Source organism: Daejeonella sp., assembly GCF_017495225.1.
GTDB lineage: Bacteria > Bacteroidota > Bacteroidia > Sphingobacteriales > Sphingobacteriaceae > Daejeonella.
The window spans coordinates 57,672-173,014 of sequence record NZ_JAFEIG010000007.1; the positions used below are offsets into that span (position 1 = coordinate 57,672).

Sequence of the window (115,343 nt, forward strand, 5' to 3'; positions counted from 1 at the left end):
GCAATCTTTGGATGCCAAAGTAGAAGGTATGGAAGGATCAAATTTGGAAATACCGGCTAATACATCGGAAGCAAAATTAAGAACATTTAAACGTGCGTTTTCAAACCTATCTTTATTTAACAAAAACCAATCACGGTTATTATTAGAGGCTAGATCGCTTAAAAAATTAAATGTGCTCGAGTTTATCATTCGTATCGTATTCTGGCTTATACTTAACTTTGGGTGCTAAGAAATGAAGAAGAAGTACCTTAGAATACCTATAGTTTACTGGAGTAAGTGCAAAAACAGATAATAAGATAGAAACTATATATAACCAAGGAGATTTATCATTCCCAGTAATCAAGTAGGTCAAAAGGCCTACATTTAACATTTCGGCAACAACAAATGCATAACTAACATACATTGCACCATAAAAAAAGCCAGGCTCTATTTCAAACTTCATATGACAATGTGAACAGGTTTCATTGGTACGTTGTAAATTAAAACCGTATAAAGAACCTGAAAATATTTTACCCCTTCTACAACGTGGACATTTAGACTGTAAAACTGCTACGAATTTGGATGTTTTTGCCATTGGGAATTAAATATTGAAGTATTAATATCAAAGAAAAATAATTAATTAAGATTAATTTTATTTTCTTTAATATTAATATTAATGTTTTTTCGTCTATATTTTTTGTACCAAAGGAAACCAACAGCGGCAATAGCAATGTAAGGAGCTGCTAGAAGATATAAAATCCCTCTATTTAAACCATTACCTTCAGTATTTCCATTCTGAACAGAGTTTTCAGCATTCAGGGTACACATGGAACATTGAGCAAGTGAATCTGAGGAATAAAAAATTGCTCCAGAAACAATTAAACAAATTATAATTATCCTAAGAGTTTTCATAATACAAAGATAAGTTATTTTGAAATACAATCGCTTTTTAAGGATTAATTCCTAGGTTAAATAGTGTTTTTTACCCTATTAGGACAAAAATCAAAAAGTATAATAAGGCGAAATCATCAAGTAAACAATTACGCCAGTAACAGTAACATACAACCAAATTGGGTAAGTCCAGCGGACAAGCTTTTTATGCGCTACAACTTGCATTTGGAGTCCTTTTTGGAAACTAAAAAGTACTAAAGGCAGAACTACCGCTGCTAAGATAATATGAGTTATTAAAATAAAATAATAGACTGTACGAATAAAACCGGTCCCACCATAGGTCGTTTTTATGCCTGTAGCATGAAAAATTATGTAGGATACTAAAAACAAAGAGGATAAAATAAAGGTCAGTATATTGGTCTTCTTATGACTTTCAATATCTTGTTTTTTTATGAAATAGAGCGAAAGCAGTAGTAATACACTACATGTTCCATTAACAATTGCATTGAATTTAGGGAGAAAAAATACCCATTCAGGAATAGCTGTTTTATCAGGGAAAATATTGAGCACATTACTTTGAAGAATAATTACTACAATCAGTACAAAAACTGAGATTCCTGCAATTAGCTTTGAAATAAATTTATCGTTCATAGATTCAACAATAATTAAAATTTAACGGGTTTTAATAGATCTTAATTCTTCAGTAATCAAAAGTTTTATTTCATCAATAAGTAGGTTGACTTGCTCTGGCCCTCGACTTGAATCATAGTAGCCTCTAATTCTCTTTTGGGGATCTAGAAGAATTAACATTGGTGTATGGATGATTTCTTTTTTATTGACAGTATCTTGAATTACATCTACAAGAAAATCATTTTTGGCAATGGAAAAGATTAAGTCTTTATCTCCACTTACAAAATCCCATTTTTTATTTTCTGATACAAAGGGCTTACTATATTCAGCTAAGACTCCTGGCGTATCATTTTCAGGATCTACACTAATAGAAATGAATCGCATAAGTCTATTGTTTTTATAAACTTTAGCAACTCTTGCCAATTCTTTGTTCATATTCTTACAAAAAACAGGGCATTTAGTATAGAAAAAATTAACAACAGTAATTTGGTTACTATCAGCTGGGAATTTTACTGTATCGGAATTTTGATTTAGAAACTTAAAATCGCGAATAACATGGTATATAGTATCAGGTACTTGTTTTCTACGTTTTATAGTAAAGGTTTTAGCAACCTGTTTTTCACCATAGATTGGTAAGGGGCGGTATCTATTGACACCTTTCTCTTTAAGCAGATAGTAAACAGTTCCTGGTACTGCTAATAGAATTAACAGTACCAGAATCTTTTTAAGGGGAAATGAGGGCAAGCTCATTAATTCATTTGAACAAATTGGTAAGATCCTTCAATTAACATTAATACAATGAAGTAAATAATGAAGATCAAAGAAACAGTAATCCCAGTCTTTAAAGCAAATTTCTCAAATTTAAGGTGCATGAAATATGCAACAATGTAGAATGCTTTAACGAGTGTTAACACGATATAGATAAAATTACCCATTCCGTGCCCCATTAATCCCTTAGGTATCATATAAAGAGCTATAAAAAACTCAATAGCAGTTATACCTAATAGGTAAAAGAAAACTTGCCAGATCTTTTTCTTGCTCATTCCCTCATGCTCTGAAGCATGCTCGTGATTTGTGTGTTCTGCTGACATTATATATCGATTATCAGGATTTTAAACTAAATAGAAAAATGTAAATACGAATACCCAAACAAGGTCTACAAAGTGCCAGTAAAGACCAACTTTTTCAACCATTAGGTAGCTGCCGCTCTTTTGAAAAACATTAGCCAATACCATGAATAGGATGATAATATTTATTAGTACACCAGTAAATACGTGAAAACCGTGGAATCCAGTTATCGTAAAAAAGAGATTTGAAAACTGAAGAGCACCCACAGTATCAACACCTGTGTAAGATGCAGGAAATGCACCCCACCAGTATCCTTCATGGTGTAAGTGAGACCATTCTAAAGCTTGACAACCTAAGAACATGAAACCACCAATAATGGTTGCAATCATCCACCAAACAACTTCTTTCTTTGAGTTACGGTGGCCTGCTTCAACGGCAAGAACCATTGTTACAGAGCTCATAATAAGGATAAAAGTCATGATTCCGACAAAAACAAGCGGATATCCATGATCAGCTACACCTGGAATTGATTGGAAAACCACATCAGGATCGGGCCAGCTAATTTTACTGAAGCGTTGCGCTCCATAATAAATTAGAAATGCTGAAAAAGTAAAAGCGTCTGACAAAAGGAAAAACCACATCATTAGTTTTCCATATTCTACAGAAAAAGGCGACTTGCCGCCACTCCAGGCGTCAGTTTTTAGTTCATCTAGTTTTGATACAGTAGTACTCATTTAAACTATGGTATATTGATTTATTATTGATTCAAAAGTAAGAAAACATATAGATAAATCCATAAGATATCTATAAAATGCCAAAAAATGGATGTTACTTCCATACGGAATATATTACGCACTTGAGGAATATTGCGAATTTTGCCTATAAATGCATAGATAAGCATAAATATTCCAGCAATAATATGAAGTAAATGGGCGCCAGAAAACACGTAAATAAAGGACTGAGAGGCATTATAATTAACAAAATAAGCTCCAGACTCATAAAGTGATTGCCAAGCAGAGTATTGGCTAAAGAAAAATGCCAGCGCGAGTAAAATAGTTAACCCTATGTATAATTTTTGATTAGCAAATTGTAATTTCTTTGCAGACAAATAGGCCATATGCATAGTGAAACTGCTCATTAAAATGAGAAGTGTGCTATACATAAATTGCTTAGGAAGTAAAACCTTGATACCACGTTCAACGTTTCCTTCTGTGTAGACAATGAAACCACTCGTTAAAGCGGCAAACATCATAAATGAAGAAATGATAAACAGCCACATTAAAAACTTTCTTGCTTTAAAATTCTGTCTATCCTCAACTTGTACACTATTGATTTCCATGATTTTTTATTTTGCTATAAAGTCAAACAATAAAGTTAGTTGTAATAAGGGTAAATAAATAAAAGAGGTGTACATCAATTTTTTAGCAGATGCAACATCCATATTCTTGTATAATAAAATAGCTTTCCACGTAAAATAAAGACCTGCTATAATAGCAATGAATAAATATATATCACCTGCAAAAGCTGCCCCACTAGGCATAAAATATAAAGTAGGCATCAAACTTACAGGAATTAAAATTAGGGTAGATATCAAAGTTATGATAGCACTAGTTTTATCTTGCTTTGTGGTGGGGAGCAATCTAAAACCAGCACGTTTATAATCTTCATCCAAAACCCAAGCAATAGCCCAAAAATGTGGAAATTGCCATACAAACTGGATCAAAAAAAGAATAACCGGAATCCAAGAAATTTGAGGTTCTTCAAATGCAGCAAAATAACCAATAAGTGGTGGAAAAGCCCCTGGAAAAGCTCCTATAAAAACAGCAATTGGAGATTTTCTCTTCATTGGTGTATACACGAAAGCATACAAAAAGATAGAGAATACGGCCAATAAACTAGTTGGGAAGTTAAGTTTCACTAAAAGCATTGTACCAGCAATTCCCATAAATAAACTAAGAACTAAAGCTTGTCCAGTAGTCATATTTCCAGAAGGAATAGGGCGATCCATCGTACGCTTCATTAATTTATCAAGATCCTTCTCAATAATTTCATTAAAACCATTAGCAGCACCTGTAACTAAAAAACCACCAATAGTAAGAATTAGCCAATTAAACCAGTTTATTTCCCCTTGAAATTTGCTCCCCATTAGAAAACAAATTGAAGCAGAAAATACAACTGTTAGCGTTAGCCTTAATTTAATAAGCTTATTGAAATCGGATATGAATTTCCTCACTATGTTTTCTATTTCACAAATTTATACCTGATTATAACATAATAATTATTGTTTTCAGGCGAGTTCAAAAGTACAAAGGAAATATCTTTAAATCAGTATCTCCAAGGATATATCATTTAAACCTTAAAATAAATGATATTCAATTTACATTCTTAAAATATGCAGAAGACAAACATTTGAGAATAATATTTGATATCGCAAAACAAAAGGCTATTAAATAAACAGGCAGTACGTTAATACTGCCTGCTCTTTATTATTAGTTTTTAAATTAAACTTCCTCAGTAGCCTTAGGGGTCTTTGCATTTTGCTTTTCCCACTCTTCTTGAATGCGTTCAGCTTCAGGATTATCCTCAAAATCGTGAGGAAGATTGGAGCTCATTGTTTCAGAGAAAGGTGTTGTTTGAGGAATAAAGTCTGTATCATGACCAGGCTTGCTATAATCATATGGCCAACGGTAAACGGAAGGAATTTCTCCAGGCCAGTTACCATGTAAATGCTCAACAGGAGTTGTCCATTCTAAAGTAGTTGACTGCCAAGGATTTTGCTCAGCTTTCTTACCATAGAACATAGAATAGAAGAAGTTCCATAAGAAAGCTACTTGAGCTAAAGCTGAAATAATGGCTGCCCAAGTAATAAATACGTTAACAGTTAACCATTCTTGCATGAATGCAAATTCAGTGAAAGCGTAGTAACGACGAGGAACGCCATCAATACCCATAAAGTGCATTGGAAAGAATACTAAATATGCACAAATAAAAGTTACCCAAAAGTGTAAATAACCTAAACGAGCATCCATCATTCTACCGAACATTTTAGGATACCAGTGATAAACACCACAAAGCATACCAAAAATAGCTGCAGAACCCATTACAAGGTGGAAGTGAGCAACAACAAAATAAGTATCGTGTAAGTTGATGTCTAATGCTGCATTACCTAGGAAGATACCAGTTAAACCACCAGAGATAAAGAATGAAACTAAACCGATTGCAAAAAGCATTGCAGGAGTAAATCTTAAGTTACCTCTCCAGATAGTAGCTAAATAATTGAAAGTTTTTACCGCAGATGGAACCGCAATGATCAATGTTGTAATCATAAAAACCCCACCTAGGAATGGATTCATTCCGGTAACAAACATGTGGTGTCCCCATACAATAAATGAAAGAACTGTAATACCAATTAAAGAATAAACCATGGCATGATATCCAAAAATTGGCTTTCTTGAATTAGTAGCAATAACTTCAGAAGTGATACCTAAAGCAGGCATAATTACGATGTAAACTTCTGGGTGACCAAGGAACCAGAATAAGTGTTGCCACAATACAGGGCTACCACCTTGATTTGGAAGCACTTGACCAGCAACTACGATATCAGAAAGATAGAAACTAGTCCCGAAACTACGATCAAAAATTAAGAGTACAACTGCCGAAACTAGAACAGGGAATGATAATACACCAACAATTGCAGTTAAAAAGAATGCCCAAATTGTTAATGGCATTTTCCACATATCCATACCTTTAGTACGCATATTTAAAATAGTAGATATGTAATTCAATGCTCCAATTAATGAAGAAGCAACGAACGCAACCATACTAATTAACCACAAGGTCATACCTGTACCTGAACCACTAATAGCTTTAGGCAAAGCGGATAATGGTGGATAAACTGTCCAACCAGAACTCGCTGGACCACTTTCAACGAAGAAAGATCCCATCATAACCACACAGGCTGTAAAAAACAACCAATATGATAACATATTTAAGAAGGGAGAAGCCATATCACGAGCTCCTAATTGCAATGGTATCAATAGATTACTAAATGTACCACTTAATCCAGCGGTTAACACGAAAAATACCATCATTGTACCATGAATGGTAACAATAGCAAGGTAAAAATCAGGCTTTATTCGACCACCTTCAGCCCATTTCTCGCCAAGGAAAGTCTCCAATAATGGAAAACTCTTATCAGGCCAAGCTAATTGAAGTCTGAACAATATAGATAATAACATTGCAATGACAGCCATAACTACTCCAGTAATAAGGAATTGTTTAGCAATCATTTTATGATCTTGACTAAAGATATATTTCGTTAGAAATGTTTCTTTATGATGCCCATGATCGTGTCCGTGATTATCATGTTGATGAAGAACAGCGGAATCGTGTGTTGCAGTGCTTGCCATAATTAGTTTATAATAGTATTAGTATTTAAAGCAATTTTATTGTTTTCATCAGCTGATTTTTCGTTTACCAACTGAAGTTCTTTTTTAACGTCATCATTGTAATAAAGTGACTGTTTAGCAATCCAAGTAGCATATTCTGCCTCAGTAACAACAGTAACTTTCGCTTGCATATTATAGTGACCAGCACCACAAATTTTAGCACAAAGAAGAACATAATCATACTTAGGATCATTCCTTTTCTCTCTCATTTCTGCAGTAGTCAAACGTGGAGTAAATTGGAAATAAGTCGGCATACCCGGAACAGCATTCATTTGAACTCGGAAATCAGGTAAGTAAAAGCTGTGTAGAACATCTTTAGAACCTATTGTAAAACGAACAGGCTTTCCAACAGGAATCACAATCTCACTAGTAAGTTTATCATCCCAACTCTTTTGATCCTTAAAGTCGATACCTAAACCATTAGTAGGAGTAGTTAATTTATAGTTACGTCTACCAATTTCATTATCAGCACCAGCATATCTTAGTGACCATTTAAATTGTTCACCAACTACTTCAATATTAGTAGCCAACTTTTGATCTTCAGGAGAAACATTAGTAATTCCTCTCCAAGTAAAGAATCCTAATAAAACAAGCACAGTAAGAACAATTGCAGGTACTATAGTCCAGATTCTTTCAAGTGAGTTGTTATGTGGAAAGAAGTATGCCTTTCTATTTTCAGAACCTCTGTATTTAAATGAGAAACCGAATAGAGCAATATGCGTTAGAACCAAAACGATAGTTGTTAAAATCGTGGTGATTTTGAACATGAAGTCGATATCTAATCCATGTACCGACGCAGACTCATGAATACTCATAGGACCTTGTACGGAATAAGACCAGTAAACACCATAGAGTCCTAAGATTAAGAATATCCCTAACAGAACACCATGAATTCTCTTGTTATCTATCTTAGATTCATGCCCTTGCATTGCACGACTTATCTCATAAACTTTCAAGATTTTTCCAATGATTGCAACAAAAATGCACACAAGGAGAAACATAAGTAAATAGTAAGAGCCTGAACGATAAGCCTCTGAATAGTCCTTAGTTTCAACAAGTGGCTGCATATTTTTATAGCGTGCAACTGTATCTACCGCAGTACTAATTAATGGTAAAGATGAAGGCGACATTGTAGACACTGCAGATTTAGCTGCGGTATCAATGGCCGCTGTTGTTGAACTAACCGTAGAATCTTGCACCTGGGCAAACACAGAATTACCCATTACAGTAAAGATGCTTGCTATTAACAATGCAGCTACAGCTCTGATATTAAAAATTTCTCTTAACCTCATTTTATTCGTCGTATTTTCTTTTGCTATTAAGAATATTTATTAAATCTGGTGATTAATACTTTCCTCTAAGAAAGGATGATTTTTTGCCACCAAAGATCTTTTGCTTATTTGGTTTAGAGTAAAGAATGAAAACAATCCTACAAAACCAATTGCAATACCAATTTCAATTATCCCAAACCCTCTATGTGATTCCACTGTTCCTGGCATAATCATCATATAATAATCTAACCAGTGGCCAGCTAATAAAATGATACAAACGTACATCAGTCTATTCATCTGACGCTTAGAATCTCTAGCCATTAAAACCAATAATGGAGCAAGGAAATTAATTATAATATTTAACCAGAACCATGGAAGATATTCAGGCTCCCAACGCTTGTAAAAATAAACAGTTTCCTCTGGTATGTTTGCATAGTAAATTAACAAAAATTGAGAAAACCACACATAGGTCCAGAAAATAGAGAAAGCAAAAATAAATTTACCTAAATCATGTAAATGGTTCTCATTAACCCAAGTTAAATAACCGGATTTCTTCATGAGGATAACAATTAATGTAATCACACATAAACCACTAACCCACATAGCAGCAAAGTTATACCAACCAAACATAGTTGAAAACCAATGTGCCTCCAACGACATGATCGTATCAAAAGCCCAAAGTGGAGTAGTAAATCCGAAAATAATTAAGAAAATTGCTGACCATTTAAAGTTTTTATCATAAAATACCAGTCCTCCATCTGCCTCTTCACGTTCAGCGTATTTAGCAAAAAGCCAAGCAAAAAAGCTATAAGCCCCTAAAAACAGAACTAACCTTGTTAAAAAGAATGGTACGTTAAGGTAACCTGCTTTCCCAGCAATAAGCTTATCATAATTTGGACTATTAGGATCAGTTAATCCCTCACCATTCCAGTGATGATATAAATTATGTGTTAAAAGACCTGAAGCTGAAACAATTATTAGAATAAGAGCTGCAATAGGCAAAACTCTAGACATAGCTTGAGGTATTCTGATCAAACCTGTAGCCCATCCTGCCTGTGCAACATATTGTAAGGCAATGAAAAATAGACCTGCTGCGCAAACACAAGTAAAATAATAAGCCATTAAAAGCAAGTTAGCGAAAGTACGCTCCTGCTGTCCTGTAACGAAACCAAAGGCAGTGGCAAGAATTCCAACCACTATTGCTATTAAGGTCCAGGTTTTTAATTTTCCGGAGAATGTAAATTGTTCCGCGAAATTATGAGTATGATTATGATTTCCCATCTGGTTTTAGCAATTGACTATTGTAATTTTTGTAATTCATGAACGTACATAACAACTTTCCACCTTTGCTCAGGGGTTAATTGCGATTTGTGTGAACCCATTAAGTTCACACCATGTGTAATTGTATGATAGATTTTACCATCTGTTAAATCTATCATGGCCCCTCCTCTAGAAGAATTTCCTGTCCCATATGAAGGTGGAGCAGGGAATTTACCTAATTTTACAATCGAGCCATCACCCTTACCTTCTAAACCATGGCATTGAGAGCACATATTTAGGTAAAGAGTTTTACCTTCTTCCAATGTTGGAATAGTTACAGGTAAAGGATTGCTTAAAGACTTACCTGCAGACTCATAACCTTCAATAGTATTTGGATATACATCGTTTTTATCGAAGCCAACTGGCGTAGTACCAGCAGGAGGTGTTTGCGCGGTTTTTCCGTCTTTAAAATTCTTATTAGGCTGATCAGGATTGTAAGCAATCGGATCATACATATTACGTGCAAATTCTAGTCCTGTACTTCTATTATCCGAACAAGACGTCATAACTGAAGCAGCAGCTACAGTTAAGAAAGCGGTACAAATTATTAGGAGCTTATTCATAACTAACATATTTCCTTTCGTTGTGCTTAACTTCAACAGCACCAGCTTCTTTTAAAATGTTATCAATTTTATCGTGTTCAGCATTGTCTTTTGCGTCAATTGCGATAACAAATCTATCGTTTGTAGCGCGTAGATCCATCACTCTTGGCGCACGACCCGGTGCTAAGTGATTAACAAAAAAATATGTCCCAACCATACCAAATGCAGAAAACAAGACTGTTAATTCAAACATAATTGGCACAAAATCTGGAAAAGCAAAATTTGGCTTACCACCGATATTCATTGGCCAATCAATAACTAACATATAGGTAATCATGGTAATAGCAGTGATTGTTCCTGTTAAACCGAAACAAAAAGCTACTTTACCCAAACGTGAACGTTTAATTCCAAGCTTGTCCTCAATACCGTGAATAGGCATAGGGGTATACACATCATAGATGCTTACCTTATTCTCCTGAAGCTTACCTATTCCATGCATCAGATCATCCGGATCTTCAAAATGACCTAAAATATATTTTATATTACTCATCTGTATATTTTTCTTATTGACCTACTCTTGGTGAAACACTATCATATTTCTCAAGAGATTCAAGATAATAATCTGCTTGACCTTTATCTACTGCCTTATCTGCAATTAACTTTTGTTTAGCCTGATCACTTGAGCTCTTAAGCAAAAGCTTAACTTCAGCCATAGCAATGGCTGGTAAAAATCTCAAGAATAATAGGAACAAGGTAAAGAACAAACCAATTGAACCAATGAAAATACCCACGTCAACCCAACTTGGATAAAACATCACCCAGCTTGACGGAAGATAATCACGGTGTAATGAGGTTACGATAATTACAAATCGCTCGAACCACATACCAATATTTACTACAATTGATAATAACCATGATAGAGCAATGCTAGTACGGATTTTTTTGAACCAGAAAAGTTGTGGTGAGATTACGTTACAAGTCATCATTATCCAGTATGCCCAAGCATAAGGACCACTAACTCTGTTCAAAAATGCATACTGCTCATACTCAACGCCTGAATACCAAGCAATAAATAACTCCGTTAAATATGCAACACCCACTATAGAACCAGTAAGAATAATAATCTTATTCATTGATTCAATATGGAACATGGTAATATAATTTTCAAAGTTCATTACCTTACGAGTAACCAACAACAAGGTTTGAACCATTGCAAATCCAGAGAAAATCGCTCCAGCAACAAAGTATGGAGGGAAAATCGTGGTATGCCATCCCGGAATTACCGAAGTTGCAAAGTCCATGGATACAATAGTGTGTACCGAAAGTACCAATGGCGTAGAAACACCAGCAAGAATCAATGATACCAATTCAAAACGCTGCCATGTTTTAACAGAACCGTTCCATCCAAAAGAAAGGATAGAATAAACACGACGGCGAGTACCAATTGCACGGTCGCGAATGGTAGCGATATCAGGCAATAAACCTGTGTACCAGAAAACCAATGAAACTGAGAAGTAGGTAGAAATCGCAAATACGTCCCATACCAATGGTGAATTGAAGTTTACCCATAATGATCCATACTGATTTGGTAATGGAAGTGCCCAGTGGAATAACCAAGGACGACCCATGTGGGAAATAATATAAGATGCAGCGCAAATAACCGCAAAAATGGTCATAGCCTCTGCAGATCTATTAATGGAATTTCGCCAGTTTTGACGGAAAAGGAGTAGTACAGCAGAAATAAGTGTACCGGCGTGACCAATACCTACCCACCATACGAAACCTGTAATATCCCAGGCCCATCCTACAGTTTTATTTAATCCCCATTCTCCAATACCAAACCAAAAGGTCCAGCTAACGGAAAATATCCAAAGGCCTGCGCCCATAGCGGATACGATAAAGCCGATCCACCAGGCTTTATTTGGTTTGTTTTCTACGGGAACCAAAATATCTTCGGTGACCTTGGAATAGGTTATATTTTCACCGGTTACTAAGGGTTCTCTAAGTATAGACTCGTGATGAGATGACATATCTTTATTGAATTTCTTGTATTAAACCTCTACAGTATTTCTAACTTTTGTTTGATAACCAACGCCTGGTTTTACGTTGATTTCTTCAAGTACATAAAACGTACGCTCGCTCTTTAATGCTTTTGATACTTCAGACTCAGGATCATTACCATCACCGAAGATAATTGCATTGGTAGGACAAGTCTGCTGACAAGCAACTTTAATATCGCCATCCTTAAGCTTACGCTTTTCTAACTTCGCATCAAGCTTACCTGCTTGAATTCTTTGAACACACATTGAACATTTTTCCATTACACCTCGTGAACGAGTAGTAACATCTGGGTTTAACACTAATTGTGTAAACTCATTGTTCATGTAATTATCAAAACGAGAATCATTCCAGTAGTTAAACCAGTTGAAACGACGTACTTTATATGGACAGTTGTTTGCACAGTAACGAGTACCGATACAACGGTTATAAGCCATTTGATTTAAGCCCTCTGAAGAGTGTACTGTAGCCAAAACCGGACAAACAGTCTCGCAAGGAGCGTGATCACAATGCTGACACATCATTGGCTGATGTATAACGCTTACATTGTCAAGATTATCAAGCTCACTAATTTCCTCTTCTTTGGTAAGCTTATTTCCACCATCATTAATTGCATAATAACGGTCGATACGGATCCAGTGCATTTCACGACGACGGCGAACCTCATCACGTCCTACAACAGGAATATTGTTTTCAGCATTACAAGCTACCACACAAGCACCACAACCGGTACATGCATTTAAGTCGATTGCCATCACCCAATTGTGTCCAGGTGTTTCAAATTCATTCCACAAGTCATATTTATTAACATGAGCGTGTCCTGTGCCTGAAGTTGGATCTTTTAAGAAGTTTTTCAAAGTTGTTTCACGAACAACATTTCTTCCTTCAATAGTATGGTGAGTTTGTGTTTGAGCAAGTTCATAAGTCCCAGATGCCTTGCTAATACTAGCAGAAACTGCCGTTTGCAAAGTTGCATTCACTAAACTTAAGAATGGATAGGCATTTTTACCAATATCCGAACCAGCTTTTCCAGCCTTAGTTCTTCCGTAACCCAATGCTACTGAAACCGTTCCACTTGCCTGACCAGGCTGAAGTAATACCGGTAGAGTGATAGTATATTTATCTGTTTTAATCTCAACAAGATCTAACTCAGCAATGCCCAATTTTTCAGCGAATTTCGGGTTAATTGCAGCATAGTTATCCCAAGTTACTTTTGAAACTGGATCAGGTAACTCTTGTAACCATGGGTTATTCGCAGATTTACCGTCGCCAATAGCAACATTTTGATAAATATGAAGTTCAATTGCCTTATCTCCACCCTTAGCAAGATTATTGCTATTTGCAAGAATGGTTTGAACAACTGAATTTAAATCACGAGAGAATGAATAAGCACCAGCTGTTCTAGCTGGAAAGCTAACAGAACCTTTCTGTAATAATTCTTTCCAAGTAGTTCCTGATTGTGCAAGAACTGTTCTAGCCCAGTTATTTTGGATATACTGATAATAATCAGTTACTGCATTATCAGACCAAATCAATAATCCTTGTTCTGCATTACGTGAATTATAAACAGGATTGATAGTTGGCTGAACAATAGTGTAATAACCTTCTACAGGATTTGAATCACCCCAAGATTCTAAATAATGATGATTTGGAGCAATTACTTGACATAATGAAGCTGTTTCATCTTTACGATCAGCAAAAGAAACACGAAGCTTAACTTTGCTTAAAGCATCTGTAAATGCCTTAGAATCATTGAATTCATAAGCTGGATTGCTATTCAAGAAGAATACTGCATCCACCTCACCACGATTCATTTCATTTACAAATTCTACAAACTCAGCATCATTACCAGCATATTGATATGAAGGATTATCTAAATCAATAGTATTACCATAATTACCTAATAAGGCATTAATAGCATTTACTAAAATTTGAATAGAAACATCATTTGATCCACTCAAAACTAATGAAGAACCTTTTGCAGCTGATAATTCTTTTGCAGCTAAAGCAATCGCCTTTTCAGCATTCGGATTATTTGCCAATGGTTTAGAACCACTAACAGAACCACCCAGAGCAGCATATAGATTAAGAAGAGCAATTCCTTCTTCTGATGGCTTCAATGGAAGACGAGCGTCAGCATTTGAACCTGTTAAGCTCAATCCAGTTTCGAACTGAATGTGACGAGACATCTTTTTACCTTCTAAAGAGGCATTATTTCTTTTGGAAACGTACTGGCGACTAAACTCCAATGGAGAAATCCAAGTACCTAAGAAATCAGCTCCGAAACTTACAATCAGGTTAGCCTTATCAAAACGATATCTTGGAAGTACAGCTTTACCAAAGCTGTTTTCATTAGCCTTAATAATACCAGTATAAGAAACTGCATCAACTTGAACATGCTTTGTATTTGGATACTGAGAAGCAAAATCAGCGATTACAGCTTTAGTTGATGGACTATTAACAGTAGAAGAAACAATACGAATCTTTTTACCTGCATTTTTAGCCTTTAATAATTCTGCTTTTACAAAACTGTCAACCTTAGTCCAATCAGCATCAACATCATTCAAAACTGGGCCTTTAAGTTTAGAAGCATCATAAAGATCTAAGACAGAAGCCTGACCTTTTGCATCTAAACTACCCTGACTAAGGATACAGTTAGGATTTCCTTCAATTTTAATCGGACGACCTTCACGTGTTTTCACAAGAACGCTATGTCCATTAAAAGTAGAAGAATAGTAATTCGGGATACCCGGTACAACCTCTTCAGGCTTCACCAAATAAGGGATCGATTTATTAACAGGAACTTTCTGACATGCTGCCAATGTTACCGCTCCTAAACCAAATCCTAGGGCCTTTAAAAAATCGCGTCGTGGGGCTACGGTACTTAAACCTGCCTCATTCAGAACTTCTTCCATTGGAAGCGATTCAGCGAACTCGTTTTTGCTTTTTTCAACAAAATCCTTTGTATTATGTAGCTCTTCTAAACCTTTCCAGTATTTTTTATTGCTTTCCATTTAAGCTATATAAAGTATACGTATGTTTTCTTAAAATTTATTATTCTTAGTAGTGACACTTGCTACATTCCAATCCACCTAAAACAGCAGCTGTAACTTTCTCGCCCTTCTTCAACTTATCGTGAGCTGCGATCAATTTATCGTAGTAAGGATTGTCCTTATGATTCACTTCTGTCTCTCTGTGGCAATTGATACACCATTTCATTGTTAAAGGAGCATATTGATAAACCTCCTCCATCGTTTGAATTGGTCCGTGACACTTCTGACATTCAATACCAGCTACAGAAACGTGCTGAGAGTGATTGAAATAAGCCAAATCAGGCAAATTGTGTATTCTGATCCACTCTACAGGCTTAGTATTAGTCCCGTATTGCTTTGTATCTTCATTATAATCTAATGCCTGATAAATCTTCATAATTTCAGGTGAAGTCTTACCATCATATTTTTCTGAAGCCGTAACATAATTATGGCAGTTCATACAAACATTTAAAGAAGGAATACTTGCATTTTTTGAAGAAAATGCACCTGAGTGACAATATTGACAGTCGATTTTATTAATTCCAGCGTGTAATTGGTGAGAAAATTTAATCGGTTGAACCGGTTGATAACCAGTATGAACACCTGTCTCCCACATGCCTTTCCAACCAGCAGAGCCTAGGAATACAATACACACCAAAACAATAAATAGGATAAACTTCTTATTCTTAGTTAATTTTTTTAAGCCCGCAAGACGATCTTTCGCAACTGGCTCTTCTTCAACTTCGATACCTTTCTTCTGAAGCATAACACGCTCCAAAGTCTGGATAACCTTGTTTAGTACTAAAACAACTAAAAATGCAATGATGATTACTGCAAGGAGTCCGAATAACATAAAATTACTCACACCCTCATCAGCTCCAGAACCTGAACCTCCACCTTGAGCTGCATTTGGATCAGCTGCAGGCTTTGGATCTCCTACCTTCACATAAGCTACAATGTTCTTGATATCATCATCTGATAACTCAGGAAATGCAGACATCATGGCCGGTGAATACTCAGAAGCTTTAACAGCCTGTGCATCACCTGAAGCAATAAATGCAGGAGCATTCTTGATCCATTTAATTAACCAGGCTTCATCATACTTCGTGTCTATGCCTTTTAAGGCCGGACCAACTACCGCTTTCTCAATCCCGTGACAAGCGGTACACTTTTGCTTAAAAATCGCTGCACCAGCTGCCGCATCCTGTGCACTCGCCGAACTAACAGCTACCGAACTCAGGAAGGAAACCAAAATCAGTGATTTTGTAACACTTCTAAAAAACAATGAGATGCTTCTCATATTGCGTATTTAATGCTTAAAATTTGAAACGTATAATTAAAATATTGACGGTTTAACCCTATCAACATTTTCAGTTGACAAAAGTATAGTTTATTCATTTAACGGTGACATTTAGCTGACTAATTTTATCAATTTATAATCATTCTAAATTATCGTGAAAAACTGGCCCTACTCTATCAATTAAGCCTTTTTAAAAAAATTAACAATTTTTCTTGTTCAAAGGCATTTGCAATTAATAATTGTAATACTATTGCTTTAAAACCCAAGCAAATATCAATGGTGCCACAATTGTTGCATCCGATTCAACAATAAATTTAGGAGTATCAATATCTAATTTACCCCAAGTAATCTTCTCGTTTGGTACTGCACCCGAATAGGATCCGAAGGAAGTTGTTGAATCTGAAATCTGACAGAAATAACCCCAAAAAGGAATATTTTCCATTTCCATATCTTGATAAAGCATTGGAACCACACAAATTGGGAAATCGCCAGCAATACCACCACCAATTTGAAAAAATCCTACACCCTTACCACCAGAATTGGCAATATACCAGTCTGCTAGCCAGCCCATGTATTCAATTCCACTCTTCATGGTTGATGCTTTTAACTCCTTTTTCATTACATAAGAAGCAAAAATATTCCCCATTGTCGAATCTTCCCAGCCTGGAACAACTATTGGCAAATTCTTTTCGGCAGCAGCCAACATCCATGAGTTCTTAGGGTCAATCTCATAATACTGCTCCAAAACACCACTATTTAGCATTTTATACATAAACTCATGTGGAAAATAACGCTCACCAGCATCATCTGCATCCTTCCATAACTTATATATATGCTTCTGTAATCTTCTAAAAGCCTCCTCTTCGGGAATACAGGTATCAGTTACACGATTATAATGGTTTTCTAGAAGATCCCACTCATCCTGAGGACTTAAATCACGATAATTAGGAACTCGTTTATAATGTGAATGAGCCACCAAATTCATGATGTCTTCTTCCAGATTTGCACCTGTACATGAGATAATCGATACTTTATCTTGGCGAATCATCTCGGCAAGTGAAATACCTAATTCGGCCGTACTCATGGCACCAGCCAAGGTTATCATCATTTTACCACCTTCATCCAAATAGCTCTCATAACCCTTTGCAGCGTCTACCAAAGCAGCAGAATTAAAATGCAGGTAGTTTTTTTCTATAAACTGGGATATTGGCCCTCTTTGTACACTCATAATATCTTATTTGATCGCAAAAATAAATAAATCTAGCAGATGCACGAATGTTTTATCGGATGTAATGAATTTAGATAAAACAATATTAAAAATAGAAAATTATTTAATTCAAACTATAAAAATGTTATAAATGGTAAATAATTGATGCATGCTTCCGCCGATCTTAAGACTGATCTTTAGCACAGTCTATCGAAAAAAGAATATCTTAGCAGTCAATATGACTAGATATTTACTCAAATCGATCTCAATTTTTATCTTAATCATCTCAATAAGCAACAATGGCTTTTGTCAGATGAAGTTGATTAAAAAATTCTTATCAAACGATACTGATACAAGTCGTAAAAGTAGTTTTCTACCCCTGCCTGTGCTGACTTACGCGCAAGAAACCGGTGCTGAGATTGGTGCATTAAGTCTATACTCCTTTTATACAGATCCTAAAGATAGCCTTAACCGTACCTCGCAAATTACTGGTGCGGCAACCTTCACGACTAAAAAACAGACGAATTTTCAGCTTAAAGCTGATATTTGGTCGCCAAAAAATAAATTCCATTATACAGGAGAAATACGATTTAAAAATTTCCCATTTAACTTTTATGGAATTGGTAATAATACCTTAGCATCTAATGAAAACCCGCTAAACCAAAAATTGTTTAAATTAATTGGAGGCATTGAAAAGCAATTTGGTGAATCCCGCTACAGCGGATTTAACATAGCTTTTGAAAATTATGCATTCAAAGATAAAAACATTGGCGGTATCCTAAGTAGCGATCCCAATATTTTTGATAAAGACGGCGGTAAATTGCTTTTTTTAGGATTTACGCAGATTTATGATAGTAGAAACTCCAATACTTATACTACCAAGGGAACCTTTGTAAGAGCAAATTATTCGTATGCACCCAATATTTTTGGCGGCGACAATTTTGTAGGTAGTCTTTTTAAAATAGATTTCCGAAATTTTCAATCCCTCAGTAAAAAAACAAGCCTTGGATTAAACGCACATTTCCAATCATTAAACGGCGAAAACAGTCCCTTTTATTTATTACCTCAATTAGGTAACGATGAAATGATGCGTGCCTATTATACTGGCCGTTATCGAGATGAAAACTTAATGGCTCTACAATCTGAAATCCGTTATCGAATAAATCCACGCTTCGGAATAGTTGGCTTTGCAGGTACAGGTAATGTTTTTAAAAGACGGGAATTTAGTCTCAAGGACTTTAAACCTAACCTAGGCGGCGGATTTCGATACTTTTTCGATATTGAAAAGGGTTTAAGCATCCGAATGGATTATGGAATTGGCGAGAAAAACCCGGGCGAAAATAGACAAAGTGGATTTTATTTAAGTCTAGGAGAGGCTTTTTAATAATTCACTACATTTAGTCTCTTAAAGTTTTCTCAAAAAATTAGTCATTAAATCATTATTTATATATTTAAATAAAAAATCATGAAGAAGTTTGTTTTATTTCTCTTTCTGTTAGGCTCAGCAGTCTTTCAAAGCTCTGCACAAACAATTACTGATAATGGTGCCGAAGCAGCGGGCTTTTCAGGCGAGCGCTTAAAACGCATGGACATTGCCATGAATGATTGGGTCGAAAAGGGCTACATGAATGGCGGTGCAGCTTTAATTATTCGAGATGGTAAAATTGCTTATCACAAAGCAATCGGCTATAATGATTTAGATACAAAAGAACCCTTACAAAAGGATGGAATATTTAGAATCGCATCTCAAACCAAAGCAATTACCAGCGTAGCAATCATGATACTTTTTGATGAAGGTAAATTATTATTAACAGATCCCGTTTCTCAATATATTCCATCATTCAAAAAACAAAGTGTTTTAGTTAAATTCAATCCGGCGGATACAAGTTATACCACAGTTCCAGCTAGCAGAGAGGTAACCATAAAAGATTTATTAACGCATACATCCGGATTGGGATATGCCCAAATTGGATCAAAGGAAGCAAATGCCATTTACGCAAAACATGATATCACAGCGGGTTTAGGGGTAAGAAATAAAACGCTCCTAGAGGCCATGTCAAAATTGGGTGAATTACCTTTAATGCATCAACCGGGAGAAAAATTTACCTACGGACTAAACAATGATGTTTTAGGATGTGTGGTTGAAATAATTTCAGGAATGAGTTTAGATGAGTTTTTCAAAACTAGAATTTTTGAACCTCTGGGAATGAAAGATACCTATTTTAATATCCCAGCTTCCAAAGCAAAGAGATTGGTTAACCTGTACACTGAAAAATCTCCTGGTGTATTGGTGAAAGCCGATGCAGGCATGTTAAACAGCGCTGCGGCATCAAATTATCCATTGGTACCACATACTTATTATTCGGGTGGCGCGGGACTAAGCTCTACTTTATACGACTATGGTATATTTTTACAGATGCTACTAAACAATGGGGAATACAATGGCAAGCGCATTTTAGGTAAAAATACCGTAAGAATGATGATTACAAACCAAATTGAAGATGTTAATTATGCTAATAGCAATAAATTCGGATTAGGATTTCAATTGGTTACCGAAAAATCAAGCGGACAAACTCCAGCTCAAGTTGGTACATTTAACTGGGGTGGGGCATTTGCTACCTCCTATTGGGTTGATCCAAAGGAAAAGATTGTGATGCTTTTTTACCGCCAGTTACAAGCACGATCTAGAAATGATGTAGTAGAAAAATTTAGAGCTTTAACCTATCAGGCAATCAATTAAAATAAAATGAAGAAGTCAATTTTATCAGCAGCAGTTTTAATATTAAGTAGCCATTTTCTTTATGGCCAAATTAATGCCGACCTATTAATCCGCAATGGGAAAATTATCGATGGAACAGGGAATTCCTGGTACCATGGTGATGTGGCAATAAAGGATGGTAAAATTATTAAAATGGGATATATTGCTGATATTCAAGCTACTAAAACCATCGACGCAAAAGGCTTAATTGTAGCTCCCGGCTTTATTGATGTTCACGGACATATTGAAGGTGGTATAATTAACACTCCTACCGCCAACAACTACATTTTTGATGGAGTTACAACCGTAATCACAGGTAATTGTGGTGGTTCGGCAGATAATATTTCTACATTTTTCCAAGAAATAAATAAAACAAAGCCTTCGATTAACGTAGCAACCCTTTTTGGACATAATACCGTTCGCTCACAAGTGATGAAACGTGATAATAGAACTCCTACGGCAGCCGAACAAAAACAAATGGAAAACCTAGTTGAACAGGCCATGAAGCAAGGGGCTGTGGGTTTATCTACGGGACTCATTTATATCCCTGGAACATTCGCCAAAACAGAAGAAGTAAGCGCATTAGCAAGGTCTGCAGCCAAATACAAGGGGGTTTATGCTTCACATATTCGTAATGAAGAAAACGGTGCCGTAGATGCGGTAAATGAAGCTATTAACATAGGAAAAGAGGCTAATATTCCCGTGCAGATTTCCCATTTTAAAATTGGAGGTAAAACAAATTGGGGTAAATCGGATATCACGCTTGGATTAGTAAAACAAGCTCGTGAAGAAGGTTGGGATGTAACTATCGATCAATATCCATACACAGCAAGTAGCACCAATTTAGGTATTCGCCTTCCAGATTGGGCATTTGCAGGTGGTAACGACTCCTTAAAAATCAGATTAAATAATCCAACAATTAGGGCTCAAATAAAAAAGGAAATGCTAGCGCAATTGGCGAGCTATAAATTCCCAAATTATAGCTATGCCGTGGTTGCCAACTATCCATCAGATACCACTTTGAATGGGAAAAACATCTCCGAAATCAATAAATTAATGGGTCGTAAGGCTAAAGCTAAATTTGAAGCTGAAACCATTATGGATATGGTTGAGAAAGGTGGAGCCCAAATGGTTTATAATAGCATGAATGAGGTGGATGTTATAAATATCATGAAGTATCCATTCAGCATGTTTGGTGCTGATGCTGGTGTACCTGTCCCGGGCCGCGGAATGCCTCACCCACGTGGTTACGGTACCAATGCCAGAGTTTTGGGCAAGTATGTGCGTGATGAAAAAGTAATCACCATGGAGGATGCAATTCGTAGAATGAGTTCATTAGCAGCACAAAAATTCGGACTTAGCGACCGAGGTTTATTATTGCCAAATTATGCAGCTGATATCGTAATTTTTAGCGAAGCAGAAGTAAATGATAAGGCAACTTTCCAAAAACCACATGCTTATTCCACCGGATTTAAATATGTTCTTGTTAATGGAGAACTTGTTGTTGAAAATGAAAAACATTTAGGTACTAGAAGTGGAAAAGCCCTTTATGGACAAGGATATACTGAATCAAAATAAATTATATATTTCGTTTTAGTTTTTTAATTAAAGCGAAATATTTTTTCTTTTTAATACTTAATTATAAAATCCTCTTTAGCTTGGCCTTTACGGACATAGATAAGTCCGATCCAAAATAAATCAATACTTACACTAACATCTGGATGAGCTTTTATTTGCGCCCAAGCTTCTTTCATGCCTTCACTCCAATAAATATCATCAAAAATCATAATTGAATTCTGACTTAGTTTTGGCAGGCACCATTCAAAATAGTTGAGGGTAGCATCTTTGCGATGATTCCCGTCCACATACACAAAATCGAGTTCTTCGCTGTTTTTTAGGAGATCAGGAAGGATATTATCAAAATTACCGGTCAATAACTCAGTATTTTGAATCTGGAGCTTATCTAAATTTTCGCGTGCGATGGCAGCAGTGGCAGGGCATCCTTCAATTGTAATTACTTTAGCATTGGGAGCAGCCTTTGCCAAATAAGATGTAGTAATTCCTAAACAAGTACCCAGCTCAACAGCGGTACGAGGCTTGATATCTGCTGCTAAACGATAGATTAATTGTGCTAAAGAGGGAGATTTTAAGGCGTTTTTTGCCAAAACGCGGATTTGCTTTTTAGTATTTTTATTGAGCATTGATCCGGCGCCAAGGTCGGTAATTTGTATCCAACGATCATCTTTTAGCAGGTCTGAACGCATTTTTTCGATCTCCGCATAATCATCTTTGGCATGAAAATCGTAGATCACTTCATCTATAAGTCGGTACACAAAAGGAGAATGAACACCATGTCGAGTTTTGCCTTTAATACGGTGTTTTAAAAAATCTAGAACGGTCTGCAGGTTTATCATCGAAACAAATATAAGTGTCTCTTGTATATTAAAAAGGAGAAATGTAGGAAATAGAAAATGAAAAACAATACGCTTAGTGAATAAGAGCCTTGATTGAAGCTAATAAATTTTCCTAAATTTACATGGATTATGATGAATGAGAAGGAAGTAGAATCTTTAATAAAACTGCTAGATGATCCGGATACCGAAATTTCCAATCATGTAGAAGATAAGCTTTTATCTTACGGAAATGAAGTAATTAACTATTTAGAGAGCGCATGGTCTCAATCTTTGGATGTCAGTCTACAAGAAAGAATAGAAAATCTAGTCCATAAAATTCAATTTAGCAATGTTAAACGTGATTTAGAGCTCTGGTATATTTCTGGCGCTTTCGACCTTTTACAAGGGATGTTGATTATCAATAAATATCAATATCCAGAATTGGATGAACAGAAAATCATCAATCAGCTAGAAGATATTAAAAGAGATATCTGGATGCAGCTTCTATATGAGATGAGTGCGGTTGAAAAAGTTAAAATCATCAATCATGTATTGTACACCAATTATGGCTTTCGAGGCAATACAAGCAACCACTTAGATCCTCAAAACTCTTATTTAAGTCAGGTACTTGAAAGCAAGAAAGGCAATCAAATCCTTTTAGCAGTAATTTATTCTATCATCGCTCAGAAGTTAGACATCCCGATTTATGGAGTTAACCTTCCGCAACACTTCATACTTGCCTATGTTGATGAATCCTCAGAAAATCACATTAACAATACGGGTAACGACTTTGAAAACCGCATCCTGTTTTATATCAATGCCTTTAACAAAGGTTTTATATTCGGCAGAAAAGATGTGGATGCATTCTTGAAGCAATTAAATCTGAAGCCAGTAAATCACTTCTACGAACCCTGTAGCCATGTTGAGATTATACAGCGTGTACTTAGAAACCTGATAAGCGCATACGAAAAAATTTCAGAGCTTGAAAAAGTTGAGGAGCTGCGAGAGTTACTTGGGATATTTCCGGAACCGAGATGAGATGAGATTAGATGTGAGATATGAGATGTGAGATATGAGATGTGAGACGTGAGATCAGTTGTCTCATATCTCATATCTAGTGTCTCATATCTAGTGTCTCAAATCTAGTGCCTCAAATCTATTGTCTCACATCTGCCCCACTAAAACTCCATCAAATAAGCTTTCAAAAAATCATCCAAATCACCATCTAGCACAGCTTGTGCATTAGATGTTTCATGATTGGTACGAAGATCTTTCACCAATTTATAAGGGTGAAGAACATAATTGCGTATTTGTGAACCCCATTCTATCTTTTTCTTATTGCCTTCAATAGTTGCACTTGCTTCTTGCCTCTTGCGCATTTCAATCTCATAAAGTTGAGATTTCAATAAACGGATAGCATTCTCCTTATTTTGCAGCTGAGAGCGTGATTCCTGATTTTTTATAATAATGCCAGATGGTTTATGATGTAAACGCACTGCAGTCTCTACTTTATTAACATTCTGACCGCCGGCACCACCTGATCTAAAAGTCTCGAATTCGATATCCGCGGGATTGACATAAATTTCAATGGTTTCATCTACCAAAGGGTACACATAAACTGAAGCGAATGAGGTATGACGTTTTGCATTAGAATCGAAAGGAGAAATTCGAACCAAGCGGTGAACCCCATTTTCTCCTTTTAAATATCCATAAGCAAAATTGCCTTCAAGTTGAATGGTAACAGTCTTAATACCAGCTACATCACCTCCCTGATAATCTTGCTCTGTAACTTTAAAGCCATGCTTTTCACCCCACATCACATACATCCTCAACAGCATAGAAGCCCAATCGCAACTTTCTGTCCCGCCCGCACCAGCAGTAATTTGCATAACCGCATTCAATTGATCCTCTTCCGAGCTGAGCATATTTTTAAACTCAAGCTCCTCCACTTTTTTAATGGTGACTTCGTATTGCTCCTTTAGTTCGGCTTCGCTGGCATCCCCGGAGTGGAAAAAATCGAGCATAACGCTAACATCCTCCACAGAAGATTCTGCAAGCTGAAACTCATCAGTCCATTTTTTCTTGTTATTTATCGAATGTAATGCTTTTTCGGCCTCTTTAGGGTCATCCCAGAAATCGGGCCTCAGGGCAATATCCTGTTCATTTTTGAGATCATCTAACTTCTTGTCGATGTCAAAGATGCCTCCTCAGAGACGTTATTCTGTCTCTTAAATCCTGAATATTTTCTTTGGTCATAATGCAAAATTACGAAATTCTAATGATAATCACACGTAGGGATAGGTCGAGACCTGACAGCTCTTAAAAGAACCTGAATAATTTTGCGGCTCTGCGCTTTGCGAGATCATCTCTGCGAAATTCTCCTTAAATCCGCGGGGCATATTTGCTGGTACGGTGACAACACCGACCAGAGGACCAATACAAACAAAAAAAATGCTCCCGCAGATTAACGCGGATCAGCGCAGAAAAAATCTGCGGAATTCTGCGACATCTGCGGGAGATTTATCTGGTACGGTGACAACACCGACCAGAGGACCAACACGAACAAAAAAAATGCTCCCGCAGATTAACGCGGATCAACCCAGAAACAATCTACGGAATTCTGCGACATCTGAGGGAGATTTATCTGGTACGGTGACAACACCGACCAGAGGACCAACTCGAACAAAAAAATGCTCCCGCAGATTAACGCGGATCAGCGCAGAAAAAATCTGCGGAATTTTGCGACATCTGCGGGAAACTATGACTCAAGGTTTTTTTACACATTACACAATTAAAGAATTTAATTCAAATTAAGATTTATAAAGTCTAATTTTGCAAACATTAATTTGATTATAAATTTCATTTAAATATGCTCCCACGCAAAGATTTTACCTCAACAGATTCATTCAAAGCCCTTTCAGAACATTTTAAGCTTATTAAAAAAGAAAGCATTAAAAATCTTTTTGAAGATAAGGAAAGGTTTGATAAGTTCTCAATTACCATGGGAGATATTTTGTTGGATTATTCTAAAAACCAAATTAACTCGACTACGCACGAACTTTTAGTGAAATTAGCTGAGGAATGTGAGTTGAAAGAAGCTATTTCATCCATGTTTGGCGGTGAAAAAATCAATGAAACTGAAAATAGAGCGGTTTTACATACTGCCTTGCGCAATCCGCAAAATCAGGGTTTTATCCATGAAGGGAAGGATATTTTAGTCGATATTCATCGTGTTTTAAACAAGATGGAAGCTTTTTCGGAACGCGTAATTAATGGGCAATGGAAAGGTTATACCGGAAAAGCAATCACTGATATCGTAAACATTGGAATTGGTGGATCAGATTTAGGCCCCGTAATGGTTACCGAAGCCCTTAAATCTTATAGCAATCATCTAAAACTGCATTTTGTGTCTAATGTTGACGGTTCTCATATCGCGGAAACGCTTAAAAATCTTGATCCCGAGACTTGCCTATTCATGATTGCCTCCAAAACGTTCACTACCCAAGAAACTATGGCAAATGCCTTCTCGGCACGCGATTGGTTCTTGAAAAGTGGAGCATCAGATCAAGATGTAGCGAAGCATTTCGTAGCCATTTCAACCAATGAAAAAGGTGTAGCACAATTTGGTATCGATACCGAAAATATGTTTGAATTCTGGGATTGGGTTGGTGGCCGCTATTCGTTGTGGAGTGCCATCGGACTAAGTATTTGCTGCGGAGTAGGTTTTAAGAATTTTAAAGATTTATTAGCTGGTGCGCATGACGCAGATGAGCATTTTAGAACGGCAGATTTTAAACAAAATATTCCTGTAATACTCGCCCTTTTGGGGATTTGGTACACAAATTTTTTCGGCGCTGAGAGTCAGGCAATTTTACCATACGACCAATACATGCATCGTTTTGCGGCTTATTTCCAGCAAGGTGATATGGAAAGTAATGGTAAATCAATTGATCGTAATGGCAAAGCTGTGGATTACCAAACTGGTCCCGTAATTTGGGGCGAACCAGGCACCAATGGCCAACATGCTTTTTATCAATTAATCCACCAAGGCACCAAATTAATTCCTTGCGATTTTATTGCTCCTGCGCAAAGCCATAATCCCATAGCCAATCATCATCAATTATTGCTATCAAACTTCTTTGCTCAAACTGAGGCATTGATGAATGGCAAAAGCCGTGAAGAGGTAGAATCAGAATTAAAAGCTGCTGGCAAAAGTGCTGAAGAGATTGAAAAACTAGCTCCTTTTAAGGTTTTTGAAGGCAATAGACCAACAAATTCGATTCTCGTGAAGAAGATTAATCCGCATACTTTAGGGGCATTAATAGCCTTTTACGAACATAAAATATTTGTTCAAGGCATCATCTGGAATATTTTTAGCTTCGATCAGTGGGGTGTTGAGCTGGGTAAACAACTCGCAGGACGCATTTTACCGGAGCTAGAAGACGATAAAGCTGTTATTGGGCATGATGCCTCAACCAATGGATTAATCAATCAGTACAAGGCATGGAGATAAGATTTTAAGAATAGGATTGTTGGAATTAGTTTTTCAGCAATCCTACTCTTTGCTCAATTTTATCTGGAATAATTTATCCCACTTCTTACCAGTCACAAATAGGCGTTTGCCTTTGCTATCCCATGCAATTCCATTGAGTACGAAACCATCAAAATCTTTCATTTTGCGAACTGAATCGGGATATAGATTAGTTAAATCTACCTCTGCCTGCACTTGTCCCGTACTCGGATCAATAATTACAATTCGATTAGAGGCATAAATATTGGCATAAATCATTCCGTCAATAAACTCAAGCTCATTCAGCTCATTTACAGGTCCATTATGATCATAAACCTCAATAGCACGCTCCTGCAAATAGCTATCCTTGTTCAAAACATAGATTGAATTGGTCCCATCAGTGCTGTAAATCACTTTACCATCGTTACACAAGCCCCAACCCTCTCTTTGATATTGCACTGGGAATTGGCGAATTAACTTAAGCGAATTGAGCTCAAACTCCAAATTAAGGGCATTTCGATAGGTTAGCATGAATATTTTATCACCTACAATGGTTATTCCCTCCGCAAAAATCTCATCACTGATTTTGGTAAGCTGCAAGACTTTTCCAGAAGTAATTTCAGTCTTTCTGATGCTCGATTCACCAGTTAATCCATCACTTTCATATAAAAACCCCTTGTGAAATTCTAATCCCTGCGTATAAGAACTCGTATCATGATTGAAAGTAGCTTGCACACTATATTTTAATTTTTGGGGCACTAAAGTCGATTTTACAATAATATTGGTACTTATTTCTTCCGGATTTTCATTCCCACGGTAAATTTTTGCATCAATCGTTTTTATACCCAACGAAAGTTTGCTCGTTGAAATTTGCAAAGGCGACTCACTATTAGAATTTCCTAGTTTGATTCCATCGGCAAAAAACACCACAGAATCTGCCTTTTCGTTTAAATTAAGCTGTAAATTGAGGTTTTCTCCTAGGTTTATGGAGGTGCCGGCAATCGGACTAAGCCAAGCGGAGCCGCCATTATTTTGATCCTTTTCCCCATTGGAACAATTGGTTAAGAGAAATAAGGCACAAAAGGAAAGGTAAATTAAATTATTTCGCATAATTGCATTTTTTAAAAATATTAACCCAATTTCAGGGCCAAAAAGCATCTTCAATATGTTTTATAATTGGTTTTCCAAATTTATCAAACAAAATTGAAATGATATCAAATCTTATTTGATGTTGATGATTCATCAAATAAATATACTCATCAGCAGCTAAAGCCATTTGCTTCTGCTTATTCTGACTCACAAAATCTTCAGGCTCAGCAAAAGTATTATTCTTACGTGTTTTTACCTCAACAAAAATAATTTTCGAGTCTTTGTAGGCAATTAGGTCAATTTCAGATTTTTTAAAAACCCAGTTTTCATCAAGAATTTCATAACCAGAATTTTCAAGAAACTGCTTGGCTAATTGCTCCCCATCTGAGCCTAAATCATTATGTGAGGCCATTATTTGATGATTACAGAGCCCAGAAACATGGAAATTCCCTTTTCCACTTCCTTAACTTGCAGATAATGGCGCATCAAGATAGCCTGGTTATCGGCATCTGTCTCTAATTGGATATCGTCACGTATTTTTTTAAGAATGAGATCAACTTTACGCTTCTTTAAGTGAAATATTCCTCCCAAAATGGTGGCTCTTAAATTTTCGCTTTCATTGCGAACGTAAATTTTTCTCTTTGCATACCAGTTTTCACTCAAAATATAGGGTGATGAAACCATCGCAATGGCCAAATCGGCAATTTCATGATCTGCATGCTTAATAAAATCTTGTTCTGATGGTAAGGAACCGTTTTCCAAAGCCTTCTTATATTCATCAAGAATACGATTACAAAGTGGATTGTCAAAACTTACATCGGCGAGATTTGCTATGATGTAGGGTGCGATATAAGTATCGGTAATATCATCCCACTGGACTAATTCATGTCCATAATTCAAGAGAAGGCGAATAATTTCCTTTTCCTGCTTATCATCACCATCTGAAATGCCTCCTAAACTAGGCGCCAAGGCCTCAATTGGAGCTTCCATTGGTTGTGGCGCCGAATAGTTAGAATTGTCCTTTTTGGCTTTGCTAAGATGCATTTTATTGAGCTCCGAAATCAAAACTCGCTCCTCAATTTGGAGTAAAGAGCTACACTCGCGAACGAAAACAGAGGCTTTAATGCCATCCGGAATCTTGGCAATACTTTCTACTACCTCGCGAATAATTCCCGCTCTTTTTATGGGATCATTTCCCGCATCTTTAAGTAAGATACCAGTTTTATATAAGATAAAATCTTTTTTATTCTGCTCAATATGAGTTTTAAAGGCCGAGCTGCCAAACTTTTGAACGAAGGAATCAGGATCATGCCCATCCGGGAAAAGTACAACCTTCACATTGAGCCCTTCTTCCAAAATCATGTCGAGACCTCTCAAGGAAGCCTTTATTCCTGCCTCATCTCCATCATATAAAATGGTAATATTCTTCGTAAAACGACCAATAAGACGTATTTGTTCGATTGTAAGTGAGGTTCCAGATGAAGCAACCACATTTTCTACCCCCGCTTGATGTACCGAAAGCACATCGGCATAGCCCTCCACCAAATAACAATTATCTTCATCGCGAATAGCTTTTTTGGCGAAAAATAAGCCATATAAAACATTCGACTTATGATAAATATCACTTTCGGGAGAGTTTACATATTTAGGAACGGCTTTGTCTGTTTTTAAAGTTCTACCTCCAAAACCAATTATACGGCCGGTAAAACTATGAATCGGGAACATAACTCTCCCACGGAAACGATCATAAAGCTTCTCATTATCCTTGCGAATTGTTAGGCCTGTTTCCTCCAGAAATTGAAGGCTATAACCTTCTTTTACAGCTTGTTGTGTAAGTGCATCCCAAACATCTGGTGAATAACCCAGCTCGAATTTCTTAATAATATCATCCCGAAAACCACGCTCCTTGAAATAGGATAGTCCGATAGTTTTACCCTCCTCCGTCTCCATCATTTGCTCATGGAAATACTTGGCAGCAAATCCAGAAACAATGTATAAGCTTTCACGACGATCATTAACGGCCTTCTCTTCCGGTGAGTTCTCAACCTCCGCTACTTCAATGCTATATTTATTTGCTAAATAGCGTAAAGCTTCAGGGTAAGTAGCCTTCTCATGCTCCATGATGAAACGAACTGAATCGCCACCCTGACCGCATCCAAAGCATTTATAAATGCCCTTTGCCACCGAAACGTGGAAAGAGGGAGTCCGCTCATTATGAAAAGGACAAAGACCGATCATGCTTGTACCACGTCTTTTCAAAGACACAAAATCGCCTACAACCTCCTCAATACGAGAAGTTTCAATGATCTTGTCTACGGTCTCTTTTGGAATCAAAGCTTTATTTTGGAATTTAAAATTAGTGAATTTTTTTATTGAAAATGGAACAGCTAAAAATTCCTATGAATTTTCTCCCAAAAACAAAAAGCAAAGATTATAAAATTAATTATTTATAACCCTTGTGTAGAATTAAGAAACTTGCTCTCTCCTCCCTTTTAAATGGGATGTCCCAATTTCCTTGATAGCTAATTTTTGTAGGAAGAAGTGTCTGATTATCATCAAAATAACCTAATTCAATATTCATCTGCACATCAAAATCGAAAGCTAAATTATCGTATTTCATATCTACATACCGACCTAAAATCTGGAAATTACGCATATCAAAAATGGTAGTAAGCTCCTTAATCATCAGTCCGTCTTTTGTCCAGTTCGATAATTCTGGCTTCATAGAAACCTTAAATCGATAAACTGGAATAGAATCTAAATAAGTCCCACGATAAAACGAATAATTATAATACTGCCTCATATTCGGAGTAAAAATCTGAGTTTTACTACCGATAAATGGAACGCCTTTGATTGGTCGGCCGGGACTAAAAATCAATGTTTTGAGTTTATCTTTATACGATTCATTGCTTTCGCCCTTTGCTCCAGTGATAGGTGCAGAAGGCACAAAATCAGAATTATAGGCATTCATAAAAATGTAGTCAAACATCTCTACGGTGTAAAGTGAGAATTTCCCGTTTTTCTTATAAACCTTGCCTTCATCTTTTTTATCAAGGAACTGCATTTTATATGGTCCTTCATTATTATGATAGATTTTTCGGTAGATTTTCCCTTCTACTGCATTTTCCTTATTGTAGGTAAAAACTCTGTTTTCGGCGGTAAAAGAGTATCTTTTCATGTTGCGGAAGGCCTCATAAAAACTCGTATCATTAATAATTTCATTGATGAAACTCTCAATTGTTAAACGTGTTGAGCTTACCGTTATTGCCGAATCAATGTTTACTGTTAGGACAGTATCTGGATTAAAGCGAGGTATTTGTTGAGCGAAACCCATCCCACAAATACTCATCAGGCTCAGCAAAAAATATAGTTTCTTCATCATAATTTAAAAGATTGGCAGAATGTTCTGCAATTAATTTCCCAGCTGCTTTAGGGCGATGTAGGTCATTAAACCTGTGCTTAAGCGTAGTGAATCTTCATCCACATCAAAGGTTGGCGTATGTACAGATGAAGTTATCCCACGAGAAATATTTCCTGTCCCAAGTCTATAAAAACAAGCATCTGAAGCCTGCGAAAAATAGGCGAAATCTTCAGCAGCCATCCATAAGTCGAGGTCGAGTACATTCTCCTTACCCAAATATTCTTCTGCAGAGGCCCTAGCATTTGCGGTAAGCAGCTCCTCATTAACCAAAAAGGGATAGCCATTCACAATTTTAAAATCACATGAACCTCCCATAGCCTCGGCGATGCCTTCTGCCATTTTTTTCATTTTTTCATGTGCTTTAGCTCTCCACTCCTCATCCATGGTGCGGAAAGTGCCTTCCAAATACACTTCATTAGGGATAACATTGGTAGCCCCATTGGCAATAACCTTACCGAATGAAAGCACGGAAGGGGTTTTTGGATCAGCTACGCGACTTATAATCTGTTGTAAGGCAATGATAATATGAGATGTGATGACAACTGGATCAATATTTTGTTGAGGTTGAGCACCATGCCCCCCCTTCCCATGAACAGTTACATAAATTTCATCTGTTGACGCCATGTATTTCCCTGCACGAAAGCCGACCTTACCTGTCTCAATTAATGGCATCACATGCTGCCCGAGTACCGCATCAGGTTTAGGATTTTCTAATACCCCCTCCTGAATCATCAAATTTGCTCCGCCAGGTAATTTCTCTTCGGCAGGCTGAAATATTAATTTAACTGTCCCGCCAAACTCTTCTTTCAATTCCGAAAGAATTTTTGCTGTTCCAAGTAATGAAGAGGTATGAACATCATGTCCACAAGCATGCATTACACCTGGATTCTGAGATTTATATTCCACATCATTAGCCTCTAGAATCGGCAATGCATCCATATCGGCTCTAAGAGCCACCACGGCATTTGATGGCTTGGAGCCCTTAATTAGAGCCACCAGACCAGTGTTCGCCATTTTTTTATACTCAATTCCGAGTTCATCTAACTTTTTTGCCACAAAGGCAGAAGTTTCATACTCGTGGAAAGAAAGTTCAGGATGAGCATGTAAATGCCTACGATTTGCCACCGTATCAGCATGAATTTGATTGGCAAGAAGGGTAACTTTATCTTTTAGCATCATCGAAGAATTATCATTTCAGAGAAAATAAACATGGACGAATAAAACTTTTTAAGCTCATTCATGAATTTTTCGGCTTCAAGTTTGGTGCGAAAATCGCCCACTCTAAGCCTATAATTTGGCTGAACATAACTGATATAAGTTGAATATGCCGGATAACGTACCTTGAATTTTGCTTGCTCATTATAAGCATCCTGACGTTGAAGTCCGGAAAACACTTGAACTCGAAAACCTGAAACCGAAATATTGGATCCCGATTTCACATTTTTACTCAAAGCTAAGCGCTTAGCAATTAAACTATCAATCTGAGGATCCTTCGTAACAGTCAACTGGCCTCTCTCCTGCGCCGAAGCAACTTGGATACCTATCGCAAAAAAAATAAAGCAGACGAGATCCTTCCATTTCATGATTTACTCCGCTCCTATACCATGACAGTTTTTATATTTCTTACCACTTCCACATGGGCAAGGGTCATTTCTTCCAATTTTGTTCTCTACACGAATAGGCTGTGTTTTTTGCAATTCACGCGTATCATCAACTGGCACCCCATTTGCAGATTGAGCAAGCTCCGGCTTTGAAACCTTCAATTTACTCAAATCTTGACGCTGCTGAGGGCGTGCCTCACGGACTTGTGCAGGGTCTTGCGAAGGAATATTACCCTTAAACAAGAAACTTACAATATCCTTATTTACAGTTGCCAACATTTGCTTAAACATATTGAAGGCTTCCATTTTATAGACAATCAATGGGTCTTTTTGCTCGTAAACCGCATTTTGTACCGACTGCTTTAAATCGTCCATTTCGCGTAAATGCTCCTTCCAAGCATCATCAATTAGCGCCAGAACAACCGTTTTCTCGAAGGCCTTAAATACCTCATAGCCATTGCTATCCACGGCTTTTTTAAGATTTGCAGCCACCTGAACCGAGCGAATGCCATCTGTAAATGGAACTACGATATTTTCAATTTGATCGCCACGCTCCTTCAAAACATCCCTTAAAACTGGGAAAGTTTGATGCGCAATAGCCTCTAATTTACGGTTATAATATGCCTCAATTTTAGCAAACATCTTATCCGTAAGATTGTTAATATTAGTCTCCGCAAATTGCTTTTCCGTCATTTCTGGATCTACCGAGAAAATACGAATAATCTCCATTTCGAAGCCTTCATAATTCCCCTGATCTTTGTATTCAGAAACAATATCCTCAACCACATCAAAAATGGTATTATTCAAATCTACATCCAAGCGCTCTCCAAAAAGGGCATTTTTACGCTTCGCATAAATTACTGAACGCTGCGAGTTCATCACATCATCATACTCCAATAAACGCTTACGAACACCAAAATTGTTTTCCTCAACCTTACGTTGAGCACGCTCAATAGATTTGGTAATCATGGAATGTTGAATCACTTCACCTTCCTCAATTCCCATACGTAGCATGATGTTTGAAATACGCTCAGAACCAAATAAACGCATTAAATTGTCTTCCAAAGAGACAAAAAACTGACTTGATCCTGGATCACCTTGACGACCTGCACGACCACGCAACTGTCTATCAACACGACGTGATTCATGACGCTCGGTACCTACAATTGCCAAACCACCAGCCTCTTTCACACCTGGGCCAAGCTTAATATCCGTACCACGACCCGCCATGTTGGTAGCAATGGTAACCGTACTCGCCTGACCAGCCTCCGCAACGATATCAGCCTCTTTCTGGTGTAATTTCGCGTTTAAGACATTGTGTTTAATGCCTCTTAATTTAAGCATGCGACTTAAAAGTTCGGAAATCTCAACCGAAGTGGTACCCACCAAGACTGGTCTGCCCGCTTGTGTAAGACGTGTGATTTCATCCGCTACCGCATTATATTTTTCACGGACGGTGCGATACACCATGTCCTCTTCATCTTTACGCTTAGCAATAACGTGGGTAGGAATTTCAACAACATCCAATTTATAGATTTGCCAAAGCTCGCCCGCCTCGGTAACCGCCGTTCCAGTCATACCACAAAGCTTATGGTACATTCTGAAGAAATTCTGGAGCGTGATGGTTGCATAGGTTTGAGTTGCATCCTCAACCTTCACATTTTCTTTAGCCTCAATTGCTTGGTGTAGGCCATCCGAGTAACGGCGACCATCCATGATACGGCCTGTTTGCTCATCAACCAACTTAATTTTACCCTCATCAACGATATATTCAACGTCGATTTCAAATAAAGTATAAGCTTTTAAAAGCTGATTTACAGAGTGGATACGTTCAGATTTGATAGAGAAATCGCGCATTAAAGCATCTTTTTTCTCTAGCTTTTCCTCCATAGAGAGCCCCGACTTTTCCAATTCGGCAATTTCGGTCCCCACATCAGGCATCACAAAGAAATTATGATCCTCGCCTGAGCTAGTAATCAGCTCAATACCTTTTTCTGTTAGTTCAACCTGATTATTTTTTTCATCAATCACAAAGAAAAGCTCGGAATCAACCTTAGGCATTTCCTTGTTTTGGTTTTCCATGTAATAATGCTCCGATTTGGTCAACACTTGACGCATGCCAGGCTCACTCAAAAATTTGATAAGCGCTTTACTTTTAGGTAAACCACGGTAAGCTCTTAAAAGGGCTAAACCACCATCTTGCGGACCCGCTTGGCCTTCATTAATTGATTTTTTAGCTTCGTTTAAAACATTATTGATGAAATTCTTTTGAGCAGTAACCAAGCGTTCGATACGTGGTTTTAACTCATAAAATTCGTGTTCATCACCACGTGGGATAGGTCCCGAAATGATTAAAGGCGTTCTAGCATCATCAATTAATACTGAATCCACCTCATCAACCATGGCAAAATGTAATTTACGTTGAACCAGACTTTCAGGATTCGATGTCATATTGTCACGCAAATAATCGAAGCCAAATTCATTGTTCGTCCCGAAGGTAATGTCGGCAAGGTAAGCCTTACGTCTATCTTCCGAATTTGGCTGATGCTTATCGATACAATCCACTGTCAAACCGTGGAACTCAAATAAAGGACCATTCCACTCCGAGTCACGACGAGCCAAATAATCGTTCACCGTAACGATATGTACTCCTTGTCCCGATAACGCATTTAAGTATGCTGGCAAAGTACCAACAAGCGTTTTACCCTCACCCGTAGCCATTTCAGAGATTTTACCTTGGTGCAAAACAATACCACCAATTAACTGAACATCATAATGAATCATGTTCCAGGTTACTTCTGTCCCGGCTGCTAACCAAGTATTATGGTGGATAGCCTTATCACCATTGATGATTACATTCTTTTTGCGAGCCGCTAATTCACGGTCGGCTTGCGTTGCAGTAACCTCAATCGTTTTATTTTCGGTGAAACGACGAGCAGTATCTTTCATCACTGCAAAAGCTTCAGGCAAGATTTCCATTAAAACCTTTTCAAGCTCTGCATCGCGATCTTTTTGAAGTTTATCCAACTGATCATAAAGGGCAGTCTTCTCATTCATTGGTAAATCTGCAGACTCAGCTTTGGCTTTCACTGCGGCAATTTCAATATCAATTTCTGTGAGATATTCTTTAATTCGGGACTTAAAATCAAGGGTTTTTTGCCTCAATTCATCATTAGTCAGTGTAGATAATTTGCTATATTCTTCTTTAGTTTTTTCAACTAAGGGCTGTATTAACTTAATATCACGGTTTGATTTACTACCGAAAAGCTTACTAATAAGTGCTAACATGTGTATTTGAAAATAATTAAAATCAATTGCATACAAGAACTAAGCCATTGGCTAAAATTAGCCAGAATGACATAATTGATTCAAAATTACGATTATTAATTAGGATTGAGAAGAAATTAGGATGGGGGATGGGGAGGAATTAAGCAAGATTTGGAATTTTGGGAATTTTTTATTATATTAAATAGCAATTAACGTGATATCCACCGTCATTTCGGACAGCCATTATTATCGCTCTGTTACCAATTAACGTGAAAATCACCGCCATTTCGAACATGCTACTCCAAACGTGATGTCACCAGTATACGTGTGGCATGGAGAAATCCACTGTCCGTAGAGTTAAGCGCAGCGTCTCTACGGATTAGCAAATGATAAGAGTCTTCAGACTCGTCTCAAATAAACTATTACCGTTTATCAGCCATTAAACACCGTTCAATAACTATTCTACCAATAATTGACATCCCCATGTATCTTTAAATTATTGTTTTTATTTCCAATTGCTTATTATTTTTTACTAAATGTCGGATAGAGGTTTCCAAATTAAAGATCAATACGCAGTACATTTTCTCACCTTCACTGTAGTTGAATGGGTGGATGTTTTTACTAGAAAGATCTACTCAGATATTTTAATAGATAGTCTAAAGTTTTGTCAAGAAAAAAAGGGACTAAAAATACATGCATGGTGCATCATGAGCAATCACGTTCATCTAATCTTATCTACAGACGGCGTCAAAAAACTTTCTGATGTAATTAGAGATTTTAAAAAATTTAGTTCTTTTGCCATTATAAATGCCATTCAGAATAATCCTAAAGAAAGTAGAAAAAAATGGATGTTATGGATTTTTGGGAAAGCAGGTAAATTTAATAGTCGAAATGAAAATTATCAATTTTGGCAGCAGACTAATCATCCAATAGAATGTTCTTCGGAAGAAATATTGATGTCAAGAATGAAATATTTACATGAAAACCCAATTAGGGCAGGAATTGTAAATTTTGAACAAGATTATTTGTATTCATCGGGTATTGATTATTATGGAAATGGCCGAGGCTTGATTAAAATTGATTTTGTGTGATGGGTTTTGATTTTTTTTTATTTTACAATAAATATTGTTGAATTAGAGAAGAGTTTGAAAGACTTGTTATTTAATAGAGGAGTCTGAAGACTCCTTACATTGATGAATCCGTAGAGACGCTACGCTTAACTCTACGGACAGTCTGAGCTCATCCGCGAAAATCTGCGGGGGATTTTTGTTATATCGAATTGAAAATTATTATAATGTAAATTAAAAAAATTAATTAAATTTACCTTAAGATGAGCCCATTTAATTAACATTTAAAAAAGAATTTTAAGCTATTTAATTACTAAAATGAATAAAATTGAACTAAAGACATTTTTTAAATATGGCTTTATCGTAGGGATAGCCATAGGTGCGATTGTATTAAAACATATTTTATAAATCTTAAATTAAAAAAATGAATTCCCAAAATGACGATTTAGAGCGTAAATACAATCGCCTTAAACGGAGTAATCAATATCTTTTTGCACTTGTAGTGATGACATTGATTATTCAGGTTTATAATTTGATTTTTAAATAAATTTCAATGGGCATCTTTTAAATAATAAAGAATTATGGATAGAGAAGAAAATCATAAATACATTGAAAATCTGAAGCAATTGTTTAATGAACTTATGGCTAATAAATTGACTAAAACTTTATTTACGGCCTTGCTCATCGCCACATTATTTAATCAATCTTTTAAAGCAGGTACTTCGATTGGCCAATTTATTTATTATGTCACCCATTGAATTTAATAATCAATAATTAAACCCAAATAGAATTATGTTACATTTAATCAAATTAGAGGTTCTTATCTTTCTAGAAAAACACTGGGTACAATTGTTTACTATTGGTCTGCTAATTGGTGCCTTTATAGCATCTTCTGAGCACATTCAAACAAAATAAGGCTTAGAATTATCAAAATGACATTAAATGGCTTAAGTACCGCTGTAAAATAAAGGACAGCCTCTCCACGAACAGTCCGGCTTTAAACCTAAGCTCATAATGACCAAGACTCCTGAAAAATTATAGTTTTGTAATCAAACAGACAAAATTTTAAAATGAAAAAAATATTTTGCTTCTCGTCGATTTTAATAATGAGTTTTAGTGCATGTAAAAAAAATAAAGACACGCAGCCATCAACCGTTACGCCAGTTAACCCACCAACACCTATCAACTATGTGGCCGACAAAAGTTTTAAAATAGTAGCTTATATGCCTAGCTACAAAGACCCCGCATTGGTTGATGTGAGCAAATACAAAATGATTACCCACTTGTTTTATGCATTTTTAGAAATTAATGCTTCAGGAGACGGATCCTTAAATCCACTTCCACAACCATCAAGATTTGAAGTCGTTAAACAAAGAGCAAAGGCAAATGGCCTCAAATTTGGAATTTCTATTGCAGGTTTGAGTGATTATTTTGTAAAAATGGCGAGTTCTGCTACTTCAAGAACAAAATTTGTAACTCAAGTTGTATCATTTGCAAAATCAAATGATTTAGATGGTGTAGATTTAGATTGGGAGTACCCAAATGCCACCCTTGGATCTGCCGATAATTTCACCTTATTAGTACAAGAATTAGCTTTAGAACTTCACAAAGCGAATAAATTTTTAAGCGCAGCCGTAACCCCTGCTGTTTATGCTGGCGGTGTTAGAGATGGGGTAAAAGCCGGAGCTATTGCCGCAGTTGATTTTTTTAATATTATGCAGTATGATGGCACTAACTACGATACTTCAGAACCTTTAAACCACGCTTCTTATAAAATGTCGGTAGCCAGTTTAGATATATGGCTAGGATCTAAAGGACTACCAAAAGAAAAAGCAGTAGTTGGAATGCCCCTTTATGGAAAGGATGCCACAGGCAAAATATCTATCGCGTATAGAGATATAGAAACTTCGGGCGCTAATGTAAACTTAAATGCAGCTACAGTAAATGGTGTTGCTTATGGTTTTAATGGCATTACATTGATAAAACAAAAGACTCAATTAGCCAAAGAAAGAGCAAATGGCATTATGTTTTGGGAGTTTGCACACGATAGCAATACAAGCAATTCATTGGTAAAAGCAGCAAACGATCAGTTGGGACGATCCTACTAATTCTTTTACCGCGTTTAAATTTTTGCGCCTTCGCGAGATTTAATCTGCGCTGATCTGCGAAAATCTACGGGAGTTTATCTTTTGCAAGTCGCAGATGTCGTTTTCTTGGCTTCAAGAACCTCAGCCACCGCATAACTTCCAACTCCAGACTAAAACTTACCTTTCTCTAGCAGCATCTCTTTTAGAAAAGCAATTTGCTCGTCTTTTGCCTGTATTAGTTTTTCGTAAACTGCTTTATTGTCTTGGTAAAGATTCTCCACCTGCTGATGCCCAACTGCATTATCCTTTAAATCTTGATTATAAATAATCTGATTTTTAAGATCTAAAATTTCAGATACTTCTGTTTCTAAAAGTTTACCAATTGAAAAAAGGCGATCTATTGTAATTTTAGTCACACCGCTCTCTAATTTTGCGTAAGATGCTTGGTTAACATCTAAATGATGCGCCATATATTCCTGACTAAAACCTCTTAACTCACGGTACTTTCTTATATTTTTTGCAATCGTATCATTCATAAAAAGAATAATTATATTCTCAAATATAATAAAATATTCATAAAACAAATAGTATGTGAAAATTTTTATCTCCTAATTTGATGTACATCATTGCCTATGTTAATTAAAATAACCTAAAATTAAACATATGCAGAAAAACAACATTAAGTTAATTCCTACTTTTTCTATACATCTCTTATTATTAGTCCTTTTCAATTTTAAAATTGAAGAAAGGGTTAATCAGAACATTGAATTTAGCCCTTTAGTTTAAGTTAGATATGAAACAAGTATTTGACGACAACATACAAGACACAAGCGTTTTGTATATGCATGAAACCCGAGTGCGAAGCCAAATTATTTACAGTATTACTCTTTTAGCAATAATATTAGCTGTATTGGCATTGCCATTTATACATACTACAATTAGTGTCAAAGGACTTGGTTTGGTGCAGAGCAACATAGAAAAGACTGAGATTTTAGCTCCAGTAAGTGGTAAAATCGTTGCAATTAATTTAAAAGACAATCAAAAAGTACATAAAGGTGATCTTTTAATTCGAATAGATGCAGCAATACCAAAACAGCAAAGTGATATTTTAAGCAACAAAAATAATCAATTACAAAATTTACTAAACGATGCCGAAATGCTTATTAAGGCACTTGATTTTGCGAAGGAGACAGTCTCATTGCAAACTGGCTTATACAATTCAAGTTGGCAACAATATTTAGAGCAACAGCAAAATGCACTTAACGCTAAAGAACAAAGCTTTAAAATTTATAAACGTTATGAAACGCTTCATACAAAAAGGGTGGTAACTCAAGCGGAATATGAACAATATAAATACAATTACGAGCAAGCCTTATCAGACTTAAAAATGGTTGCTAAGAGGTACCGAACGCAATGGCAAACAGAGGCTAACCAATACCGCAACGAACTTAAAGAAATTCAAAATCAAAAAATACAACTCAATGAGCAAGAAAAATTGTATACCGTGAATTCGCAACTTTCTGGCTCAGTACAAAATTTAACTGGTTTACAAATTGGTGCCTATGTTTATGCTAACCAAAAAATTGCAGATATAAGTCCCGATACTGCACTATTAGCTTTCTGTTTCATCAAACCTTCTGATATAGGTCTAATTAAAAAGGGACAACATGTTCGTTTTCAAATAGATGCATTTAATTATAATCAATGGGGTATGCTTACTGGCAAAGTGGTAGATATAAGTGATGACATTTTTGTGCAAGACAAAACGACCTATTTTAAGGTAAAATGCAAGTTTGATAAAAACTATCTACAGCTAAAAAATGGTTATAAAGGTCATATCAAAAAAGGAATGAGCTTTAACGCCAATTTCACGGTTACCAAACGCAGCTTATTTCAATTGCTTTATGATAAAGTTGATGATTGGATTAATCCAGAAACCGCAAGAAAAAGCTAAAATTAAAAATCATCTCAAAAATCATTAATGGCTATACCTCTTATTAAACAACGTGATATTACTGATTGTGGAGCAGCTTGTTTGGCTTCAATAGCAAGCTTTTATGGCTTAAAATTACCAATTGCTCGTATCCGCCAAATGGCTAGTACAGATACGAAAGGAACAAATGTATTAGGCCTAATTGAAGCTGCGAATAAATTAGGGTTCGAAGCTAAAGGCGTGCGTGGAGCCCCTGAAAGTCTGAGTAAAATACCCTTACCCGCCATTGCACATATTGTGGTTAAAAAACAGCTCCATCATTATGTAGTTATTTACAAGGTTTCTGATACACATATTCAGTTCATGGATCCTGGAGATGGCAAGCTGCACAAAAAAACTATCCCCGAGTTTTTGGAAGAGTGGACAGGCGTACTGGTATTACTCCTACCAAATGAAAGTTTTACAAAAGGTGATAAAAAAGTAAATGTAGGACAACGTTTTTGGCACTTAATTAAACCTCATAAAAGTATTGCTTTACAAGCCCTATTTGGCGCATTTGTTTATACCCTTTTAGGACTAAGCACCTCCATTTTTGTTCAAAAAATAACTGATTATGTGTTAGTAGATGGTAATCGTAACCTGCTCAACTTAATGAGCATAATTATGATATTCATTTTACTGCTTCAACTATTTGTAGGTACTGCAAAAACTATATTTACCATGCGTACCGGGCAGCAAATAGATGCTCAGTTAATTTTGGGATATTATAAACACTTACTGAAGTTACCACAGCAATTTTTTGACACCATGCGTGTGGGGGAAATTATTTCGAGGATAAATGACGCTGTAAAAATTAGAGTCTTTATAAATGAAGTTGCTGTTGGACTTGCAGTAAACCTATTTATCATTGTATTTGCCTTTGCACTTATGTTTAGCTATTACTGGAAATTGGCACTCCTCATGCTGACAGTCATACCGCTATATTTGATAATTTATCTTATCACCAATAAGCTCAATAAAAAAATACAGCGAAAGCTGATGGAAAACAGCGCTGAACTTGAATCTCAACTAGTAGAAAGCCTAAATGCCATGGGCACAATTAAGCGTTTTGGATTGGAATCGCATACCAATCATAAAACTGAAACTAGGTTTGTTCAATTATTACGTACTGTATATAAATCAGGTTTAAACTCGGTTTTTTCAGGCACTTCTACAGAATTAATTGCGCAATTATTAACCATTGCCCTCTTGTGGATTGGTGCAGGTTTTGTGCTCGATAATGAAATTACTCCAGGCGAGTTATTTTCCTTCTATACCCTAATTGGCTACTTTACTGGTCCGGCAGCATCTTTAATAGGGGCCAATAAGGTCATACAAGATGCCGTAATTGCAGCAGACAGGCTATTTGAAATCATGGATCTAGAAATAGAAAATGATGCTCAAAACGTAGAGCTATCTAAAGCGAATTTAGGCGATATAAGATTTGAAAATGTTGCCTTTAGATATGGCACAAGAGTTAGCGTTTTTGAAGATCTAAATCTGCACATTGAAGAAGGTAAGTTTACTGCTATCGTTGGTGAAAGTGGCTCGGGTAAATCTACCCTCATGGCCTTACTTCAAAACATCTACCCCATTCAAAATGGGAATATATTTATAGGAAAATATGCCATTAAGTACCTCAATAATAATTCATTAAGAAATGTATTGAGTGTTGTACCCCAACAAATTGATTTATTTGCTGGAAATGTAATTGATAATATTGCGGTTGGCGATTATGAACCTGATCTTCAAAAAGTAATTGACATTTGTAGCCAGTTAGGGATTTTAGAATTTATTGAGTCTTTGCCCGAAGGATTTCAAACCTATTTAGGTGAAAATGGGGCAACACTTTCTGGTGGACAAAAGCAAAGAATTGCCATAGCAAGGGCTTTATATCGAAATCCAGAGATTCTAATATTAGATGAAGCCACATCATCGCTTGATTCTGCTTCTGAGCAGTATGTGCAGCGTACTATTAATTTATTGCTAGAACAACAGAAAACAATCATCATTATAGCGCATAGATTAAGTACTGTTAGTAAGGCCGATAAACTGATTGTATTAGATAAAGGTAAGGTGGTTGAAGAAGGCTCCCATGAAGAATTACTAGGCCAAAATGGCTATTATAGTAATTTATGGAAACAACAATTTGCTTAATAACAATAATTTATGCGATTTAAACTCCTCAAATTAAAATCATGAAGTTAATAGAATATGTAGAACGCATTAATTTATTGCACAAACTAATTGACGAAAGAAGAACAGGTTGTCCAGAAAAATTGGCAAAACGTCTTAAAATCTCTAAGGGTAGACTTTATCAATTTATTGAGGAACTACGCTTACTTGGTGTGCCCATTTGTTATTCTCGCAACCTAGAAACTTATTATTATGAAGTAGAATTTGAAATTGCAGCTAATCTTTCATTCAGGCCACTTAATACAGCAGAATCAAGAAAAATAAATGCAGGTTTTAGAATACATGAATTAAATATAAATTTTTTACCCACTCTAATTTTTGTAGAATGAACAACACTAAATTAGTATTAAGCAATTAGCACTGTTCCGGATAAAGTGATTCTTGCCATACAAACAAAGGCTGTTTGTGTTTTAAAATTAAAATTTTTAATATTATGGAAAAATTAAAATTAGAAAACTTTGGTGTACGGGAAATGAATGCCAAGGAGATTATTTATATCGATGGAGGTAAGGGGCCTAAAGGTAAAATACCTTGGAAAAAACTTTGGGATTGGGCAGATAAAGGTTTAACAGCACTTGGTGTCTATGAGGCAATTGACGAATTTGCTGAAGGTTGGAATTCTGTAGAATGTAAAAAAAAATAATGTCATGAAAGAAATTTTAAAAAATAACGGAATCTCAGAATTAAAAGTAAATGAACTTTCTTTTATTTACGGTGGTGGATTACGTGAACTTGGAGCTTGGATGAAAGAAGTATTTTGTGCTTGCACAGAAAGACGCAAAAACAGCAAACCATTTACACCCAACTATGACCTCCTTAGAGGGCCAAAAATATAATTAGAAATAGAATAATTTCGAGTCTGTTATTTCCATCAATAACAGACTCTTTATCATCTAAAAAATCTTTGAATTTGATTTTTCTAAATCACCTTAACGAATTTATTCTTTTTTTAAAGACGCCTAAAAGTAATGTTAGGAAGAGTAATGAATCACAATTTGGCATATTCAGTTTCATTCTTTTGCTTAACTCAATCGTGTTTTTTTGTGTATTAGCCATTCACTATTTATTTCTATACATCGAAAAAACTTTTAATTTTAGAGAGGGAGTTTTGATTTTAGAAACTAAAAGTGAATATGATAAAGAGTACACCTTTGGTGTTGTAATAATAGCATGCGTTCTAATGCCATTGATTGAAGAAATAGTTTGTAGGCTTCCCTTACTAAAAAAATATGCAATCTTACTCTTTATTTGTTTGGTAAATCTTTACTTTTTATACAGAATAAAGATAATTCCTAGCACAATACTCATCATTCTTACTATCTTTTTAATTGCATATTTTCTTGACATCTATTTTAAGTGGAAAAAAAAGTATAAGCAAAGATTTTTAACTTTTTTCCTGAATACCTTGTACAGAAAAAATTATAAATATCTTTTCTATAGTCTTATTTTAATGTTTTCTATGATGCATTTTGATAATTATATCTGGACAAGCCAAAACTTAGCTTATGGCATTAGTATTTTAGGTTTGACATTTATAACCGACTTAAGTTTTGGATACTTAATGGTACGGTGTGGCTTCATATATTCTTTATCTCTCCATATTTTATGGAATACTTTTACAGTTTTAACAGAACTATATCTCTAATCACGAGATACTCTTTTTCATGTCCCTTATATCAACAGCCTGCCTTCAATCTCCTAGCTTCGAGAACCTCAGCCACCGTATAAATTATTCTTCCCGCAGATCACGCAGAATTCCGCAGATTTCCTCTGCGCTGATCCGCGATTATCTGCGGGAGCCCCTTTTTAATCGTCTTCAAGATGTCGCCAGCCTGATAACTGCCAACTGCCAACTCATAACTCATAACAATTTGCTCCTTAACTATTTCAACTTATCTTTACACCATGAATATCCTAATACTTGGTTCGGGTGGTCGCGAGAGCGCATTCGCCTCAAAAATCGCGGAAAGCAGCCTTTTAAGTCAAATTTATATTGCTCCTGGAAATGCTGGGACTTCAGCCTACGGGAAAAATATTAACCTAAATCCGACAGATTTTGAAGGAATCGCTGACTTTGTCCTCAAAAATCAAGTAAAAATGGTCATCGTTGGTCCCGAAGAACCACTAGTAAAAGGAATTCACGACTTTTTCCTCAATCGCCCCGATTTAATGCATATCCCTGTTATCGGACCGCAAATGCATGGCGCCCAACTCGAAGGAAGCAAGGATTTTTCCAAGCAGTTCATGATTAAACACGGAATCCCAACAGCGGCATTCAAATCTTTTAATAAATCTACTCTGGAAGAAGGTTTGGCTTATTTGGAGACTCAGAAGCTACCCATTGTTTTAAAAGCCGATGGACTAGCAGCTGGAAAAGGGGTTTTGATTTGTGAGACTTTGCAGGATGCCCAAACAGAGCTTAAAGCCATGCTTGGCGATGCCAAATTTGGAGAAGCAAGTAGCACCGTAGTAATCGAAGAGTTCTTAACTGGAATTGAACTTTCTGTTTTCGTCTTAACAGATGGAAAAAGCTATAAAATACTGCCCGAAGCCAAAGATTATAAACGTATTGGCGAAGGAGATACGGGACTAAATACCGGTGGTATGGGTTCTATTTCGCCTGTTTCTTTTGCAGATGCCGAATTCATGAAGAAAGTGGAAGATCGCATTATTATGCCAACTATTGAGGGATTGAAAAAAGATGGTATCCCATACAAAGGCTTCATTTTCATCGGATTAATGGCTAGCAATAATCCTCAAGGAAGAGAACCTTATGTGATTGAATATAATGTGCGCATGGGTGATCCCGAGACAGAAAGCGTGCTCCCTCGTATCGAAAGCGACCTCCTAGATTTATTTCTTGGTGTAGCCCATGAGAATTTAGCCGAAAAAGAATTAAAAATATCTTCTAAAACCGCTGCCACCGTCATGATTGTTGCAGGTGGTTATCCCGGCGATTATGCCAAAGGAAAGGAAATCTCTGGAATTGAAAATTTAAGACATTCCACTGCTTTTCATGCTGGGACTATCTTAGATAACGGATTAGTAAAATCGAATGGAGGGCGCGTAATTGCCGTAACTTCCTTGCAAGATAATCTCTTCGATGCCGTACAATGCGCTACTGCAGATGCAGGCAGAATTTACTTCGATGGCAGATATTTCCGCCCCGATATCGGTGTAGATCTTATGGAATTAAAATAAAAGATAATTTATTTCTTTAAAAGAAATATCTCTTCTAGTTTATCATGTAAGTCTTTCCCACGTAAATCACGTGCAATGATTTTCCCATCTGGGCCTAATAAAAAATTACGTGGGATACTTGTGATTCCATACATCGTTGCAGCCGCATTAGACCAATATTTAAGGTCTGATACATGTTGCCAAGTCAATTGATCATCTTTTATGGCCTTTAACCAGCTGTTTTTATCTCTGTCGAGCGATACTCCAAATACAGTAAAGCCATTTTTCTCATAAGTCTTAAATGCTCTTACCACATTCGGATTTTCTTGTCGGCAAGGCCCACACCAAGCTGCCCAAAAATCCAATAACACATATTTACCTCTTAAAGAAGATAAGGCAATTGGGTTTCCATTAACATCAGCCATCGAGAAATCAGGCGCAATAGAACCTATTGATGTTTTCGTTTGTCCGCTAAGGTATTCTCTAATTCCAGCAGCTGTTGATGTACTTTCCACATCATCATTTAATGAATTTAAGAGCTCCTCTGCTTCCTTGAAATTACTTGTTGTATTAACTATATTGGGAATAATTAACAGCGAAATATAGGCGCTAGGGTTATTTTTAACGAAATTCTTTTGAAATTCAGTAAGGGCGTTTGTAGCATCACGAAATGGAATTCGGAACATAGAACGTACAGAATCAGCTGGTATGCCCGAGCTCGAAATTCGCTGAGCCTCCTGATTTACAGCATTTATCTTATTTGAATAGGGTGTTTGCTCAGAATTATATCGAATAAGATCATCATGAGCCTTAGACCCTATAACAGATGCATCAGTAAGGTTCCCTTTAATATCAATAGTAATTACTCCTTGGTCTAAAATAAATTGCTTGGACTGTGGACCATCCTTTTGATAATCTTCACTGATAGAAAGAAAAGCTGGAATAGGTTCAGCAATAGTGCCTTTGATAGTGAATTTGCCATTTAATACCGCAATTTTTTCTGCCTTCGACTTAGAATTAGCATTAAAAAAATTACTTTTTGTTAAATATAAAGTGCTTATTCCTGGTTTAGTTACAGTCCCATTAATTGTATAGGATTTCTGACCGAAGCCTAAAATTGGGCTACTAATTAGTAAAGCTATTATAGCGAAGAAAGAAAGTCTCATGCAAATGATTTTAAATCTCAAATTTAAGAATTATAATGAAATTTAAGGGTGAGGCATATTTTTTAATCCATTGGAAAGGCGCAAATGTTTTGATTTAGGGAATAAAAGCAGATATTTATAAACAGAATACGCATAAGATGAGTCCCATTTTCAATTATCCAAACAAAGTAAAAGATAAATTTTTAGAACTTTTCAATCAGGAACCTCTATTTGTCCGCTCACCAGGGCGTATCAACCTTATTGGTGAGCATACCGATTATAATTTAGGATTTGTGCTCCCTGCGGCAATAAATAAGGCAATTTATTTAGGCATTCAAAAGCGTAAGGATCAGCTCATTAAAATACATTCATTGGATTTTAATAATGATTTTCAGGGGGATATCAATGAGCTAAAATCATCTGATAAATTATGGCCAGATTACCTTTTAGGAGTTGTGCAGCAGATTCAAAAAAAGCATCAGATTCAACAGGGTTTTAATATTGTGTTTGGTGGGGATATTCCTCCGGGCGCGGGACTCTCATCATCTGCTGCGCTTGAATGTGCCATGGCCTTCGGATTGAACCATATTTTCAATCTTTCTTATGAAAAAATGGATTTGGTTAAATTGGCTCAAGCTGCTGAAAATGAATTTGTTGGAGTGAAATGTGGCATCATGGACCAGTTTGCAAGCATGTTCGGTAAGAATAATCAATTAATGCGCCTCGATTGCCGAAGCCTAGATTTTGCTTACGTTCCCTTCCAAGCTGATGATATTCAAATCGTATTATTTGATACTCGCGTAAAACATTCACTGGCTTCTTCGGCTTATAATGAGCGAAGAGAAGAATGCGAACAAGGAGTAAAATGGATTCAAGAAATACATCCCGAGGTGAAAAGCTTGAGAGATGCCAGCGAGAAGATGTTATTAAAATATGTCAAGCCTAAAAATCAGAAAATTTACGAGCGATGCAATTTCATCGTTTCCGAAATCCAAAGACTCCAAGAAGCTTGTAATGATCTCGAAAACAATGATTTACAAAGCTTCGGGAAACGTATGTTTGAAACTCATGCTGGTTTAAAAGATTTATATAAAGTAAGCTGCGATGAGCTCGATTTGCTTGTCGATTTAGTTAAAGATAATCCCAATGTTTTGGGTGCTAGAATGATGGGTGGTGGTTTTGGTGGCTGCACCATCAATTTAGTAAAAAAGGAAGCTGTTGAAGATTTGATTGCTCAAGTAAGTGCATCCTATCATGCTAAAACTGGCTCCGAGATGCTGATTTACCTAGTAAAAATTGAGGATGGAACATCCATAATTAATTGAAGATCAATCTTTTAATAGCGCTTATTAAAAGATTGATTTCATTCAAAAAATTTATATCAAAAAGATTAAATAAAACGATTAACCAAATTTTCTAAATATTCCTGCTTGCCACTTCTCACCTCTGGCTCTCCCTTTTCAATGGCATAATTGCGAAGGTCTTCCAAAGTCAATTTGCCATTTTCAAAATCTTTGCCTTTTCCGCTATCAAATGAGGCATATCGATCGGCACGAATCTTTTTATAATCAGATTTATTGAGAATATTATCGGCTGCAATCAAAGCACGAGCAAAATTGTCCATTCCGCCTATATGCGCATAAAATAAATCAGCTGGATCAGTCGAATTTCTACGGATTTTAGCATCAAAATTTATTCCCCCACCCTGAAAACCACCTGCTTCAAGTATCACAAGCATGGCCTCAGTCAGTTCATTGATATTATTTGGAAACTGATCGGTATCCCAACCATTTTGATAATCTCCGCGATTAGCATCCATTGATCCTAAAAGGCCAGCATCGGCACTCACTTGCAATTCATGCTGGAAAGTATGTCCCGCAAGGGTAGCATGGTTAACTTCAATATTTAATTTAAAATCATCCATTAGGTTAAACTGACGTAAAAATGCAATAACCGTCGCCGCATCATAATCATACTGATGCTTGCTCGGCTCACAAGGCTTCGGCTCAATAAAGAAAGTCCCCTTAAAACCTTGCTTACGCGCATAATCCTTCGCCATATGTAAAAACTGAGCCAAATGCTCCTGCTCGCGTTTCATATCGGTATTGAGCAAAGACATATAGCCTTCTCTACCACCCCAAAACACGTAATTTTCACCTCCAAGACTGATGGTAGCATCCAAAGCGGCTTTTACTTGGGCACCTGCGTGACTTAATACATGAAAATCAGGGTTTGTTGATGCGCCATTCATATACCTACGATGTGAAAATAAATTGGCGGTCCCCCATAATAATTTCACACCACTCGCCGACTGCTTTTGCTTCGCGTATTCAGTTATTGCCTGCAAACGGCGTTCATTTTCATGGATATCATTTCCATAATCTACAATATCCACATCGTGGAAGCAGTAAAAAGGCAGGTTCATTTTGGTAATGAACTCAAATGCCGCATCCATTTTATCTTTAGCGCGCTCAATGGCATCACTTTTTTTATCCCAAGGAAAAAGGTGTGTAGGCTCACCAAATGGATCAGCCCCATTCCCGACAAAAGAATGCCAATAAGCACAAGCAAAACGAAGGGTTTCCTTCATTGTTTTTCCGCCAATAACACGATTCTCATCGTAATAACGAAAAGCTAATGGATTATCAGATTCTAGACCCTCATACTTAATTTGGCCAATTCCTTTGAAAAATTCTTGATCTCCTGTGATGATACTTGACATATTTTCCTGTTTGATTTTATTCCTCAATTTCGCTTTGCGCGATGCTAAATATTAAAAGAAATTGTAATTTATATATTTTATGTGAGATGAAAAAGATTGCGATTGTGATATTCAGGATTAAAGGAAAAATCCATTGATTTTATTTCAAATGCTGTTTCAAAAGTGCTTTCCATTCTTGATAAACTGTGTCGTATTCATTCACTTGCGTGGGCTCGACTAATTTTAATGCTTTCACGCGACTAAATGCATTATCAGTGGTGAAGACCTTAATTCCAATTCCTGCTCCAATTGCTGCCCCCATGCTTCCTTCATTGCTGTGAAGTTCTAAGGGAACGCCACACGAATTGACAAAGGCCTGCTGAAAAAGCTCGCTAGAGAACATATTAGCATATCCTGCACGTATCATACTGATATTTATGCCATTATCTCGCATAATATCGAGTCCGTATCTAAATGCAAAAGCGATACCTTCTTGTACCGCTCTAAAAATATGCGCCTGACCATGGATATTGAGGTCGATTTGATGAAAATGAGCACCAATAGTCTGATTACTCAACATTCGCTCAGCACCATTTCCAAAAGGAAGAATTTTTAATCCGCTGCTCCCCAAAGGAATTTTAGCAGCTTCTACATTCATTTGCTCATAACTTAATCCAGCTGCCACTACATCTTTCACCCAACGATTCAGAATACCTGTCCCGTTTATGCAGAGCAAAACCCCTAATCTTTTAATTTGAGAGCTATAATTTACATGAGCAAAGGTATTTACCCTGGATTGCGAATCATAAGAAAGTTGATTAGAAACACCATAAATTACGCCAGATGTGCCTCCATTAGCCGCAACTTCTCCAGGATTAAGAACATTCAAAGACAGCGCATTATTTGGCTGATCGCCTGCCTTATAACTCACTATGGTTGAAGGATTTAACGATAGTTTTGCTGCTACAGATTTATCTAAAGAACCATGATCAGCAAAAACAGGTAATATTTCAGGAATTAACGAGGTATCAAATCCGTAGTAATTAAAAACATCTTTAGAAAGCTCATTATTCTTAAAATCCCAAAATATTCCTTCAGAAAGTGCTGAAATACTGGTACTTATCTTCCCCGTCATCTTCATTGCTATGAAATCACCCGGAAGCATTATTTTATCAACTTTTTCAAAAATATGTGGCTCATTTTGCTTTACCCAAGCCAATTTTGAGGCGGTAAAATTTCCGGGCGAGTTAAGCAGATGTGAAAGGCATTTTTCCTCACCAATAGCCGAAAACGCAGCATTTCCTAAATCAACCGCCCTGCTATCACACCAAATAATCGAATTTCTTAAAACTTGTTGATTCTTATCTACCAGCACTAATCCGTGCATTTGATAAGCAATACCAATTGCCTGAATATCAGCTGGATTATAAAGATTTAAAGCATGAGCTTTTAAAATTGCCTCTTGCACATGCTCCCACCAAAGTTCAGGAGATTGCTCCGCCCAACCCGCTTGCTCCGCAATAATTTCGGTCTCCTTTTCGGGATATTGAACGGTACAAATACAGGTCTGAGTATCAGAATCAATAACTGAAACTTTAATGGATGAAGTGCCGAGGTCAATTCCGAGTAATAGCATAATCAGTTAACGGTTGTCAGTTGTCAGGCTAGCGACATCTGGAAGACGGTTAAAATTGACTCCCGCAGATTTTCGCGGATTAGCGCAGAGGTAATCTGCGAAATTCTGCGTGATCTGCGGGGAAAAATATTTATATGGTGGCTGAGATTCTCGAAGCCAAGTTCAATCATCTTTTAAAATCTAATTTAAAATATTTAAAATTAAGATGATTTAAAAATTAATTTTTAAAAATCAATCTAATCAAAAAAATCATAGTTCAGACAATTAATAGTTAGTTGTGAGATACTTACTCTCATCCTTAATCTTTGATCCTTTATCTAAAAATGTCGCTTGTCTGACAACTGATAACTGACAACTGTTAACTACCAACTGATAACTGATAACCGCCAACTGATTCATATTAGCTTCTGATACGTCCTCAACCACAAATCAGGCATTTCACCTGAATTAGCTAATTGATAATCTTCATATCTACAAGGCACCAAATGATGTCTTTCGTTTTTTGAGCCTCCTGTAGGATATGGGACCTGCATCCACCAGCGATCAGTCTTTTTACTCTTCACAAATACCAGTTCATGTGTACCATCCTTTAAACTGGTACGGTAGGTAATGTACTGTGATTTTGGGAGCATTGGTAATTCCTTTTTACGGTTATAAAAACCATCGATAAAGTACCATACCATTTGGGAAAGAAGCATTGCTGTTTGTCCCCTAGGATCATACTCCGGATTATATTCATAAAAGCCAATGGAGGATAATTTATCGTTCATCCCTGCGTAACGTGCTATCTGACAGGCATCTTCGCCATAAAAACCATTGGGACTAGCATTTGCGTTTCCTTCTGCATCCGCCGAACGGATAGCCGAAATATCAAAGCTAAGCATATTGGCATTCCGGATAATTGGCTCGGCAATACTTATATTATTTCTGAAGTCGCCAAGTCGGTGAACATCAAAATATAGCTTATCCATCAACTTTAAACTTTCTTGATTCACAAAAAAGGTTTGATAACCGATATTGCTGAAATTAAACAAGTAGTTGGGCTGATGTAAAAATATTTTATTGAGATAAGATTTAGAGCTGGTTTCGATTGTATCATCCTGATTTTCATCTAGATCAAAGTGCGAATCGACTACTAAAAGGTCAACCTTTTGCTCCAATTCTTCATAAGCCATAAACTGCGCGTAGCTTAAGTCCTGACCACCACCAATAATTATAGGAAGAATATCAAGTTTAATAAGTTCGGCGACTACTAATTTGAGGGCTACATAAGTATCCGAAACAGTATGACCTGCTTTAATATTTCCAAGATCTACAATTCGGCTTGTATAATTGCCTTCATTGAGTTCATAGAATTTCTTTCTGAAAAAATCTGGCGCTTTGGCGGTCCCTTTATTATTTCCAGCATTTCTTCCATCAAGCACTCCAATTAAAGCGACATCAAATTGATGATCCTCTAAATCTGGGAATTGTTGATGGTAAACCTCTATTTTCGAACCTAAATGGCTGCTATAGAAACCATCGGCAGGAATTAAACTATTGAAATCAACAGGACTAAGAAAATCAGATAATGACATAAAATATTTTGTACCTGTGAATGGATTAATTAAAGATCTTCAAATTGGTAAATTTTTGCTGAAATGAAGAATAATTTTTTTTTGAGCATACACTCAAAGCAAATATCAGTTTATTCAGTTACTTTTGAAAGCATTAATAAAAATTCATCAGGATGATTTTAGTCACCGGCGCCACCGGTTTTTTAGGTTCAGAATTAATCAGACAATTAATCTTAAAGGGCGAAAAAGTCAGAGCAATCAAACGCGAGTCCTCTATTTTGCCTGCCCTCCTTAAAAATGAGACAGAAATTGAGTGGTTTACTGCCGACATCCTCGATTATTTTGCCCTAAAAGATGCTATGGAGGGCATTAGCAAGGTATATCATTGTGCCGCCTTTATTTCTTTCGACCCTGCAGATAAAAAATTATTGAGAAAAGTAAATGTGGAAGGCACCATCAATTTACTCAATGTAAGTATGGAGATGAATGTTTCTCGTTTCTTGCATGTAAGTTCGGTAGCCGCTCTTGGTGAAAGTAAAAAAGAGGAGCTGATTACGGAAAATGAGCATTGGGAACATGGTCCGAACGCTAGCAATTATTCCATCTCCAAATATGAAAGTGAGATGGAGGTTTTTAGGGCTAATGCCGAGGGCTTAAATACTATTATCGTTAATCCATCGATTATTATAGGGAAAAATGCGGGCAATCAAGGTAGCGGACAGCTCTTTGAAACCATACAAAAAGGACTAAATTATTATCCTGGAGGCTCTTTTGGCTATGTTGACGTGGAAGATGTAGCCAAATCCATGATTTTATTAATGGACTCCGATATTTCGGATGAACGATTTATAATCAATGCCGAAAATTGGAGCTACCGCGATTTTTTTACGGAAATTGCCGATAATTTCGGTAAAAAACCACCACAAATTGCCTTGATGCCATGGATGATGAATCTTGCCTATTTAGGAACTCGATTCTTATCATTTTTTACAGGCAAAAAGCATGGACTTACAAGTGAAACCGCATCAAGTGCATTCAAAAAAAGTAATTTTTCTAATGAAAAAGTCAAAAAGACCTTAAATTTAGAGTTTAAACCTATAAAACAATCAATAAGCGAAATTTGCCATAATTTTCAAACCCATTAATAGAAATAACAGTCCCTTGAAGCAGTTTTACATCATAGATTTCGATAGTACCTTCACTCAGGTGGAGGCATTAGATGAATTAGCCCGAATTTCTCTAAAAAATCACCCAGATAAGGAAAAAATCTATAAAAAGATTGAAGACTTAACCAATTTAGCGATGGAAGGCAAAATGTCGTTTAGGGAGAGTTTGAGTGGTCGCGTGCGACTTTTAGAAGCGAATCGCAGTCATTTAAAAGAGCTAATTAGTGTTTTAAAAAAGAAAGTTTCTTCCTCATTCTCAAGAAATAAAACATTCTTTAAAAAGCATTCTGATTCAGTACTTATAGTTTCTGGGGGATTTAAAGAATTTATCATTCCCGTGGTGCTCCCCTATCATATTGCCAAAGAAAATATTTATGCCAATACCTTTATTTTTGATGACAATGACCAAATTATTGGCTATGATGAACAAAACCCACTTTCCAATGAAGGTGGTAAAGTTACTTTACTAAAGGAGCTCGACCTTAAAGGAGATATTTATGGAATTGGGGATGGGCACTCCGATTTTCAGCTAAAAGAATTTGGCATGATCAAGAAATTTTATGCCTTTACCGAAAATATTGAGCGTAAAACTGTAGCCGAAAAAGCCGATCATGTTACTCCCAGCTTTGATGAGTTTTTATACGTAAATAATCTACCTCGAGCAATTTCATATCCCAAAAACAGAATTTTATGTCTTGTAATTGGAGAAGTGCCAGTTGAAGCTATTCAAACACTAAAAAAAGACGGATTTTCAATTCGACATAAGAAAAGTTTTGAAGAAAAATATGTAGCCGATGTGGGGATGATGCTACTTGCTAATGGCGAAATTTTAGAACGTGAAAAATTAGAACGTGCAGTAAAATTGAAAACTATTGGCTATTTGGGAAATAGTGAGCCTAAATTATCGCATGGACTCTGCACTGATATGGGAATTGTAATTTTTGACGATCCTAAGAAAAATCCTAAAAACCCACAGCTTATTGCCAAAAGAATGATCAATTTCATTAATCATGGGCATACTTATGTGAGTGCAAACTTCCCGAATTTACAATTACCACGTATTGTGGGTGCCCACCGACTCATTCATATTCACAAAAATATGCCGGGCATCATGGCTCAAATAAATAGCGTATTTGCTAAGCATCACATCAATATTGTAGGTCAATACCTCATGACAAACCCAAGCATTGGGTATGTAATTACTGATGTAAGCGAGGAGTATGATAAAAATGTTTTAAAAGCACTGAAGCAGATTGATCATACGATAAAGTTTAGGATACTTTATTAGAAGGAAAAGTTTGTCGGTTGTCAGTTGTCAGACTGGCGACATTTGCTACCCGGTGGCTGAGGTTCTCGAAGCCAAAAAAGAGTTATCAGTTGTCTGTTATCAGTCATCAGGCAAACGACATTTAGTGAACTGGTTTGTCCTTTCTCTTTGCTACTTGATCATTGCTCTAATCTCCGTAATCACCCTAATCAAATAAATCATCGTTCAGACATGTTAGTTGGTTAGCTGGTTCGTAGTTAGATGGTTAGAAATTAGTTTCAAACAGACTTCAATTCTAAATTAATCACAAAGCCTGTCTATAATCCTTATTCTTTTATCCTTGCTCTAATCTCCGTAATCAAACTAATCAAATAAATCATCGTTCAGACAATTTATTTCCTAGTCACCGGTAGCTGAGGTACTCAAAGCCAAAAAAGAGTTGTCAGTTGTCTGTTATCTTTATCAGGCTAAAAACATATGGAGAACTGGTATTTTGTCCTTTCTCTCTGCTCCTTAATCCTTGCTCTAATCTCCGTAATCACCCTAATCAAATAAATCATTGTTCAGACAATTTATTTCTTAGCCACCAACGGCTGAGGTTCTCGAAGCCAGACAAAGGTTATCAGTTATCAGTTGTCAGTTATCAGGCTGGACGGATCTTATCAGTTACCCGCTGGCTGAGGCTCTCGAAGCACGTTAAAGGTTACCTTTTATCCTTCTTATTTCCGCTTAAAATTCATTAATTTTGCGCAAACATTTTAATCCATAACAAGGTGTCGCAAAAAATAAATATATCCATCACAAAAACTTCTAAATCACGCTTAGCGGATACAGATTTTGATAATTTACCTTTCGGAAAGACTTTTTCTGATCATATGTTCATGGCTGATTATAGCGATGGCGAATGGAAAAACTTCCAGATTCTTCCTTATGGGGAAATTGGTATTCTACCCGCGATTTCTGCCCTCCACTACGGACAAGCATTTTTTGAAGGGATAAAAGCCTACAAGCATGTTGATGGAAAAGTTTCAATCTTCCGTCCCGATAAAAATGGAGAACGTTTTAACCGTTCTGCAGAACGTTTATGCATGCCTGAGCTTCCATTAGAAATATTTTTGGAAAGCCTCTCCACCTTGGTAAACCTAGATAGAGATTGGGTTCCTGCAAAGGAAAATCATTCTTTATACATTAGACCCTTCATGTTTGCTACCGACCCATTTTTAGGGGTTACACCATCAGCAAGCTATAAATACATGGTAATTACTGGTCCGGTGGGACCCTATTTCTCAAAGAACCTAAAGGTAAAAATTGAGACTAATTATTCAAGAGCCTGCGACGGTGGTTTTGGTTTTGCAAAGGCTGCCGGCAATTATGGAGGTTCTATGTTGCCTAATTTAAAGGCTAGTCAGGAAGGTTTTGATCAACTCATCTGGACAGATTCACGTGAGCATGCATATATTGAAGAATTAGGTGCTGCCAATGTCATGTTCTTAATGGATGGTACATTAATCACTCCATCTACAAGAGATACTATTTTGAAGGGCGTTACCCGCGATACGGTATTAACACTTGCTAAAAAATGGAATGTTCCAGTAGAAGAACGTAGAATTTCTGTAGAGGAGGTTCTTAAAGGAATAAAAGAAGGCCGTATTAGTGATGCATTTGGTGTAGGTACTGCTGCAACCATTGCACATATTGCCGAAATTGGCCACAATGGCGAGCTTTATACACTTCCAGATCCTGCAAAAAGAGAATTTTCGAATAAACTCTTGAATACGCTAAATGATCTACGCTATGGAAGATCTAGCGACGGGTTTGGATGGAATTATTTGGTAAATCGCTAAAAAATTCGTATATTATGATAAGGCTGCTTAGAAATAAGCGGCCTTTTTTTGTTTAATAAATTCGGAATGTCACTATCAATCAAGGAACATCAGTCCGGTTATTACGCCGAATAAGCCTTTTCTTTAATCGATCATCTCTACGCTCATCACGTTGAATACGCTCTAGTTCGAGCTTTCTTAAACGTGCTTTGATTTCTTTTTGCGTCGGACCATCAAAACCGATAGTTTCTAATAATGCCATGGCAAAACCTTTCCAAATCATATTAAAGAAGGACGAATGTTGAGGCCTATTAAATGAAAAATTAGCATTCCTTACAGGAGCACCGGGTAATGGATTATGATTTTTAATAATGAGAATATTAGCAAAAATAGAGGCTAGCCCTTTTCTTTTCAATCGGGATGATTGATCACTCATCTCCAATAGTTTTATTTTCAAATCTTTATAATAACAAGTAATTTGTCCACTAACACCTCCTAAATTACCAGTCCCAGAAAAAATCATCTTCTCAATAAATCCGGAATTGATTTCGATGAGAGAAAGAGGCCTGATAGCGGAATTGAGCATATCAGCATCCATATTTCCTAAAGCTCCATAATAGTTAAATGAAGCATTGGGGTCAGTTAAATTGAGCTTCATCGCCACATTTAATCGCCCACGATCCATAAGCAAAGATGTTAACTTAAGCTCGCTAAATTTATTTTTCGTAAGACTTAAAGAATCATTGGTAATATTTAAAATTTGGCCGTTTATCTGACTAAAAGTAAGCGTTCCTTTGCGCTTAGATGCAGGATTATATTCCGAATAATCAACTCGTGCATCATTTAATATAATTGAGTCGATTTGGGTATTAAGCTTAAATCGCTGCAAAGCCAATTGTGGGAAGTTAAGTCCCTTATTACGTATTGAATCAGGTAATTCTCGATTTAAAAAGATTGAGAAATTTGCCTTTTTCAAAACCAAGGAGGATGCTGAGAGTCGCCTTTCTTTGTTCAATAAATCGAAGTCGAGATTATTCAGCTGCACATCTTCTAAATTCATGGATAGGCGATCTTTCTGAAATTTAAACCTTCTAGAAAACTCCATTTCTTTAAATCGAGGGATGATACTTAATCCACTAATACGAGCATATCCGCCAGCGGTAGAAGCACGAAATTCTTTAATTTGAACAGCATAATTTTTATCTATAGTCATGGTATGATGACCAAAGAGTTCAGCATAAATATCCTTGGTATAATATAAACGGGACTTATCATATTGCGCTGCGGAATCGATTAAAAGGTCAGAGATTTTTATGTAGAGGCCCTTTAAAGCAACAGATTTATTTGCACTAGTACTCCTATCAATATATTTTAAATCGGCATCTTTAAGAATAATATTAGAGATCTTAACAGAATTAAGGTAGGGCGCTAAACGCTGATAGGCAGTTCGAGGGTCATCCAAATCAGTTTTAGTATTTTTTAAATCTGTATAATTTAACTCAAGCTGAGGATGTTCAATTTCAAGAGCATTCATTTCTAAATTTCTATCCAAATAAATTTTCCAAGGCTGAATTCTTTTAAGGATAAGCTCTGCAATTTCAAGTTTATATACATGCTTAGGTGCAGTACCCAGCAATTTCATTTTATTATAAACATGTGTATCAGGAGCAAAACGTATATTCTTTATTGTCATTCTTCCACTAATGAAATTTACGCGAACATTCTCAAAATCAACGCGATATAAACCATCTGTAGAAGCATGAATAGTTTCTTTAATGCGCTCAGTAACGATAGGCCCCCAATAATTATTGAGGTAAACAGCTAGTCCCGCAAGCAGCGCAAGCAAGCTAATGAATCCGATTAGAATCCACTTCTTGATAAAGCTATAACTGTTCTTTTGGGTCATCATCATTATTTAGCTCAAAATAGACATTTAAAAGCAATTATTTAGGGGCTAGGATATGTCAGCCTAAAATAAAAATAAAAAATATACGAGAAAATTCGGTCTGCCAAATTGTCATTGTGCGGAAAATTTCGTACTTTTGTAAGCTAAATTAAATGCCCATGTTTGACCGCCCACACAACTTAAAAGAATCATCAGATACTCAAATGCATGATGAATCGCGTCAGGGTGAAGCCTTAATGATTGAAAGGCCTAAGCAGTATAGCGGACGAAAACTATACATTGAAAGTTATGGTTGTGCAATGAACTTCGCAGACAGTGAAATTGTTGCATCACTGATGCTGGATATGGGTTTTGAAACAACTCCACAATACAAAGAAGCAGACGTTATATTTATTAATACTTGTTCGATACGCGATAATGCTGAGCAGCGTGTAAGAAATAGGTTGCGTGAATTTAGTGCTGCAAAAAAGAAAAAGCCAGGCATGACCATTGGCGTTTTAGGATGTATGGCCGAGCGCTTGAAGTCTAAATTTTTGGAGGAAGAGAAGCTGGTTGACATCGTTATCGGACCTGATTCATACCGCGATTTACCTAATTTATTATCGCAGGCAGATGAAGGAATGCGCGCAGTTAACGTATTGCTATCACGTGAAGAAACCTATGCAGATATTAATCCTGTAAGATTGAATAGCAATGGTATTTCTGCCTTTGTTTCAATCATGCGTGGCTGTGATAATATGTGTTCTTTTTGTGTAGTACCTTTTACAAGAGGTAGAGAGCGAAGTAGAGATCCGGAATCTATTGTGAAAGAGGCTAGTGAATTATTTGAGCAAGGCTATCGCGAAGTAACCTTATTGGGACAGAATGTTGATTCATACAAATGGGCTGAGGGAGCTGTAAATTTTGCAAATCTTTTAGAGCTTGTAGCACAAATAAATCCACTTTTACGTGTTCGTTTTTCAACCTCCCATCCAAAAGATATCACCGATGAGGTATTACATACCATGAAAAAGTATGAAAATATCTGTAATCATATCCATTTGCCTGTCCAATCGGGTAATTCAAGAGTGCTTGAATTGATGAACCGGACATATACTCGCGAATGGTACATTGAGCGTATCGATACAATTAAGCGATTAATTCCAGATTGTTCTATTTCAACAGATATTATCATAGGCTTTTGCACTGAAACGGAGGAAGAACACCAAGATACATTGAGCTTAATGGAATATGCCCAATTTGATTTTGCTTATATGTACACCTATTCAGAGCGCCCTGGGACTTTAGCAGCTAAACGTTTTGAGGATGATATTCCTGAGGAGGTAAAAACCCGTCGTTTTAACGAAGTCCTAAAAATGCAACAAAGCTGTTCATTGAAGAGGCTGGAGCAGCATATTGGTAAAACACATCAAGTTCTAATTGATGGATATTCGAAAAAATCGGATAAGGATTTTTCGGGAAAAAGTGAGCATAACATTACGGTAGTTTTTCCTGCCAATGAAAACAACAAACCTGGAGATTATGTTAATGTGGAAATTGTGCGTTGCACACCGGCCACATTGATAGGTCAAATAATTTAAAATTTAAACAAAAATGCAGATGGTTTTCAATCAGATGCATGTTGATGCTTTATAATATGGATGTTCAGGATATAAAAAATCGTTTCGGAATAATTGGAAATTCACCCCTACTTAATCGTGCCATTGATATAGCACGCCAAGTTGCTCCTACCGATATTTCTGTATTAATTACTGGAGAAAGTGGTAGTGGTAAAGAAGTATTTTCCCATATTATTCATTCATTAAGTGCCCGTAAGCATGGGCCATTTATTGCGGTAAACTGTGGAGCAATACCTGAAGGAACCATCGATTCGGAGCTATTTGGTCACGAAAAAGGTTCATTTACAGGTGCTCATGATGCACGAAAAGGGTATTTTGAGGTTGTAGATGGTGGGACTATCTTTCTAGATGAGGTGGCAGAGCTTCCAATTGGTACACAGGCGCGTTTATTGCGCGTTTTAGAGACGGGAGAGTATATTCGTGTGGGATCATCAAAAGTACAAAAAACGAATGTAAGAGTAATTGCTGCAACTAATAAAGATGTATTTGATGCGGTAAGTGCCGGAAAATTCAGAGAAGATTTATACTATCGTTTGAATACTGTCCCATTAAAAATACCTGCTTTAAGAGAGCGTAAAGAAGATATAAACTTATTATTTAGAAAATTCATCGCCGATTTTACGGATAAATATAGGAGTCCATCGGTTCAACTCGACCAGAGTGCACAGCAGCTTTTAATGAATTATAGCTGGCCCGGAAATGTGCGTCAACTAAAAAATATTGCAGAGCAGATTGCTGTCCTTGAGAAGGATAGAAATTTGACTGCAGAGCATTTACAGACCTACATTCCTACAGAAGCTGGAAGTACTTTGCCTATGCGAATTCCGAACCAGAACAAGGATGATTTTTCGGAGCGCGACATTTTATATAAGGTACTTTTCGATATGAAGAAAGATATGATGGACCTGAAAAAACTGGTTGCAGAAATCATTCAAAATGGAGGCAATACCTCTACCATTCAGTCGAACCAAAACATCATCAATCAGCTATATCGCGATATTGAAATTCCAGAAAGCAAGGCTATACCACAAGACCCGCATCAATTGGTAATCCATCAGCCGAGCAATGATAAATCATTTGATTTGATGGATGACGCTGAGGAGGTTGAAGAATCCTTATCTTTATTGGATAAAGAATCTGACTTGATTAAGAAGGCATTAAAAAAGCACAAAGGAAAAAGGAAGATGGCGGCAAATGAGCTAGGAATTTCTGAGCGAACGCTTTACCGTAAAATTAAAGAATTAGAATTATAGATAAAATTGAAAATGCGTAGGTATTTATTACATATTAAATTTTTGCTTCTCCTTTCGGGAATTTTTATCATACCATCTTGTGGAACCTATTCATTTTCAGGAGCTTCAATTCCTGCAGAAATGAAAACAACTTCTGTTCAGTTCTTTGAAAATAACTCAGCTTTAGTAGTTCCATATTTAAGTCAGCAGTTTACTGAAGCCTTGAAAGATCGTATTCGTAATCAATCGCGATTAAGCATTGTACGAACAGAAGCAGATGCAAATTTTGAAGGTAGAATTACAGATTATACCATTAGGCCTGTGGCTATTCAGGGGAATGATCGTGCGGGACTAAACAGACTAACTGTAACGGTAAGTGTAAAATATACCAATAATTTGAATCCGGAATTGAATTTTGAACAGAGTTTTCAAGCTTTTCAAGAATTTAGTTTAAATCAGGGACCAATTCAAACACAGGAGCAAAAATTATTAGCATTGATAAATAGACAGCTAACAGAAGATATTTTTAACAAGGCTTTTGCCAATTGGTAAAAAATCTTTAGCTTTCAAAAAAAAGAGCATATAGTGGAAGAGGTACAAGGTCAAAATATTGATATTAAATTGTTTGCAGATTATGTAGCAGACCCATCGGCATCTAGCTTTGCCGAAGCTGCTGCAATAAGTGCAACAATTGATATATACCCTTATTGCCAGTTATTATATCTGTTTAATTCTCGTGCAAGTACAGGAAAAGAGATCGATAGTAAAAACAATTATTTAGCAAAAGCATCATTAATTATTCCTGATAGAAGTGTTTTATTCACTGTTCTTAATCATCCTGAAAAATTAATTGCCGAAAGTCCAAAGGTTTTACCTGTTATAGAAAATTCTGAAGAGCTTAATAAAATAAGCATAGAATTAGAGGAAAGTACATTTACTGAAATCAACTTCTATGAAGTGGAAGAGCTTATTATTCCTGAAGATAAGCAAAGCGATAATGAGGTGGTTTTAGAGCCTATTGAAGGGCAAAGTTCGGCTACAAACACTGAAGTTGAAACTTCAATTTCCAATCCCTCAATAGAAAGCCAAGAAACAGAGCAAAAAGTTTCAAAATACGATGATGATAAGATGCCATTTTCTTTTTTATGGTGGTTAAATAAAACAAGAAAAGAGCATTCTGATACGTATCAGCCCTATGTTGATTTTAAACTAGATACATCACAAAGTATCAAAAGATCATCGGTTGATCAGCTAAGTAGTCAGATTATTGAAAATATATTTCATCTACAATCTCCACTAGAAGAGCTTGAAAATACACCTAAAACGGTCCCATTTCAAGTACGTAGAAAGGAAGACTCCATTTTAGAGAAGTTTATTAAAGAAGAACCTCAAATTAAGGCTCCAAACTCTCAAAAGCTAGATACAGAGAATAAAGCACGTAAAAGTTCTGAAGATCCGAACGATTTAGTTTCAGAGACATTGGCTCAGATTTACATCGATCAGATGTTATTTCAAAAAGCAATTGACACTTACAAAAAATTAAGTTTGAAATATCCGGAAAAAAGAACGTACTTTGCCGACCAAATTATTGAATTAGAAAAGAAAGTAAATTAATACATATGTTATATACAATTATTATTCTAGCGATCATTGTTTGTTTTCTGCTAGTAGTTATCATTTTGATACAAAACCCTAAGGGCGGTGGTCTTTCATCAGGGTTTGCCGGTTCTAACAATGTAATGGGTGTTCAAAGAACAGGCGATTTTCTTGAAAAAGGCACATGGGTTCTTGCTGTAACCTTAATGGTTTTAGCATTAATGGCCAATGTAGTTGTTCCTCGTGGAGGAGTTGTTAATCAAGAAAAGAATGAAATTCAAAAACAGATTAATCAACCTGCAGTACCTGTTTCGGCACCATCAAACTTGCCAATTCCAACAGATACTACAAAGAAGTAATTTTTAAAATTATAGATTAAGCCACCTTTTAAGGTGGCTTTTTTTTTGGGGAATTAGCTGACAATCAACTGACAGCTTGACACCGAAAAATGAAATTTAAACTAGTCTGAGTTCCAAAAAATGAAATTTTGACAAGAATTACAAGCTAAATCCTTTTGGCATAATTAGTGTCTCATGTAACACAGAAAAATTAATTAAATAAATACATAATACTATGGCATTAAATATCAAACCTAGCGCAGACCGGGTAGTTATAGAAGCTGCTCCGGCTGAAGAAAAAACAGCCTCAGGACTATATATTCCTGATACTGCAAAAGAAAAACCTCAAAAAGGAACTGTTGTAGCAGTTGGTCCGGGTAAATATGCAGAGCAAACCGGAAATTTAATTCCTATGGCATATAAAGTAGGAGATGTGGTATTATATGGCAAATATGCTGGTACAGAAATTTCACATGATGGTAAAGAATACTTAATCATGCGTGAATCTGATATTTTCGCAACATTATAGTTATTTTCTGTTCTCAGATTATAGAAAAATCCAGAATTCAAATAAATTGAAACCATGGAGTTTAATGCAATCATTTAATTAACTCCTATATTAAAAAATTAAAAAATGTCAAAACAAGTTAAATACAACGTTGAAGCACGTGATGCTCTGAAAAGAGGCGTGGATATTCTTGCCAATGCGGTAAAAGTAACTCTTGGTCCTAAAGGACGTAACGTAATTATTGATAAGAAATTTGGTTCACCGGCAATTACTAAAGATGGTGTTACGGTAGCTAAAGAAATTGAATTAAAAGACGCTCTTGAAAACATGGGTGCACAAATGGTGAAAGAAGTTGCATCAAAAACTGCTGATCAAGCTGGTGATGGTACAACAACTGCAACTGTTTTAGCTCAAGCAATTGTTACTGCTGGTATTAAAAACGTTGCTGCTGGTGCAAATCCAATGGATTTAAAGCGTGGTATCGACAAAGCGGTTACTGCTGTTGTGGCTAACTTAAAGAAACAATCACAATCGGTTGGCGAAGACAATAAAAAAATCAAGCAAGTTGCCTCTATTTCAGCAAATAATGATGAAGTAATTGGAACCTTGATCGCTGATGCAATGGCGAAAGTAGGAAAAGATGGTGTAATTACTGTTGAAGAAGCAAAAGGTACTGAAACTGAAATGAAGACAGTTGAAGGTATGCAGTTTGACCGTGGTTATTTATCTCCATATTTTGTAACCAATGCAGATAAAATGGAAGTTGAGTTAGAGAACCCATACATCCTTATTTACGATAAGAAAATCTCTTCAATGAAAGAATTATTACCTGTACTTGAGAAACAAGTTCAAACAGGTAAGCCATTGCTTATCATTGCAGAAGATCTTGATGGTGAGGCTCTTGCAACATTAGTTGTAAATAAAATCCGTGGTTCACTGAAAGTAGCTGCAGTTAAAGCTCCAGGATTTGGTGATCGTCGTAAAGCAATGCTTGAAGATATCGCTATCCTTACTGGCGGAACAGTTATTTCAGAAGAAAGAGGTTATAAATTAGAAAATGCTGATCTTACTTATTTAGGTCAGGCAGAGAAAGTAGTTGTTGATAAAGACAATACAATTGTAATCAACGGTGCTGGTAAGTCTGATGATATCAAAGCCCGTGTTAACCAAATTAAAGCTCAAATTGAAACTACTACATCAGATTATGATAAAGAGAAGTTACAAGAGCGTTTAGCTAAGCTTTCAGGTGGTGTTGCCGTACTTTATGTAGGTGCAGCTACTGAGGTTGAAATGAAAGAAAAGAAAGATCGTGTTGACGATGCATTACATGCTACTCGTGCAGCGGTTGAAGAAGGTATCGTTGCTGGTGGTGGTGTTGCTTTCATTCGTTCTATTGAGGCCTTAGCTGATCTTAAAGGAGAAAATGATGATGAAACTACTGGTATTGCAATTATCAGACGTGCTATCGAAGAGCCATTACGTCAAATCTGCCAAAACGCAGGTATTGAAGGTTCAATCATCGTTCAAAAAGTGAAAGAAGGCAAAGCTGATTTTGGTTACAATGCTCGTACTGATGTGTTTGAAAACATGATTGGTGCAGGTGTTATTGATCCAACTAAAGTAAGCCGTATCGCATTAGAAAATGCAGCTTCTATCGCAGCAATGTTATTAACTACTGAAGTAGTTTTAGCTGATGATCCAGAAGAAGATAAAGGTGCTGGTATGCCTCCAATGGGTGGCGGTGGCATGGGTGGAATGATGTAATCATCACCCTATAAAATAAAAAAAGCCTTTTCTGAGATTCAGAAAAGGCTTTTTTTTATGATTAAAAATATAAATCTTAGATCTAAGATGGTGCTCAAAATCTTAAAGAGCCTATTAAATCATGATAAAATATGCTATTTTACCGAAGCTTCATTTCAAACAAACTAGCAATGTGCTGTCCTAATTTAGATTTTACTTCTTCCATGTCAAGCTTAAACCCAAGTTCCCTTTCCATAGAAGTTACATCTTTATCGTCAATACCACATGGAATGATATTTTTAAAGTAATTGAGATCTGTATTCACGTTAAATGCAAAACCGTGCATGGTTACCCAGCGACTACAGCGAACGCCTAAAGCGCATATTTTCCGGGCTTTTTGATTATCAGCATCAAGCCAAACACCTGTAAATCCAGTATACCTCCCACTAGAAATTCCATAATCGGCAAGTGTGAGAATAATAGCTTCCTCAAGCGTGCGTAAATATAAATGTATATCGGTAAAAAAATTATCAAGGTCGAGAATTGGGTATCCTACTAATTGACCGGGACCATGATAAGTGATATCACCTCCCCTATTAATTTTATGATAAGTAGCATTCTTTTGCTTTAAGCCTAATTCATCAAGCAATAAATTTTCAGGCTTCCCGCTTTTTCCAAGTGTGTAAACATGAGGATGCTCCACAAATATAAGATGATTTGGAACCGCTATTTCAGTCCCATTATTTCGGTTTTGAGTTTTCAAATCGACCGTTTCAGCAAAAATAGCCTCTTGCTTGTCCCATGCTAATTGATAATCCATCAAGCCCCAGTCCTGAAATATTACGTCTTTATTCTTCATTTATATCATCTGAAACAAAACCAATCATATAGCCATCAAATCTCTCGTAATGGACATTAAACTCCCTTTTAATAGTCCCAAGCTCAAGTTTTGCAGCAAATGAACCCTCACCTTCGTAAGCAAAGGGTTTTAACTTAATATTTTCAATGAAACTCACATTCTTTTTACCATGCAATTTATAAATAGCTTCCTTGGCACACCAACAAACATATAGATGCTCAATTCGCTGATTTTCATCAATAAATTGCATCTCATCAACACTCATAAATTTACTTGCAATACGTTCAATTTTATTTTTTACAAGCTCGATATCAATTCCCACAGATTTATTTTTACTTACCATCACAGCAGCATAATCGTAGGAGTGACTTAAGGAGATAAAATGAGGGAAATTTGTCAAATAAGGCTTGCCGTCCTCATCAACTCTGCAGTCGATATACTCATCAGTATCCATCATTTTACGAAGTAATACACGGGTACTTAACCAATGCATATTCCTTTTCCCGCTGATCAGACTATCAAGATACGATTTTTCATGCTCTTTTAACTGTAATTGAGCCAATAATTCGTCTGCAGACTCTTCAATCTTCCAAATAGCGAAGGACGTTGAAGAGTCGATTTTTTTATGATAAGCGAGAGCCATTTTTTAAATTAAAATACCTGCAAAACTATCTCAAATTAATCATAAATTAGTCCAAATCTTAAGCTTATTTATGATACTTTCTGACAAAATCATACTCGAAGAAATTGAAAAGGGGAATATCATCATAGAACCCTTCAAAAAAGAGTGTTTAGGCACTAATTCTTATGATGTACACCTAGGTAAATATTTGGCAACATATAAAAATAGAGTCCTAGATGCGAAGGCTCATAATGAAATTGATCACTTTGAAATTCCGAAAGAAGGCTTTGTGCTTCAGCCGAATACGCTCTACCTAGGGGTTACACTAGAATATACCGAAACTCACAAGCATGTTCCATTTTTGGAAGGTAAATCAAGCACCGGCCGTTTAGGTATAGATATTCATGCTACTGCAGGAAAGGGCGATGTAGGATTTTGCAATACTTGGACTTTAGAAATTTCATGTGCTCAACCGGTACGAATTTATGCAGGAATGCCAATTGGTCAATTAATCTACTTTGTTGTAGAGGGAGATGTAGAAACAATGTACAATACCAAAACTAATGCTAAATACAATAATAAAACTACGCGCCCAGTTGAAAGTATGATGTGGAAAAACACTTTTTAAAATAATCTCCTTAATTTTTCGTAAATTATGATAAGCCTTAGTTTTTTTATTAAATTAAGGCTTTATTATTACGATAGAAATTAATAATAAAAGAAAATTTATAAAACAATAGTTTATTAGTTCTAACTCTTTAATAACAAAGTCATGAAAAAATACCTTATTTTAATATTTTCAATCATTATATCTGTTGTGGCATTAGGCTTTGTAAGAGAAGATGATCCAATAAAAAAGATACTTCAACAGCTAGAAAAATATCGCGTGCAATACCCTCAAGAGAAGGTACACCTGCATTTAGATAAGCCATATTATGCTATCGGCGACAATATTTGGTTTAAGGCTTATGTTGTAACTGCAGAAAAGAATGAATTATCCGATTTGAGCAAAATTCTGTATGTTGACCTCATTAATGAAGATGATTCTGTAAAACAATCCTTGACTTTACCCTTGCAGATAGGTCTTACTTGGGGTGATTTTGCCCTTAGCGATTCATTAGAAGAGGGCAATTATAGGATACGTGCCTATACCAGTTGGATGCGAAACTTCGATGAAGACTATTTTTTCGATAAAACAATTACCATTGGAAACTCCATATCAAATAAGGTAATTACACAAGCTGATTATACTTTTAGTAAGGATCCTAAAGGTCAAAGAGTTTTGGCTAATTTGAATTATAGCGATTTATCTGGTGCTCCAATAAGCAACAAAGAAGTAACTTATGAAGTTGTACTAGATTTTAGAAGCATTTTGAAGGGAAAAGCGGTAACGGATACAAATGGCACAGTTCAAGTGAGTTTTGTGAATAATCAGCCGTTTATTTTGAAATCTGGCAAGATCAATACCAATATCCGTTTAGACGAAAAAGCACTAGCAAGTAAAAGTTTTCTAGTTAAAACAACCTCAAATGAAACTGACGTACAGTTTTTTCCTGAGGGTGGCGATTTAATTGATGGTATTACTTCAAGAGTTGCCTTCAAAGCATTGGGCTCAGATGGCTTAGGCCTGCCTGTGAGTGGTTATATTGCAGATGAAAATCAAAACCGACTAATTGACTTTAATTCGGAGTTTGCAGGAATGGGCTCATTCAGATTTAAGCCATCAATATCGAATATCTATACTGCTCATATTATCTTTAAAGATGGTTCAGAAAAGAAGATTCCTCTTCCAAAGGTAAAGGCTAAAGGCTATGTACTGAGTGCCGATAATTCGGATTCAACAAGCCTCAAAATAAGGATTTCTAGTAATGAACTGCAAGCGCCAGATTCGGAATTGAAACTGGTAGCCCAAAGTAATGGACAGGTACTATTTGTATCTAAAAATAAAATGAGCAGTAGTATTTTCTCTTCGTCTATTCCAAAATCACGTTTTCCAACAGGTATATTACAATTAACATTGTTTTCACCTAATGATGAACCGGTTGCTGAAAGATTAGTATTCATTAATCACTCTGATCATTTAAATATTAAACTCAGTAGCGAAAAGCTTGACTACCAAAAAAGAGAAAAAGTAAAGCTTATGCTAGATGCTCAGGACAAACTCGGAAAACCAACAATGGGAAGTTTTTCAATCTCAGTAATTGATGAAACAAAAGTTCCTTTTGAGGAAGAGAATGAAACAACTATCATTTCAAATCTTTTATTAAGCTCTGATCTCAAAGGCTTTATTGAGAAGCCTAATTATTATTTCACCAGTATTGATGCAGACAAGGTTAGGCACCTCGATAATTTACTATTAACACAAGGATGGCGTCGATTTGAATGGAAAAATATTTTATCTGATAACTACCCTAGTATAGTATTTGAACCCGAAAATAGCATGCAGGTGAGTGGAGAAGTACGCTCCATGTCAGGTAAACCGATAATTGGCGGAAAAGTAACTTTATTTTCATCATCTGGCACCCAGTTTTTATTAGACACTTTAACCGATAAAAATGGGCGTTTCAAATTTGATAATCTTTTTTTCAATGATAGCACAAAATTCATCGTACAAGCAAGGAATGAAAAAGATAAAAAAAATGTAGAAATACTACTCGATAGGATTCCATCTCAAGTGGTTACAAAAAATAAAAACAATCCGATGGTAGAGATAAATGTAAATAAATCTATCTTTCCATACCTCAAAAATAGTCGCGAACAATATGACGATTTGAGAAAAAATGGACTCATTGCCAGAAACATTATGCTAGATGAGATAAAAATAGTTGAGAAGAAAGTAGAAGTAAAAAACTCATCCAATTTAAATGGGGCAGGCAGAGCTGACGACATAATTAAGGCAGAGCAGTTACAAAATTGTCTTACTATTGTTCAATGTATACAAGGCCGATTTGCAGGAATAACGGTCATGAATGACATAGTTTATGCAACTCGAAATATGACATCCTCTTTTTCTGGGCCGGTACCTATGCAAGTGATTATCGATGGTTCATTCGTTGAACCTGACTTTCTTTCTTCCATTAATCCTAATGATGTAGAAACTATCGAAATCTTAAAAAGCATTTCTAATACAGCAATTTATGGCATGAGAGGTAGTGGAGGTGTGCTTATTGTAAATACTAAACGAGGAGAGTACAATACAAATTACAGAAATTATGCCCCAGGAATTATAGGCTACAACCCAAGAGGATATTCTCAGGGGCGTGAGTTTTACTCACCAAATTATAGTGACCCAGCTACAAACACAAGAGTTGCTGACCTTAGATCTACTATTTATTGGAATCCGAATGTAATAATTAGTGATAGCACAGGAAAAGCTAGTGTTGAATTCTATAATTCGGATGGGAAAGGAAAATATAAAGCCATTGTTGAGGGGGTAAATATTGACGGAACTATTGGTAGACATATATTTAGATATAACGTTAAATAAACATGAACACGATAAAGGTTAATATAAAAGATAAAATTGCCGTCCTTTCATTAAATCGAGGTCGCTCGAATGCTATAAACGCAGAAATGGTAAATGAACTGCATCAAATGATCAGAAACATTGAGAATGATGATTCAATTGCAGGTTTAATTTTGACGGGTCAAGATGGATTTTTCTCTGCGGGCCTAGATCTAATCGAGCTTTTTGATTACGATGAGGAGACAATAAAAAGCTTTTGGATTGACTTTTTAGATCTTGTAACAAGCTTAGTTTCATTCAAAAAACCAATGATTGCAGCAATCAGCGGTCATAGTCCCGCAGGTGGCTGCGTGCTTGCCCTATGTTGCGATTATAGAATTATGGCTGAAGGTAAATTCATCATCGGCTTGAATGAAGTTCCAGTAGGAATCATTGTCCCGGAAAGCATTTTTCATCTTTATTCATTCTGGTTAGGTCAGCCAAATGCCTACCGTTTTTTACTAGAGGGCAAACTCTTAAATACACAGCAAGCTCTGGCTAGTGGTTTAATTGATGAGGTAGTCAATCCAGAAAGCATTTTACATGCTGCAGAACGCAAAATGCTGACTTATATTCAGTTGGAACGCAATACTTGGCAGCAGAGCAAGATGAATATGCGCAATGAGCTACTTAAAAAAGTTAGTCAAGATCCTACAGATATGCTTGGACCAATGCTGGCACAGTGGTGGTCGCCATCTACACGTTCCATCTTGAAAACAATAATTCAAAATTTACAACAAAAATCAGCCTAATATGTATAATGAACCTATGTTACGTGATGATGCCCTAAGTGGCAAAACAATAATAGTGACTGGTGGAGGCACTGGTTTAGGAAGAGCCATGAGCACCTATTTTCTAAAACTTGGGGCTAATGTGGTGATTACAAGTAGGAAATTGGATGTGCTCCTAAAGACAGCCTCAGAAATGGAAGAGGAAGCCGCTAGCAGCAATAAAACAGGTGCGAAGGTAATGGCAGTTCAATGCGATGTTCGAAAGCCTGAGGAGGTAGAAGAAGTGCTAAAAAAGACGTTAGAAAGTTTCGGACAGGTTCATGGACTATTAAATAATGCCGCCGGCAACTTTATTTCTCCTACTGAACGATTATCAGCGAATGCTTTTTCTACAATTATAGATATTGTATTGAAGGGGACTGCCAATTGCACCATGGCGGTAGGCAAGCATTGGATTAAAGAAAAACAAGCGGGAACAATTTTAAATATCGTTACCACTTATGCATTTACAGGCTCTGGCTACGTTGTGCCTTCAGCATGTGCAAAAGGTGGCGTATTGGCCATGACACGCTCATTAGCCGCAGAATGGGGTAAATATGGCATCAGAAACAATGCCATTGCTCCAGGTCCCTTTCCAACTAAAGGGGCATGGGACAGACTTCTTCCTGGAGATATGGCTAAAAAGTTTGATTTTAAAAATCGTGTACCATTAAAACGTGTAGGAGATCATCAGGAGCTTGCAAATTTGGCCGCTTTCATGATGTCTGATTTTTCAGGATATATCAATGGAGAAGTAATCACAATTGATGGAGGAGAATGGTTGCAGGGTGCTGGCCAGTTTAACGGACTCGAAGCTATAACTCCAGAGATGTGGGATATGCTTGAGATGATGACACGCTCGGCCAAAGGAAGTTAAATATTAAATGAAACGCGTCAATATATCATCTGGAGCAGTATGGGAGGATCTGGTAGGATATAGCAGAGCCGTACGTATAGGAAATCAAATAGAAATCTCAGGTACCACATCCGTTGACGGAGAAACGGTAATGGGAAAAGGCGACCTCTATTTCCAAACTATTTTCATCTTTCAGAAAATTGAAAAAACACTTACTGAAGCTGGTGCATCAATAAATGATGTGGTTCGTACGCGGATGTATGTTACTGATATCAGTAAATGGGAAGAAGCTGGCAGAGCACATTCCGAATTTTTCAAAGATATTAAACCAGCTACAAGCATGATAGAAATTAGTCGGCTAATCAACCCCGATCTGCTTATTGAAATTGAAGTAACAGCAATAATTCAAGAATAGTCCGTTTTTAAATTCAATTCCAAATTACGAACTTTGCAGAATGGGAACAGAGGTACAGGAAGAAACACTAACGCTTGAAGAAGTATTAGCAGCGTTAAAGGTTAATCATCGCCTGATACTTTGGAACGACGATACCAATACTTTTGAGCACGTTATAAGCTGCTTAGTAAAATACCTTGACTATACTGAAAAACAAGCTGAACGCATCGCATGGACTGTCCATAATGATGGTAAATGCACTGTTTTAGAGGGTTCTTATACAGAAGTTGAAATTTATAGGAAAATTTTACAGCAGGAAGGCTTAACGGTTACCGTAGATTAGAATAACACTTATCTTATAAAATTTTGATAGTTCTCGCCAGGCATTTAACTATAAAGTAGAAAACTACTTTACAGTTTGAACAAGACCTTCATCATTCAGAGAGAATGTATTTTTATCACTACCGATATACACCATGAACTGTCTGCTAGTTGCTTCCATCCAGAGCTTATTTTCAATACCTTTAAGATTAAAAGTACTGTCCTGAATGCCCAATTGACTTAGATTTGACGCATAGGTCTTATTTTTTTGCAAATATTCTTTCTGAAGATAATAAACATGCCACAGATGTTTTTTTTGGTCTTCAGAATATGGGATTGAATAATTAATAGTCTTAGCACCATCTTCAGGTTTACTGAAGAATAAATAGCCCCAACGCTCTGGAAAATGCATATTAACTACTCCTTGTGGAGACCAAACCCAATTATGTTCAGGAAGTACTTTAGCATTGGAATCCTTCAATTTGACATATTTACCATCCTTAATTTCTGTTAGCCACTGTACTCTTGAAAAATTAATACGCCAAAATTCACCATTGAGAGGAACTTTGGGATTAACACCAATAGTTACGGCGCCAAAAGGAATAAATATTTCTGTAGTCCAGCCTTTATCTATATCACTAGGGTCGTTTATTGTGCCCTGAACATCCACAGCCCACTTCATACCTGGTGCATTATAAACAATCATAGGGCCGCTACTATTTCGATATGGTTTTGGCATGAACAAATCGAACATGGTATTTAAAGCATTTATTTCAAACTCATAATATTGATGAGTATCGTTACTGGGATCTATAAAAATTTCGAAATCATTATCGTAAAAAACGATATCATCATAATTTTTTAGGTTTGCCCAAACGTGAGGATCGAGTAATTCGGCAGCAATATAAAGTCCTTTATCATCCCATGTCATTTTAGTGCGGGTATTCCATAAAGGCAGAGGTTTTTTGTCGCCCTCAATATCCGCGAAATTATCTGTCCATGGTATATTTTGCCATAACTCATCATCCAATTTCCCATCAATTATAGGCGCTTTTGCATTATAAACTACGGTATATTGCTTAGGATTTGTGAAAAGATGCTCCATTCCAGAGAAATTTGATTGAGCAAAAGAAGAATAAATTTGAGAAATGAAGAATAGACTTAGAAGTTTAAAGATATTTGGGGTAGAAAGGGAAATTGGAACCATTTGATAATTTTTAAACAATGAAAATTAACAAGAATTATTGAAAAATTATAAAAACCATAACAATAATACAAAATGAACAAAGATTAGCACTATTGTAATATTTACATAGCTTAATCTTCCTATCAAAGCTTTTTTATATCTTAGATAAGATAACCTAATTTTATTAGACCAATTAATTCCATGAGAAAATCATTTTACCTTCTATCACTTTCCTTGATATTATCGGGAAGTCAAATTTATGCCCAGAGTAAAGATCCTGTAGTACAGGCTATTATCAAAGAGGCGAGTGAAAATTCACAATTAAAAAAATTAGCACATGAGCTAACTGATGGTGTTGGACCAAGGCTTGTTGGAACTCCACAAATGAAGCAAGCACATGATTGGGCAGTTTCAAAATACCAGAGCTGGGGCATTTCTGCTAAGAATGAGCAGTGGGGCGAATGGCGTGGCTGGGAACGAGGAATTACCCATATTGATATGGTTCATCCACGCGTAAAATCTCTTGAGGGAATGCAATTAGCGTGGAGTCCTTCTACTTCAGGTAAAACCGTAACTGGCGAGACAATTATCATCGCAGATCTTGCTGATTCGGTTGCTTTTAAAAACTGGCTACCATCAGTAAAAGGAAAATTTGTAATGATTTCTATGCAACAGCCTACTGGTAGAGATGATAAAAATTGGGAAGAATTTGGCACCAAAGAATCTTTCGAAAAAATGAAGGCTGAGCGCACGAAAGCTGGTGCTGAATGGAGAAATCGTTTAAGCAAAACTGGATTAAGTGGAAAAAATCTTGCTTTAGCACTTGAAAAAGCAGGTGCTGCTGGTGTTATCACCTCAAACTGGTCGGCGGGTTTTGGCGTAAACAAAATTTTTAGCGCTCAAACAACAAAAATTCCGACTATAGATATTGCTCTTGAAGATTATGGCATGCTATACCGACTAGCTGAATCAGGTGTTGGACCGAAAATCAGTGTTCGCACCGATTCAAAAGAATTGGGTATGGTTCCAACATTCAATACTATTGCTGAAATTAAAGGGACAGAAAAGCCTGAGGAATATGTTATTCTTTCAGCACACTTCGATTCTTGGGATGGTGGAACTGGAGCAACTGATAATGCTACTGGAACAATCACCATGCTTGAAGCAATGAGAATATTGAAAAAAGTGTATCCAAACCCAAAGAGAACAATCCTTGTTGGGCATTGGGGTAGCGAAGAGCAAGGTTTAAATGGTTCAAGAGCATTTGTTGCAGATCATCCTGAAATTGTAAAAAATATACAAGCTGTTTTCAATCAAGATAATGGAACAGGAAGAGTAGTAGATCTTTCAGGTCAAGGCTTTTTACATGCTTATGACTACCTAAACAAATGGTTAAACCCTGTTCCTTCAGCCATCCGCTCTGAGATAAAATCAAATTTCCCAGGCAGCCCTAGCGGTGGTGGTTCTGATTATGCTTCCTTTGTAGCAGCAGGCGCTCCAGCATTCTCTTTAAGCTCACTAAGCTGGTCTTACGGAAACTATACTTGGCATACCAATCGCGATACTTATGATAAAATAGTATTTGATGATGTTCAAAACAATGCCATTTTAACTGCGATATTAACTTATATGGCTAGTGAAGATCCTGAAAGAGCTTCAAATGAAAAGAGTGTTTTACCTATCAACCCTCGCTCAGGCGAGAGAACTAATTGGCCAACCACACGTGAGCCAACTCGTAAAGGTGGAGTAAATTAATTTTTTAATGTTGGCAGGGTGTTGATTTATCGCCCTGCCAACATTTATAATACTAATAAATCAGACTGCTGACGTAGTGTATTTATTGCTTTCCCATACCAAAAAGGCTCAAAATCAAGCCCTAAACCCGCTTCAAAATCTTCTTTTGCTTTTTTAAAGGTCATTAATTCTGTCGAATCTGTAGAACACATTGGTATAAATTTATAGAGCCATTCTCCCTGCTCTTTTTCGATTTGAATACTAAAACTTTCTCTTTTATTAAAAAATTTAAGTTCAGACATTTCCCATTGCCTACCTTTTTTGCTTTTAGTAAAATATGAAATTTCGGGTTTGGCACCTAGCCAAACAATCTTAGCATCTGGTTTAATTAGAAAAGTATCCTCAGTAGATAAACACTTAAAAATATATTGTGGATCAACTTTTGTCTTGGGTACTTTATGTTCAAACCACTCTTGCAATGGATAATCAAAACAAATACCATGCATATAATTAAACAATGATTTTTTAAGTCCGTAGCTAAAAAGCTCATGATCCGTACCTGTTTTATCAATATGTACAATGTCATTATTCGCAAATGTTCCAGTCGATCCACAAGCTTTTTCAACCTTGAAATTTTCGGGGTACATGCCTACTGGACTATGAGCAGTCATGGCAAATTGATGCCAAAATGCCGATTGCAATACTCCAGCTTCAAACATCTGTCTTACCATTTCGAGTGAATCGATAGTTTCTTGAGCAGTTTGCGTAGGGAAACCATACATCAAATAAGCGTGCACCATAACCCCCGATTCGGTAAAATTATGACATACCCGAGCTACCTGCTCTACGGTAACACCTTTTTGAATGAGTTCCAGTAAACGGTCGGACGCTACTTCTAAGCCCCCAGAAACGGCAATACAACCTGAAGCTTTCAATAAAGAACAAAGATCCTTGGTAAAACTCTTTTCAAAGCGAATGTTAGTCCACCAAGTAACCGTTAACTTACGCCTCAAAATTTCAAGCGCCAAAGAGCGCATTAATGCTGGAGGTGCGGCTTCATCCACAAAATGAAAACCACGCTCACCTGTTTGCGCAATCATTTGCTCCATTCGATCGCAGAGTAAAGAAGCCGCAATAGGCTCATATATTTTGATGTAATCGAGCGAAATATCACAGAATGTGCATTTACCCCAATAGCAGCCATGGGCCATGGTGAGTTTATTCCACCTGCCATCACTCCACATACGGTGCATCGGGTTAACCACCTCAATTACAGATATATACTGACCCATCAATAGGTCTGAATAATCAGGAGTGCCCGTTTCAAATTGTTTATAATCTGGCGATTTACTGCTATTGCAATACCTTACTTCTCCATCAATCAGTACAAAAGTTCTTTTTAAATCAGAAATTTCACGCTTCCCATCCAACAATTCAATTAAATGCTCAACAGGAGCTTCCCCATCATCGAGACAAATAAAATCTAAGAACTCAAATACACGAGCATCAGAGATTGAACGTAATTCGGTATTGGGAAAGCCACCACCCATCGCAATTTTTACTTGCGGATATTCCATTTTAAGCCATTGAGCAATTCGGAAGGCAGCATATAAATTCCCCGGAAAGGGAACCGATAATGAAACCATTTCAGGATTCACTACGTTCATTTTCTCTTCCAACAATCTAATTAAAATCTTGTCGGTGAAGGTTAAATCCCCTTGTAAAGCTTCGTAAAGCTCATCGAAGCTATTAGCAGAACGCCCTAAACGCTCGGCATACCTGCTAAAACCAAAATTAGGATCTACACATTCTACAATAAAATCAGAAATATCTTCCAAGAAAAGAGTGGCAAGGTGTTTGGCTTTATCTTGCGTACCCATGGTTCCAAAGGCCCAATCGAGCTCCTCCATTTGTTCAAAACGGGATGCTTCGGGTAGAAAATCTTCCTGACAAATAAGATGTGATAATGTTGGATTATGACCTTGTAAAAATGAAATTACCGCATCAATTTTGTGGATATAATGCTCTTTGAGGGCAAAAATTCGCTTTGCATTATCCGTTAATTCCTCATGAGGGATTTTAATTTCATTGAAAAGATTTTCTAGACCAGCTCTAGAAAAAAGGGCTAAAATAACTTCAATCCCAAGATCTGCTTGAAAAGCTGAAATACCTTTTGTATTCAGAAAACCCTTTAAATAAGCTGTTGCCGGATAGGGCGTATTAAGCTGAGTGAAGGGCGGAGTTATTAAAAATATCTTATTTGCCAATTTGTTATTAATTGAATGTTTAATCCTGCATAAAAACAATTTCAATCAAAGGTATTGTAAATAAATTAGATGGAGCATGCATCCCAAAAATTATGGAATATTCCTTTTTTAGCCTTATAAATTTCAATAATCTGCTTTTTCGTATCTTTGCAGGATATTTAAGCAGAAAACATGATAGAGATCGGAAAGTTTAACGAATTAAGGTTTACAAAAAAGACTGAGGCCGGTCTCATTTTAACAGATGGGGAGAAAGAAGTGCTCCTGCCCTTTGTTAATGCTCCTGAGGATGCTCAAATTGGGGATAACCTCCATGTTTTTACATACATTCACAGCGATGGTAGAATAATGGCTACCACAGAAACCCCGATTGCACAAGTAGATGAGTTTGCATTACTTACTGTTGTTGATGTAACAGAACAAGGTGCTTTTATGGACATGGGTATCGGTAAAGATGTATTTGTGCCAGAGCGCGAGCAGAAGCGCCCAATGCAAATCGGACAAAAATATGTTGTTTATCTATATACCGATGAACGCAGTGATCGCATTACAGCATCTTCTCGCTTAAGCGATTTTATTGATCAGGATGAGCATGATTTGGAAGAAGGAGATGAAGTTCGCTTATTAATTACTGAAGAAAGTGATTTAGGATATAGTGCCATCATCAACCAAAGATTTATGGGTTTATTATACCATAATGAAGTTTTTGAAGATTTAAAACCAGGTGATCAAAAAAGAGGTTGGATTAAAAAAATTAGAGAAGGCAATAAAATTGATTTGAGCCTTCAAGTGATTGGATTTAAGCATATTCTCGATCTTAAAGATAGCTTGATGATTGAGCTTGAAGAGTGCGGTGGATCGATTGCTTTAGGTGATAAAAGTTCACCAGAAGATATTTATAACCGATTGAAAATTAGCAAGAAAGCGTTTAAAAAGGCTGCAGGAAGCTTATATAAAGAAAGATTAGTAGAGATTTCAGATTTTGAAATTAAACTAGTCCCGAAAGCTCGCTAAAACTATTAAAAAAGGCTCTAATAAATTAGAGCCTTTTTATTTAAGACAAATTTTATAGCGTTCTTACTCTGTAAAATGGTAAAGAAATACCACATCCCCTTTAAATGCGGGCTTTGCCTGACCAACAATTTCGAGCTCGGCACCAATTGTAGCCTTGCAAACACCTCTAAGATTTACAATAGAAACAAGAGTTGCCCTTAAACGCACTTCACTATCCACAAGTACTGGCTGGCCAAATTTTAGGTTATCAATCCCATAATTGATTTCCATCTTTAAATTTTGTACATCAACCACTTGCTTCCATAAGTAGGGAATAAGCGAAAGCGTTAAATAGCCATGCGCAATAGTAGCTTTAAATGGCCCCTCGTTTGCTGCACGCTCCGGATCAGTATGAATCCACTGATGATCAAGTGTGGCATCAGCAAATTGCCCTATTTGCTCCTGTGTGATTTTATGCGCTTCGGAAACACCTAACTCTTTACCCAAAAAAGACTCAAACTCATTGAAATTTCTAATAATCTGCATAAAAAATATGTTTTGTAAAATAGAATTAAGGTCAAATTTTGCTCAAAATAGCAAATTTGATTTTCCCTAGCATTAATTAAGCATTAAAAAATCAGTCTTGAAACGGATTTTCGTTGAATATAAAAAGAATATCGAATTAATATTAATTAAAAAGAAATATTTTTTATTAGATGAATGGCTGTTTAGAAATTCGTTCACTCTAAAAAATATCATTTTAAACCTAAAGCTATTTCGCGCGCCTTAGTAGTGGTATAATATTTCGCAATCATATTGGGCACTTCCCATTCTGGCAATTTTCCATCCTTTAAAAATTGGAGATATTTTGTTGTTACTTGGGCAAAATGATCCTCATGACTTACTTTATAAGTATCAGGAATAATTACCTCCCAGCCATTCGCTACTTTTTTAAGTTCAAGGCCTAGATATTGTTTTTGAATTTGTTTTAAGTCGGCCATTAGTGCCTTTTCAAACAATTTCAAATCTGTATTTTCTCTCGGCTCAATGTACAAAGCAGGTTTAAAGTTTTGTTCCTTACCCTGCTTAATGATTACACTAGCCTTGGTGCCTCTCATCACAGAGAAGTGAGTATCGCCAGTCCCTTCGGGTGCTTGAAAATCCCAGGTAACTGATATTTTAGCATGAATGCCTTTTAGACGATAATTGATTTCACCATTCGAGTAGGGACTTAAAATTCCATTTTTCACATCTGATTTCAGAAATTCAGGAAATTCCTTTTTCTGCGTAACCTTTTCGAATTGCTCTGCATTTATGCTTGTCTGCCATCTTCTAGCTGAGACAATCTCAATATCTTTCTTATAATCTAAAATTTGATTGGGAAAACATTCCCATTGCACCAAATCAACAAGGTGCGTGGTGATATCCGTGATACCTTCACCTTGTTGTTTCACATCAAAAAACCATGTTGGTCTAACCAAAGGTTTTCCCGATACATTTTTATAAAAATGATGCACACTTACTTTAGTTACGGAAGGGTTTTCAGGGCTACCCTTTTCGAGCTGACCAAATGCCGAAAGATGCGCAAACTCCTTCTGAAGCATGGTGTTAATCTCATACCTTTCGGTCATGATATCATATAAAAGAACATTATTTTTTTTAGCACTTTCAAAAGCTTGAACAAGTTTATTGAAACCATCTAGATCAATTGCCATGGGCTTATCGGCAAGAACATGGAGACCAGCTTCTACAGATTTGGCGATATAATCAGTCTTCCTTTGATTATTACCGGCAATAACTACCACATTTCCAGCCTTTTCGGATAACATTTTATCCAAAAAATCAGGGCCTGTATAAATTTTCTCTTGCCACAGCGTGGGATTTTCTGGACGTGAATTATAGCCATCTACCAAATTAAGGTGCGATTTTAATTCTTGACCCTCAGGGGCATAAACGTGAACCACAGAATCTACATTCTCGTACATTGACTTCTGTACCAAGGCCGAGTGGAAATGCCCGGGGTCGAGCGTAATCAATTTTATTTTATCGATACTTTGGCTAGATGATTGGTTATTTTTAGTTGTGCAGCCAAAAGAGATTATCATCACGAAATTTATAAAAAGAAGGTTTTTAAGATTAATTTTTATCATTTTTCAAAAATTTTTAAGCAATATCATTTCCAAACAAATGAAATTTTATAAGTGTTAGAATTCCCTGCAAAAGCCTAAACCTTAGGCTCCCAACCTTTTTGATATTCTCTAGTCCACAGTTTCATAGCCTTAGGATCATTCAAAATACGGCCATTCATAGGGTCAACCTGAAGGGTTTTACCGCTACGTTGAGCAATATTGCCCAACTGGCATAAAAGTGTGCTCTTATGGCCTCCATCGATGTCGGAAGCCAAGGGCTCTCCATGTTTTATTGCGGCAAAGAAATTCTGAAGGTGAAAAGCATCCAATTGTTGCGATGGATTACTTAGATTATTAGGATCTACCTTCACCTCATTTTTGACTTCCTTGATTAGATTATTTTTAAGATCAAATACCTTGTAGGAATTACCAGCACCAATCACCATGGTGCCATTTTCGGCATAGAAAATTACGCCAACTGTACTTCCTTCAATTGGGAAAGGGTTGCAGCTTCTGCCTTCCCAGCTGATGGTGGATTTATTGTCAAACTCAATGGTAATATTTTGTGTATCGGGAGTTTCCCAATCATCTTGATAGCGGTATCTACCACCAGCGGAGCTCACCTTTGTTGGATAATCCACTTGTAATCCCCAACGCGCCAAATCAATCATGTGCGTTCCATTATTTAATGATTCGCCGGTGCCCCAATGCCAAAACCAATGCCAATTATAATGAATCAAATTATCCTTAAACTCCCGCCTCGGTGCTGGTCCTTGCCATAAATCATAATCAAGCCAGTCGGGCACAGGCGCAACTTTACCAACTCCAATAGATGGGCGATTATTGCTATACCAGGTTTTTGCATAGTAAGGGCGACCGATAATTCCGGCATGCAACTCCTTAATTGCGGAGTGAATATTTGGCCATGATCGTCGCTGGTTGCCCATTTGAATAATATTTTTATACTTATTTACTGCGGCAACAAGCATTTCTCCTTCATGGGGATTATGGCTACATGGTTTTTCAAGATACACATGCTTTCCGGCGGCAGAGGCTAATAATGCAGCTGGGGCATGCCAATGATCGGGAGCAGCAATCACTAAGGCATCCAAATCTTTATCTTCCAATGATTTTCTGAAATCAGCCTGAGCTTTAGGTGTAATCCCTTGAATTTGAGCTACATTGGCAATGCATTTATCTGCAGCACGTTTATCTACATCATTAATATATCGGACTTCACAATTCTTTTGAGCCGCAAAATTTGAGGCTAGGGCTAAACCGCGGCTGTTGACCCCCATCACAGCTACTTGGATACGCTCATTAGCACCAAGAATTCGGGCATAGCTTTTAGCACTAAAGCTAGGCAAAACACCTCCAAAAGAAAGCACTGCAGCTCCTGTTAATGTTTTTTTGATAAATTTTCTGCGGTTTTCAGAATTTTCCATTTCGATATTTTTCAGAAAAGGTAAACGATAAATTTTATTTCAGAATAATTGATTTAAGACCTTATTAAAGAAGCTCTTTCAAACATAGAATCAATACTTACGGGTGCTCCACCTCTTTTTTTACTCTCATCTGCTGCTTCCATAAAAGCACAAATTTCTAAAGTTTCGGATGCGCTAACTGGTACAATTCCCGTTTTAAAAAAATCTGTAATTTGTGCAAGAAGCGGATTATAACCCTCATAATCACCAATTTGGGCTATTCCCTTCTCTGCAAAGACAGTCCCGCCATAGCCCGATTTACCACTGCGCGTTCCCCGAAATGTTCCTATACGACCATCACGCCAAGTACCTGTAACTATTTCTGTATCAGCAGTGCTTACCCGCACTACCTCCTTACAAGCGGTCCCCATTAATGTAAATAGTGATTCAACACCATGAATACCGTACCAAAATAAATCAGGATGCGTACTTTCAACAACACAAGGACTATAGGTATCTGCACCTAGAATTTTACCTAATTTTCCAGCGGCCAGCGACTGAGCGCCAGAGGTATATCTTAAAGAAGAAGAAGAAAAAACACTAACATTTGCCTTTTTTGCGGCAGTAAAAATCGCAGCAGCATCTTTAAGTGAAGCCGCAATTGGTTTATCGATAAAGAATCGTTTCCCAGATTTGATAACTTCCAAAGCTTGTTCAAGATGCATACGGCCATCATTCGTTTCTAAGAGTACAAAATCAACCTTCTTTAATAAATCAGCAATAGAATCTGTTATCTCCACCCCCAAATTTTTCATTTCAAGAGTATAAGGCGCGATTCTATCATAGCTGCTTTTTATTTCTTTACTCCCATAAGGATAGGCCGCTACAACCTTAAAACCACTAAATTCTGGTCCCGCAGCCGGATTATTAAGAGCTTTAGTAAAGGCAATGCTATGCGAAGTATCCAATCCGATAATGCCTACACGAGTACCTTCAGCTAAATTGCCTTTCCATTTAGGATATACACTTTCAGCAAATCCTTGAACACCTAATCCCATACCCGCTACCGCTATAGCGGAGCTTTTTATAAAAAATCTGCGGTTTTGATTTGATTTCATATTTGATAGAAAATCGATTAATATATTAAATAGTTAATTTACAGCATTTTAGCGTAAGAAATAAAAATATTTTAAACTACAAGACTATTTTTTAGGCGCATGGATAGGAGTCATTTTAGGCGCTAGAACCCTAAACATTAAAAACCAAGCAATTAAATAAGCTGTTCCGCAGAATAAGAAAAGAATATAATAACCGGTTTGAACATCATTCTGAGCTTTATAATAATCGAGCAAGGCACCTGCTGTTTTTGCCACGGTAATACTTCCAAAGCCACCCACCATACCTCCAATTCCGATTACAGCACCGATAGATTTTTTAGGGAACATATCAGAAACGGTAGTTAAAATATTTGCAGACCATGCTTGGTGAGCTGCCATGGCTACCCCAATAATAAATACAGCGTACCACATATTGTATGAACCTGCAGCTTGTGAAAACATGACCAAAATAGGGAATACAGCGTAAATTAGCATAGAAGTTTTTCTAGACCTTACCATATCCCAGCCTTTAGTATTTGTAAACCACATAGGAAGCCATCCACCAGCAACGCTACCTACACCTGCCATCATATACACAACGGCAACAGGGAAGCTGATTTCCAATCCAACCAATTTATATTCAGAGATTAAAAAAGCAGGTAGCCAGAAGAGGAAAAACCACCAAACGCCATCCGATAAAAATTTACCAACAGCAAAAGCCCATGTTTGTTTGTAGGTTAGCAATTTACTCCATGGAATATCCTCCTCAGAGTTACTTCCATCGGCTTTCTCAAAATCAGCGTCACTTTGAATATGTTCAAGCTCTGCGGCATTAACCAATTTATGTTTAGAGGGCGCACGATATAATAAAAACCAAAAAATAAGCCAAACAAAACCTACAGCACCCGTAGCAATGAATGCCATTTGCCAGCTGTAGGTCAAAGCAAGCCATGGGACGATTAAAGGGGCAATTACAGCTCCGATATTAGTCCCGCTATTAAAAATGCCTGTAGCGAAGGCTCTTTCCTTTTTAGGAAACCATTCGGCGACCACTTTAATAGCTGCAGGGAAGTTACCCGCTTCTGTAACACCTAAAAAAGCCCTAGCTACACCGAAGCCAAAAGTTGAGCTAGCAAAAGCATGCATGATAGAAGCAATACTCCAAAGAACTAATGAAATAGCATAGCCTAATTTACTACCAATTTTATCAATGACACTTCCCACACCCAGCATACCGAATGCATAGGCCAATTGAAATGCAGCAACAATATTTGAATAATCTGATTCGCTCCAATCAAATTCTTTTTCAAGTGTAGGCTTCAGAAGACTAATTACCTGCCTATCAAGATAATTGATTGTGGTAGCGAAAAAAACGAGTGCACAGATGGTCCAACGATAATTTGTCATTGGTTGTGGATTTGTTAAAATAGGCTTTTTCAAATCATTAAGTATTATCGTGATTAAGAATTAAAATATTTCTTAGCGTTAAAGTAGCAAATATTTTCAACCATTTTTCCAAGCCATTCAATATCATTTGGAAGCTCCCCATTTTCAACATCATGGCCAATAAGATTACAGAGGATTCTTCTAAAATATTCATGCCTTGGATAAGATAAGAAACTTCTAGAATCTGTTATCATTCCCACAAATCGACCCAATAAACCCATATTTGATAGTGCATTGAGCTGATTGATCATTCCCATTTTTTGATCAAGGAACCACCAAGCTGCTCCAAATTGCATTTTTCCGGCTATAGTACCATCATTAAAATTACCAACCATTGTGGCAAGCATTTCATTATCTGCGGGATTAAGGTTATAAAGGATGGTTTTAGCTAATCTGTCAGAAGAATCAAGCTTATTTAAAAATTTTGATAAATTTTTGGCTTGCGAGAAATCACCGATAGAGTCGAAACCTGTATCGGGTCCTAATTGACTTAAAAGTCTTGAGTTATTATTCCTTAAAGCACCAAGATGATATTGCTGTACCCAGCCTTTTTCATGATCCCAATGAGCAAGATTAATTAGCATGCAGGACTTAAACTTTATTAATTCAGTAGGATTTAGGCTATGGCAACCTAAAATCTTTTGAAAGATCAACTCTAATTCGCAATCATTATATTCTTCACAATACATTTGCTCTAGCCCGTGATCAGAAACGGTACAGCCCATTTCGGCAAAAAAATCGTGGCGGGTTTTAAGCGCTTGGAGATAGCTTTTGAAATTATCAATTGGTAAATCTGTTAATATACTTAGCTTCTGGATATATGCCTGAAGAGCTAATACATCTTCAGCATTCATGGCCTTATCGGGGCGGAAGGAAGGTAAAACTTTAGTTGAAAAACCATCCATTTTAATTTTTTGATGAGAAAGCAAATCGTCTAATGGATCATCTGTTGTACCAATGCTTTCGACATTCATTTTTTGAATGAGTCGCCGAACAGAATATTCGGGAGTTTGAAGTTTAGCGGAGCATTCATCATATATTTTTTTTGCGGTAGCTGGAGATAAAATATCATACACATCAAAATATCGTTGAAGTTCGAGGTGTGTCCAGTGGTATAGTGGGTTTCTTAAGGTGTATGGGACTGTTTCGGCCCACTTTTCAAATTTTTCAAAATCAGAAGCATTACCAGTAATGTATTTTTCATCAATACCATTGGCACGCATTGCACGCCATTTATAATGGTCGCCATAGAGCCAAATCTGAGTCAGGTTTTCAAAATTTGCATCCTCAGCAATTTGATCTGCTGATAAATGACAATGATAATCGATAATTGGCAATTTGGCGGCAAAATTGTGATAAAGCATTTTTGCCGTACTCGATTCTAATAAAAACTCCTGATCTAAAAATTTCTTCATTTGATTATGCTACTCTATTTTATTGATGTTGATTAAATCCATTTTAATAAATTATTACTATAGAAACCAATTTAACTGGCTAAAAATAAATGGACGATTGTTTATCGTTCATTTTATGAATTTATACATAATTGATTAAAAAAATGCATTCTAATTAATTCTATTTGTTACATAAAACAAAATGATAATGTGACAGTTATTTAGGGTATACTTTCATGTATGAACTCGCTAGCAATTTTAATTATTGGATTTGCATTATGTGCTGCTTTGATTACATACAGTGGGACTCGATTATCAAAGTATGGCGATATTATTGCAGAATTAACGGGGATGGGCAAAGCCTGGATGGGCTTAATTTTAATGGCTGCTGTAACATCCCTTCCGGAATTATTTACTGGTATTAGCGCAATAATCATAATAGATTCGCCAGATATTGCTGTTGGAGGAATCATGGGAAGTTTATCATTCAACCTACTTATACTAGCTGTTTTAGATTATTTTGTACCGGGTAAACCCCTTTCATCAGTAGTTACTAAAAGTCATGTTTTAGCAGGCTTTTTTGGTATGATTCTCATTATTACTTCAATAATTGGAATACTATATGGCGATTTGATGCCTGATTTTGGCTGGTTCAGTACTTTCCCATTTATCCTGATCACAATTTACCTTATAACGATAAGAGTTATCTACGAGAATGATCATCGATTTTCAACTGGAATAACAAATGATAAAATAGAGTCAAAAAGGGAATATAAGGGAGTTAACTTAAAGGTAGCGATTAGACGATATATATTAAATGCTACTTTAGTGGTAATTGGAGCGTTATTATTACCATATTTTGCCGACAATCTTGCAACGATTACAGAGATGAGTCAATCATTTGTTGCTACTCTTTTAGTAGCTGCAACAACTTCTCTACCCGAGTTAGTAATTTCGATTGCCGCAGTAAGATTGGGTAATATTGATATGGCAGTAGGAAATTTGTTGGGAAGCAATATTTTCAACATGCTTATTCTGGCTTTTGATGATTTATTGTACACAAAAGGCAAATTGCTGCTTGAAGGCGATCCAAATCATGCGCTTAGCGGATTAGTAACCTTGCTGATGACTGCTGTGGTGGGAGTTAGTATACTCATCGAATCACCCAAAAAGAGGTTTGTATTGGGAATTGACGCCATAATAATCATTGCCTTATATGCCGCTTTAATTTATTCCCTCTACCAATTAGGGTAAAATAAGCCAATAACTAAATTAAGAAAATGAGGCAAGCAGTTTAATTTCGTTTCGGTACAAAATGATCTTCTGATCGTTTTCAAGTTGCTTTAACAATCTAGAAATAACCACCCTTGAAGTGGCAAGTTCATCGGCAATTAAATTATGTGAAGCTTTAATTACACTAGAACCAGTTAGACGTTGCTTTTCCTTCAAATAAGCAATTAATCTTTCATCCAATTTATGAAAAGCAATACTCTCGATAGATTTCAATAGTTCAATAAAGCGCTCATTGAAGCTACGCATGATATAATTTTTCCAACTCGGATATTTGCATAACCAATCATCCAACTTAAGGTGAGGAATAGCGATAAGTTCTACATAATCTTCGGCAATGGCTTTAACCTCACTTTTCTTGGCTTCTAAGCAGCAGCTATATGCCATTGAGCAGCTTTCATTATTAGATAAGTAGTACAAAAGAATTTCATTGTCTTTTTCATCTAGACGTAAGACTTTCACTGTACCTTTCAAAACTATTGGCATCATACGAACATATTTACCATAGTCCATGATTAAATCACCCTCATTAAAAGTTTGAAAAATACCAAACTGCTGTATTTCCTGAATTAATTGAGGTTCAAAAATGCTGTTTAGCTTATCTAAATTAGCGATCATTAGAAATGAAAATTTAAAACAAAATTAGACTGAAACATATTGACTTTATTAATCACCATTTTACTATTTCCATAGGTTTCGCCAGCGTTAATTTTTGCTACCAGAAGTAGCTGAGCTTCGAGACCTTTTAATCCTTTATCAAAGGTATATCTAAAATCGGTATTTATTTGTGAATATGAAGGAAATCCATATTTATTTAAAGCAAAATTTTTAACATCAGGTAATTTATAGTATCCAGCAGCAATAGATGTTTTAAATCTTGTTTGAGGCACTTTATAATCGATTTTGGCCATTATTGCGTGTAAATCGCCAAATCCTTCATTTCGCTCACGGGGTAAAAAGGTAAAGAAAGGATCACGACCCCACTCGCGAGGCAGCAAATAACGACCTTTCTCAGTAATACGATTATAGTTTAGAGAAGTCTCCCAGTTTGTACTTTTCAAACCAATTTTAGCGCCAAAAACCAAAGATTTTCCATTTTTCACAAAATAGCTTTCAGATTGATGATGATTACCCCCATCATTTATAGCATCTTGCTTAATAACTTGCCCAGCTAAAATTAAATTTGATTTATCATTAAGAGGGAGCGTATAATCAGACTGAAGCATAGCTGTATTAAACACATTTTGAGTGTACATATTCCAAAACTGAAGCTTCAAATGTTTTGTTAGACTACTTTTTAGAGCTAATAAAGCAACCCCCTTACTTTCAATTTTATTGGCATATTGAGATGGTGTACCATCTGGATTCAAGCCTGTTGAATAAAGTCCAATAGTTTCTCCTACAGGATACCATTCAGTTGTACTTCGCGGGGAAATAGAATAAATCCAACCTCCTTCAACTTTAAGACCTTTAATTTCGTTCAGTTCTGCCCAAACACCATCTACTCCCGTAGGCCTCATTCTTCCATCTTGAAGATTGATGAATGGGGTATTTAATATCTGGCGACCAAAAATCAAGGATGATTCCTTAAAATTATATTTAAGATAAAACTCTTCTAGGCGGTCAATATCCGATTTGTTATTGGCATCTTCAATGTCAAATAAACCTATTTCATAACGGTTAAACTGTCCACTTTGCGGGTCAGGTTTGGTCATATCTGAAGATCCAATATTAAAGATATAGAAACCACTCACGGCAAATTGAAAATTATGAAATTGTGCTGTTTCAAACCTTAAACCACCACCAGCTGCATTAGCATAATAATCGGTTAAATTACCTTCATTAATAGTATTCATAAAGAAATACCTGAAATGACCTTGAACATTACCACCCTTAAAAGCACCAAGGATAGAGCTACTATCGACTGAATTTGTAGATTTACCTTTATACATTTCAGGACGTTCATTCACGTCTTGATGTTGTGCTTTTACTTCACTAAAAGTAGAAAAAAGAAGGCATAGCAATGCCAGATAGAAAAATGATTTCATTTAAATTGATTTAATTAAGAAGGTAGAATTCGGACTTATAATTTAATATAGCTCCATCCCTCTTGTTGTTTTTTCGCAATTTCCAGAACCCCAGAGATAACTGTTCCGGCGCCATCTACTAACTGGTCTTTAGTGACACCTCGTTTTTTCATAGCAAATTCACAGGCGAGGAAACTTACACCCTTATCGGCATACATTTTTATCTCATCCTGCACTACACTATTCTTTTTCACCAACATATTTAAACCTCCACTATGGCAAACTACTTCAAATTTGGTATCTGGTGCTACACTCCAATAGTTCTTCAATTGACTCATCAAATTTTGATGTATTAAGGTATCTGCGGAAGTCAATTGGAAAACAATTTTAAGTCCTTTATAACTATCAGCAGACTTACGATTATTTTTAGTTTGTGCACTCAATCCAGTTGAAAAAACAAAAAGTAGAGCTAGAAGAAGAATTTTTTTCATGTCAATAAAAATTAGTGAAATTTATAATCTACTCCAGTAACCTGTGTAAGCAATTTTTGCGGAGCATCTAGTACTTTCGCAGACATTGGTGGCTCAGGAGTTACCGGTGAATTTACCTTTAAATACTCTTTTAACACAGAGTGTAATGTAAAAGGTGTATTACTTGCATTAGAAACACCTCTCATTCTGCATAGCATATCTAAGGGATCACCTTCACGCTCACATGCACAGATACGGTATACTTTGCTCATATCCAGAGGCTTACCATTCACTTCTACACTTTGCACACGCTTACCGTTCTGAGCAAAAGCATTGAAACTTATTTTCATGCCCTTAAATTTAATTACCCAACCGCCTAAGCGTTGAGAAGCATCCTCAGCAAAAACATTGTTCAACTCTCTCTCCAGCCAGTCTGTAATTTGCTTACCGTTCACAGAGCCAGTTCTTACCACGCTATCTACTGGCAACATATCAAAGATGTAGCCATTAGTAATTGGAATATTTCCTGTTTCGTCGGGGGTAGCGTTTGGCGGACAGAATCTAAAACCATTTGAAAGAACTATATCAGCCTCTTTAATTTTCCATTTCAAAGCATCCAAAATTAGCGTATCAATGGTATTTTCGATTACAAAATAACGGTAAAGAGGAATAGTACTATATCCAGCGATGGTATTGATATCACCTTCAAAAGGGACTTCATTTTCTTTTATCAGGCGACTAATATTTTTATCCGCTTTATATTTTTTTGAATCAATTTCAACTAGAGTATAATCGTCTTGAACAACCTTGCCATCTTTAATTTTGAGTTCAAGTTTCCCAACAAAAGAACCAAATGCACCAGGTTCAACTACTTTAGAATATTTACATTGTATTGGTTTGCGAACACGTTCATGCGTATCACCGCCCAAGATATAATCAACACCTTCACACTCTGGAAGATTAGCAATATGAATTTGTTGAGAAAGACCCAAATGAGATAACATGAACACATAAGCACATTGCTCTTGGTTACGTAAAACATCTACATAATGGGCTAAATTTTCTTCCGGCTTAGTATAAATTATGCCTTTACTATAGCTTGGCGATTGTCTTACAGGCACCAAGGGGTCGGTATAGCCAATAAAGCCGATTTTTACACCCTTCACATTCCAGATATGATAAGGTTGAAAAATCAACTCACCTCTTTTACCATCACCAAGATCATGGTACATATTAGCACAAACTTTAGGCGCATTTAAGGAGCCTAATAAGGTTTGCATTGCTTTTTTATAGTAGATAACCTCCCAATTACCCGGAAGATAAAGATCGTAGCCAAGCTCATTTAATACAGGAATCATGGCTTTACCACTTGTTTTTACTGAAAGCTCACTGCCTTGAAACATATCACCTGTATCAATGATGAATGTATCTGGATTATTTTTCTTTTCTTTTTTCAGATAGGTGGCAAGATGAGCATAGCCGCCTGTTTTACGAAAAACAGATTGTTCATTTTCCCAAAATAGTTCATCATGTGGATGAACCTGGCAATGAACATCTGTAGTTTGTAGAATGGAAATGGTAAACTCCGATTCATTTGCACTATCAACTGGAGTTTCAGAAAGCTCATTAGCTATTGAAGTAATTGGGTTTGAAGTAAAAATAGCTGCCCCTGCACCCATTGCACCAACTTTCTTTAAAAATCCTCTTCTATTATTTTCCATAAGTTAATTTTTCAGTCAGAATCTACTTTGATTTAGTAGCTTCTTCTAATTTCTTTTTTTCTTCAGCAATTGGTTTAAAAGGACCGAATTTATGTTGCTTCTCCGAGAATTTGTCAGCATAGGGTCCGAATGGGTGATCTATAGGCTTTTTAGACTTATCAGGCCAATCTTTAGGCACATTGATGTGTGGTCGAGCTTGCGAATTAACATAAGCAGCAATATCCCAAGCCTCCTCATCAGTTAATTGAGGATTATCATGCGTTGCACCGATAGGCATATTGTATTTCACATACTTTGCAAAGTTGGAAATACGGTAAAGTCCCGCACCATCATTATAACTATTCTTACCCCAAAGTGGTGGAAAAGTATATTCACTTTTATCAGGATTGATTACACCGGAACCATCTGCTTGATGGCAGCTTACACATTTTAAAGTATAGACCTCTTTTCCCTTTAGCGGATCAGCTGCTCTATCCAAAAAAGCCAGATCTTTAAAGCCAGACCCAGCTGCCTTTTCACCTTTAGGAACATTAGAACCTAAGAAATTGATATAAGCTACAATGGCTTTCATTTCTCTCGAATTTGTATCTAATGCAGAACCATTTAAACTTCTTTCAAAGCAGTCGTTTACCCTTTTTGGAATATCTTCAACACCACCACTTCGCGCCCTGAATTTAGGATAGAGAGAAGCTACAGAGCCATAATTATTCCCAAAAACAGCCGTACCGGCTTGCAAGTGACAGTTTTGGCAGTTCATCCCATTACTTATTTGCATCACAGAACCATTAGGGCCTAAATATTTAGCGGTATGAGCAATTAATTCCTTGCCATATTCCACATTTTCTTTCTCAGCCGCATCGCTAATGGTACTAGTCTCAGGGGCAATCCAAAATTCTTGAACAATTGCCTTTACCTCCGCGAGGGTTGCAGGCATTTCTTCAACGGCTACATCCTGACTTTTAGGCAGTTTGCTGATATAATATACTATTGGGATAGCAATCATTGCTACAATCAATAAAACTATCGCAAGGATGAGTTTATTAATTACTGAAAATAAGTCGTTTAATAAATTTTTATCGTCCTGCTTCTCAGACATAAGCTACAATTTTAATGAGGTAATTTACTTTTTAATACACCATATAAATACGTGCCAATAAGGGCAAAGAAAAATACAATTGCCATAGCCCAATAACCATAACCAACGTTAACTACCATTGGTCCAGGACAAGCACCACCAAGTGCCCAACCCAATCCGAATATAGTACCACCAACTAAATAACGGTAAACTGAATTATCTTTCGGGCTAAACAAAATTTGATTCCCTGAGAAATCACGGATTTTGAATTTTTTTATGAGTGCAACACCAGCTACACCTAATGTTACAGCCGTACCAATGATTCCATACATGTGGAAAGCTTGAAAACGGAACATTTCTTGAATTCTAAACCAAGAAACGGCTTCAGATTTGGTCATAACAATACCAAAAATTACACCAAGTACTAAGAATTTTATAAATTTCATCGTTTAAAATATTAAAGGCATAATTAAAAAAGTCATAATTAAACCACCTACAAAAAAGCCAATTACAGCAATTAGAGATGGGAATTGAAGGTCCGACAGACCAGAAATTGCATGTCCTGACGTACAACCACCCGCATAGCGAGAGCCAAAACCAACCATTAATCCAGCAATTGCAAGAATTAAAAATCCTTTAAGGGAGAACATGGCATCAGTTCCAAAAATTTCAGTAGGTTGTAAAGATTCAGGTTCAGAAATACCCAATTTTGATAAATCTTGAATGGTTTCTTGTGAAATTTGAACAGGAGCACCTGTGTCAAGAAACTGTTTGGTTAAGAAACCACCTAAAACAGCTCCAATAAGAAATACAATATTCCAAATTTGTCCACGCCAGTTGAAGTCAAAAAACTTATTCGTTTTTCCTAGTCCCGCAGCAGCGCAAATTGTTCTAAGATTAGATGAAAACCCAAAGGATTGTCCGAAAAATAAAAGGAAAAACATAATTCCCGAAATCATTAGTCCGGAGAACCACCAAGGCCAAGGTTGTGTTATAAATTCAATCATTTGTTTTTAGTTTGATAGATGAAATGAGATAATTGGTTTAAAAAGATGATTAATAAGCTTTTCGGTTGCACTTTGATGAAACAAGCCTCCCTTACCATGAGTTCCGATAAATACAAGGTCCATATCGTTCATTTGATTAAAATGAACAACGCCATTTTCTACGTCTTTATCATTAATTAAATGGCATGCATAATTGTCAATACCATTCAACTGGGCAAACAAGTTCATATCTGCTTCAACTTTAGCCTTTTCTGCGTCTACCTGACCAGAGGTGATTTGCAACAAATGTACTTTTGTATTAAAAGCTTTAATCAATTTATTTAATAAAGTTAATCCTTCTTTTTTAGGATTAACAAAGTTATGCACAAGCAATATGTTTTCAATTAGAAGATCTGAACGATCGCACATTAAAGATAGCAAAGGAATTTGAGATTTACGAGCAATTACCTGAGCTTCTGTACCTGAAACAATTTCCTTTATTCCGCTTGCTCCTTTATTACCCATTACAATTAGATCGAAGGCATTAGCATTGGAGAAGTTAAGAATAGCATCTGTAGTTTTGCCGAGCACTAAATGAACATTAATTTGATTACCATAAAGAGTTTTCAAATTTTCAAGCTTTCTCAGAGAAATTTCCTTTTGCTTTACTACATAGTTCACATCAATTTCGCCGCAAGTTTGAATCTCTCCTTTGGCATCCATTGTTACGGTATCCGGCACATTTAATACATGTACAAAATGAATATCGGTTTCAATTTTCTCTTCCAATTTTTTCACCATTAGGTAGGCAAATTCGGCTTGGACAGAAAAATCGGTCGGAATTAAAATTTTTAAACGTTCCATATCAGATTAGTTCTTGTTTAATTACAGTTAATATTTTGCCAAGGGCCTTTATTTACCACATTGGTAATGCCATGTTGTGCAAGCATAGCCATTGCCATATTTACACGATTACCACTTCTACAAACCATGATAATTTCATCAAAGCCACGTAATTCATCAATGTGGCTTTCCAATTGATCGAGTGGATAATTTACACTACATGGAGCGTGTCCGTCCATATTAAATTCGTCTACTGATCTTACGTCTACAATAATTGATTTCATAATAGAAAATTTTAATGATTGAGCTTAATCAACACTATTATTTGTTTAATAAATGATAGTATTACAATTAATGCGCTGATTTTATTTTACAAATTGATTTACATTCCCTACGGTTCCACCATTAACAACATTGGTAAAACCATTTCTTTGCAGGATTGATTTAGCCTGTGAGCTTCTATTCCCACTACGACAGAATACGATGATATGCTTTTTGTCTTTAAATTTAGAAATCTGCCTAGAAATGCTATCCAGTGGAATATTCACGGATCCTTTTACTTTTACTTGTGCAAATTCTTGCGGACTACGAACATCGACTAAGAAAGCACCTTCCTCAATAAGTGCATTTAAATCAGGTTTTTCTGATGCACTAAATAATTTCTTTAAAAAATTTAACATATAAATTAGATTGAAAACTTGTTAATTACTCCTACAAGGCCATTTTTCGGTACCACACCACTTTGACGCCACAAAACCTCACCCTTTTTAAAAAGGATTAAGGTTGGTACACCTTGTACTTGATATTCGGCAGCAGCTTGTGGGTTTTTATCCACATCCACCTTTAAAATACTAGCCGCATCGCCCACTTCCTGTTTTACTTCCTTTAAAATTGGGGCCATTACCTTACATGGTCCACACCACTCAGCGAAAAAATCCACAAGCACTGGCTTATCGGATTGTATTAATTCATTAAATGTCATGTCTATTTTTTTAAAGCTTTTAAATTAAACTACCTCTTCGTAAGATATTTCCTTTGAATCAGATTTTTTTGATGGAGTTGGCGTAGCGCATCCTCCAACACCACAGCATGCAGCATTAAAAAGAGCCATACCAGTAAAAAGTAATCCTGCGAAGCCGAACAACATGTCCTTGGCAACTATGGCTTGCACAATAATGGCTAAACCAATTCCTAGGCGTAGAAATCGAACGATATTCCAATTATTTAACAATACATCTTTCATGTTTTTAGCCTCCTTTTATTTAGAACTTATACAAAGGTAATGCCTAAGATTTCGTTTATAAGTAACAAAGGTTACAAATGGAAAAGACAAGATTTTAAGAAGAATTTAGGCTTGATTAGTATGTAGGCACGCAATAATCGCTTTTCCAAAAGGTTTTTGTGGTGCAGCACATCCTGTGGTTGGCAATCATTCCAGCGATAGCAGTGATGGCTGCTACAATAAATAAAGCCTGACTTATACCAAATATATCTGCAAGGAAACCACTCAAAATTGCTCCAATAACATAACCACTATCGCGCCAAAGACGGAAAATACTTAAGCTTTGAGCACGTTGTTTAGGATGCGTTCCTTCGGCGATAACAGAAAGGAAATTAGGATATACTAAAGCCGTTCCGAAGCCTAAAAGAATGGAGGCAAGAATTAAGAATGGTAAAGTATAAGCGAGGGCAATAAGTAAAATAGCGATTGCTTGAATTAACATACCGGCGGTAATAATTTGCTTTTTGCAGTGAGTATCGCCTAGTTTACCGGTAAAAAGTTGAGATATGCCCCAAACTGCTGGATAAATAGCAGCAATAATACCTATTTGTGTAATGCTAAAACCCCTTTGAATCAATAACATGGGTAGGAGTCCCCAAACTACCCCATCATTTAGATTATTCACCAAGCCATTTAAGCTTACAGAACCCAAGTTTTGGTGTTTCCAGCTTGTTTCCTTCCAAACATTTTCAAAAAGAGGGAGCTTACTGGTCAGACTTTCCGTTTGAACGAAATGCGTGGTATCTTTCACCAAGAATATTGTGATTAATAATCCACCGAAAGCAAATAATATCCCTGGAATAAATGGGAAATAAGCATATCCATAATCTGAGGCGATAGAACTAGCCAACCAAGCGGCAAGACCAACAGAAAGATAACCCGCAAACTCATTAATTCCCATGGCCAAGCCACGATTTTTACCACCCACTAGATCAATTTTCATAATCACGGTAGAGCTCCATGCTAGTCCCTGGTTAATACCCAATAAAACATTAGCCGCAATAACCCAATTCCAATTGGGAGCGTACATGAGCATAAAAGGCACGGGGAGGGCGAAGAGCCAGCCTATAATCAGAATAGTTTTACGATTAAATTTTTTGCTGAGTTGAGAAACGGCGTAATTACTTAGCGATTTACTAATTCCAAATGCAATGATAAAAGACATCAAAGCTGCATTAGCACTTAGTCCGAATTCTACATTACCAAAACCAGGCATAATAGAACGTTCTAAACCAATCATGGCGCCTACAAAGGCATTCACCAATACAAGTAGAGCAAATTGATATTTATTTTCTTTTAAACCTTGCATACAAATTAATATACGAAAAAATAATGGTAAAAACAAATAATAGGGGTAGACAAATGCCTAGCCCTATTATTTAAACATGCATTTTACATAAAAGATATTATGCGTGCATAGTTTTACTTTGGCAAACGAAATCAGTTTTAGGAACATTTGTTTCGCTAATTGCTTTAAATCCTCCGGCTATTTCTGTAAAGTTTCTATAGCCACGAGCTTGAAGGATAGAAGCTGCTGCCATACTTCTATAACCACCTGCACAATGTAAAAAGAAGTGTTCTTTCGGATTCACATCCTTAATCCAATCATTGATATAGTCGAGTGGTCTGTTAAATGCCTCATCCACATGCTCAGCAGCATATTCACTTTCTCTTCTTAGGTCAATAACCAAATCCTGCCCGATTCTAACTTCTTTAGCAAATTGCTCTGCAGTGATGCGGTCTACGATGTCTGCTTCTTTTCCAGATTTTAGCCATGCTTCGAATCCTCCTTGAAGGTGACCAAGAACATTGTCAAAGCCAACACGACTTAAGCGAGTGATTGCTTCTTCTTCTCTACCTTCATCAGTAACTAAGAGAATAGCTTGTTTCACATCCACAATAAGAGCACCTACCCAAGGGGCAAAATCACCATCTAGGCCGATATTTACAGACTGCGGAATAAAGCCGCGATAGAAAATGGTATTATTTCTAGTATCGAGAATTAATGCATCGGTTAGTTCGGCAACAAGTTCAAACTCATCCGGACTAAAAGCTTTCATTCCATGATTTAGGACAGTTTCGAAGCTGTCATAGCCCTTTTTATTCATAGCTACATTTAATCCGAAATACGCTGGTGGAGGAGTTAATCCATCTGTTACAGCTTTAATAAATGCTTCTCTATTTGGCTGATTTAGAGCATAATTCATCCGCTTTTGATTACCCAAAGTATCCACAGTTTCGGTCATCATATTTTTGCCACATGCACTACCTGCACCATGTGCTGGATAAACGATAACATCATCCGCAAGAGGCATGATTTTATTCATCAAGCTATCATAGAGTAAGCCAGCAAGTTGTTCCTGAGTCATGCTTGCTGCTTTTTGAGCAAGATCTGGGCGACCAACATCCCCTAAGAAAAGCGTATCGCCACTGAAAATACAGTGATCTTTACCATTCTCATCTTTAAGTAAGAAGGTTGTGCTTTCCATAGTATGGCCTGGCGTATGTAATACTTGTATGCTTACATTGCCTACTTTAAACTCTTGACCATCAGTAGCAGAAATACAATCGAACTCACAAGCTGCATTTGGTCCGTACACAATGGGAGCACCCGTTTCTTTACCGAGATCCACATGCCCACTCACAAAGTCGGCATGAAAATGAGTTTCAAAAATATATTTTAGTTTAACCCCATCTTTTGCAAGCCTATCTAAGTAAGGCTTAACTTCACGAAGAGGATCGATAATGGCAGCTTCGCCATTGCTTGTGATGTAATATGCACCTTGTGCTAAACATCCGGTGTAAATCTGTTCTACTTTCATAATCAAGAATTTGACTACACAAAAATCGCTAATACTAAGGCTTCATTTTGCAACAAATGTTACCTATAAAAAAAGCCGCCAAAAATAATTTGGCAGCTTTTTTATAGTTTGAGGGGTTTTAATTAAGACACCAAAGGTTCGCCTTTATTTACCCATTCATTGATACCTCCAGAGTAATTTGAGATATTGGTAAATCCTTCTTTAACAAGAATTGAATATCCAATTGCAGCTCTATCACCACCCTGACAGTGAATCAGTACTTTCTTATCTTTACTGATTTTATCCAAATTTTGAGGTAGAGTACCTACAAACACATTGTCGGCATGAGCGATATGTCCTGAATTATATTCAGCTACACCTCTTAGATCTACGATTTGCACATCCTCTTGCATCAATTTTTTAGCTTCGTCAATTGAAAGAACGTTAGCCTTTTCTAATTTGCCACCAGCTTCAGTCCAAACAGAAGTTGAAGGAACATAACCATAGATATTATCTAATCCGATACGCATCAATTTTCTTGTCAGATCATCCAATTTAGATTCATCGGCTAAGATGATAAATTGCTCATCATATTTTAAGAACCATCCCGCCCAAGTAGCGAAAGCGTTATTACCTTGAATATTCATTGTTCCAGGAATAAATCCTGCTGCAAATTCTACTTTATCTCTTGCATCAAGTACTTTCATACCTTTAGCCATAGCATCTTTAAGATCTGCTGCACTTAATTTTTTAAGTGTAGGTACTTCAGTTAACAATGGACGATCAACCTTATTCAGACTTTTCATCATTGCAAAATACTTAGGTGGTTCAGGTTGATCAGCTAAAAGATATTGAACAAATCCTTTTTCATCATTATCATATTGGAAAGCCCAGTTTCTTACTTTCTCGTAACCAACGGTTGTACTTGGAACAGCACCAAGAGCTTTACCACATGCAGAACCTGCACCATGACCTGGCCAAACCTGAATATAATCAGGAAGAGAAGAGAACTTATTGATTGATTTGTACATTTCCTTTGCACCAGCATCCATTGTACCAGTTAATCCAGCAGCTTTTTCTAATAAATCTGGGCGACCAATATCACCTACGAATACGAAGTCGCCGGTAAATAACATCACAGGCTCTTTAGAAGCAGGATTATCTGTTAGCAAAAAGCTGATACTTTCTGGCGTATGACCTGGAGTATGCAATACTTCCATGGTAAGATTACCAATCTGCACTTTATCACCATCCTTTAAGCCATGATGCTTAAATTCATATTCCCATCCTTCACCACCTTCATCAGACAAGAACATTTCTGCTCCTGTTAATTTAGCTAACTCACGAGAACCTGCAAGGAAATCTGCATGAATATGCGTTTCGAAAATATGAGTGATGGTCATATTATTCGCCTTAGCGATTTCTAAATAAGTATCCACATCACGTTTCGGATCAATTACTGCAGCTACACCAGCTTTTTGGCAGCCGATAAAATAACTTGCCTGTGCAAGACTCTTATCATAAATGTGTTGAAAAAACATAATTTTTGGGTTTAAAGGTTATTAAATATCTAATTATAATTCTTTTTTAGCGAGATACCAATCTACCATTTCTAGACTGCTATTTTTTCTTTCTGCAAGTGCTTCAATTGTTTTTGGTGCGGGCACAATAACTTTGTCGCCAGGCTGCCAATTCAAAGGCATTGCCACTTTATTTTCATCAGAAACTTGAAGAGCAATTAGTGTTCTTTTGATTTCCTCCATATTACGACCAACATTTAATGGGTAATACATAACCAATCTTACTTTACCAATAGGATCAATAATAAACACCGCTCTTACTGCTGCAGTTTCACTTTCTCCTGGCTGAAGCATTCCATAAAGCTTTGAAACACTCATGTCAATATCTGCGATGATTGGGAATTCGAACAAAACACCTGTTTTGTCATTTACAGCATTAACCCAAGCAATGTGAGCATGAATACTATCAATACTTAAGCCTATTAATTTTGCATTGTGCTTATTAAAGAAATCCTTTTCTAGAGCAAAGCCACTCATTTCTGTAGTACAAACCGGTGTAAAATCTGCTGGATGAGAAAAAAAGACTACCCAACTTCCTTTATTAAATTCTGAAAATTTCAGATTTCCTGTTGTTGTTACTGCTTCAAAATCGGGAGCAAAGTCTCCAATTCTTGGCATTGTGTTATTTATATTTAAATTTTCCATAATGTTTTAAATCTTTATACAAAGATGGAGACTAAAATCCTGTAGATCGGTAACAAAGGTTACAATTTAAACTAAACAGTAAGATTTGATTTCACCAAAACCACAAACAGCTCATTTCCTGATCTTTTTTCGAATGAATTATAACAAGAATCAAAAACTTTGAAATCAAATTTCTCTTTAAATAATTCTTGATATTCTTCTATTGTTCCTCCAAACGGAGGACCAGCTATTTCAAAAATCCTAGAAAATAGTAGTCCGGCAATTTTACCGCCATTTTTTAAGAGATCTGCCATTTTCTGAACATAATTTTTTCGGAGAATTGGATCTAATGCGCAGAAAAAAGTCTGCTCAAGAATCAAATCATATTCACCCTCATGTTCAAAGAAATCACCTAAAATAATATTTATTTGTGGCTTAGATTTAAATTTTGTTTTCAATCTATCTACCAATTCTGGAGCGATATCAATTAGATTAACATTATTAAAACCTTGTTCTAAAAGATATTCAGCTTCATAAGAATTGCCACAGCCTGGAATTAATATTTTTAAATTTTTATCGCTGATCTGATCAATATATTCTTTTAGCGGTGGCGACACTTGTCCTAAATCCCAGCCAGTACTTTGAGCAATGTATTGATTATTCCAAAAATCTTGTCCCAGGACTTTGGTACTATCATTTAGAAGATTGGAATTGTTCTCCATATTAATGACCTCCTCCTGAACTTGGGAAGAATAATTCTTTGATAAAAATATAAATACCCATTACAAGTACGAACCAGCCAAAAGACTTTTTAAGCTTGTCGCCACTAATCTTTTTCGATAGATAAATACCAATGAATATGCCAAATACGGCAAGAGCTGTAAAGGTTCCTAGAAGAGTCCAATCAATAAGTTGGGCACCTTGTAAATCGCCAATAAACCCGATTAAAGATTTAGCAGCTATGATAAATAGTGAGGTACCAACAGCTAGTTTCATAGGCATACGCGCAAGAATTACTAGAGCTGGGATTATTAAAAATCCACCGCCAGCACCTACCAAACCAGTTAGTAAACCAACTACAGCACCCTCTAATAAAATCATTGGGTAGTTGTATTTCATGCTTTCCTCTTCTTGTTCAGCACTTTGTTTACCAGGCTTAATCATGCTCACAGAAGCTAGAATCATCACGATTGCAAAAAGCACCATGATACCTATTGATTTTGTAATGACTAATGATCCAATGGTAAATAGCTCTGAAGGAATCAAAGGCACTAACCACATACGAGTTATGTAAACCGCAGCGATTGATGGGATACCAAAAATAAATACAGTTTTAAAGTCGGCACGTTTTTGCAGCGCACTTTGCACGCCTCCAACTAAAGCAGTTGAACCAACTATAAATAATGAATAAGCTGTTGCTAGGATGGGATTTACGCCCATAACATAGACTAAGATAGGCACAGTAAGAATGGAGCCTCCGCTACCAATTAAGCCTAGTGAAACACCTACAAGTACAGCAAGAATATAACCTAATATTTCCATAATTTTTTTATTTGCTTACAAAGGTCTTATAAGCTGGATAGATTAAAGGTTACAAAAGTTACATAAGCATTCATAAGATTAATTGGTGGCTTGTAGGTCAAGATAAACATTAAAAAAGGAGCAGAAAATCATTCTTAAAGCTATTAGATATTTGTTCATGATGCAATATCCGTTAAAAAAACAAGAATACTTTAGTTATGTTTTGGATTATTAGGTAAATTAATATTGCCAATTCGGGAGGATTTTGCTAGACTAAATTATTGCTTTTATAATAGTCAATAAAAAAACCCGATTAAATTAATAATCGGGTTTATGAAACTATACTAATTTTATGCTGTTTGGGGATTTACTTTTTTATAAAAGTTGTTTTTAGCACGTCTTGTGAGTTTGTCCCAACCATGACTTCAAATTCACCATTTTCAACGCTAAACTGACCATCGCCATCATAAAAACCTAGTTCTTTATCGGTTAAGATAAACTGAAGTTCCTTTGTTTGACCAGGTTCGATACTCAATTTTTGAAAACCTTTTAATTCTTTTACTGGCCTTACCGTAGAAGATATTTTATCTCTAATATAAAGTTGTGCCACCTCTTCCCCGCTGTACTTACCCGTGTTTTTTATGGTAATTGAAACTAAAACTTGAGAAGGGTTGGTTGAGTCAACTTTCAAATCAGAATATTTAAATTGGCTATAACTTAGGCCATATCCAAAGGGGTATAAAGGTTGATTAGGCTCATCAGTATAATGCGACCAAAATACTTCTGGCTTGGGACCTGGCCGTCCGGTATTAAAATAATTATAATAGATAGGTAATTGACCAAGGTGTCGAGGGAAAGTCATAGGTAATTTACCACTAGGATTATAATCACCAAACAACACTTCTGCAATGGCATTACCCGATTGCGTGCCTAATTGCCAAGTTTCAAGTATTGCGGGAATATGTTTATCTGCCCAATTTAGAATAAGAGGGCGGCCATTCATTAATACAAGAACAATGTTTTTATTGACTTTATAAACTTCTTCTAATAATTGTTGTTGAAGACCCGGGAGATCTAAATTTGCTCTGCTTCTACCTTCGCCTGATTGAAATCCATGTTCGCCAAGAACCATGATAACAACCTCAGAATTTCTGGCAGCATCAATAGCATTTTTAAATCCGCTAGTATCCGAATTATTGATTTTTACTTCATCAATAAAGCTCACTGGCCCTAGTACCAGATCAGCACCTTTGGCATAAGTAAATTCGTTAGTGTATTTTTTTAGTCCCTCAACAACAGAAACAGCCGAAAAATCATCAGAACCAACGCGCCAATTACCTAGCGGACTATTTTTATCATCTGCAAGGGCACCGATTACAGCAATTTTCTTTTGGTTTTTAGAAAGCGGCAAAAGTTGTTTTTCATTTTTAAGAAGAACGATTGATTTTTTTGCCATATCTAGAGTCGCTGCGATATGATCGGGGTGATAGATGAGCGTTTTTTCTCTTTCAGGATTGCAATATCTGTAAGGATCATCAAATAGTCCTAGCTCAAATTTAACCTTAAGAATTCTTCTTACCGCATCATCAATTACATGCATGGATACTTTTCCCGATTCAACTAAAGATTTAAGATGAGTAACATAAGCATAAGATTCCATGTCCATATCGGAGCCAGCATTGGCAGATTGTTCAGCAACATGAGCTAAATTTTCGGAGAAGCCATGATCAATCATTTCAAAGCCAGATCCCCAATCGGATACAATGAAACCCCCAAAGTTCCATTTAGATTTCAAGATATCCCTTTGAAGAAATTTATTGGCTGTTGCAGGAATGCCATTTAACACATTGAAAGAGTTCATCACTGTTTTAACATCATTATCTACAGCCGCTTTAAAAGGTGGAAATATCACATTATAAAGCGTAGAAGTACCTACATCTACTGTATTATAATCTCTACCAGCCTCAGCGAAGCCATAGCCAGCCATATGTTTCACTGTTGCAGCGATTGTATTGTTTGCGGAAAGATCATCGCCCTGGAAGCCCCTAACACGCGCTACAGCAATTTTAGACCCTAGGAAAGGATCTTCGCCAGCACCTTCCATTACTCTACCCCAGCGAGCATCTCTTGAGATATCCACCATTGGTGCGAAAGTCCAGTTGATGCCTACTGCAGAGGCTTCAATAGCTGCAACACGAGCCGACTTTTCAATAGCTTGTAGATCCCAGCTTGCTGATTCGGCAAGAGGAATAGGAAATAATGTTTTATGACCGTGTATTACATCAAATCCAAAAAGAAGAGGAATTCCTAAACGTGATTCCTTAACTACGATTTCTTGGATTTTTCTAACATTTTCAACACCTTTTACATTCAAAACTGAGCCTACCAATCCTTGTTTGAGATGCTCATATTTCAATTTAGCATTGCCTTCTTTGGGCGCGGGACCAGTTATTTCCCAAAAGCCATTATATTGATTCATCTGACCAACCTTTTCTTCGAGGGTCATTTTTTTCAAGAGCTTTTCAACTTTTTTATCAATTTCACTCTTTTTTGATGCTGGCTGCGCAAGGCTAAATAGTGGCAAAACAGTAAAAGCAAAAAGTAGCCGTAGCACGGCGTTAAAATTTTTCATTTGGGGAAGAGAAAAAATGAATAAAGCGCCAAAATTGGCGCTTTATTCAAGGATTATTGAATTGGTTATTTGTAAATTCTGATGTAGTCAATTTCCATAGTTGCACTATTGAAGTTAGGATCAACAGCACCACCAAAAGTGCCACCCATAGCTACATTTGCTAAAAGGAAGAACTCATGATTAAATGGAATATTTGCAGAGTTGGCTACCGTATGAAATAACTGATTATCTACATAAATTCTAATGGCATCTGCATACCATTCAACAGTATAAATATGAAATTCAGTTGTAGCATTAGCAATAATTTTTGTGCTCCCATTAGGATTTCCACCTGAACGACCAGGATAATGAAGAGTACCAAAAATTTTGTTAAGTTCACTACCGCGATGTTCTACAATATCAATCTCACCACATGCAGGCCAACCTACTGTTTTAATATTATTACCAAGCATCCAAACTGCCGGCCAGGTACCAACACCTGCTGGAAGTTTAGCTTTTACTTCAATTTTACCATATTTAAAAGCAAATTTATCTTGAGTAAGTAAGCGTGCAGAAGTATAAGCCATGCCACTAAAATTCTCTTTCTTAGCAGTAATTTTTAAAGATCCATTGCTTACAATTGAATTTTCTGGACGGTTAGTATAATATTGTAATTCTTGATTTCCCCAACCACCGGAGCCTGTACCGATATCATACTTCCATTTAGTAGGATCAGGAGCGCCATCTACATTAAACTCATCGGCCCACAATAATTCGGAGCCTGGAGCTTTAACATTGACAGTTATTTGCGCTGATTTTGTGATGGCAGCGCCAGAGCTTCCAGTAGCCGTAACCGTAACCGTGTAGGTATTATTACCAGTTGTAGTATATTGATAGGTGGTAACACCTGAAGGTACAGTTCTTACCTGTCCATTTCCGAATTCGAAAGCATAAGAAACAGCGTTAGTAGCTGTAGCAGTAAATACAACCGTTCCGCTTCCATCAACACTTACATTCGCAGCAAGCGTTAGATTTGTGGGTAAAAGTTCTGCAACGCTATCAGCACCAGCTTTTTTACAACTTACGAATAAGAAATAGACAAAAAATAGGCTTGTCAGGGTTTTATAGAATTTCATGATTCTGTTATTTTACTTTAAGTTTTTGGTACCAAGCAAGACCATCTGCACCGATGGTTCTCAAGTGAACATTTGTTTCAGAAATTGATAAAATCTCATAAGTGTTACTACCAAAACCAGCATTTATGATTCCATTTCCTGGAACTGTAAATTGAATTCTTGTCGAATTTGCTGTAGTACTAGCAGAGGTTGCATCCATGAAAATTAATTTTTTGGACCCCCCGGTATTTAGTGCATAATTGCCATCATCTCCTGAAAACCCATAAAAACTTGTCGCGTCTTTAATAATAAAGGTTAATCCCTTATTATCAACTATCATATTGATGTTATCATTTGCGTCTTTGGTAAATGTAATTTCATCATTATACAATTCAGGATCGCGATCATTACCTTTAGCTGCATAATAATCTGGATAAAATAACCAAATAGGTCCAACTCCAAAATGTGAATCAGCATCTTTATCTGTCACCCAGATTTTTGATGATCCACCAGTTAAACCATTAAGGATATTGTCCGGTATTTTAAAATCTACAAACACTTTGATTTTCTTGCTTATTGTTGATGTTGTACCACCCTTTCCAATAGCATTTACTGTAATAGTATAATCATTAGTGCCAGGAGTGTTGTATTTATACACACTTGTACCGGCCGAAAGAATTTGTGTTTGTCCGTCGCCAAAATCAACCTTATAATTGATTGTATTGCTTGAGGCAAGAGTTATTGACACCTTACCTGTACCATCACCATTTAAATTTGAGGCATTTACTCCCTGAATAGCCGTTTGAAGGGTTAATTGAGCTGGCGACGACAGATCACCAAAAGAATATTCTTCCTTAGTACAAGAGCTAGCACTCAAAAATGCAATGAGAAGAACAATATTAAATTTATTTATAAAATTTTTCATGATCAATAATTTTAGATTAATTGAGTGTTATATCATCAAAGTAGAACGTATAGTTGGCTGTTCCATCACCTGGAGTTCCATTATCGAATATGAAGACAAGGTTATGGTATAGCGCAACGGTACTGATAGCGCTATAATCGAAAGTTAGTGTCTCCCAAGCATTAGCTTTAGTGGTTACAACTTCCTTTTCGAAGTTAACAGCGGCGTCCGACTTATTTTCAACTTTCAATAGCATTTTTGCACCTACACGTGGAGAATAAACTTTTACTGTAAATGTCTTATTCACAGAGAAATCAATTGGATTAGGTAACTTTAATAGAGCACCACCCCAAGGTTGGCCAGCACCTTTAACCATCTTAGCAACCTTTGAAGAACCATTAATTCCGCCAGCAGCTGGATTATCCGCTACAGTTAAATTACCACCATCGAAATTAATGAAGTCGTAATTTAATGTAAGCGATTGAAAATCAAGAGGTAGACCTAAAACACCGTTATCGCTAGCTACCATTTGAACATCATCCCAATAAAAAACCTTACCAGATCCAGTATTACCAAAATCGAAGAAGATAGATGCTTTATTAAAATTATATGCAAGATTTAAAGCAGCTGTTCCGGTAGCATGATTAGTGAAATCAAAAACTAAAGTTTCCCATTCGTTTGCTTTAGTTGTTGATACCTGGGTTTCAACAGACTTATTAGCATCATTGCTATCTTCAATTTTCAATCTTACAGGTATTCCTGCTGCTGGTGAGTACACTCTAACACTCATTTTAGTTGCACTAGATGAAATTGGAATTTTAGTAGCAAAACCATCGCTTGTTCCAATAGTTGTACCTGCCCAAGTTTCGGCACCATTAGGCTTAGTGGTTACCTTTACTTTATTGGTCACATTTACAGGGTCTGTTCCATTTACTGTTGAGTTATTACCGAAATCGGTAACTGTATTATTTACAGTTTCATCATCAAAGCTTACCGGTAATTTAATTTGGCTTAAAGTAGCTGGTAAATTTTTAGTTAGGCGGATATCATCAAAGTAGAAAGTAAAATCTGATGAACCATTACCAACCGTACCTAAATCGAAAATAAGCACTAAATTCTGGTAAGTATTTGAAGTATTAATAGCACTATAATCAAATACTAAATCAACCCACTCATTAGCGACAGTTGTAGTTACTTCCTTTTCAAAGGCTTTGTTTGAATCAGAAGAATTTTCCACTTTTAATAAAACTTTTGCACCAACACGCGGAGAATAAACCTTCATTCTAAAGATTTTATTAGAAGAAAAGTCGATATTACCACCGAGTTTTAATACACTACCACCCCATGGCTGACCAGCACCTTTAACCATTTTAGATACTTTATTACTAGGGTTATCAGCTGTTTTATGGGGATTATCAAGAACAGTTGAGTTACCACCATCAAAGTTAATGAAAGCATAATCAAGGGTTGGAGACTCAAAGTCTACGGGTAATAAAATTGGGTTAACAATATTTATCGTGTCTGTATAAGTAGTAGTTGCTGCACCACCACTCAAAGCCACAACTTTTAAGATGTAAGACCCAACTTTAGCATAAGTATGACTTATGGTTTCGCCTTCAAGGAAAGATTTTGGAACCTCATTATCTACATCGCCATAATAAACTTTGAATACCGTTTCATATTTTGCTGTAGCAGAAACATTAATTTTAAAATTGTTTGCTGGATCTGGAGCAACAACAACTTTTAAATCTTCCGGTGCTTTGAAAGAAACTGTTAGTGGAATAACCTTTTCGGTTACTTTTCCAGTTAAACCGTAACCTATAATTTTTACATTATAAACCCCTTCAGGATAAATACGTTGAACGCTTTTACCTGCCTCAACCTTAGCGGGAGTTGTTGTACCGTGACCAAAAAAGACATCAAAGCTTGATGCTCCCTCTCCATTTGGAGTGATGGTAACTAAACCTGTATTATCTTGTGTAATATCAAATAAGGCCGAAATTTGAGCTGGTGACTCTGAACTTTCCAAGAAAGAAGTATCACCAAAATTCTCCTTTTGGCAAGATCCCAATACTGCCACTAAAATGGCAAGGCTGAAAATATATTTAAATGAATTCATGATTCTTAATTTTAAATTTGTGCTTAGTTGTATCCTGGATTTTGTTTCAATCCTGAAATATCTACCTCTTGCTGAGGAATAGGGAATAATTCGTTTTTACCTACAGTAAAACCAGTAATTTTTGATGCCGCTTGTCCTGTTCTTACAAGATCAAAAAAGCGATCACCTTCCATAGCCAACTCTAGTCTTCTTTCATCCCAAATTGCTTGACGAAGAGCTGTTCCTGTGGCACTTATATCATGAAGATCATCTCCAAATGCACGTTTACGAACTCTATTCAAATATTCTTGAGCCTTTGAGTCGTTTGGTGTAGTTGCTCTATTATTTGCCTCAGCAGCCATAAGCAATACATCCGCATAACGAATTGTTCTAAAATTATTTAAATAATTAAGCTCCACTTGTCCGGAAGTTTCACCTACCCTTGGCATATACTTCTGACTGTATAAGCCAGTATTTTTATAAGGTGCAACTTTATAAGTAATACCAAAGGAAGGATTTGCAGTCTTATAAGCTTCGATATCCAATATTGTTACCGCTTTTCTGGTATCGCCAGCAGCATAAGCATCAGCAAGGTTTTTAGTAGGTAGATTGGTACTCCAACCAGAAGAATACGGACTTGTACCGGTAAGGTTACGTATACCACAAATCTGAACTGCTAAATTTCCTTGACCTCTTCCTGGATTAGACCAATCATAAAAAGGACTAGCATTAGAATATTGAATTTCAAAAACAGACTCAGGGCCATTCTCGCCAGCCTGTAAGAAAATGTTGCCAAAGTTTGGTACAAGACTAAAAGGACCTTTTACCACATTTTCAAGCATTGTTGCAGCGGCATCAAATTTACCTTGGTATAGCAATACCTTACCTAAAAGCGCTTGAGCGGCAAACTTAGTCGCTCTACCCTTTTCAACATTCACATTTGGAAGAACTGCAATTGCATTTGTTAAATCAAGCTCAATTTGCTTATAAACATCTGCTTTAGGTGCCCTTGAATATTTTTTTGAATCAGAAACCGAAAGTCTCTTATCAACAAACAAAGGCACATCGCCAAACATTCTAACTAATTCAAAATAATAGTATGCTCTTAAGAAATAAACCTGACCGTATAAAGCATCTTTACCTACAAAATTAAATTTGTCTTTATTCTCGTGTAAATAATTAGCACGATTTATACCTTCATAACATGCTCTCCATGCTTCCGTAAGATTGGCATTGGTACTATTCGATTGATAATCATCAATTTGCTGAAAACCAATTTGATCAGTAGCATTTTCGCCACCAGAAACTGAATTATCTGATGCTATATCACCAATTACTGGATTAGCCCATAGCCATTGTAATGGAGAATAAGTACCAATAACCATTTTTTGGTAATCATCTTCATTTGTTAAGTAGGTGTCTGCTGTAATTTGAAAATCCTCTTTAGGATCATAATCAACAAACTTTTCACATCCTGTTGCAATGCTTACAACTAGGAATAAACTGATGAAATATTTATAATTTTTCATTTGAACGCTCTTTTAAGATTAAAATTTAACATCTACACCCATTGACCAAGTTCTGGCTTGTGGATAGGAACCTCTATCGATACCTGTATCAAAAATTCCACCCGATATTTCAGGATCATAACCAGAATATTTAGTGAAAGTGAAGGCATTCTTAACTTGAGAATAAATTCTGATTTTGCTGAACGACTTATTTTTAAATAGTGAAGCAGGAAGAGTATATCCTAATTGGAAATCCTTAATTTTTATAAAAGAACCATCCTCAACATAACGATCAGAAGCTCTTGTATTATTATTAGCATCGGTAAATGTATACCTTGGATTTCTAGCATCATTCGTACTTCCTTCACCAGTCCATCTAGCCAATACACCTCTGAATTTATTAGTCATAGCTAAATTACGTTCGTAAGCTCTGTAGATATCATTACCTATTGAAGCATATACAAAACTATTTAAATCGAAGTTTTTGTAGTTAAGTGAAAGTCCCCAGCCTAATGTAAAATCAGGGAATGGATCACCAATTTTAATACGGTCGTCTCCATCAATTTTGTTATCACCGTTTATATCGGCATAACGAATATCACCTGGTTTAGCACCTGGCTGACTTGCAGAGGCTGCAATTTCAGCTGGATTTTGGAATAGGCCATTTGTTTTATAACCGTAAAAGTATCCTGGAGTTTCGCCAGCTTCAAATCTAGTAACACTCTGATTAGGAATACCATAATTTCCACCAGTAATTAAGCCATTATTAGTTTCAGTTACTAAGTTTTTAGCTGTTGTAAAAGTAAAATTAGTGCTAAAATTTAAATTACGATTTACTTTATCAGCGAAACCAAGACTAAAGTCGAAACCAGAAGTTTCTGTTGTTCCAATATTAGCTGTTGGAGATTGTGCTGTACCAAGGTATAATGAAAGCGATGGGGTAAATAATAAACCACTGATATTCTTCTCAAAATAATCTGCTGAGAAGGAGAACTTATTTTTGTAGAAAGTCATATCAAAACCAGCATTTAACTGCTTTTGTTTTTCCCAAGCAAGCTCATCATTTTTAAATGAAGCAATAGTAGCACCAATAGAAGTATTGTTATTACCAAAAGTATAACCCGAATTTTGTCCCAAACCGTATGCATAAACAAGTGTTGAGATTTTCTGGTATTGCGGATTAACATTCTCATTTCCAGTAATACCATAACTACCTCTAATTTTAAAGTAGTTAATGAAGTCTAAGTTAAAGAAGTCTTCATTTGATACAACCCAGCCTAATGAACCAGCATAGAAGTTAGCAAACTTATTATTTGCACCAAAGGCGTAAGATCCATCTCTACGAGCAGAGAAGGAAGCCAAATACTTATCTTTATAATCGTAATTAATTCTGCTGAAGTAAGAAAGATTTCTTCTCTCGTATTGGAAAGATCCTACATCAATACCAGAAGTTGGAGCGATACCTGTTGCAGAAGAAATATCTGCAAATTCCCATGAATTAAAAGGAACATCCTGTCTCGAGCCATTTATAGCATTACCAGTTATTTTTGCCAATGAGAAACCAAGAATCGCATCAAAAGTATGGTCTTCATTTAATACTAAGCTGTAGTTTCCAAATGTTTCAAAAGTATTGTTGAAATAAGTATTTTTATATTCCGAAACGTTATTGTGAGCACCAGTTTTTGCAGAACCATCTGCATTTAAAGTTGAGTTAATGTGACCCGATCCATAAAAAGATAGAGGAGTAAAGGACTTACCAGTAACATCAACATTTGTGTATCCGTAGCGAGAAGTAAGTTTCAAATTCTTTAATAAATCATACTGTAATTCTAATTTACCGTATAATTTATTTGTATTAGACTCATTGTGAGTATCATCTAATTGAGTAAGCGGATTAAATATTTCCGATAAGATATTAGTACTTACAGCATATTTACCATAAGTATTAGGTACATTATTTAGAATCGGAGTGGTTGGATCGAAGTTTAGTGCATTAGAAATAACGCTATTAATACCATTTTCGGCAACATTAGCACCTTTAATATTCACAAAGCTAGTATTAGCTAAGAATTTCAATTTTGGAGATAAGTTGAAAGTAAGGTTAGCAGTACCATTTGCACGGTTGAAGAAAGACTTTTCACCACCACCAACAATACCATCCTGGCCTAAGTAACCACCAGAAATAAAATAACTCATTTTATCGCTGCCACCCTTAGCATTTAAAGTATGCGTCTGCATTCCAGCCATATGGAAAATCTCATTTTGCCAGTTTGTACCTACACCCAATTTAGAGAGATCAGAAAAAATTAAGTTACCACCAGAAGTTAAGCTTCCTTCGTTAATAATTGCAGCATATTCAGTCGCGTTTAA

101 protein-coding genes (2 of these 101 cut by a window edge) are annotated in these 115,343 nt (G+C 36.4%); 34 read left to right on the plus strand and 67 right to left on the minus strand.

Translation table 11 applies throughout. The features are described from left to right. The 18 genes from QZ136_RS03065 to QZ136_RS03150 form a co-directional block, all read right to left on the minus strand. Nucleotides 1-123: the beginning of a DUF2461 domain-containing protein gene (locus QZ136_RS03065; RefSeq protein ID WP_291400213.1), read on the minus strand. It extends 474 nt beyond the left edge of the window; only the first 123 of its 597 coding nucleotides appear in the window; the start codon lies at nucleotides 121-123; the stop codon falls past the left edge of the window. Nucleotides 124-166: 43 nt separating this feature from the next. Continuing rightward, entirely contained in the window at nucleotides 167-574 is a 408-nt protein-coding gene (locus tag QZ136_RS03070) for a DUF983 domain-containing protein (RefSeq protein WP_291400214.1), read from the minus strand. Between the two features lie 41 nt (nucleotides 575-615). Continuing rightward, complete coding sequence (locus QZ136_RS03075) at nucleotides 616-891, minus strand: hypothetical protein (protein WP_291400215.1); 276 nt, start codon at nucleotides 889-891, stop codon at nucleotides 616-618. A gap of 90 nt (nucleotides 892-981) precedes the next feature. Then, nucleotides 982-1,521 carry a DUF420 domain-containing protein gene (locus QZ136_RS03080; RefSeq protein ID WP_291400217.1) on the minus strand — a complete coding sequence of 180 codons (540 nt, stop codon included), beginning with the start codon at nucleotides 1,519-1,521 and terminating at the stop codon, nucleotides 982-984. Between the two features lie 21 nt (nucleotides 1,522-1,542). Then, entirely contained in the window at nucleotides 1,543-2,250 is a 708-nt protein-coding gene (locus QZ136_RS03085; RefSeq protein ID WP_291400219.1) for an SCO family protein, read from the minus strand. After that, on the minus strand, nucleotides 2,250-2,591 hold the full coding sequence (locus QZ136_RS03090; RefSeq protein ID WP_291400221.1) for a cytochrome C oxidase subunit IV family protein: 342 nt from the start codon (nucleotides 2,589-2,591) through the stop codon (nucleotides 2,250-2,252). The genes QZ136_RS03085 and QZ136_RS03090 overlap by 1 nt, the downstream gene beginning before the upstream one ends. Nucleotides 2,592-2,612: 21 nt before the next feature. After that, nucleotides 2,613-3,302 (minus strand): cytochrome c oxidase subunit 3, encoded by a 690-nt coding sequence (locus QZ136_RS03095; RefSeq protein WP_291400224.1) that lies wholly within the window; start codon nucleotides 3,300-3,302, stop codon nucleotides 2,613-2,615. Nucleotides 3,303-3,325: 23 nt separating this feature from the next. Continuing rightward, nucleotides 3,326-3,907, minus strand: a complete 582-nt coding sequence (locus tag QZ136_RS03100; protein ID WP_291400227.1) for a cytochrome c oxidase subunit 3 — start codon at nucleotides 3,905-3,907, stop codon at nucleotides 3,326-3,328. 6 nt (nucleotides 3,908-3,913) lie between these two features. Continuing rightward, nucleotides 3,914-4,801 (minus strand): heme o synthase, encoded by an 888-nt coding sequence (gene cyoE, locus QZ136_RS03105; protein ID WP_291400229.1) that lies wholly within the window; start codon nucleotides 4,799-4,801, stop codon nucleotides 3,914-3,916. A gap of 268 nt (nucleotides 4,802-5,069) precedes the next feature. Next, complete coding sequence (locus QZ136_RS03110) at nucleotides 5,070-6,977, minus strand: cbb3-type cytochrome c oxidase subunit I (RefSeq protein ID WP_291400231.1); 1,908 nt, start codon at nucleotides 6,975-6,977, stop codon at nucleotides 5,070-5,072. Nucleotides 6,978-6,979: 2 nt separating this feature from the next. Next, a complete protein-coding gene (locus QZ136_RS03115; RefSeq protein ID WP_291400234.1) occupies nucleotides 6,980-8,308 on the minus strand; it encodes a cytochrome c oxidase subunit II in 1,329 nt (442 codons plus the stop codon). 39 nt (nucleotides 8,309-8,347) lie between these two features. Next, nucleotides 8,348-9,568 carry a quinol:cytochrome C oxidoreductase gene (locus QZ136_RS03120; RefSeq protein WP_291400236.1) on the minus strand — a complete coding sequence of 407 codons (1,221 nt, stop codon included), beginning with the start codon at nucleotides 9,566-9,568 and terminating at the stop codon, nucleotides 8,348-8,350. 17 nt (nucleotides 9,569-9,585) lie between these two features. Beyond that, nucleotides 9,586-10,179 (minus strand): cytochrome c, encoded by a 594-nt coding sequence (locus tag QZ136_RS03125; protein WP_291400485.1) that lies wholly within the window; start codon nucleotides 10,177-10,179, stop codon nucleotides 9,586-9,588. After that, nucleotides 10,163-10,699: a DUF3341 domain-containing protein gene (locus tag QZ136_RS03130; protein WP_291400238.1), complete on the minus strand. Its 537-nt coding sequence runs from the start codon at nucleotides 10,697-10,699 to the stop codon at nucleotides 10,163-10,165. The genes QZ136_RS03125 and QZ136_RS03130 overlap by 17 nt, the downstream gene beginning before the upstream one ends. Nucleotides 10,700-10,712: 13 nt before the next feature. Then, nucleotides 10,713-12,179: an NrfD/PsrC family molybdoenzyme membrane anchor subunit gene (gene nrfD / locus QZ136_RS03135; protein ID WP_291400240.1), complete on the minus strand. Its 1,467-nt coding sequence runs from the start codon at nucleotides 12,177-12,179 to the stop codon at nucleotides 10,713-10,715. 21 nt (nucleotides 12,180-12,200) lie between these two features. Beyond that, a complete protein-coding gene (locus tag QZ136_RS03140) occupies nucleotides 12,201-15,221 on the minus strand; it encodes a TAT-variant-translocated molybdopterin oxidoreductase (protein ID WP_291400242.1) in 3,021 nt (1,006 codons plus the stop codon). 46 nt (nucleotides 15,222-15,267) lie between these two features. Continuing rightward, entirely contained in the window at nucleotides 15,268-16,539 is a 1,272-nt protein-coding gene (locus QZ136_RS03145) for a cytochrome c3 family protein (protein WP_291400248.1), read from the minus strand. A 247-nt stretch (nucleotides 16,540-16,786) separates the two neighbouring features. Continuing rightward, nucleotides 16,787-17,767 (minus strand): deoxyhypusine synthase family protein, encoded by a 981-nt coding sequence (locus QZ136_RS03150; RefSeq protein ID WP_291400250.1) that lies wholly within the window; start codon nucleotides 17,765-17,767, stop codon nucleotides 16,787-16,789. A gap of 292 nt (nucleotides 17,768-18,059) precedes the next feature. Here QZ136_RS03150 and QZ136_RS03155 point away from each other — a divergent pair, with 292 nt between their 5' ends. From QZ136_RS03155 to QZ136_RS03165, 3 genes are all read left to right on the plus strand, one after another. After that, entirely contained in the window at nucleotides 18,060-19,130 is a 1,071-nt protein-coding gene (locus tag QZ136_RS03155; protein ID WP_291400251.1) for a polymerase, read from the plus strand. A gap of 81 nt (nucleotides 19,131-19,211) precedes the next feature. Then, on the plus strand, nucleotides 19,212-20,486 hold the full coding sequence (locus QZ136_RS03160; protein ID WP_291400253.1) for a serine hydrolase domain-containing protein: 1,275 nt from the start codon (nucleotides 19,212-19,214) through the stop codon (nucleotides 20,484-20,486). A 6-nt stretch (nucleotides 20,487-20,492) separates the two neighbouring features. After that, the gene (locus QZ136_RS03165; protein ID WP_291400254.1) at nucleotides 20,493-22,082 is read left to right on the plus strand and encodes a D-aminoacylase; all 1,590 of its coding nucleotides are present in this window, start codon (nucleotides 20,493-20,495) and stop codon (nucleotides 22,080-22,082) included. A gap of 50 nt (nucleotides 22,083-22,132) precedes the next feature. Here the strand turns inward: QZ136_RS03165 and QZ136_RS03170 are convergent, their stop codons facing one another. Beyond that, nucleotides 22,133-22,918: a class I SAM-dependent methyltransferase gene (locus tag QZ136_RS03170; RefSeq protein WP_291400256.1), complete on the minus strand. Its 786-nt coding sequence runs from the start codon at nucleotides 22,916-22,918 to the stop codon at nucleotides 22,133-22,135. 129 nt (nucleotides 22,919-23,047) lie between these two features. On the opposite strand from QZ136_RS03170, the gene QZ136_RS03175 reads away from it, so the two are divergent. Next, nucleotides 23,048-23,935 carry a transglutaminase-like domain-containing protein gene (locus QZ136_RS03175; protein ID WP_291400257.1) on the plus strand — a complete coding sequence of 296 codons (888 nt, stop codon included), beginning with the start codon at nucleotides 23,048-23,050 and terminating at the stop codon, nucleotides 23,933-23,935. 140 nt (nucleotides 23,936-24,075) lie between these two features. On the opposite strand, the gene prfB is transcribed toward QZ136_RS03175, so the two are convergent. Continuing rightward, nucleotides 24,076-25,153 (minus strand): peptide chain release factor 2 gene (prfB, locus tag QZ136_RS03180; RefSeq protein ID WP_291400259.1). Its coding sequence is split into 2 segments (ribosomal slippage): nucleotides 24,076-25,092 and nucleotides 25,094-25,153, totalling 1,077 coding nucleotides; the frame shifts between segments, so codons are not numbered across the junction. Nucleotides 25,154-25,766: 613 nt separating this feature from the next. Here prfB and pgi point away from each other — a divergent pair. After that, on the plus strand, nucleotides 25,767-27,410 hold the full coding sequence (gene pgi, locus QZ136_RS03185) for a glucose-6-phosphate isomerase (RefSeq protein ID WP_291400261.1): 1,644 nt from the start codon (nucleotides 25,767-25,769) through the stop codon (nucleotides 27,408-27,410). Nucleotides 27,411-27,452: 42 nt separating this feature from the next. On the opposite strand, the gene QZ136_RS03190 is transcribed toward pgi, so the two are convergent. The 7 genes from QZ136_RS03190 to secA all read right to left on the minus strand — a co-directional run bounded on the left by QZ136_RS03190 (nucleotide 27,453) and on the right by secA (nucleotide 36,806). Beyond that, on the minus strand, nucleotides 27,453-28,517 hold the full coding sequence (locus tag QZ136_RS03190; protein WP_291400264.1) for a glutaminyl-peptide cyclotransferase: 1,065 nt from the start codon (nucleotides 28,515-28,517) through the stop codon (nucleotides 27,453-27,455). 31 nt (nucleotides 28,518-28,548) lie between these two features. Further along, nucleotides 28,549-28,908, minus strand: a complete 360-nt coding sequence (locus QZ136_RS03195; protein ID WP_291400266.1) for a YraN family protein — start codon at nucleotides 28,906-28,908, stop codon at nucleotides 28,549-28,551. Beyond that, entirely contained in the window at nucleotides 28,908-30,830 is a 1,923-nt protein-coding gene (gene dnaG / locus QZ136_RS03200; RefSeq protein WP_291400268.1) for a DNA primase, read from the minus strand. Before dnaG ends, QZ136_RS03195 begins: the two co-directional genes overlap by 1 nt. 109 nt (nucleotides 30,831-30,939) lie before the next feature. Then, on the minus strand, nucleotides 30,940-31,875 hold the full coding sequence (locus QZ136_RS03205; RefSeq protein WP_291400486.1) for a hypothetical protein: 936 nt from the start codon (nucleotides 31,873-31,875) through the stop codon (nucleotides 30,940-30,942). Between the two features lie 33 nt (nucleotides 31,876-31,908). Next, nucleotides 31,909-33,093 (minus strand): M20 family metallopeptidase, encoded by a 1,185-nt coding sequence (locus QZ136_RS03210; RefSeq protein ID WP_291400489.1) that lies wholly within the window; start codon nucleotides 33,091-33,093, stop codon nucleotides 31,909-31,911. Then, nucleotides 33,093-33,500 carry an SPOR domain-containing protein gene (locus QZ136_RS03215; protein WP_291400270.1) on the minus strand — a complete coding sequence of 136 codons (408 nt, stop codon included), beginning with the start codon at nucleotides 33,498-33,500 and terminating at the stop codon, nucleotides 33,093-33,095. The genes QZ136_RS03210 and QZ136_RS03215 overlap by 1 nt, the downstream gene beginning before the upstream one ends. A 3-nt stretch (nucleotides 33,501-33,503) precedes the next feature. Further along, nucleotides 33,504-36,806, minus strand: a complete 3,303-nt coding sequence (gene secA, locus QZ136_RS03220; RefSeq protein ID WP_291400272.1) for a preprotein translocase subunit SecA — start codon at nucleotides 36,804-36,806, stop codon at nucleotides 33,504-33,506. 515 nt (nucleotides 36,807-37,321) lie between these two features. Between secA and QZ136_RS03225 the strand changes: the two genes are divergently transcribed. The 3 genes from QZ136_RS03225 to QZ136_RS03235 all read left to right on the plus strand — a co-directional run bounded on the left by QZ136_RS03225 (nucleotide 37,322) and on the right by QZ136_RS03235 (nucleotide 39,960). After that, nucleotides 37,322-37,876, plus strand: coding sequence for a transposase (locus tag QZ136_RS03225; protein WP_291400274.1), 555 nt, complete (start codon nucleotides 37,322-37,324; stop codon nucleotides 37,874-37,876). 557 nt (nucleotides 37,877-38,433) lie between these two features. Further along, complete coding sequence (locus QZ136_RS03230) at nucleotides 38,434-38,610, plus strand: hypothetical protein (protein ID WP_291400276.1); 177 nt, start codon at nucleotides 38,434-38,436, stop codon at nucleotides 38,608-38,610. 348 nt (nucleotides 38,611-38,958) lie between these two features. Beyond that, entirely contained in the window at nucleotides 38,959-39,960 is a 1,002-nt protein-coding gene (locus QZ136_RS03235) for a glycosyl hydrolase family 18 protein (RefSeq protein ID WP_291400277.1), read from the plus strand. A 149-nt stretch (nucleotides 39,961-40,109) separates the two neighbouring features. On the opposite strand, the gene QZ136_RS03240 is transcribed toward QZ136_RS03235, so the two are convergent. Further along, nucleotides 40,110-40,475, minus strand: coding sequence for a helix-turn-helix transcriptional regulator (locus QZ136_RS03240; protein WP_291400279.1), 366 nt, complete (start codon nucleotides 40,473-40,475; stop codon nucleotides 40,110-40,112). Nucleotides 40,476-40,732: 257 nt separating this feature from the next. On the opposite strand from QZ136_RS03240, the gene QZ136_RS03245 reads away from it, so the two are divergent. From QZ136_RS03245 to purD, 6 genes are all read left to right on the plus strand, one after another. Then, nucleotides 40,733-41,893, plus strand: a complete 1,161-nt coding sequence (locus QZ136_RS03245; RefSeq protein WP_291400281.1) for an HlyD family efflux transporter periplasmic adaptor subunit — start codon at nucleotides 40,733-40,735, stop codon at nucleotides 41,891-41,893. A 27-nt stretch (nucleotides 41,894-41,920) separates the two neighbouring features. Beyond that, nucleotides 41,921-44,068, plus strand: a complete 2,148-nt coding sequence (locus QZ136_RS03250; protein ID WP_291400283.1) for a peptidase domain-containing ABC transporter — start codon at nucleotides 41,921-41,923, stop codon at nucleotides 44,066-44,068. A gap of 41 nt (nucleotides 44,069-44,109) precedes the next feature. Beyond that, nucleotides 44,110-44,436 carry a hypothetical protein gene (locus tag QZ136_RS03255; protein ID WP_291400285.1) on the plus strand — a complete coding sequence of 109 codons (327 nt, stop codon included), beginning with the start codon at nucleotides 44,110-44,112 and terminating at the stop codon, nucleotides 44,434-44,436. Nucleotides 44,437-44,540: 104 nt separating this feature from the next. Continuing rightward, a complete protein-coding gene (locus tag QZ136_RS03260; RefSeq protein WP_291400287.1) occupies nucleotides 44,541-44,750 on the plus strand; it encodes a hypothetical protein in 210 nt (69 codons plus the stop codon). 4 nt (nucleotides 44,751-44,754) lie between these two features. Then, the gene (locus tag QZ136_RS03265) at nucleotides 44,755-44,943 is read left to right on the plus strand and encodes a hypothetical protein (protein WP_291400289.1); all 189 of its coding nucleotides are present in this window, start codon (nucleotides 44,755-44,757) and stop codon (nucleotides 44,941-44,943) included. Nucleotides 44,944-46,012: 1,069 nt separating this feature from the next. After that, nucleotides 46,013-47,308: a phosphoribosylamine--glycine ligase gene (gene purD / locus QZ136_RS03270; RefSeq protein WP_291400291.1), complete on the plus strand. Its 1,296-nt coding sequence runs from the start codon at nucleotides 46,013-46,015 to the stop codon at nucleotides 47,306-47,308. 8 nt (nucleotides 47,309-47,316) lie between these two features. Here purD and QZ136_RS03275 read toward each other — a convergent pair whose 3' ends face one another. Beyond that, nucleotides 47,317-48,453, minus strand: coding sequence for a TlpA disulfide reductase family protein (locus tag QZ136_RS03275; protein WP_291400292.1), 1,137 nt, complete (start codon nucleotides 48,451-48,453; stop codon nucleotides 47,317-47,319). Between the two features lie 137 nt (nucleotides 48,454-48,590). On the opposite strand from QZ136_RS03275, the gene QZ136_RS03280 reads away from it, so the two are divergent. After that, nucleotides 48,591-49,757: a galactokinase gene (locus QZ136_RS03280; protein ID WP_291400295.1), complete on the plus strand. Its 1,167-nt coding sequence runs from the start codon at nucleotides 48,591-48,593 to the stop codon at nucleotides 49,755-49,757. 65 nt (nucleotides 49,758-49,822) lie between these two features. On the opposite strand, the gene xylA is transcribed toward QZ136_RS03280, so the two are convergent. The 3 genes from xylA to QZ136_RS03295 all read right to left on the minus strand — a co-directional run bounded on the left by xylA (nucleotide 49,823) and on the right by QZ136_RS03295 (nucleotide 54,346). After that, the gene (xylA, locus tag QZ136_RS03285) at nucleotides 49,823-51,154 is read right to left on the minus strand and encodes a xylose isomerase (RefSeq protein ID WP_291400297.1); all 1,332 of its coding nucleotides are present in this window, start codon (nucleotides 51,152-51,154) and stop codon (nucleotides 49,823-49,825) included. Between the two features lie 139 nt (nucleotides 51,155-51,293). Further along, nucleotides 51,294-52,769: an FGGY family carbohydrate kinase gene (locus QZ136_RS03290; protein WP_291400299.1), complete on the minus strand. Its 1,476-nt coding sequence runs from the start codon at nucleotides 52,767-52,769 to the stop codon at nucleotides 51,294-51,296. 395 nt (nucleotides 52,770-53,164) lie between these two features. Beyond that, a complete protein-coding gene (locus QZ136_RS03295; protein ID WP_291400301.1) occupies nucleotides 53,165-54,346 on the minus strand; it encodes a formimidoylglutamase in 1,182 nt (393 codons plus the stop codon). A gap of 152 nt (nucleotides 54,347-54,498) precedes the next feature. On the opposite strand from QZ136_RS03295, the gene QZ136_RS03300 reads away from it, so the two are divergent. The 3 genes from QZ136_RS03300 (at nucleotide 54,499) to QZ136_RS03310 (ending at nucleotide 58,602) form a co-directional block, all read left to right on the plus strand. Beyond that, nucleotides 54,499-55,470, plus strand: coding sequence for an NAD-dependent epimerase/dehydratase family protein (locus QZ136_RS03300; RefSeq protein ID WP_291400303.1), 972 nt, complete (start codon nucleotides 54,499-54,501; stop codon nucleotides 55,468-55,470). Nucleotides 55,471-55,486: 16 nt separating this feature from the next. Next, on the plus strand, nucleotides 55,487-56,779 hold the full coding sequence (locus QZ136_RS03305) for an HAD-IB family phosphatase (RefSeq protein WP_291400304.1): 1,293 nt from the start codon (nucleotides 55,487-55,489) through the stop codon (nucleotides 56,777-56,779). A 752-nt stretch (nucleotides 56,780-57,531) separates the two neighbouring features. Continuing rightward, nucleotides 57,532-58,602 carry a branched-chain amino acid aminotransferase gene (locus tag QZ136_RS03310; protein WP_291400307.1) on the plus strand — a complete coding sequence of 357 codons (1,071 nt, stop codon included), beginning with the start codon at nucleotides 57,532-57,534 and terminating at the stop codon, nucleotides 58,600-58,602. A gap of 79 nt (nucleotides 58,603-58,681) precedes the next feature. Here QZ136_RS03310 and QZ136_RS03315 read toward each other — a convergent pair whose 3' ends face one another. Continuing rightward, nucleotides 58,682-60,493, minus strand: coding sequence for a hypothetical protein (locus QZ136_RS03315; protein ID WP_291400309.1), 1,812 nt, complete (start codon nucleotides 60,491-60,493; stop codon nucleotides 58,682-58,684). A 152-nt stretch (nucleotides 60,494-60,645) separates the two neighbouring features. Here QZ136_RS03315 and miaB point away from each other — a divergent pair, with 152 nt between their 5' ends. From miaB to groL, 7 genes are all read left to right on the plus strand, one after another. Continuing rightward, nucleotides 60,646-62,067, plus strand: a complete 1,422-nt coding sequence (miaB, locus tag QZ136_RS03320) for a tRNA (N6-isopentenyl adenosine(37)-C2)-methylthiotransferase MiaB (protein ID WP_291400311.1) — start codon at nucleotides 60,646-60,648, stop codon at nucleotides 62,065-62,067. A 56-nt stretch (nucleotides 62,068-62,123) separates the two neighbouring features. Next, nucleotides 62,124-63,359, plus strand: coding sequence for a sigma 54-interacting transcriptional regulator (locus QZ136_RS03325; protein ID WP_291400491.1), 1,236 nt, complete (start codon nucleotides 62,124-62,126; stop codon nucleotides 63,357-63,359). Between the two features lie 12 nt (nucleotides 63,360-63,371). Further along, nucleotides 63,372-63,890 carry an LptE family protein gene (locus tag QZ136_RS03330; protein ID WP_291400313.1) on the plus strand — a complete coding sequence of 173 codons (519 nt, stop codon included), beginning with the start codon at nucleotides 63,372-63,374 and terminating at the stop codon, nucleotides 63,888-63,890. A 33-nt stretch (nucleotides 63,891-63,923) separates the two neighbouring features. Then, entirely contained in the window at nucleotides 63,924-64,952 is a 1,029-nt protein-coding gene (locus QZ136_RS03335) for a hypothetical protein (RefSeq protein ID WP_291400315.1), read from the plus strand. A 5-nt stretch (nucleotides 64,953-64,957) separates the two neighbouring features. Continuing rightward, nucleotides 64,958-65,293: a preprotein translocase subunit SecG gene (gene secG / locus QZ136_RS03340; protein ID WP_291400317.1), complete on the plus strand. Its 336-nt coding sequence runs from the start codon at nucleotides 64,958-64,960 to the stop codon at nucleotides 65,291-65,293. Nucleotides 65,294-65,507: 214 nt separating this feature from the next. Then, nucleotides 65,508-65,801, plus strand: a complete 294-nt coding sequence (locus tag QZ136_RS03345) for a co-chaperone GroES (protein ID WP_363244741.1) — start codon at nucleotides 65,508-65,510, stop codon at nucleotides 65,799-65,801. Between the two features lie 105 nt (nucleotides 65,802-65,906). Next, the gene (gene groL, locus QZ136_RS03350; RefSeq protein ID WP_291400320.1) at nucleotides 65,907-67,544 is read left to right on the plus strand and encodes a chaperonin GroEL; all 1,638 of its coding nucleotides are present in this window, start codon (nucleotides 65,907-65,909) and stop codon (nucleotides 67,542-67,544) included. A 139-nt stretch (nucleotides 67,545-67,683) separates the two neighbouring features. On the opposite strand, the gene lipB is transcribed toward groL, so the two are convergent. Together lipB and QZ136_RS03360 are read right to left on the minus strand one after the other, a co-directional pair. Further along, nucleotides 67,684-68,382, minus strand: coding sequence for a lipoyl(octanoyl) transferase LipB (gene lipB / locus QZ136_RS03355; RefSeq protein ID WP_291400322.1), 699 nt, complete (start codon nucleotides 68,380-68,382; stop codon nucleotides 67,684-67,686). Continuing rightward, complete coding sequence (locus tag QZ136_RS03360; RefSeq protein ID WP_291400324.1) at nucleotides 68,372-69,025, minus strand: 4'-phosphopantetheinyl transferase superfamily protein; 654 nt, start codon at nucleotides 69,023-69,025, stop codon at nucleotides 68,372-68,374. The genes lipB and QZ136_RS03360 overlap by 11 nt, the downstream gene beginning before the upstream one ends. 70 nt (nucleotides 69,026-69,095) lie before the next feature. On the opposite strand from QZ136_RS03360, the gene dcd reads away from it, so the two are divergent. The 6 genes from dcd to QZ136_RS03390 all read left to right on the plus strand — a co-directional run bounded on the left by dcd (nucleotide 69,096) and on the right by QZ136_RS03390 (nucleotide 74,872). Next, complete coding sequence (dcd, locus tag QZ136_RS03365) at nucleotides 69,096-69,632, plus strand: dCTP deaminase (protein ID WP_291400325.1); 537 nt, start codon at nucleotides 69,096-69,098, stop codon at nucleotides 69,630-69,632. A 144-nt stretch (nucleotides 69,633-69,776) separates the two neighbouring features. After that, on the plus strand, nucleotides 69,777-72,491 hold the full coding sequence (locus QZ136_RS03370; RefSeq protein ID WP_291400328.1) for a TonB-dependent receptor plug domain-containing protein: 2,715 nt from the start codon (nucleotides 69,777-69,779) through the stop codon (nucleotides 72,489-72,491). Between the two features lie 2 nt (nucleotides 72,492-72,493). Further along, the gene (locus QZ136_RS03375) at nucleotides 72,494-73,261 is read left to right on the plus strand and encodes an enoyl-CoA hydratase/isomerase family protein (protein WP_291400330.1); all 768 of its coding nucleotides are present in this window, start codon (nucleotides 72,494-72,496) and stop codon (nucleotides 73,259-73,261) included. Nucleotide 73,262: 1 nt separating this feature from the next. Next, entirely contained in the window at nucleotides 73,263-74,156 is an 894-nt protein-coding gene (locus tag QZ136_RS03380) for an SDR family oxidoreductase (RefSeq protein ID WP_291400332.1), read from the plus strand. A 7-nt stretch (nucleotides 74,157-74,163) separates the two neighbouring features. Continuing rightward, nucleotides 74,164-74,550, plus strand: a complete 387-nt coding sequence (locus QZ136_RS03385) for a RidA family protein (RefSeq protein WP_291400334.1) — start codon at nucleotides 74,164-74,166, stop codon at nucleotides 74,548-74,550. Between the two features lie 40 nt (nucleotides 74,551-74,590). Then, on the plus strand, nucleotides 74,591-74,872 hold the full coding sequence (locus QZ136_RS03390) for an ATP-dependent Clp protease adaptor ClpS (RefSeq protein ID WP_291400336.1): 282 nt from the start codon (nucleotides 74,591-74,593) through the stop codon (nucleotides 74,870-74,872). A 63-nt stretch (nucleotides 74,873-74,935) separates the two neighbouring features. On the opposite strand, the gene QZ136_RS03395 is transcribed toward QZ136_RS03390, so the two are convergent. Beyond that, nucleotides 74,936-76,057, minus strand: coding sequence for a carbohydrate-binding family 9-like protein (locus QZ136_RS03395; RefSeq protein WP_291400337.1), 1,122 nt, complete (start codon nucleotides 76,055-76,057; stop codon nucleotides 74,936-74,938). Between the two features lie 180 nt (nucleotides 76,058-76,237). On the opposite strand from QZ136_RS03395, the gene QZ136_RS03400 reads away from it, so the two are divergent. Beyond that, on the plus strand, nucleotides 76,238-77,791 hold the full coding sequence (locus QZ136_RS03400) for a M20/M25/M40 family metallo-hydrolase (RefSeq protein ID WP_291400339.1): 1,554 nt from the start codon (nucleotides 76,238-76,240) through the stop codon (nucleotides 77,789-77,791). 44 nt (nucleotides 77,792-77,835) lie between these two features. Here QZ136_RS03400 and QZ136_RS03405 read toward each other — a convergent pair whose 3' ends face one another. Beyond that, a complete protein-coding gene (locus tag QZ136_RS03405) occupies nucleotides 77,836-80,037 on the minus strand; it encodes a radical SAM protein (protein ID WP_291400341.1) in 2,202 nt (733 codons plus the stop codon). 171 nt (nucleotides 80,038-80,208) lie between these two features. Here QZ136_RS03405 and QZ136_RS03410 point away from each other — a divergent pair, with 171 nt between their 5' ends. Then, nucleotides 80,209-81,048 carry a S1-like domain-containing RNA-binding protein gene (locus QZ136_RS03410; RefSeq protein WP_291400343.1) on the plus strand — a complete coding sequence of 280 codons (840 nt, stop codon included), beginning with the start codon at nucleotides 80,209-80,211 and terminating at the stop codon, nucleotides 81,046-81,048. 63 nt (nucleotides 81,049-81,111) lie between these two features. On the opposite strand, the gene QZ136_RS03415 is transcribed toward QZ136_RS03410, so the two are convergent. From QZ136_RS03415 to uxaC, 6 genes are all read right to left on the minus strand, one after another. Further along, nucleotides 81,112-81,573 (minus strand): MaoC family dehydratase, encoded by a 462-nt coding sequence (locus tag QZ136_RS03415; RefSeq protein ID WP_291400345.1) that lies wholly within the window; start codon nucleotides 81,571-81,573, stop codon nucleotides 81,112-81,114. A gap of 209 nt (nucleotides 81,574-81,782) precedes the next feature. Continuing rightward, nucleotides 81,783-83,177 carry a putative oxidoreductase C-terminal domain-containing protein gene (locus QZ136_RS03420; RefSeq protein ID WP_291400347.1) on the minus strand — a complete coding sequence of 465 codons (1,395 nt, stop codon included), beginning with the start codon at nucleotides 83,175-83,177 and terminating at the stop codon, nucleotides 81,783-81,785. Nucleotides 83,178-83,251: 74 nt separating this feature from the next. Further along, nucleotides 83,252-84,601 carry a Gfo/Idh/MocA family oxidoreductase gene (locus QZ136_RS03425; RefSeq protein ID WP_291400349.1) on the minus strand — a complete coding sequence of 450 codons (1,350 nt, stop codon included), beginning with the start codon at nucleotides 84,599-84,601 and terminating at the stop codon, nucleotides 83,252-83,254. A 53-nt stretch (nucleotides 84,602-84,654) separates the two neighbouring features. Then, nucleotides 84,655-85,698, minus strand: a complete 1,044-nt coding sequence (locus QZ136_RS03430; protein ID WP_291400351.1) for a Gfo/Idh/MocA family oxidoreductase — start codon at nucleotides 85,696-85,698, stop codon at nucleotides 84,655-84,657. Nucleotides 85,699-85,782: 84 nt separating this feature from the next. Beyond that, nucleotides 85,783-87,084, minus strand: a complete 1,302-nt coding sequence (locus QZ136_RS03435; protein ID WP_291400353.1) for an MFS transporter — start codon at nucleotides 87,082-87,084, stop codon at nucleotides 85,783-85,785. A 53-nt stretch (nucleotides 87,085-87,137) separates the two neighbouring features. Further along, on the minus strand, nucleotides 87,138-88,538 hold the full coding sequence (uxaC, locus tag QZ136_RS03440; protein ID WP_291400355.1) for a glucuronate isomerase: 1,401 nt from the start codon (nucleotides 88,536-88,538) through the stop codon (nucleotides 87,138-87,140). 219 nt (nucleotides 88,539-88,757) lie between these two features. Here uxaC and QZ136_RS03445 point away from each other — a divergent pair, with 219 nt between their 5' ends. Next, nucleotides 88,758-89,771 (plus strand): hypothetical protein, encoded by a 1,014-nt coding sequence (locus tag QZ136_RS03445; RefSeq protein WP_291400357.1) that lies wholly within the window; start codon nucleotides 88,758-88,760, stop codon nucleotides 89,769-89,771. 18 nt (nucleotides 89,772-89,789) lie between these two features. Here QZ136_RS03445 and QZ136_RS03450 read toward each other — a convergent pair whose 3' ends face one another. The 24 genes from QZ136_RS03450 to QZ136_RS03565 all read right to left on the minus strand — a co-directional run. Further along, nucleotides 89,790-90,425, minus strand: coding sequence for a Crp/Fnr family transcriptional regulator (locus QZ136_RS03450; RefSeq protein WP_291400359.1), 636 nt, complete (start codon nucleotides 90,423-90,425; stop codon nucleotides 89,790-89,792). Continuing rightward, on the minus strand, nucleotides 90,425-91,855 hold the full coding sequence (locus tag QZ136_RS03455; RefSeq protein ID WP_291400361.1) for an OprD family outer membrane porin: 1,431 nt from the start codon (nucleotides 91,853-91,855) through the stop codon (nucleotides 90,425-90,427). The genes QZ136_RS03450 and QZ136_RS03455 overlap by 1 nt, the downstream gene beginning before the upstream one ends. A 35-nt stretch (nucleotides 91,856-91,890) precedes the next feature. Continuing rightward, on the minus strand, nucleotides 91,891-92,325 hold the full coding sequence (locus QZ136_RS03460; RefSeq protein ID WP_291400363.1) for a DsrE family protein: 435 nt from the start codon (nucleotides 92,323-92,325) through the stop codon (nucleotides 91,891-91,893). An 11-nt stretch (nucleotides 92,326-92,336) separates the two neighbouring features. Then, nucleotides 92,337-94,025, minus strand: coding sequence for a 5'-nucleotidase C-terminal domain-containing protein (locus QZ136_RS03465; protein WP_291400365.1), 1,689 nt, complete (start codon nucleotides 94,023-94,025; stop codon nucleotides 92,337-92,339). 22 nt (nucleotides 94,026-94,047) lie between these two features. After that, nucleotides 94,048-95,121 (minus strand): c-type cytochrome, encoded by a 1,074-nt coding sequence (locus tag QZ136_RS03470; RefSeq protein ID WP_291400367.1) that lies wholly within the window; start codon nucleotides 95,119-95,121, stop codon nucleotides 94,048-94,050. Nucleotides 95,122-95,132: 11 nt separating this feature from the next. Further along, on the minus strand, nucleotides 95,133-95,546 hold the full coding sequence (locus tag QZ136_RS03475; protein WP_291400369.1) for a DUF6691 family protein: 414 nt from the start codon (nucleotides 95,544-95,546) through the stop codon (nucleotides 95,133-95,135). A 3-nt stretch (nucleotides 95,547-95,549) separates the two neighbouring features. Continuing rightward, on the minus strand, nucleotides 95,550-96,107 hold the full coding sequence (locus QZ136_RS03480; RefSeq protein ID WP_291400370.1) for a YeeE/YedE thiosulfate transporter family protein: 558 nt from the start codon (nucleotides 96,105-96,107) through the stop codon (nucleotides 95,550-95,552). A gap of 6 nt (nucleotides 96,108-96,113) precedes the next feature. Further along, on the minus strand, nucleotides 96,114-96,950 hold the full coding sequence (locus QZ136_RS03485) for a universal stress protein (protein WP_291400372.1): 837 nt from the start codon (nucleotides 96,948-96,950) through the stop codon (nucleotides 96,114-96,116). Between the two features lie 17 nt (nucleotides 96,951-96,967). Further along, a complete protein-coding gene (locus tag QZ136_RS03490) occupies nucleotides 96,968-97,213 on the minus strand; it encodes a rhodanese-like domain-containing protein (RefSeq protein WP_291400374.1) in 246 nt (81 codons plus the stop codon). A gap of 81 nt (nucleotides 97,214-97,294) precedes the next feature. After that, complete coding sequence (locus QZ136_RS03495; RefSeq protein WP_291400376.1) at nucleotides 97,295-97,609, minus strand: rhodanese-like domain-containing protein; 315 nt, start codon at nucleotides 97,607-97,609, stop codon at nucleotides 97,295-97,297. Nucleotides 97,610-97,614: 5 nt separating this feature from the next. Further along, nucleotides 97,615-97,911, minus strand: a complete 297-nt coding sequence (gene trxA / locus QZ136_RS03500; protein ID WP_291400378.1) for a thioredoxin — start codon at nucleotides 97,909-97,911, stop codon at nucleotides 97,615-97,617. Nucleotides 97,912-97,935: 24 nt separating this feature from the next. After that, nucleotides 97,936-98,172: a hypothetical protein gene (locus QZ136_RS03505; RefSeq protein WP_291400380.1), complete on the minus strand. Its 237-nt coding sequence runs from the start codon at nucleotides 98,170-98,172 to the stop codon at nucleotides 97,936-97,938. A 115-nt stretch (nucleotides 98,173-98,287) separates the two neighbouring features. Then, entirely contained in the window at nucleotides 98,288-99,520 is a 1,233-nt protein-coding gene (locus tag QZ136_RS03510) for an MFS transporter (RefSeq protein ID WP_291400382.1), read from the minus strand. Nucleotides 99,521-99,617: 97 nt separating this feature from the next. After that, the gene (locus QZ136_RS03515) at nucleotides 99,618-101,033 is read right to left on the minus strand and encodes an MBL fold metallo-hydrolase (protein ID WP_291400384.1); all 1,416 of its coding nucleotides are present in this window, start codon (nucleotides 101,031-101,033) and stop codon (nucleotides 99,618-99,620) included. A gap of 122 nt (nucleotides 101,034-101,155) precedes the next feature. Next, nucleotides 101,156-102,553 (minus strand): MBL fold metallo-hydrolase, encoded by a 1,398-nt coding sequence (locus tag QZ136_RS03520; RefSeq protein WP_291400386.1) that lies wholly within the window; start codon nucleotides 102,551-102,553, stop codon nucleotides 101,156-101,158. 33 nt (nucleotides 102,554-102,586) lie between these two features. Beyond that, the gene (locus QZ136_RS03525) at nucleotides 102,587-103,210 is read right to left on the minus strand and encodes a peroxiredoxin (RefSeq protein WP_291400388.1); all 624 of its coding nucleotides are present in this window, start codon (nucleotides 103,208-103,210) and stop codon (nucleotides 102,587-102,589) included. A 98-nt stretch (nucleotides 103,211-103,308) separates the two neighbouring features. Beyond that, the gene (locus tag QZ136_RS03530; protein ID WP_291400390.1) at nucleotides 103,309-103,938 is read right to left on the minus strand and encodes a methyltransferase domain-containing protein; all 630 of its coding nucleotides are present in this window, start codon (nucleotides 103,936-103,938) and stop codon (nucleotides 103,309-103,311) included. 1 nt (nucleotide 103,939) lies between these two features. Then, on the minus strand, nucleotides 103,940-104,758 hold the full coding sequence (locus QZ136_RS03535; protein ID WP_291400392.1) for a sulfite exporter TauE/SafE family protein: 819 nt from the start codon (nucleotides 104,756-104,758) through the stop codon (nucleotides 103,940-103,942). A 346-nt stretch (nucleotides 104,759-105,104) separates the two neighbouring features. Continuing rightward, nucleotides 105,105-107,369, minus strand: a complete 2,265-nt coding sequence (bglX, locus tag QZ136_RS03540; protein WP_291400394.1) for a beta-glucosidase BglX — start codon at nucleotides 107,367-107,369, stop codon at nucleotides 105,105-105,107. Nucleotides 107,370-107,434: 65 nt separating this feature from the next. Next, the gene (locus QZ136_RS03545; RefSeq protein WP_291400396.1) at nucleotides 107,435-108,484 is read right to left on the minus strand and encodes a glycoside hydrolase family 16 protein; all 1,050 of its coding nucleotides are present in this window, start codon (nucleotides 108,482-108,484) and stop codon (nucleotides 107,435-107,437) included. A 7-nt stretch (nucleotides 108,485-108,491) separates the two neighbouring features. Then, a complete protein-coding gene (locus QZ136_RS03550) occupies nucleotides 108,492-109,388 on the minus strand; it encodes a PKD domain-containing protein (protein WP_291400398.1) in 897 nt (298 codons plus the stop codon). Between the two features lie 16 nt (nucleotides 109,389-109,404). Then, nucleotides 109,405-111,486 carry a hypothetical protein gene (locus tag QZ136_RS03555; RefSeq protein ID WP_291400400.1) on the minus strand — a complete coding sequence of 694 codons (2,082 nt, stop codon included), beginning with the start codon at nucleotides 111,484-111,486 and terminating at the stop codon, nucleotides 109,405-109,407. A gap of 23 nt (nucleotides 111,487-111,509) precedes the next feature. Continuing rightward, entirely contained in the window at nucleotides 111,510-112,994 is a 1,485-nt protein-coding gene (locus QZ136_RS03560; protein ID WP_291400402.1) for a RagB/SusD family nutrient uptake outer membrane protein, read from the minus strand. Between the two features lie 18 nt (nucleotides 112,995-113,012). Beyond that, nucleotides 113,013-115,343, minus strand: partial view of a TonB-dependent receptor gene (locus QZ136_RS03565; RefSeq protein WP_291400403.1) — the 3' portion only. Its footprint extends 768 nt past the window's final position; only the last 2,331 of its 3,099 coding nucleotides appear in the window; the start codon falls outside the window, past its right edge — the gene reads right to left on this strand; its stop codon occupies nucleotides 113,013-113,015.

Bases quoted from the DNA above. Each gene is read 5' to 3' on its own strand.
- QZ136_RS03490 (WP_291400374.1), bottom strand. From the start codon at position 97,213: ATGAAATCAATTATTGTAGACGTAAGATCAGTAGACGAATTTAATATG.
- QZ136_RS03235 (WP_291400277.1), top strand. From the start codon at position 38,959: ATGAGTTTTAGTGCATGTAAAAAAAATAAAGACACGCAGCCATCAACC.
- secG (WP_291400317.1), top strand. From the start codon at position 64,958: ATGTTATATACAATTATTATTCTAGCGATCATTGTTTGTTTTCTGCTA.
- dcd (WP_291400325.1), top strand. From the start codon at position 69,096: ATGATACTTTCTGACAAAATCATACTCGAAGAAATTGAAAAGGGGAAT.
- QZ136_RS03225 (WP_291400274.1), top strand. From the start codon at position 37,322: ATGTCGGATAGAGGTTTCCAAATTAAAGATCAATACGCAGTACATTTT.
- purD (WP_291400291.1), top strand. From the start codon at position 46,013: ATGAATATCCTAATACTTGGTTCGGGTGGTCGCGAGAGCGCATTCGCC.
- QZ136_RS03555 (WP_291400400.1), bottom strand. From the start codon at position 111,486: ATGAATTCATTTAAATATATTTTCAGCCTTGCCATTTTAGTGGCAGTA.
- QZ136_RS03165 (WP_291400254.1), top strand. From the start codon at position 20,493: ATGAAGAAGTCAATTTTATCAGCAGCAGTTTTAATATTAAGTAGCCAT.
- groL (WP_291400320.1), top strand. From the start codon at position 65,907: ATGTCAAAACAAGTTAAATACAACGTTGAAGCACGTGATGCTCTGAAA.
- QZ136_RS03415 (WP_291400345.1), bottom strand. From the start codon at position 81,573: ATGCAGATTATTAGAAATTTCAATGAGTTTGAGTCTTTTTTGGGTAAA.
- QZ136_RS03300 (WP_291400303.1), top strand. From the start codon at position 54,499: ATGATTTTAGTCACCGGCGCCACCGGTTTTTTAGGTTCAGAATTAATC.
- QZ136_RS03465 (WP_291400365.1), bottom strand. From the start codon at position 94,025: ATGGAAAATAATAGAAGAGGATTTTTAAAGAAAGTTGGTGCAATGGGT.
- QZ136_RS03510 (WP_291400382.1), bottom strand. From the start codon at position 99,520: ATGCAAGGTTTAAAAGAAAATAAATATCAATTTGCTCTACTTGTATTG.
- QZ136_RS03295 (WP_291400301.1), bottom strand. From the start codon at position 54,346: ATGTCATTATCTGATTTTCTTAGTCCTGTTGATTTCAATAGTTTAATT.
- QZ136_RS03325 (WP_291400491.1), top strand. From the start codon at position 62,124: ATGGATGTTCAGGATATAAAAAATCGTTTCGGAATAATTGGAAATTCA.
- QZ136_RS03545 (WP_291400396.1), bottom strand. From the start codon at position 108,484: ATGAAATTCTATAAAACCCTGACAAGCCTATTTTTTGTCTATTTCTTA.
- QZ136_RS03425 (WP_291400349.1), bottom strand. From the start codon at position 84,601: ATGGAAAATTCTGAAAACCGCAGAAAATTTATCAAAAAAACATTAACA.
- QZ136_RS03250 (WP_291400283.1), top strand. From the start codon at position 41,921: ATGGCTATACCTCTTATTAAACAACGTGATATTACTGATTGTGGAGCA.
- QZ136_RS03110 (WP_291400231.1), bottom strand. From the start codon at position 6,977: ATGGCAAGCACTGCAACACACGATTCCGCTGTTCTTCATCAACATGAT.
- QZ136_RS03420 (WP_291400347.1), bottom strand. From the start codon at position 83,177: ATGATAAAAATTAATCTTAAAAACCTTCTTTTTATAAATTTCGTGATG.
- QZ136_RS03290 (WP_291400299.1), bottom strand. From the start codon at position 52,769: ATGCTATTACTCGGAATTGACCTCGGCACTTCATCCATTAAAGTTTCA.
- QZ136_RS03400 (WP_291400339.1), top strand. From the start codon at position 76,238: ATGAGAAAATCATTTTACCTTCTATCACTTTCCTTGATATTATCGGGA.
- QZ136_RS03530 (WP_291400390.1), bottom strand. From the start codon at position 103,938: ATGGAGAACAATTCCAATCTTCTAAATGATAGTACCAAAGTCCTGGGA.
- QZ136_RS03375 (WP_291400330.1), top strand. From the start codon at position 72,494: ATGAACACGATAAAGGTTAATATAAAAGATAAAATTGCCGTCCTTTCA.
- QZ136_RS03070 (WP_291400214.1), bottom strand. From the start codon at position 574: ATGGCAAAAACATCCAAATTCGTAGCAGTTTTACAGTCTAAATGTCCA.
- QZ136_RS03525 (WP_291400388.1), bottom strand. From the start codon at position 103,210: ATGCCAAGAATTGGAGACTTTGCTCCCGATTTTGAAGCAGTAACAACA.
- QZ136_RS03100 (WP_291400227.1), bottom strand. From the start codon at position 3,907: ATGGAAATCAATAGTGTACAAGTTGAGGATAGACAGAATTTTAAAGCA.
- QZ136_RS03315 (WP_291400309.1), bottom strand. From the start codon at position 60,493: ATGATGATGACCCAAAAGAACAGTTATAGCTTTATCAAGAAGTGGATT.
- QZ136_RS03515 (WP_291400384.1), bottom strand. From the start codon at position 101,033: ATGAAAGTAGAACAGATTTACACCGGATGTTTAGCACAAGGTGCATAT.
- QZ136_RS03205 (WP_291400486.1), bottom strand. From the start codon at position 31,875: ATGAAGAAACTATATTTTTTGCTGAGCCTGATGAGTATTTGTGGGATG.
- QZ136_RS03080 (WP_291400217.1), bottom strand. From the start codon at position 1,521: ATGAACGATAAATTTATTTCAAAGCTAATTGCAGGAATCTCAGTTTTT.
- QZ136_RS03085 (WP_291400219.1), bottom strand. From the start codon at position 2,250: ATGAGCTTGCCCTCATTTCCCCTTAAAAAGATTCTGGTACTGTTAATT.
- QZ136_RS03480 (WP_291400370.1), bottom strand. From the start codon at position 96,107: ATGATTGAATTTATAACACAACCTTGGCCTTGGTGGTTCTCCGGACTA.
- QZ136_RS03470 (WP_291400367.1), bottom strand. From the start codon at position 95,121: ATGTCTGAGAAGCAGGACGATAAAAATTTATTAAACGACTTATTTTCA.
- QZ136_RS03380 (WP_291400332.1), top strand. From the start codon at position 73,263: ATGTATAATGAACCTATGTTACGTGATGATGCCCTAAGTGGCAAAACA.
- xylA (WP_291400297.1), bottom strand. From the start codon at position 51,154: ATGTCAAGTATCATCACAGGAGATCAAGAATTTTTCAAAGGAATTGGC.
- QZ136_RS03155 (WP_291400251.1), top strand. From the start codon at position 18,060: ATGAAGTTGATTAAAAAATTCTTATCAAACGATACTGATACAAGTCGT.
- QZ136_RS03280 (WP_291400295.1), top strand. From the start codon at position 48,591: ATGAGTCCCATTTTCAATTATCCAAACAAAGTAAAAGATAAATTTTTA.
- QZ136_RS03095 (WP_291400224.1), bottom strand. From the start codon at position 3,302: ATGAGTACTACTGTATCAAAACTAGATGAACTAAAAACTGACGCCTGG.
- QZ136_RS03495 (WP_291400376.1), bottom strand. From the start codon at position 97,609: ATGTTAAATTTTTTAAAGAAATTATTTAGTGCATCAGAAAAACCTGAT.
- QZ136_RS03190 (WP_291400264.1), bottom strand. From the start codon at position 28,517: ATGCGAAATAATTTAATTTACCTTTCCTTTTGTGCCTTATTTCTCTTA.
- QZ136_RS03265 (WP_291400289.1), top strand. From the start codon at position 44,755: ATGAAAGAAATTTTAAAAAATAACGGAATCTCAGAATTAAAAGTAAAT.
- QZ136_RS03115 (WP_291400234.1), bottom strand. From the start codon at position 8,308: ATGAGGTTAAGAGAAATTTTTAATATCAGAGCTGTAGCTGCATTGTTA.
- QZ136_RS03385 (WP_291400334.1), top strand. From the start codon at position 74,164: ATGAAACGCGTCAATATATCATCTGGAGCAGTATGGGAGGATCTGGTA.
- QZ136_RS03360 (WP_291400324.1), bottom strand. From the start codon at position 69,025: ATGGCTCTCGCTTATCATAAAAAAATCGACTCTTCAACGTCCTTCGCT.
- QZ136_RS03430 (WP_291400351.1), bottom strand. From the start codon at position 85,698: ATGAAATCAAATCAAAACCGCAGATTTTTTATAAAAAGCTCCGCTATA.
- QZ136_RS03520 (WP_291400386.1), bottom strand. From the start codon at position 102,553: ATGTTTTTTCAACACATTTATGATAAGAGTCTTGCACAGGCAAGTTAT.
- QZ136_RS03460 (WP_291400363.1), bottom strand. From the start codon at position 92,325: ATGAAAAAAATTCTTCTTCTAGCTCTACTTTTTGTTTTTTCAACTGGA.
- QZ136_RS03170 (WP_291400256.1), bottom strand. From the start codon at position 22,918: ATGATAAACCTGCAGACCGTTCTAGATTTTTTAAAACACCGTATTAAA.
- uxaC (WP_291400355.1), bottom strand. From the start codon at position 88,538: ATGAAGAAATTTTTAGATCAGGAGTTTTTATTAGAATCGAGTACGGCA.
- pgi (WP_291400261.1), top strand. From the start codon at position 25,767: ATGCTCCCACGCAAAGATTTTACCTCAACAGATTCATTCAAAGCCCTT.
- QZ136_RS03255 (WP_291400285.1), top strand. From the start codon at position 44,110: ATGAAGTTAATAGAATATGTAGAACGCATTAATTTATTGCACAAACTA.
- QZ136_RS03175 (WP_291400257.1), top strand. From the start codon at position 23,048: ATGATGAATGAGAAGGAAGTAGAATCTTTAATAAAACTGCTAGATGAT.
- lipB (WP_291400322.1), bottom strand. From the start codon at position 68,382: ATGAAGAATAAAGACGTAATATTTCAGGACTGGGGCTTGATGGATTAT.
- QZ136_RS03260 (WP_291400287.1), top strand. From the start codon at position 44,541: ATGGAAAAATTAAAATTAGAAAACTTTGGTGTACGGGAAATGAATGCC.
- QZ136_RS03455 (WP_291400361.1), bottom strand. From the start codon at position 91,855: ATGAAATCATTTTTCTATCTGGCATTGCTATGCCTTCTTTTTTCTACT.
- QZ136_RS03370 (WP_291400328.1), top strand. From the start codon at position 69,777: ATGAAAAAATACCTTATTTTAATATTTTCAATCATTATATCTGTTGTG.
- trxA (WP_291400378.1), bottom strand. From the start codon at position 97,911: ATGACATTTAATGAATTAATACAATCCGATAAGCCAGTGCTTGTGGAT.
- QZ136_RS03485 (WP_291400372.1), bottom strand. From the start codon at position 96,950: ATGGAACGTTTAAAAATTTTAATTCCGACCGATTTTTCTGTCCAAGCC.
- QZ136_RS03140 (WP_291400242.1), bottom strand. From the start codon at position 15,221: ATGGAAAGCAATAAAAAATACTGGAAAGGTTTAGAAGAGCTACATAAT.
- QZ136_RS03345 (WP_363244741.1), top strand. From the start codon at position 65,508: ATGGCATTAAATATCAAACCTAGCGCAGACCGGGTAGTTATAGAAGCT.
- miaB (WP_291400311.1), top strand. From the start codon at position 60,646: ATGTTTGACCGCCCACACAACTTAAAAGAATCATCAGATACTCAAATG.
- QZ136_RS03445 (WP_291400357.1), top strand. From the start codon at position 88,758: ATGAACTCGCTAGCAATTTTAATTATTGGATTTGCATTATGTGCTGCT.
- QZ136_RS03535 (WP_291400392.1), bottom strand. From the start codon at position 104,758: ATGGAAATATTAGGTTATATTCTTGCTGTACTTGTAGGTGTTTCACTA.
- bglX (WP_291400394.1), bottom strand. From the start codon at position 107,369: ATGAAAAATTTTAACGCCGTGCTACGGCTACTTTTTGCTTTTACTGTT.
- QZ136_RS03120 (WP_291400236.1), bottom strand. From the start codon at position 9,568: ATGGGAAATCATAATCATACTCATAATTTCGCGGAACAATTTACATTC.
- QZ136_RS03550 (WP_291400398.1), bottom strand. From the start codon at position 109,388: ATGAAAAATTTTATAAATAAATTTAATATTGTTCTTCTCATTGCATTT.
- QZ136_RS03125 (WP_291400485.1), bottom strand. From the start codon at position 10,179: ATGTTAGTTATGAATAAGCTCCTAATAATTTGTACCGCTTTCTTAACT.
- QZ136_RS03560 (WP_291400402.1), bottom strand. From the start codon at position 112,994: ATGAAAAATTATAAATATTTCATCAGTTTATTCCTAGTTGTAAGCATT.
- QZ136_RS03475 (WP_291400369.1), bottom strand. From the start codon at position 95,546: ATGAAATTTATAAAATTCTTAGTACTTGGTGTAATTTTTGGTATTGTT.
- QZ136_RS03130 (WP_291400238.1), bottom strand. From the start codon at position 10,699: ATGAGTAATATAAAATATATTTTAGGTCATTTTGAAGATCCGGATGAT.
- QZ136_RS03075 (WP_291400215.1), bottom strand. From the start codon at position 891: ATGAAAACTCTTAGGATAATTATAATTTGTTTAATTGTTTCTGGAGCA.
- QZ136_RS03435 (WP_291400353.1), bottom strand. From the start codon at position 87,084: ATGACAAATTATCGTTGGACCATCTGTGCACTCGTTTTTTTCGCTACC.
- secA (WP_291400272.1), bottom strand. From the start codon at position 36,806: ATGTTAGCACTTATTAGTAAGCTTTTCGGTAGTAAATCAAACCGTGAT.
- QZ136_RS03150 (WP_291400250.1), bottom strand. From the start codon at position 17,767: ATGAGTGTACAAAGAGGGCCAATATCCCAGTTTATAGAAAAAAACTAC.
- QZ136_RS03240 (WP_291400279.1), bottom strand. From the start codon at position 40,475: ATGAATGATACGATTGCAAAAAATATAAGAAAGTACCGTGAGTTAAGA.
- QZ136_RS03390 (WP_291400336.1), top strand. From the start codon at position 74,591: ATGGGAACAGAGGTACAGGAAGAAACACTAACGCTTGAAGAAGTATTA.
- QZ136_RS03410 (WP_291400343.1), top strand. From the start codon at position 80,209: ATGATAGAGATCGGAAAGTTTAACGAATTAAGGTTTACAAAAAAGACT.
- QZ136_RS03230 (WP_291400276.1), top strand. From the start codon at position 38,434: ATGGATAGAGAAGAAAATCATAAATACATTGAAAATCTGAAGCAATTG.
- QZ136_RS03450 (WP_291400359.1), bottom strand. From the start codon at position 90,425: ATGATCGCTAATTTAGATAAGCTAAACAGCATTTTTGAACCTCAATTA.
- QZ136_RS03330 (WP_291400313.1), top strand. From the start codon at position 63,372: ATGCGTAGGTATTTATTACATATTAAATTTTTGCTTCTCCTTTCGGGA.
- QZ136_RS03195 (WP_291400266.1), bottom strand. From the start codon at position 28,908: ATGGCCTCACATAATGATTTAGGCTCAGATGGGGAGCAATTAGCCAAG.
- QZ136_RS03210 (WP_291400489.1), bottom strand. From the start codon at position 33,093: ATGCTAAAAGATAAAGTTACCCTTCTTGCCAATCAAATTCATGCTGAT.
- nrfD (WP_291400240.1), bottom strand. From the start codon at position 12,179: ATGTCATCTCATCACGAGTCTATACTTAGAGAACCCTTAGTAACCGGT.
- QZ136_RS03160 (WP_291400253.1), top strand. From the start codon at position 19,212: ATGAAGAAGTTTGTTTTATTTCTCTTTCTGTTAGGCTCAGCAGTCTTT.
- QZ136_RS03215 (WP_291400270.1), bottom strand. From the start codon at position 33,500: ATGAAATGGAAGGATCTCGTCTGCTTTATTTTTTTTGCGATAGGTATC.
- QZ136_RS03090 (WP_291400221.1), bottom strand. From the start codon at position 2,591: ATGTCAGCAGAACACACAAATCACGAGCATGCTTCAGAGCATGAGGGA.
- QZ136_RS03395 (WP_291400337.1), bottom strand. From the start codon at position 76,057: ATGGTTCCAATTTCCCTTTCTACCCCAAATATCTTTAAACTTCTAAGT.
- QZ136_RS03275 (WP_291400292.1), bottom strand. From the start codon at position 48,453: ATGAGACTTTCTTTCTTCGCTATAATAGCTTTACTAATTAGTAGCCCA.
- QZ136_RS03245 (WP_291400281.1), top strand. From the start codon at position 40,733: ATGAAACAAGTATTTGACGACAACATACAAGACACAAGCGTTTTGTAT.
- QZ136_RS03505 (WP_291400380.1), bottom strand. From the start codon at position 98,172: ATGAAAGATGTATTGTTAAATAATTGGAATATCGTTCGATTTCTACGC.
- QZ136_RS03145 (WP_291400248.1), bottom strand. From the start codon at position 16,539: ATGAGAAGCATCTCATTGTTTTTTAGAAGTGTTACAAAATCACTGATT.